This is a genomic window from Stenotrophomonas sp. CC22-02, from assembly GCF_004365115.1.
Classification (GTDB): domain Bacteria; phylum Pseudomonadota; class Gammaproteobacteria; order Xanthomonadales; family Xanthomonadaceae; genus Stenotrophomonas; species Stenotrophomonas forensis.
This window is the reverse complement of the sequence record NZ_SOCO01000001.1, coordinates 463,544-575,461: the sequence shown is the minus strand read 5'-3', so window position 1 is coordinate 575,461 and position 111,918 is coordinate 463,544. Positions and strand designations below refer to the sequence as shown.

The 111,918-nt window shown below is 66.9% G+C and carries 109 protein-coding genes, 8 tRNA genes and 1 other RNA gene (1 of these 118 running past the window's edge); 58 read left to right on the top strand and 60 right to left on the bottom strand.

Annotated elements, in window-relative coordinates; translation table 11 throughout:
* From N440_RS02760 to N440_RS02735, 6 genes are all read left to right on the top strand, one after another.
* Window positions 1–155, top strand: partial view of a PTS ascorbate IIA component gene (locus N440_RS02760; protein ID WP_006422749.1) — the final stretch only. The gene continues 238 nt to the left of window position 1, outside the view; the window shows 155 of its 393 coding nt (coding positions 239–393); its start codon lies off the left edge, out of view; its stop codon occupies window positions 153–155.
* Complete coding sequence (locus N440_RS02755) at window positions 148–417, top strand: HPr family phosphocarrier protein (protein WP_005408385.1); 270 nt, start codon at window positions 148–150, stop codon at window positions 415–417. The genes N440_RS02760 and N440_RS02755 overlap by 8 nt, the downstream gene beginning before the upstream one ends.
* A gap of 2 nt (window positions 418–419) precedes the next feature.
* On the top strand, window positions 420–2,189 hold the full coding sequence (ptsP, locus tag N440_RS02750) for a phosphoenolpyruvate--protein phosphotransferase (protein WP_133934000.1): 1,770 nt from the start codon (window positions 420–422) through the stop codon (window positions 2,187–2,189).
* Window positions 2,190–2,315: 126 nt separating this feature from the next.
* Window positions 2,316–3,677: a magnesium transporter gene (gene mgtE, locus N440_RS02745; protein WP_008266103.1), complete on the top strand. Its 1,362-nt coding sequence runs from the start codon at window positions 2,316–2,318 to the stop codon at window positions 3,675–3,677.
* A gap of 58 nt (window positions 3,678–3,735) precedes the next feature.
* On the top strand, window positions 3,736–4,002 hold the full coding sequence (locus N440_RS02740) for a hypothetical protein (protein ID WP_053449002.1): 267 nt from the start codon (window positions 3,736–3,738) through the stop codon (window positions 4,000–4,002).
* 70 nt (window positions 4,003–4,072) lie between these two features.
* Window positions 4,073–4,870 (top strand): prolyl oligopeptidase family serine peptidase, encoded by a 798-nt coding sequence (locus N440_RS02735; protein ID WP_133933999.1) that lies wholly within the window; start codon window positions 4,073–4,075, stop codon window positions 4,868–4,870.
* A gap of 153 nt (window positions 4,871–5,023) precedes the next feature.
* Here the strand turns inward: N440_RS02735 and N440_RS02730 are convergent, their stop codons facing one another.
* The 4 genes from N440_RS02730 to N440_RS02715 all read right to left on the bottom strand — a co-directional run bounded on the left by N440_RS02730 (window position 5,024) and on the right by N440_RS02715 (window position 7,793).
* Window positions 5,024–5,515: a transposase gene (locus N440_RS02730; RefSeq protein ID WP_133933998.1), complete on the bottom strand. Its 492-nt coding sequence runs from the start codon at window positions 5,513–5,515 to the stop codon at window positions 5,024–5,026.
* Window positions 5,516–5,772: 257 nt separating this feature from the next.
* The gene (locus N440_RS02725) at window positions 5,773–6,723 is read right to left on the bottom strand and encodes an aspartate carbamoyltransferase catalytic subunit (protein ID WP_049456205.1); all 951 of its coding nucleotides are present in this window, start codon (window positions 6,721–6,723) and stop codon (window positions 5,773–5,775) included.
* Window positions 6,724–6,739: 16 nt separating this feature from the next.
* The gene (gene ruvX, locus N440_RS02720) at window positions 6,740–7,207 is read right to left on the bottom strand and encodes a Holliday junction resolvase RuvX (RefSeq protein ID WP_180879650.1); all 468 of its coding nucleotides are present in this window, start codon (window positions 7,205–7,207) and stop codon (window positions 6,740–6,742) included.
* Between the two features lie 19 nt (window positions 7,208–7,226).
* Window positions 7,227–7,793 (bottom strand): YqgE/AlgH family protein, encoded by a 567-nt coding sequence (locus N440_RS02715; protein ID WP_006422622.1) that lies wholly within the window; start codon window positions 7,791–7,793, stop codon window positions 7,227–7,229.
* Between the two features lie 89 nt (window positions 7,794–7,882).
* Between N440_RS02715 and N440_RS02710 the strand changes: the two genes are divergently transcribed.
* Window positions 7,883–8,425 carry a DNA-3-methyladenine glycosylase I gene (locus N440_RS02710; protein WP_133933997.1) on the top strand — a complete coding sequence of 181 codons (543 nt, stop codon included), beginning with the start codon at window positions 7,883–7,885 and terminating at the stop codon, window positions 8,423–8,425.
* Window positions 8,426–8,498: 73 nt separating this feature from the next.
* Here the strand turns inward: N440_RS02710 and N440_RS02705 are convergent, their stop codons facing one another.
* Window positions 8,499–9,206, bottom strand: coding sequence for a YitT family protein (locus N440_RS02705; protein WP_166671531.1), 708 nt, complete (start codon window positions 9,204–9,206; stop codon window positions 8,499–8,501).
* Window positions 9,207–9,317: 111 nt separating this feature from the next.
* Entirely contained in the window at window positions 9,318–9,530 is a 213-nt protein-coding gene (locus tag N440_RS02700; protein WP_133933996.1) for a DUF4287 domain-containing protein, read from the bottom strand.
* Between the two features lie 325 nt (window positions 9,531–9,855).
* On the opposite strand from N440_RS02700, the gene N440_RS02695 reads away from it, so the two are divergent.
* Entirely contained in the window at window positions 9,856–10,755 is a 900-nt protein-coding gene (locus N440_RS02695) for a LysR family transcriptional regulator (protein WP_133933995.1), read from the top strand.
* A gap of 73 nt (window positions 10,756–10,828) precedes the next feature.
* On the opposite strand, the gene N440_RS02690 is transcribed toward N440_RS02695, so the two are convergent.
* The 3 genes from N440_RS02690 to N440_RS02680 all read right to left on the bottom strand — a co-directional run bounded on the left by N440_RS02690 (window position 10,829) and on the right by N440_RS02680 (window position 14,293).
* On the bottom strand, window positions 10,829–11,812 hold the full coding sequence (locus N440_RS02690) for an aldo/keto reductase (protein WP_133933994.1): 984 nt from the start codon (window positions 11,810–11,812) through the stop codon (window positions 10,829–10,831).
* Between the two features lie 201 nt (window positions 11,813–12,013).
* Window positions 12,014–13,177 carry a PilT/PilU family type 4a pilus ATPase gene (locus N440_RS02685; RefSeq protein ID WP_049434422.1) on the bottom strand — a complete coding sequence of 388 codons (1,164 nt, stop codon included), beginning with the start codon at window positions 13,175–13,177 and terminating at the stop codon, window positions 12,014–12,016.
* Between the two features lie 78 nt (window positions 13,178–13,255).
* Window positions 13,256–14,293, bottom strand: a complete 1,038-nt coding sequence (locus N440_RS02680; RefSeq protein ID WP_006422551.1) for a type IV pilus twitching motility protein PilT — start codon at window positions 14,291–14,293, stop codon at window positions 13,256–13,258.
* A gap of 87 nt (window positions 14,294–14,380) precedes the next feature.
* Between N440_RS02680 and N440_RS02675 the strand changes: the two genes are divergently transcribed.
* Together N440_RS02675 and proC are read left to right on the top strand one after the other, a co-directional pair.
* Entirely contained in the window at window positions 14,381–15,058 is a 678-nt protein-coding gene (locus tag N440_RS02675; protein ID WP_133933993.1) for a YggS family pyridoxal phosphate-dependent enzyme, read from the top strand.
* Between the two features lie 18 nt (window positions 15,059–15,076).
* Window positions 15,077–15,898: a pyrroline-5-carboxylate reductase gene (gene proC, locus N440_RS02670; protein ID WP_133933992.1), complete on the top strand. Its 822-nt coding sequence runs from the start codon at window positions 15,077–15,079 to the stop codon at window positions 15,896–15,898.
* Between the two features lie 36 nt (window positions 15,899–15,934).
* Here the strand turns inward: proC and N440_RS02665 are convergent, their stop codons facing one another.
* The gene (locus N440_RS02665) at window positions 15,935–16,813 is read right to left on the bottom strand and encodes a LysR family transcriptional regulator (RefSeq protein ID WP_133933991.1); all 879 of its coding nucleotides are present in this window, start codon (window positions 16,811–16,813) and stop codon (window positions 15,935–15,937) included.
* Window positions 16,814–16,913: 100 nt separating this feature from the next.
* Between N440_RS02665 and N440_RS02660 the strand changes: the two genes are divergently transcribed.
* On the top strand, window positions 16,914–17,516 hold the full coding sequence (locus N440_RS02660; RefSeq protein ID WP_133933990.1) for a short chain dehydrogenase: 603 nt from the start codon (window positions 16,914–16,916) through the stop codon (window positions 17,514–17,516).
* Between the two features lie 57 nt (window positions 17,517–17,573).
* Here the strand turns inward: N440_RS02660 and soxR are convergent, their stop codons facing one another.
* A complete protein-coding gene (gene soxR / locus N440_RS02655; protein WP_008267329.1) occupies window positions 17,574–18,008 on the bottom strand; it encodes a redox-sensitive transcriptional activator SoxR in 435 nt (144 codons plus the stop codon).
* Window positions 18,009–18,037: 29 nt separating this feature from the next.
* On the opposite strand from soxR, the gene N440_RS02650 reads away from it, so the two are divergent.
* Complete coding sequence (locus N440_RS02650; RefSeq protein ID WP_133933989.1) at window positions 18,038–19,459, top strand: MFS transporter; 1,422 nt, start codon at window positions 18,038–18,040, stop codon at window positions 19,457–19,459.
* Window positions 19,460–19,544: 85 nt separating this feature from the next.
* Here the strand turns inward: N440_RS02650 and N440_RS02645 are convergent, their stop codons facing one another.
* Complete coding sequence (locus tag N440_RS02645; RefSeq protein WP_133933988.1) at window positions 19,545–21,566, bottom strand: alpha/beta hydrolase; 2,022 nt, start codon at window positions 21,564–21,566, stop codon at window positions 19,545–19,547.
* A complete protein-coding gene (locus tag N440_RS02640) occupies window positions 21,566–22,540 on the bottom strand; it encodes a DUF4105 domain-containing protein (protein ID WP_133935960.1) in 975 nt (324 codons plus the stop codon). The genes N440_RS02645 and N440_RS02640 overlap by 1 nt, the downstream gene beginning before the upstream one ends.
* A gap of 171 nt (window positions 22,541–22,711) precedes the next feature.
* Between N440_RS02640 and N440_RS02635 the strand changes: the two genes are divergently transcribed.
* Both N440_RS02635 and N440_RS02630 read left to right on the top strand, forming a co-directional pair.
* Window positions 22,712–23,116, top strand: a complete 405-nt coding sequence (locus N440_RS02635; protein ID WP_133933987.1) for a GFA family protein — start codon at window positions 22,712–22,714, stop codon at window positions 23,114–23,116.
* A gap of 331 nt (window positions 23,117–23,447) precedes the next feature.
* Window positions 23,448–25,535, top strand: coding sequence for a TonB-dependent siderophore receptor (locus N440_RS02630; protein ID WP_133933986.1), 2,088 nt, complete (start codon window positions 23,448–23,450; stop codon window positions 25,533–25,535).
* On the opposite strand, the gene N440_RS02625 is transcribed toward N440_RS02630, so the two are convergent.
* On the bottom strand, window positions 25,519–27,036 hold the full coding sequence (locus tag N440_RS02625; protein WP_133933985.1) for an MFS transporter: 1,518 nt from the start codon (window positions 27,034–27,036) through the stop codon (window positions 25,519–25,521). The genes N440_RS02630 and N440_RS02625 overlap by 17 nt on opposite strands.
* A 106-nt stretch (window positions 27,037–27,142) precedes the next feature.
* Here N440_RS02625 and N440_RS02620 point away from each other — a divergent pair, with 106 nt between their 5' ends.
* Window positions 27,143–28,042: a LysR substrate-binding domain-containing protein gene (locus N440_RS02620; RefSeq protein WP_133933984.1), complete on the top strand. Its 900-nt coding sequence runs from the start codon at window positions 27,143–27,145 to the stop codon at window positions 28,040–28,042.
* A gap of 13 nt (window positions 28,043–28,055) precedes the next feature.
* Here N440_RS02620 and N440_RS02615 read toward each other — a convergent pair whose 3' ends face one another.
* The 3 genes from N440_RS02615 to N440_RS02605 form a co-directional block, all read right to left on the bottom strand.
* A complete protein-coding gene (locus N440_RS02615) occupies window positions 28,056–28,934 on the bottom strand; it encodes a LysR family transcriptional regulator (RefSeq protein WP_133933983.1) in 879 nt (292 codons plus the stop codon).
* 38 nt (window positions 28,935–28,972) lie between these two features.
* Entirely contained in the window at window positions 28,973–29,854 is an 882-nt protein-coding gene (locus N440_RS02610) for an SDR family oxidoreductase (protein ID WP_133933982.1), read from the bottom strand.
* 156 nt (window positions 29,855–30,010) lie between these two features.
* On the bottom strand, window positions 30,011–30,874 hold the full coding sequence (locus tag N440_RS02605; protein ID WP_133933981.1) for a DMT family transporter: 864 nt from the start codon (window positions 30,872–30,874) through the stop codon (window positions 30,011–30,013).
* 132 nt (window positions 30,875–31,006) lie between these two features.
* Here N440_RS02605 and N440_RS02600 point away from each other — a divergent pair, with 132 nt between their 5' ends.
* Both N440_RS02600 and N440_RS02595 read left to right on the top strand, forming a co-directional pair.
* Window positions 31,007–32,386 (top strand): PLP-dependent aminotransferase family protein, encoded by a 1,380-nt coding sequence (locus tag N440_RS02600; RefSeq protein ID WP_133933980.1) that lies wholly within the window; start codon window positions 31,007–31,009, stop codon window positions 32,384–32,386.
* A gap of 78 nt (window positions 32,387–32,464) precedes the next feature.
* The gene (locus tag N440_RS02595; protein WP_133933979.1) at window positions 32,465–33,139 is read left to right on the top strand and encodes a class I SAM-dependent methyltransferase; all 675 of its coding nucleotides are present in this window, start codon (window positions 32,465–32,467) and stop codon (window positions 33,137–33,139) included.
* Window positions 33,140–33,154: 15 nt separating this feature from the next.
* Here the strand turns inward: N440_RS02595 and smqnr are convergent, their stop codons facing one another.
* Window positions 33,155–33,802, bottom strand: coding sequence for a SmQnr family pentapeptide repeat protein (gene smqnr, locus N440_RS02590; protein WP_133933978.1), 648 nt, complete (start codon window positions 33,800–33,802; stop codon window positions 33,155–33,157).
* Between the two features lie 126 nt (window positions 33,803–33,928).
* Between smqnr and N440_RS02585 the strand changes: the two genes are divergently transcribed.
* A complete protein-coding gene (locus N440_RS02585) occupies window positions 33,929–34,705 on the top strand; it encodes a DeoR/GlpR family DNA-binding transcription regulator (protein ID WP_133933977.1) in 777 nt (258 codons plus the stop codon).
* Window positions 34,706–34,716: 11 nt separating this feature from the next.
* A complete protein-coding gene (locus N440_RS02580) occupies window positions 34,717–35,850 on the top strand; it encodes an MFS transporter (RefSeq protein ID WP_133933976.1) in 1,134 nt (377 codons plus the stop codon).
* 9 nt (window positions 35,851–35,859) lie between these two features.
* Here the strand turns inward: N440_RS02580 and N440_RS02575 are convergent, their stop codons facing one another.
* The 5 genes from N440_RS02575 to N440_RS02555 form a co-directional block, all read right to left on the bottom strand.
* Window positions 35,860–37,365 (bottom strand): PepSY domain-containing protein, encoded by a 1,506-nt coding sequence (locus N440_RS02575; protein ID WP_133933975.1) that lies wholly within the window; start codon window positions 37,363–37,365, stop codon window positions 35,860–35,862.
* Window positions 37,366–37,376: 11 nt separating this feature from the next.
* Window positions 37,377–39,515 (bottom strand): TonB-dependent receptor, encoded by a 2,139-nt coding sequence (locus N440_RS02570; RefSeq protein WP_133933974.1) that lies wholly within the window; start codon window positions 39,513–39,515, stop codon window positions 37,377–37,379.
* Window positions 39,516–39,642: 127 nt separating this feature from the next.
* Complete coding sequence (locus N440_RS02565) at window positions 39,643–40,029, bottom strand: DUF2946 family protein (RefSeq protein WP_133935959.1); 387 nt, start codon at window positions 40,027–40,029, stop codon at window positions 39,643–39,645.
* A 211-nt stretch (window positions 40,030–40,240) separates the two neighbouring features.
* A complete protein-coding gene (locus tag N440_RS02560; protein ID WP_049457600.1) occupies window positions 40,241–40,495 on the bottom strand; it encodes a hypothetical protein in 255 nt (84 codons plus the stop codon).
* Window positions 40,496–40,506: 11 nt separating this feature from the next.
* A complete protein-coding gene (locus N440_RS02555) occupies window positions 40,507–40,731 on the bottom strand; it encodes a hypothetical protein (RefSeq protein ID WP_080375926.1) in 225 nt (74 codons plus the stop codon).
* Between the two features lie 480 nt (window positions 40,732–41,211).
* Between N440_RS02555 and N440_RS02550 the strand changes: the two genes are divergently transcribed.
* The 23 genes from N440_RS02550 (at window position 41,212) to N440_RS02440 (ending at window position 59,693) form a co-directional block, all read left to right on the top strand.
* A complete protein-coding gene (locus N440_RS02550; RefSeq protein WP_133933973.1) occupies window positions 41,212–43,548 on the top strand; it encodes a VapE domain-containing protein in 2,337 nt (778 codons plus the stop codon).
* Between the two features lie 151 nt (window positions 43,549–43,699).
* Window positions 43,700–43,927: a hypothetical protein gene (locus N440_RS02545; protein WP_008268745.1), complete on the top strand. Its 228-nt coding sequence runs from the start codon at window positions 43,700–43,702 to the stop codon at window positions 43,925–43,927.
* 40 nt (window positions 43,928–43,967) lie between these two features.
* Window positions 43,968–44,519, top strand: coding sequence for a hypothetical protein (locus tag N440_RS02540; RefSeq protein ID WP_133933972.1), 552 nt, complete (start codon window positions 43,968–43,970; stop codon window positions 44,517–44,519).
* 151 nt (window positions 44,520–44,670) lie between these two features.
* Window positions 44,671–45,048 carry a hypothetical protein gene (locus tag N440_RS02535; protein WP_133933971.1) on the top strand — a complete coding sequence of 126 codons (378 nt, stop codon included), beginning with the start codon at window positions 44,671–44,673 and terminating at the stop codon, window positions 45,046–45,048.
* Between the two features lie 351 nt (window positions 45,049–45,399).
* Window positions 45,400–45,828, top strand: a complete 429-nt coding sequence (locus tag N440_RS02530; protein WP_230078891.1) for a Mor transcription activator family protein — start codon at window positions 45,400–45,402, stop codon at window positions 45,826–45,828.
* A complete protein-coding gene (locus tag N440_RS02525; protein WP_004154677.1) occupies window positions 45,825–46,175 on the top strand; it encodes a hypothetical protein in 351 nt (116 codons plus the stop codon). Before N440_RS02530 ends, N440_RS02525 begins: the two co-directional genes overlap by 4 nt.
* Complete coding sequence (locus tag N440_RS02520; protein ID WP_133933970.1) at window positions 46,172–46,657, top strand: glycoside hydrolase family 104 protein; 486 nt, start codon at window positions 46,172–46,174, stop codon at window positions 46,655–46,657. The genes N440_RS02525 and N440_RS02520 overlap by 4 nt, the downstream gene beginning before the upstream one ends.
* Entirely contained in the window at window positions 46,654–47,031 is a 378-nt protein-coding gene (locus tag N440_RS02515; RefSeq protein WP_133933969.1) for a hypothetical protein, read from the top strand. Before N440_RS02520 ends, N440_RS02515 begins: the two co-directional genes overlap by 4 nt.
* A complete protein-coding gene (locus N440_RS20300) occupies window positions 47,006–47,281 on the top strand; it encodes a hypothetical protein (RefSeq protein ID WP_049457608.1) in 276 nt (91 codons plus the stop codon). Before N440_RS02515 ends, N440_RS20300 begins: the two co-directional genes overlap by 26 nt.
* Before the next feature lie 92 nt (window positions 47,282–47,373).
* The gene (locus N440_RS02505) at window positions 47,374–47,928 is read left to right on the top strand and encodes a hypothetical protein (RefSeq protein ID WP_133933968.1); all 555 of its coding nucleotides are present in this window, start codon (window positions 47,374–47,376) and stop codon (window positions 47,926–47,928) included.
* On the top strand, window positions 47,925–48,515 hold the full coding sequence (locus N440_RS02500; protein ID WP_133933967.1) for a phage baseplate assembly protein V: 591 nt from the start codon (window positions 47,925–47,927) through the stop codon (window positions 48,513–48,515). The genes N440_RS02505 and N440_RS02500 overlap by 4 nt, the downstream gene beginning before the upstream one ends.
* A gap of 52 nt (window positions 48,516–48,567) precedes the next feature.
* Window positions 48,568–48,906, top strand: a complete 339-nt coding sequence (locus N440_RS02495) for a GPW/gp25 family protein (RefSeq protein ID WP_049457610.1) — start codon at window positions 48,568–48,570, stop codon at window positions 48,904–48,906.
* 2 nt (window positions 48,907–48,908) lie between these two features.
* Entirely contained in the window at window positions 48,909–49,805 is an 897-nt protein-coding gene (locus N440_RS02490; RefSeq protein WP_133933966.1) for a baseplate J/gp47 family protein, read from the top strand.
* A gap of 223 nt (window positions 49,806–50,028) precedes the next feature.
* Window positions 50,029–50,577, top strand: coding sequence for a phage tail protein I (locus tag N440_RS02485; RefSeq protein WP_243831362.1), 549 nt, complete (start codon window positions 50,029–50,031; stop codon window positions 50,575–50,577).
* 7 nt (window positions 50,578–50,584) lie between these two features.
* Complete coding sequence (locus N440_RS02480) at window positions 50,585–52,576, top strand: tail fiber domain-containing protein (protein ID WP_133933964.1); 1,992 nt, start codon at window positions 50,585–50,587, stop codon at window positions 52,574–52,576.
* A gap of 1 nt (window position 52,577) precedes the next feature.
* Complete coding sequence (locus N440_RS02475; protein ID WP_133933963.1) at window positions 52,578–53,210, top strand: hypothetical protein; 633 nt, start codon at window positions 52,578–52,580, stop codon at window positions 53,208–53,210.
* Window positions 53,211–53,312: 102 nt separating this feature from the next.
* Window positions 53,313–54,515 carry a phage tail sheath C-terminal domain-containing protein gene (locus N440_RS02470; RefSeq protein ID WP_040008655.1) on the top strand — a complete coding sequence of 401 codons (1,203 nt, stop codon included), beginning with the start codon at window positions 53,313–53,315 and terminating at the stop codon, window positions 54,513–54,515.
* 2 nt (window positions 54,516–54,517) lie between these two features.
* Window positions 54,518–55,021 (top strand): phage major tail tube protein, encoded by a 504-nt coding sequence (locus N440_RS02465; RefSeq protein ID WP_133933962.1) that lies wholly within the window; start codon window positions 54,518–54,520, stop codon window positions 55,019–55,021.
* An 80-nt stretch (window positions 55,022–55,101) separates the two neighbouring features.
* Window positions 55,102–55,392, top strand: a complete 291-nt coding sequence (locus N440_RS02460) for a phage tail assembly protein (RefSeq protein ID WP_005412456.1) — start codon at window positions 55,102–55,104, stop codon at window positions 55,390–55,392.
* Between the two features lie 291 nt (window positions 55,393–55,683).
* Window positions 55,684–57,960: a phage tail tape measure protein gene (locus N440_RS02455; protein WP_243831276.1), complete on the top strand. Its 2,277-nt coding sequence runs from the start codon at window positions 55,684–55,686 to the stop codon at window positions 57,958–57,960.
* A gap of 2 nt (window positions 57,961–57,962) precedes the next feature.
* A complete protein-coding gene (locus N440_RS02450) occupies window positions 57,963–58,430 on the top strand; it encodes a phage tail protein (protein WP_133933960.1) in 468 nt (155 codons plus the stop codon).
* The gene (locus N440_RS02445) at window positions 58,414–58,629 is read left to right on the top strand and encodes a tail protein X (protein WP_133933959.1); all 216 of its coding nucleotides are present in this window, start codon (window positions 58,414–58,416) and stop codon (window positions 58,627–58,629) included. The genes N440_RS02450 and N440_RS02445 overlap by 17 nt, the downstream gene beginning before the upstream one ends.
* Window positions 58,620–59,693: a contractile injection system protein, VgrG/Pvc8 family gene (locus N440_RS02440; RefSeq protein WP_133933958.1), complete on the top strand. Its 1,074-nt coding sequence runs from the start codon at window positions 58,620–58,622 to the stop codon at window positions 59,691–59,693. The genes N440_RS02445 and N440_RS02440 overlap by 10 nt, the downstream gene beginning before the upstream one ends.
* 81 nt (window positions 59,694–59,774) lie before the next feature.
* On the opposite strand, the gene N440_RS02435 is transcribed toward N440_RS02440, so the two are convergent.
* Complete coding sequence (locus tag N440_RS02435) at window positions 59,775–60,155, bottom strand: tautomerase family protein (protein WP_049457617.1); 381 nt, start codon at window positions 60,153–60,155, stop codon at window positions 59,775–59,777.
* 520 nt (window positions 60,156–60,675) lie between these two features.
* Between N440_RS02435 and N440_RS02430 the strand changes: the two genes are divergently transcribed.
* From N440_RS02430 to N440_RS20405, 3 genes are all read left to right on the top strand, one after another.
* Window positions 60,676–61,083, top strand: a complete 408-nt coding sequence (locus tag N440_RS02430; protein WP_133933957.1) for a hypothetical protein — start codon at window positions 60,676–60,678, stop codon at window positions 61,081–61,083.
* Between the two features lie 52 nt (window positions 61,084–61,135).
* Complete coding sequence (locus tag N440_RS02425; RefSeq protein ID WP_133933956.1) at window positions 61,136–61,405, top strand: hypothetical protein; 270 nt, start codon at window positions 61,136–61,138, stop codon at window positions 61,403–61,405.
* A 162-nt stretch (window positions 61,406–61,567) separates the two neighbouring features.
* A complete protein-coding gene (locus tag N440_RS20405) occupies window positions 61,568–62,509 on the top strand; it encodes an RHS repeat-associated core domain-containing protein (protein ID WP_243831275.1) in 942 nt (313 codons plus the stop codon).
* A gap of 312 nt (window positions 62,510–62,821) precedes the next feature.
* On the opposite strand, the gene N440_RS02415 is transcribed toward N440_RS20405, so the two are convergent.
* The 15 genes from N440_RS02415 to N440_RS02340 all read right to left on the bottom strand — a co-directional run bounded on the left by N440_RS02415 (window position 62,822) and on the right by N440_RS02340 (window position 75,367).
* Window positions 62,822–63,097 carry a SinR family protein gene (locus tag N440_RS02415; RefSeq protein ID WP_133933955.1) on the bottom strand — a complete coding sequence of 92 codons (276 nt, stop codon included), beginning with the start codon at window positions 63,095–63,097 and terminating at the stop codon, window positions 62,822–62,824.
* A 446-nt stretch (window positions 63,098–63,543) separates the two neighbouring features.
* A tRNA-Val gene (locus N440_RS02405) sits at window positions 63,544–63,618 on the bottom strand.
* 137 nt (window positions 63,619–63,755) lie between these two features.
* A complete protein-coding gene (locus N440_RS02400; RefSeq protein ID WP_004154652.1) occupies window positions 63,756–64,109 on the bottom strand; it encodes a PilZ domain-containing protein in 354 nt (117 codons plus the stop codon).
* Window positions 64,106–65,062, bottom strand: coding sequence for a DNA polymerase III subunit delta' (locus tag N440_RS02395; protein WP_133933953.1), 957 nt, complete (start codon window positions 65,060–65,062; stop codon window positions 64,106–64,108). Before N440_RS02395 ends, N440_RS02400 begins: the two co-directional genes overlap by 4 nt.
* Window positions 65,059–65,724: a dTMP kinase gene (gene tmk, locus N440_RS02390; RefSeq protein ID WP_133933952.1), complete on the bottom strand. Its 666-nt coding sequence runs from the start codon at window positions 65,722–65,724 to the stop codon at window positions 65,059–65,061. Before tmk ends, N440_RS02395 begins: the two co-directional genes overlap by 4 nt.
* Window positions 65,721–66,782 (bottom strand): endolytic transglycosylase MltG, encoded by a 1,062-nt coding sequence (mltG, locus tag N440_RS02385; RefSeq protein WP_133933951.1) that lies wholly within the window; start codon window positions 66,780–66,782, stop codon window positions 65,721–65,723. The genes tmk and mltG overlap by 4 nt, the downstream gene beginning before the upstream one ends.
* Window positions 66,783–67,371: 589 nt before the next feature.
* Window positions 67,372–68,736 carry an aminodeoxychorismate synthase component I gene (locus N440_RS02380; RefSeq protein WP_133933950.1) on the bottom strand — a complete coding sequence of 455 codons (1,365 nt, stop codon included), beginning with the start codon at window positions 68,734–68,736 and terminating at the stop codon, window positions 67,372–67,374.
* A 186-nt stretch (window positions 68,737–68,922) separates the two neighbouring features.
* Window positions 68,923–70,185, bottom strand: coding sequence for a beta-ketoacyl-ACP synthase II (gene fabF, locus N440_RS02375; protein WP_049457622.1), 1,263 nt, complete (start codon window positions 70,183–70,185; stop codon window positions 68,923–68,925).
* A 143-nt stretch (window positions 70,186–70,328) separates the two neighbouring features.
* Window positions 70,329–70,568 (bottom strand): acyl carrier protein, encoded by a 240-nt coding sequence (gene acpP, locus N440_RS02370; RefSeq protein ID WP_005408313.1) that lies wholly within the window; start codon window positions 70,566–70,568, stop codon window positions 70,329–70,331.
* A 152-nt stretch (window positions 70,569–70,720) separates the two neighbouring features.
* Window positions 70,721–71,464: a 3-oxoacyl-ACP reductase FabG gene (gene fabG / locus N440_RS02365; protein ID WP_004146899.1), complete on the bottom strand. Its 744-nt coding sequence runs from the start codon at window positions 71,462–71,464 to the stop codon at window positions 70,721–70,723.
* Between the two features lie 81 nt (window positions 71,465–71,545).
* Complete coding sequence (gene fabD / locus N440_RS02360; protein ID WP_008268782.1) at window positions 71,546–72,490, bottom strand: ACP S-malonyltransferase; 945 nt, start codon at window positions 72,488–72,490, stop codon at window positions 71,546–71,548.
* Window positions 72,491–72,626: 136 nt separating this feature from the next.
* On the bottom strand, window positions 72,627–73,409 hold the full coding sequence (locus tag N440_RS02355; protein WP_133933949.1) for a serine/threonine protein phosphatase: 783 nt from the start codon (window positions 73,407–73,409) through the stop codon (window positions 72,627–72,629).
* Window positions 73,410–73,486: 77 nt separating this feature from the next.
* A complete protein-coding gene (locus N440_RS02350) occupies window positions 73,487–74,464 on the bottom strand; it encodes a beta-ketoacyl-ACP synthase III (protein WP_004154642.1) in 978 nt (325 codons plus the stop codon).
* Window positions 74,465–74,555: 91 nt separating this feature from the next.
* Window positions 74,556–74,750 carry a 50S ribosomal protein L32 gene (rpmF, locus tag N440_RS02345; RefSeq protein WP_004154640.1) on the bottom strand — a complete coding sequence of 65 codons (195 nt, stop codon included), beginning with the start codon at window positions 74,748–74,750 and terminating at the stop codon, window positions 74,556–74,558.
* Window positions 74,751–74,857: 107 nt separating this feature from the next.
* Window positions 74,858–75,367, bottom strand: a complete 510-nt coding sequence (locus tag N440_RS02340) for a YceD family protein (RefSeq protein WP_049457624.1) — start codon at window positions 75,365–75,367, stop codon at window positions 74,858–74,860.
* A 113-nt stretch (window positions 75,368–75,480) separates the two neighbouring features.
* Here N440_RS02340 and N440_RS02335 point away from each other — a divergent pair, with 113 nt between their 5' ends.
* Complete coding sequence (locus N440_RS02335; protein WP_133933948.1) at window positions 75,481–76,050, top strand: Maf family nucleotide pyrophosphatase; 570 nt, start codon at window positions 75,481–75,483, stop codon at window positions 76,048–76,050.
* A 95-nt stretch (window positions 76,051–76,145) separates the two neighbouring features.
* Here N440_RS02335 and N440_RS02330 read toward each other — a convergent pair whose 3' ends face one another.
* Window positions 76,146–77,981 carry a glycosyltransferase family 39 protein gene (locus N440_RS02330; RefSeq protein ID WP_133933947.1) on the bottom strand — a complete coding sequence of 612 codons (1,836 nt, stop codon included), beginning with the start codon at window positions 77,979–77,981 and terminating at the stop codon, window positions 76,146–76,148.
* Between the two features lie 42 nt (window positions 77,982–78,023).
* Between N440_RS02330 and N440_RS02325 the strand changes: the two genes are divergently transcribed.
* The 4 genes from N440_RS02325 to N440_RS02310 are packed head-to-tail and all read left to right on the top strand — an operon-like array spanning window position 78,024 to window position 82,390.
* Window positions 78,024–78,977, top strand: coding sequence for an AAA family ATPase (locus tag N440_RS02325; RefSeq protein WP_049457627.1), 954 nt, complete (start codon window positions 78,024–78,026; stop codon window positions 78,975–78,977).
* A 2-nt stretch (window positions 78,978–78,979) separates the two neighbouring features.
* On the top strand, window positions 78,980–79,924 hold the full coding sequence (locus tag N440_RS02320) for a DUF58 domain-containing protein (protein WP_004154635.1): 945 nt from the start codon (window positions 78,980–78,982) through the stop codon (window positions 79,922–79,924).
* Window positions 79,917–81,866, top strand: coding sequence for a DUF3488 and transglutaminase-like domain-containing protein (locus N440_RS02315; protein ID WP_133933946.1), 1,950 nt, complete (start codon window positions 79,917–79,919; stop codon window positions 81,864–81,866). The genes N440_RS02320 and N440_RS02315 overlap by 8 nt, the downstream gene beginning before the upstream one ends.
* Window positions 81,863–82,390, top strand: coding sequence for a Slp family lipoprotein (locus N440_RS02310; RefSeq protein WP_008265847.1), 528 nt, complete (start codon window positions 81,863–81,865; stop codon window positions 82,388–82,390). Before N440_RS02315 ends, N440_RS02310 begins: the two co-directional genes overlap by 4 nt.
* Window positions 82,391–82,467: 77 nt before the next feature.
* Here N440_RS02310 and N440_RS02305 read toward each other — a convergent pair whose 3' ends face one another.
* The 4 genes from N440_RS02305 to dnaX all read right to left on the bottom strand — a co-directional run bounded on the left by N440_RS02305 (window position 82,468) and on the right by dnaX (window position 86,013).
* On the bottom strand, window positions 82,468–82,827 hold the full coding sequence (locus tag N440_RS02305) for a histidine triad nucleotide-binding protein (protein ID WP_133933945.1): 360 nt from the start codon (window positions 82,825–82,827) through the stop codon (window positions 82,468–82,470).
* A 67-nt stretch (window positions 82,828–82,894) separates the two neighbouring features.
* A complete protein-coding gene (gene recR / locus N440_RS02300; protein ID WP_133933944.1) occupies window positions 82,895–83,494 on the bottom strand; it encodes a recombination mediator RecR in 600 nt (199 codons plus the stop codon).
* 140 nt (window positions 83,495–83,634) lie between these two features.
* Entirely contained in the window at window positions 83,635–83,955 is a 321-nt protein-coding gene (locus N440_RS02295; protein WP_004154630.1) for a YbaB/EbfC family nucleoid-associated protein, read from the bottom strand.
* A gap of 6 nt (window positions 83,956–83,961) precedes the next feature.
* On the bottom strand, window positions 83,962–86,013 hold the full coding sequence (dnaX, locus tag N440_RS02290) for a DNA polymerase III subunit gamma/tau (RefSeq protein ID WP_133935958.1): 2,052 nt from the start codon (window positions 86,011–86,013) through the stop codon (window positions 83,962–83,964).
* A gap of 144 nt (window positions 86,014–86,157) precedes the next feature.
* Here dnaX and N440_RS02285 point away from each other — a divergent pair.
* The 3 genes from N440_RS02285 (at window position 86,158) to N440_RS02275 (ending at window position 88,303) form a co-directional block, all read left to right on the top strand.
* Window positions 86,158–86,250 (top strand) — tRNA-Ser (locus N440_RS02285).
* Window positions 86,251–86,661: 411 nt separating this feature from the next.
* Entirely contained in the window at window positions 86,662–87,783 is a 1,122-nt protein-coding gene (locus N440_RS02280) for a DUF3667 domain-containing protein (protein ID WP_133933943.1), read from the top strand.
* Window positions 87,784–87,859: 76 nt separating this feature from the next.
* The gene (locus tag N440_RS02275) at window positions 87,860–88,303 is read left to right on the top strand and encodes a GNAT family N-acetyltransferase (protein ID WP_133933942.1); all 444 of its coding nucleotides are present in this window, start codon (window positions 87,860–87,862) and stop codon (window positions 88,301–88,303) included.
* A 57-nt stretch (window positions 88,304–88,360) separates the two neighbouring features.
* Here the strand turns inward: N440_RS02275 and N440_RS02270 are convergent, their stop codons facing one another.
* Both N440_RS02270 and sugE read right to left on the bottom strand, forming a co-directional pair.
* Window positions 88,361–99,247 carry an autotransporter-associated beta strand repeat-containing protein gene (locus N440_RS02270; protein WP_133933941.1) on the bottom strand — a complete coding sequence of 3,629 codons (10,887 nt, stop codon included), beginning with the start codon at window positions 99,245–99,247 and terminating at the stop codon, window positions 88,361–88,363.
* A gap of 366 nt (window positions 99,248–99,613) precedes the next feature.
* Window positions 99,614–99,931 (bottom strand): quaternary ammonium compound efflux SMR transporter SugE, encoded by a 318-nt coding sequence (gene sugE, locus N440_RS02265; RefSeq protein WP_049456890.1) that lies wholly within the window; start codon window positions 99,929–99,931, stop codon window positions 99,614–99,616.
* Window positions 99,932–100,231: 300 nt separating this feature from the next.
* Between sugE and ffs the strand changes: the two genes are divergently transcribed.
* An RNA gene (gene ffs, locus N440_RS02260) (signal recognition particle sRNA small type) lies at window positions 100,232–100,328 on the top strand.
* 77 nt (window positions 100,329–100,405) lie between these two features.
* On the opposite strand, the gene N440_RS02255 is transcribed toward ffs, so the two are convergent.
* The 3 genes from N440_RS02255 to N440_RS02245 are packed head-to-tail and all read right to left on the bottom strand — an operon-like array spanning window position 100,406 to window position 102,308.
* Window positions 100,406–100,795 (bottom strand): nuclear transport factor 2 family protein, encoded by a 390-nt coding sequence (locus N440_RS02255; protein WP_133933940.1) that lies wholly within the window; start codon window positions 100,793–100,795, stop codon window positions 100,406–100,408.
* Window positions 100,792–101,559 carry an MBL fold metallo-hydrolase gene (locus N440_RS02250; protein WP_133933939.1) on the bottom strand — a complete coding sequence of 256 codons (768 nt, stop codon included), beginning with the start codon at window positions 101,557–101,559 and terminating at the stop codon, window positions 100,792–100,794. Before N440_RS02250 ends, N440_RS02255 begins: the two co-directional genes overlap by 4 nt.
* Window positions 101,559–102,308 carry a 3-deoxy-D-manno-octulosonic acid kinase gene (locus N440_RS02245; RefSeq protein WP_133933938.1) on the bottom strand — a complete coding sequence of 250 codons (750 nt, stop codon included), beginning with the start codon at window positions 102,306–102,308 and terminating at the stop codon, window positions 101,559–101,561. Before N440_RS02245 ends, N440_RS02250 begins: the two co-directional genes overlap by 1 nt.
* Before the next feature lie 20 nt (window positions 102,309–102,328).
* Here N440_RS02245 and N440_RS02240 point away from each other — a divergent pair, with 20 nt between their 5' ends.
* Window positions 102,329–103,375: a glycosyltransferase family 9 protein gene (locus N440_RS02240; protein ID WP_133933937.1), complete on the top strand. Its 1,047-nt coding sequence runs from the start codon at window positions 102,329–102,331 to the stop codon at window positions 103,373–103,375.
* A 48-nt stretch (window positions 103,376–103,423) separates the two neighbouring features.
* Here N440_RS02240 and N440_RS02235 read toward each other — a convergent pair whose 3' ends face one another.
* Together N440_RS02235 and N440_RS02230 are read right to left on the bottom strand one after the other, a co-directional pair.
* The gene (locus tag N440_RS02235) at window positions 103,424–103,828 is read right to left on the bottom strand and encodes a DUF6165 family protein (RefSeq protein WP_133933936.1); all 405 of its coding nucleotides are present in this window, start codon (window positions 103,826–103,828) and stop codon (window positions 103,424–103,426) included.
* Window positions 103,829–104,092: 264 nt separating this feature from the next.
* A tRNA-Ser gene (locus N440_RS02230) sits at window positions 104,093–104,183 on the bottom strand.
* 165 nt (window positions 104,184–104,348) lie between these two features.
* Between N440_RS02230 and N440_RS02225 the strand changes: the two genes are divergently transcribed.
* Window positions 104,349–105,053: a PP2C family serine/threonine-protein phosphatase gene (locus N440_RS02225; RefSeq protein WP_133933935.1), complete on the top strand. Its 705-nt coding sequence runs from the start codon at window positions 104,349–104,351 to the stop codon at window positions 105,051–105,053.
* A gap of 68 nt (window positions 105,054–105,121) precedes the next feature.
* On the opposite strand, the gene dnaQ is transcribed toward N440_RS02225, so the two are convergent.
* From dnaQ to N440_RS02210, 3 genes are read right to left on the bottom strand one after another with little or no spacing between them, the layout of a single operon-like run.
* Window positions 105,122–105,853, bottom strand: coding sequence for a DNA polymerase III subunit epsilon (gene dnaQ, locus N440_RS02220; protein ID WP_133933934.1), 732 nt, complete (start codon window positions 105,851–105,853; stop codon window positions 105,122–105,124).
* Window positions 105,854–105,857: 4 nt separating this feature from the next.
* The gene (rnhA, locus tag N440_RS02215) at window positions 105,858–106,310 is read right to left on the bottom strand and encodes a ribonuclease HI (protein ID WP_004154603.1); all 453 of its coding nucleotides are present in this window, start codon (window positions 106,308–106,310) and stop codon (window positions 105,858–105,860) included.
* Window positions 106,311–106,322: 12 nt separating this feature from the next.
* Window positions 106,323–106,967, bottom strand: coding sequence for a hypothetical protein (locus tag N440_RS02210; RefSeq protein ID WP_133933933.1), 645 nt, complete (start codon window positions 106,965–106,967; stop codon window positions 106,323–106,325).
* A gap of 11 nt (window positions 106,968–106,978) precedes the next feature.
* Here N440_RS02210 and gloB point away from each other — a divergent pair, with 11 nt between their 5' ends.
* Window positions 106,979–107,743, top strand: a complete 765-nt coding sequence (gloB, locus tag N440_RS02205; protein WP_133933932.1) for a hydroxyacylglutathione hydrolase — start codon at window positions 106,979–106,981, stop codon at window positions 107,741–107,743.
* Window positions 107,740–108,939, top strand: coding sequence for a lytic transglycosylase domain-containing protein (locus N440_RS02200; RefSeq protein ID WP_133933931.1), 1,200 nt, complete (start codon window positions 107,740–107,742; stop codon window positions 108,937–108,939). The genes gloB and N440_RS02200 overlap by 4 nt, the downstream gene beginning before the upstream one ends.
* A 132-nt stretch (window positions 108,940–109,071) precedes the next feature.
* On the opposite strand, the gene N440_RS02195 is transcribed toward N440_RS02200, so the two are convergent.
* The 6 genes from N440_RS02195 to N440_RS02170 form a co-directional block, all read right to left on the bottom strand.
* Window positions 109,072–111,027: a peptidyl-prolyl cis-trans isomerase gene (locus N440_RS02195; RefSeq protein ID WP_133933930.1), complete on the bottom strand. Its 1,956-nt coding sequence runs from the start codon at window positions 111,025–111,027 to the stop codon at window positions 109,072–109,074.
* Between the two features lie 147 nt (window positions 111,028–111,174).
* Window positions 111,175–111,251 (bottom strand) — tRNA-Asp (locus tag N440_RS02190).
* Window positions 111,252–111,357: 106 nt separating this feature from the next.
* Window positions 111,358–111,434: transfer RNA gene (locus N440_RS02185), tRNA-Asp, on the bottom strand.
* A gap of 87 nt (window positions 111,435–111,521) precedes the next feature.
* Window positions 111,522–111,598: transfer RNA gene (locus N440_RS02180), tRNA-Asp, on the bottom strand.
* 83 nt (window positions 111,599–111,681) lie between these two features.
* Window positions 111,682–111,758 (bottom strand) — tRNA-Asp (locus tag N440_RS02175).
* Between the two features lie 83 nt (window positions 111,759–111,841).
* Window positions 111,842–111,918: transfer RNA gene (locus N440_RS02170), tRNA-Asp, on the bottom strand.

Sequence of the window (111,918 nt, the reverse complement as noted above, 5' to 3'; positions counted from 1 at the left end):
AGCTGGCCCGGCTGGGGACCCCGGTTCGCCGGGTGTCGGCGCTGAGCCTGCCGATGTTGCTGCGGGTGATGAATTATCCGGAACAGGGACTGGATCAACTGCCCGCCACAGCCGCGGCGGGTACCCGTAATGGAGCGATAGTCGACGATGCTTGAACGAGAACTCACCGTCAGCAACCGCCTGGGGCTGCATGCCCGGGCCACCGCCAAGCTGGTGCAGACCCTGGCGCCGTTCCGCTGCAACGTGACCATGGCCGCCAAGGGCCGTGAGATCAACGCCAAGAGCATCATGGGCGTGATGCTGCTGGCTGCCGGCCAGGGCACCCCGGTCACCGTGCGCATCAACGGCGAGGACGAAGCCGCCGCGATGGAGGCGGTGGTCGGCCTGTTCGAACGCCGTTTCGACGAGGACAGCTGAGCGTGCCACGCGCACGCGCCGGCCAGCTTCCCTCCGGCCAACGGCCGGTACAGCTGCTGGCCGGCCACGGTGCTGCCCGTGGCACGGCCATGGGCCGCGCCCGCGTGCGGCTGCCACATGCACTGGAAGTAGCCGAGCAGCGCATCGCGATCCACCAGGTCGAGGCCGAGCTGGCCCGCCTGCACCGTGCGGTGGATGCGGCGCGCACGGAAATGCATGAGCTGCGCCAGCGCCTGCACGGCGCACTGAACCAGGAAGTGGGCGAGTTCCTCGACCTGCATGCCCTGCTGCTGGACGACCCTGAGCTGCTGTATGGCCTGGACGAACTGATCCGCAGCGGGCCGTACAGTGCCGGCTATGCGCTGCGCCTGCAACGCGACCGCCTGGCCAAGGTCTTCGATGGCATGGACGATGCCTACCTGAAGAGCCGCATGGACGATCTGGACCATGTGATCGGCCGCATCCACGCCTTCCTGCAACCGGACCGGCCGCCGGTGATGAAGGGCCTGGCCGGTGAGATCCTGGTCTGCGACAACATCGCCCCGTCCGAGCTGGCGCAGCTGCAGGCGCAAGGGGTGGTCGGCATCGTCACCGCCGCCGGCAGCGCGCTTTCGCACAGTGCGATCCTGGCACGCAGCCTGCACCTGCCGCTGATCGTCAACGTACCGCAGCTGCTCAGCCGCATCGCCGACGGCGACGTGCTGATCATCGACGGCGCCGACGGCAGCATCACGGTCAACCCGCAGGCCGACAACCTGCGCGACTACCGCGCGCGACTGAAAGAGCATGCGCGTGAACAGCGCGAGCTGGGCCGCCTGCGCAGCAAGCCCAGCCGTACCCGCGACCAGATCGACATCGCCCTGCTGGCCAACGCCGAATCGCTGGAGGACGTGACCCAGGCGCATGCGCTGGGCGCGCAGGGGCTGGGCCTGTACCGCACCGAATTCCTGTTCCTGCAGCGCAACGAGCTGCCGGACGAGGAAGAACAGTTCCAGACCTATCGCGATGCCGCACTGGGCATGAGCGGGCGTCCGGTCACCATCCGCACGCTCGACCTGGGCGCGGACAAGGCCGATCGCACCGGCCTGACCCTGAGCAACGAAGAAAATCCGGCACTGGGCCTGCGCGGCGTGCGCCTGTCGCTGGCCCGGCCGAAGGTGGCCGACACCCAGCTGCGCGCGATCCTGCGCGCCTCGGCCTACGGCAAGCTGCGCGTGCTGGTTCCGATGGTCAGTTCCCGCGAGGAGCTGCTGGCGGTGCGCCGGCGCATGCTCAAGCTGACCGAACAGCTGCGCGGCGAGGGCCACATGGTGTCCGACCACGTGCCACTGGGCGCGATGATCGAAGTCCCCGCGGCCGCACTGGCGCTGGAGAGCTTCATCGATCTGGTCGACTTCCTGTCGATCGGTACCAACGACCTGGTGCAGTACCTGCTCGCCGCCGACCGCAACAACGAGGCACTGGGCGAGCTCTACTCGCCGTTGCACCCGGCCGTGCTGCGGCTGCTGCAGATGGTGATCGACACCGGCGCGCGCCACCGCATCCCGGTGGCGGTCTGCGGCGAGATGGCCGGCGATGCCCGGATGACCCCGTTGCTGCTGGCGCTGGGCCTGAGCGAGTTCAGCCTGCATCCCGGTACATTGCTGGAGGTGCGCCGGGCGATCCGCGAGGCCGACCTGGGCGCCTTGCGTGCCCGCGCGCCGAAGCTGCTGGCCGCGCGCGACCGCCGCGGCATCGAGCGCTGGCTGGCACTGGTGGCGGACGCGCCCTGACCGCAGGGGGTAATGCCACCCAGCGGCTATGCGTTGAAACATCCCCTTGCGATAATGACGCGCTGAACACCCCTGTTGCCGCATCCTTGCCGGGATCGCGGCTTTTCTTATCCCGCGGGAGCTGCGATGGCTGAAGCTGTACGCCACGACAAGACTGCGCGCCAACTGCGGATGCTGTCCGATGCACTGGACAGCGGCCGGCTGGGGCCGGTGCGTCGGCTGGTCAACACCCTGGCCCCGGCCGAGATCGGCAACCTGCTCGAATCGCTGCCGCCGGGCAAGCGTGAGGTGGTGTGGGGCCTGGTCGATCCGGAAGATGACGGCGAGGTGCTGGTCCACGTCGGCGAGGACGTGCGCGAAAGCCTGCTCGCGGACATGGACCCGGACGAGATCATCGCCGCGGTCGAAGACCTGGACATCGACGATCTGGCCGACCTGGTCGAAGACCTGCCGGACACGGTCATCGACGAAGTCCTCAAGTCGATGGACCGCGAGAACCGCGAGCGCCTGGAACAGGTGCTGTCCTACCCCGAGGACAGCGCCGGCCGCCTGATGAATCCGGACGTGGTGACGGTGCGCGCCGACGTCAACGTCGACGTGGTGCTGCGCTACCTGCGCCTGCGCGGCGAACTGCCCGACCACACCGACCACCTGTTCGTGGTCAGCCGGCGGCACCAGTACCTCGGGCGGGTCTCGCTGGCCGCGCTGGTGACCCACGAGGACACCACGCCGATCAACCGCCTGATCGACGACGAGCAGCCGGCCATCGACGTCGGCGAGAGCGACCAGGAAGTGGCGCGGCAGTTCTCCGACCATGACTGGATCTCCGCGCCGGTGGTGGACGACAACAACATCCTGATCGGCCGCATCACCATCGATGACGTGGTCGACATCATCCGCGGCCAGGCCGAGCACCAGGCGCTGGGCGCCGCCGGTCTGGACGAGGACGAGGATCTGTTCAGCCCGGTCTGGCGTGCGATGCGCCGGCGCCTGATGTGGCTGTCGGTGAACCTGTGCACCGCCTTCCTGGCTTCCAGCGTGGTCGGCCACTTCGAAGGCACCATCGACAAGCTGGTGGCGTTGGCGGTGCTGATGCCGATCGTGGCCGGCCTGGGCGGCAATGCCGGCACCCAGGTGCTGGCGCTGATGGTGCGCGGCCTGGCCCTGGGCCAGGTGGGCGCATCCAATGCGCGCACGCTGCTGTGGAAGGAAGTGCGGGTCGCCCTGTTGAACGGCGTGATGCTGGGTTCGGTTCTGGGGCTGATCGTGCTGGCCTGGTTCCACTCGCCCGGGCTGTCGGCGGTGATCGCCATCGCGCTGACCTGCAACCTGCTGTTCGCCGCACTGGCCGGCGTGCTGGTGCCACTGACGCTCAAACGCTTCGGCTTCGACCCGGCGCTGGCCAGCGGCATCTTCCTGACCGCGGTGACCGACTCGATGGGCTTCTTCACCTTCCTCGGCCTGGCCACCCTGGTGCTGCTGCACTGACCGTATCAAGGGATGGCCACCGCCATGCGGGGCGCTGCCCCTTCCCACTGGAACACGAATGGCAACGACGATCGAAAACTACTTCCAGCCCGGCTGGCGCGACCAGCAGCACACCTGCCCGGCCTGCGAATGGAAGGGCAGCTCGCGCGGCATGGAGATGGAACTGGACGAGGACGCAACCGAGTACGACTGCCCGGTCTGCGAGAACCCGTTGCTGGTGGTGCTGCACCCGGACATGGCGCAGGTGCAGGCCGCCGCCGCTGAAGGCAATGCCGAAGCACAGGAACAGCTGGACATCATCGCCAGTTTCCCGCGCCCGCAGTGACGCGGCGCATGATGCCGCGTTGACGGCGGCGGACTACGATGGAGGCGTTCCCGCCGCCCCAGGAATTCCCATGGTCCGTTCCATGTCGCGCTGGCTGCCGCTGCTGGCCCTTCTGATGATGACCGGATGTGCCTCGCTGCCGGACAGCGCGCGTGGACGCTTCGAGGCCCGCGCGGTCAAAGTGGATGGCGAGACCGCCTACTACCAGGTGTTCATTCCGGCCGGGCTGCAGGCCCCGGCGTCCGCCAGTGTTCCGGTCATTCTGTTCCTGCATGGCTCGGGCGAGCGCGGCAGCGACGGCATCCGGCAGACGCGCGCGGGGCTGGGCCCCTACCTGCGCGAGCATCCCGACTTCCCCGCCCTGGTTGTCTTCCCCCAGGCAGCAAAGCACTCGGAATGGAGCGGCCGCAACAACCGCATGGCCCTGGCCGCGCTGGACGCAACGATCGCCGAGTTTGGCGCCGACCCTGCGCGCCAGTACCTGACCGGCATGTCGATGGGCGGCTACGGCAGCTGGAACATCGCCCTGGACGATCCACGCCGCTTTGCCGCGATCGTGCCGGTATGCGGCGCTGTGCTGGCACCGCGCGCGAAGCGCCCAACCCTGTTCGTCGAACAAGTCGCGCATGAGGCCGATCCTTACGCGGTGATCGCCCAGCGCCTGCAGCACGCACCAATCTGGATCTTCCACGGCGCCCTGGATGATGTGGTGCCACCGGACGACGACCGCAGGCTGCACAGTGCCTTCCAGGGCACCAACGCGCGCGACGTGCGCTACACCGAGTACCCGGAAGGCAACCACAACGCCTGGGACGCCACCTACGCCGACCCGGCGATGTGGGCCTGGCTGTTCGCGCAGAAGCGCTGAACCACCGCCCCTGCCGGGAAACATCTGTTGGTAGGTGTTGACCGTTGGTCGGCCCGGGTGTTGGTAGGTACCGACCATTGGTCGGCATGGGAGCTGGTGGGTGCCGACCATTGGTCGGCATGGGAACTGGTGGGTGCCGACCGTTGGTCGGCACTATCTCTCCGATCCAGAAAACTCGATTGCCTCGAACTTTCCATCCATCTCCCATCTACACCACGCATGGGGATACTCACCAAGCTGCGTTGCCAATCCTGCCCTGATCGGATTCCCCACCACGTACATCGCATGGCGAAACAGCGATTCATCAGAGCGGATCGCGTGATCGTGATAGTTCGATTGCCAGAATCTTCCTGACCGGCCGAGCATGCGATTGATCCGTAATGCACTGCTCGATTTGAAGCGTTGCATGATGTAGTTCAGTGAGAACGCGCGGAGCTCCACAAGCCAATGGATGTGGTCTGGCATGACCACATAGGCAAGCGAGTGCGTCAGACCTTCAGCGTCGATGCGACGGACCACGTCCATCGCCACGTGTGCCGCGGCGGCATCCTCGAAGTCGCGTCGACGTCCCTGGGTGACGGAGGTCAGAAGGTAGGTTTGCCCGATCCGGGAATGACGGCCAAGTCTCAGGCGTGCTCGGTTCATGGGCACAAGCGTGTGCGCGACAGCTGTTGTTGCCTATCGGGCAACTGCGTCGATGCAGGTAGGGGCAGTGCCGACCAACGGTCGGCACCTACCCAGATAGTCCAGGGTGAATTCCCATTGTGCCGACCAACGGTCGGCACCTACCCAGATGGTCCAGGGTGAATTCCCATTGTGCCGACCAACGGTCGGCACCCACCCAGATAGTTCAAGGTGAATCCGCCTTTGTGCCAACCGACGGTTGGCACCCACCAGAGCGGTCAGCCCAGCAGGGTTTCCAGCACGGCCATGCGCACGGCGACGCCGTTGGCGACCTGGCGCAGTACCCACGACTGCGGGCCGTCGGCCACCTCGTCGGTCACTTCCACGCCGCGGTTGATCGGGCCCGGGTGCAGCACGGCTGCATCCTTGCCGGCGCGCGCCAGGCGTTCGTTGGTCAGCCCGTACTCGGCGTGGTACTGCTCCAGCGACGGCACCAGGCCTTCTTCCATGCGCTCGCGCTGCAGGCGCAGCATCATCAGCGCGTCGACGCCTTCCAGCATGGCGTCGAAATCATCGCCGACCACGCAGCCCTTCAGGGTCTCGTCGTCCGGCAGCAGCGACTGCGGGCCGCATACGCGGATCTCGCCCACGCCCAGGGTACGCAGCGCATGCAGGTCGGTGCGGGCCACGCGCGAGTGCTTCACGTCGCCGACAATCACCACCTTCAGCTTCGAGAAGTCCGGGCCCTTGGCCTGGCGCAGGGTCAGCATGTCCAGCAGGCCCTGGGTCGGGTGCGAGCTGCGGCCGTCACCGGCGTTGATCAGCGCGGTGCCCTCGCCCGCCGCTTCAGCCAGTGCGGCGACGGCGCCATCATCGGGGTGGCGCACGACGAAGCCGCGCACGCCCATCGCTTCCAGGTTGCGCAGCGTGTCGCAGGCGGTTTCGCCCTTGCGCGTGGACGAGGTCGAGGCATCGAAGTTCAGCACGTCGGCACCCAGGCGCTGCGCGGCCAGCTGGAACGAGCTGCGGGTGCGGGTGGACGGTTCGAAGAACAGCGTGCATACCGCCGAACCGGCCAGCACGTGCCGCTTGTTGCCGACGCGGCCCACCGCGGCGTCGCGGATCTGCCCGGCGCGGTCGAGCAGCTGCAGCAGGGTTTCGCGCGGCAGCCCCTCAAGGGTCAACAGGTGGCGCAGGCGTCCGGAGGCATCGATTTGCTGGGCGGTCATGGCGGGAGTCGTGCAGTCAGGGAATGGGGGTGGCGTCGTCGGGAGACGACAGCCAGCGGTCGATGATCACCGCCGCGGCCACGGCGTCGAGGGCGGCCGCATCGCGGCGCCGCTTGCGCCCTTCGGCGCGCTCGACGGCGAAGCGGCGGGCGGCCTCGACCGAGCTGGAACGCTCGTCGATCATCACCACCGGCAGCTTGAAGCGTTCCCGCAGCTGGCGGGCAAAGCCCTGCGCGCGCTTGCGGTTGGGCTGATCCTGGCCGTCCAGGGTCAGCGGGTCGCCGACCACCAGACCATCGGGCTTCCATTCCTTGAGCAGGCGTTCGATCGCCGCCCAGTCCGGCCCGTTGCCGTGCACATCGACCACGGCCACCGCGCGTGCATGGGCGGCGAAGGCACTGCCGATGGCCACGCCGATACGCCGCGAGCCGACATCGAAACCCAGAACCGTGCCGTCGCGGCGGATGGCCGGGGCAGCAGACACCGGTGCGGGGGCCGCCGGATCAGACATGGCCGCTGTAGTCGGTCAGCCGGAACAGATCCACGCCGATGCGCGAGGCCGCGCCTTGCCAGCGCTGTTCCAGCGGCAGCTGGAACACCAGCTCGGCATCGGCCGGCACGGTCAGCCAACTGTTCTCGGCCAGCTCGCTTTCCAGCTGCCCTGCGCCCCAGCCGGCGCAGCCGAGGGTAACCACGGCATTGGCCGGCCCTTCGCCGCGCGCCATCGCTTCAAGGATGTCGCGCGAGGTGGTCAGGTACAGGCCCTCGCCCACGGTCAGGCTGGAATCCCACGCCCGTGCGTCATCGTGGATGACGAAGCCGCGTTCGGGGTGCACCGGGCCGCCATTGAGCACCATGCGCGCCTGCAGGTCGCCGTCGCCGGTGGTGATGTCCATCTGTGCGAGCACTTCGCCCAGGGTGTATTCGGACGGCTGGTTGACCAGCACGCCCATCGCGCCGTTCTCGTCGTGCTGGCAGATCAGCGCGACGCTACGGGCGAAGGTCGCGTCGAGCAGCGACGGCAGCGCGACGAGCAGGTGATCGGCAAGGGAGGTCGGCGTTACTGGCATGGCGCCATTCTAGCGGCTGGGCGCGCCGGGCGCCTCCACCCGGCGGTCACGGCGCGCATAATGACCAGCCCGTACCGCAGGAATTCAACGTGTCCGGCTACTGCCTCATCGCCCCGGGCCACCCGGTGCACGACTACTACCACGCCAACGAGTACGGCTTCCCGCAGCGCGACGAGCGCGAGCTGTTCGAACGGCTGGTACTGGAAATCAACCAGGCCGGCCTGAGCTGGGAGACCATCCTGAAGAAGCGCGAAGGCTTCCGTGCGGCCTATGACGGCTTCGACGTGGACCGCGTGGCGGCCTATGCCGAGCAGGACATCGAGCGGCTGCTGTCGGATGCGGGCATCATCCGCAACCGGCTGAAGGTGCTGGCGGCGATCCACAACGCGCAGGTGATCCAGCAGCTGCGGGCCAGCCATGGCAGCTTCGCCGCCTGGCTCGATGCCCACCACCCGCGCAGCAAGGCTGACTGGGTGAAGCTGTTCAAGAAGACCTTCCGCTTCACCGGCGGCGAGATCACCGGCGAGTTCCTGATGAGCCTGGGCTACCTGCCCGGTGCGCACGCCACGGACTGCCCGGTGCATGCGCGGCTGCTGAAACTGTCGCCACCGTGGTTGCAGGCCGCCCGGTAGTGCCGGCCGCTGGCCGGCAGCCTCGCCAGGCCACAGGTGTTGCCGGCCAGCGGCCGGCACTACCGTCGAATCGTCACACGCCCATGTAACGGCCGGGGCGGTGGTTGAACATCAGCACCAGGCTGAGCACCACCGCGCCGATGGCCGAGTACAGCACCTTCGACGGCGACAGCACGAAGAACGCGGCCACCATCAGGCAGGCGTCGTAGGACATCTGCACCTTGCCCGCGCTCCAGCCGCGGGTGCGCTGCAGGTACACCGCCAGGATGCCGATGCCGCCGAGGCTGGCACGATGGCGGATGAAGAACAGGATGCCCAGGCCGGACAAGGCGCCGCCGACGATGGCCGAGTACAGCGGGTGGATATGCGAGAAATCGATCCAGCGCGGCAGCAGGTCGGTCAGCACGCCGCAGGCGGTGACCGCGGCAAAGGTCTTCAGGGTGAATTCCCAGCCCATGCGGCGCAGCGCCACCCAGTAGAAGGGCAGATTGACCAGTACGAACACCACGCCGAAGTTCCAGTCCAGCGCGTAGTGCAGCAGGAAGGCCATGCCGGCCATGCCGCCGATCATCAGCCCACTCTTGGCGAAGATGGCCAGGCCCAGCGAGGCCACCATCGTGGCCAGCACCATGCCCTGCACGTCTTCGGCGATCGAGTGCCGCAGTGCAGTTTCGTCGGCGGAGGTACCGGCACTGTCGGGCGGTGGGGTCAGCGGACCGGCGGTGACCAGGTGGCCGTCAGCGTCGTCGCACGGCGCGGGGCCATGGGATTCAAGGGACATGCGGGTGGGGGAACAACGGGTGGGGAGCGGTATTAGACACGATCTGCATGACAGTTGCAGATGAAATCGTTCAGCTGAAGGCGCTCCGCCCTGGCCCCGACCCGCGGCTGGTCAGCCCCTGCCAGCCAGATGGTGCGCCACCAGCGCGTTGGCGTGGCCATGGCCCAAGCCGTGCTCGCTCTTCAGGAAGCTGACCAGTTCCATGTGCTTCAGGCCCTGCCTGGCCGCCAGCAGCCCGAACCAGTGCGCAACCGGCTGGCCGTAGGTCTTCTCGATGGAGGGGAAATACGAGGCCGGGCCTCTCGGCGTGGTGCCAATGCTCATGTGCTGCTCCTGTTGAAAGTCATTCATTCGACGAACCACAGACGTGGAAATCGACATCCCCACACATCCGACCCCGTGTCGACCAACGGTCGGCACCTACCGTCAGCAGCAGGTTCCAACAGCTCGCGGGAAACTGTCGAAGGCGGGGTGGCTCAGGTTGCGGGGGCGTGAGCGCCATGGATGGCGCGACCGAGGCTACATGGACGTACTTGCGCCGCCCCCCGCAACCTGAGCCACCCTGCCTCCCGCAGGAAACCCGCTTTTGAAGTTGACGTTGCCGTTGTTTCGGCAGGTGCCGGGCGCAGCCCGGCCGTATCATCCCCTCATGCCCCGTGAAAACCTCAACGACCTGCAGGCCTTCGTCCACGTCGCCCGCGCGGGCAGCTTCACCAAGGCCGCCGCCCAGCTCGGCGTGTCCCAGTCCGCGCTCAGCCATGCCATGCGCGGCCTGGAACAGCGGCTTGGCGTGCGCCTGCTGACCCGCACCACCCGCAGCGTGTCCACCACCGAGGCCGGCGCCCGCCTGCTGGAAACCCTCGCCCCACGCCTGGCCGAAATCGAGGACGGGCTGGCCGCACTGGCCGAGTACCGCGAACGCCCGGCCGGCACCATCCGCATCAACGCCACCGGCCATGCCGCCGAATACATCGCCTGGCCGCGGCTGGCACCGTTGCTGCAGCAGTATCCGGAGCTGAAGGTGGAATTGGCCGCCGACTACGGGCTGGCCGACATCGTTGCCGAGCGCTACGACATCGGCATCCGCCTGGGTGAGCGCCTGGCCCGCGACATGGTCGCGGTGCCGATCAGCCCGCCACTGCGCATGCGCGTGGTCGGTGCGCCCGCCTACTTCCGCCAGCACGTGGTACCGCGGCATCCGCACGACCTGGCCGGGCACAACTGCGTGACCCTGCGCCTGCCCACCCATGGCGGCCTGATGCCGTGGGACTTCGGCCAGGACGGCAACGAACTGAGCGTGCGCGTGAGTGGTCAGTGGATCTTCAACAGCATGGGCATGACCCGCGCCGCCGCGCTGGCCGGCAGCGGATTGGCGTGGCTGCCGGAAGACCAGGTGCAGCCGATGCTGGACGATGGCCGCCTGCAATCGGTGCTGGACGACTGGTGCCCGCATTTCGATGGCTACTACGCGTATTACCCGTCGCGCCGCCACGTCACCGTGGCGATGCGCACGGTGCTTGATGCATTGCGTGGGCCGATGGGGGATTGAGGAGTGCGGACCAACGGTCCGCACCCACCACCGACTGTCCGCACCCACTACAAGACAGCCCAGCGGCGGGTGATCAGCCCTTGGCCTGGGCGGCGCGCTGCGCGTTGTAGCGCTCGCCGACGATCGACACTTCATCCAGCGCCTGTGCGATGCGCTGAAGCTCCTCCGGCGCCAGCTGCAGTGCGGCTGCGCCCAGGTTTTCGTCCAGGCGGTGGACCTTGGTGGTGCCCGGAATCGGCACGATCCACGGCGCCTGCGCCAGCAGCCAGGCCAGCGCCACCTGCGCCGGTGTGGCGCCACGTGCCGCGGCGATCGTGCTGATGCGATCGACCAGGGCCTGGTTGGCGCGGCGCGCTTCCACCTCGAAACGCGGCACGGTGTTGCGGAAATCGTTGGCGTCGAAGGTGGTGTCGGCGTTGATCGCGCCGGTCAGGAAGCCACGGCCCAGCGGGCTGAACGGCACGAAGCCGATGCCCAGTTCCTGCAGGGTCGGCAGCAGCTCGCGCTCGGGCTCGCGCCACCACAGCGAGTACTCGCTCTGCACGGCAGCAACCGGCTGCACCGCATGCGCGCGGCGCACGGTGGCGGCACTGGCCTCGGACAGCCCGAAGTGGCCGACCTTGCCTTCGGCGATCAGGTCACGCACGGTGCCGGCGACATCCTCGATCGGTACGTTCGGGTCGACGCGGTGCTGGTAGAACAGGTCGATGTGGTCGGTGCGCAGGCGCTTGAGGCTGGCCTCGGCCACCGCACGGATGTTCTGCGGGCGGCTGTCCAGGCCGGTATCGACACGCGCATCCTTGAAGCCGAACTTGGTGGCGATCACCAGCCTGTCGCGGTGCGGCGCCAACGCCTCGCCGAGCAGATCTTCATTGGTGTACGGGCCGTACACCTCGGCGGTGTCGAAGAAGGTCACGCCGCGTTCAACGGCGGCGTGCAGCAGGGCGATGCCCTGGCTGCGCTCGACCGGCTGGCCATAGCCATGGCTCAGGCCCATGCAGCCCAGGCCCAGGGCGGAAACCTTCAGGCCGCTGCGGCCGAGTTCACGTGTCTGCATCATCGTGCTCCAGAGGGGGAGCGCTGACGATACGCCTGCACGGGCGCAGGATTGAACCGACGGGATGGCAGTCGGTCATGACTGGAATTCATCAATCGCCAGCGCGCCCGGTAGAGTCGAGCTTGCTCGAGTGCGCTCGTAGAGTCGAGCTTGCTCGACTGTTCCTGTAGTCGAGCAAGCTCGACTCTACAGATCGTTGGGTCACCGGATCTCGGAGATCTCCACGCCATCCAGCCCCTGCGACAGGGTGCGCGCGTCGCCGCCCTGGCTAAGCTTGATGCGCAGGCGCACTTCGTTCTGCGAATCGGCGTAGCGCAGTGCGTCCTCGTAGCTGATCTCGCCGGCCTGGTACAGCTCGAACAGGCTCTGGTCGAAGGTCTTCATGCCCAGCTGGACCGAATCCTTCATCACTTCCTTCAGCTTGTGGATCTCGCCGTCGCGGATGTAGTCCTGCACCAGCGGCGTGCCCAGCAGGATCTCCATCGCCACCTTGCGCGAGCGGCCATCGGGCGAAGGAATCAGCTGCTGCGCGACCACGCCCTTGAGGTTCAGCGACAGGTCCATCAGCAACTGGTTGCGGCGGTCTTCCGGGAAGAAGTTGACGATGCGGTCCATCGCCTGGTTGGCGTTGTTGGCATGCAGGGTGCACAGCACCAGGTGGCCGGTTTCGGCAAACGCGATGGCGTGGTCCATGCCTTCGCGGGTACGCACCTCGCCGATCATGATCACGTCCGGCGCCTGGCGCAGGGTGTTCTTCAGCGCCGCTTCCCAGCTGTCGGTATCGATGCCGACCTCGCGCTGGGTGATGATGCAGCCCTCGTGCTTGTGCACGAATTCGATCGGGTCTTCGATGGTGATGATGTGGCCGGTCGAGTTCTGGTTGCGGTACCCGATCATCGCTGCCAGCGAGGTCGATTTACCGGTACCGGTAGCGCCGACGAACAGGATGATGCCGCGCTTGGTCATCGCCAGCGTCTTGATGATCGGCGGCAGGCTCAGCTCTTCCACGGTCGGAATGCGCGTCTCGATGCGGCGCAGCACCATGCCGACCTGGTTGCGCTGGTAGAAGCAGCTGACGCGGAAGCGGCCGACACCGGACAGGCCGATGGCGAAGTTGCATTCGTGGGTCTTCTCGAATTCCTCGCGCTGCGCCGGGGTCATCACGTTGAGCACCAGGTCGCGGCTCTGCTGCGGCGTGAGCGGGGTCTGGGTGATCGGCGAGATCTTGCCGTTGACCTTCATCGCCGGCGGCATGCCGGCGGTGATGAACAGGTCCGAGGCGCGCTGGTGCGCCATCAGCTTGAGGAACGAAGTGAAATCGATGGTGGTCGCGGTGGTGTTCACGGCGGGCTCCCAATGGGGCATGTACCAGGAAACGGTCGATGGAGGAAACGGCACGGAACGGCGGCGCAGTGGCGCACGCCGCCCCGTTGCTGCCCCGCCTTACTCGAACAGGCGCTTGTCCTTGGCGTAGTCGCGGGCCTGGTTGCGGGTGATCAGGCTGCGCTTGACCAGGTCCTGCAGGTGCTGGTCCAGGGTCATCATGCCGTACTGCTGGCCGGTCTGGATGGCCGAGTACATCTGCGCGACCTTGTCCTCGCGGATCAGGTTGCGGATGGCCGGGGTGCCGACCATGATTTCCCAGGCTGCGGTACGACCGCCGCCCACCTTCTTCAGCAGTGCCTGCGAGATCACCGCACGCAGCGACTCGGACAGCATCGAACGCACCATCGGCTTTTCGCCGGCCGGGAATACGTCGATGATGCGGTCGATGGTCTTGGCCGCCGAACTGGTATGCAGGGTGCCGAACACCAGGTGGCCGGTTTCCGCCGCGGTCAGCGCCAGGCGGATGGTTTCCAGGTCGCGCAGTTCGCCCACCAGGATGATGTCCGGGTCCTCACGCAGCGCCGAACGCAGCGCTTCGTTGAAGCCGTGCGTGTCGCGGTGCACTTCGCGCTGGTTGATCAGGCACTTCTGCGAGGTGTGCACGAATTCGATCGGATCCTCGACGGTGAGGATGTGGCCGTATTCGTTCTTGTTGATGTAGTCGATCATCGCCGCCAGCGTGGTCGACTTGCCCGAACCGGTCGGGCCGGTCACCAGGATCAGGCCCTGCGGCTGCTGGATCACCTCGCGGAACAGCGGCGGGCAGGCCAGGTCTTCCAGGGTCAGCACTTCGGACGGAATGGTACGGAACACCGCACCGGCGCCGCGGTTCTGGTTGAACGCGTTCACACGGAAGCGCGCCAGCGACGGGATCTCGAAGGAGAAGTCCACTTCGAGGAATTCCTCGTAATCGCGGCGCTGCTTGTCGGACATGATGTCGTACACCAGCGCGTGGACCTGCTTGTGGTCCAGGGCTGGGATGTTGATCCGGCGCACGTCGCCGTCCACGCGGATCATCGGCGGCAGGCCTGCGGACAAATGCAGGTCGGACGCTTTGTTCTTTACGGAAAACGCCAACAGCTCGGCGATATCCATGAGCGGCTACTCCCCAATAACGGCTTCGACTGGAAGGATCTTTCCCCGGGCGGCAGTATAGCCTCCTGATTCAACGGAACGCGTTACGTGGCCACTCCCCTGCCCCAGATCCTGAGCAACCTGCACGCAGCCGCCGTGGCCGCTGGCAGGCCCGACCCACGCCTGCTGGCGGTGTCCAAGACCCAGCCGGCCGAGGCCGTGGCTGCGCTGGCCGCACAGGGCCAGCATGCCTTCGGCGAGAACTACGTGCAGGAAGCGCTGGCCAAGATGCAGGCGCTGCAGCACCTGGCGCTGGAATGGCACCTGATCGGCCACCTGCAGTCGAACAAGGCCGATGCCGTGGCCAGCCATTTCGACTGGGTGCAGAGCGTGGACCGGCTCAAGCTAGTGATCGCGCTGGCCCGCCATCGCCCTGCCGAGCGCGGGCCGCTGAACGTGCTGATCCAGGTCAACATCGACGACGAATCCAGCAAGCACGGCTGTGCGCCGGACGAGGTCGATGCACTGGCTGCCGCGATTGCCGCCGAACCCGGCCTGCGCCTGCGCGGCCTGATGGCGATTCCCGCACCGTGGCCCGAAGCGGAGCGCCGTCGGGATGCATTCGTGCGCATGCGCACACTTTTCCAGTCGCTGGCGGCCCAGCACGCGCAGGTCGACACCCTGTCGATGGGCATGAGCGGCGACTACGCCGAGGCCATCGCCGAGGGCGCCACCCTGGTGCGCATCGGCACCGCCCTGTTCGGCGCGCGTCCGCGCCCGGCCTGACTTTCCAAGGAGACTTCCATGGCAGCTGATTCCATCACCTTCATCGGCGGCGGCAACATGGCGCGCAGCCTGATTGCCGGCCTGATCCGGCAGGGCGTGCCCGCCGCGCACATCCACGTGGCCGAACCGGTGGCCGAACTGCGCCAGGCGCTGGCCGCCGACTTCGGCGTGCAGGTGCATGACAACGCGGCCGATGCCGCCGCGCAGGGCCGCACCTGGCTGCTGGCGGTGAAGCCGCAGGTACTGCGCGATGTGTGCCAGTCGCTGCAGGCACTGGCACAGGCACACCGCCCCCTGGTGGTGTCGATCGCTGCGGGCATCACCAGCGCGCAACTGGAGCGCTGGCTGGGTGGCGATCTGGCAGTCGTGCGTGCGATGCCCAACACCCCCGCGCTGCTCGGCGCCGGTGTGACCGGCCTGTACGCGACGTCATCGGTGGATGCGCAGCAGCACGCGAAGGCCGAACAGGTGCTGGCCAGTGCCGGGCGCACGGTGTGGATCGACAGCGAAACGCTGATGGATTCGGTCACCGCCGTTTCAGGCAGCGGGCCGGCCTATGTGTTCCTGCTGGCCGAAGCGATGGAAGCGGCCGGCGTCGCGCAAGGCCTGCCGGCCGATGCCGCGCGTGCGCTGGTGGTGCAGACCCTGCTGGGTGCATCGCGCATGCTGGATGAAGCCGGCGAAAGCCCGGCCGAACTGCGCCGCCGCGTGACTTCGCCGAACGGCACCACCCAGGCGGCGATCGAGAGCTTCCAGGCTGGAGGCTTCGAAGCGCTGGTGGACAAGGCGCTGCGCGCCGCGCAGGTGCGCGGGCAGGAATTGTCTGCGGCGAATGATTGATCTCGATGTGTGCCGACCAACGGTCGGCACCCACCGTCATGATTGCCCCAATGTGGCTATGACGAAATCCACGAAGCACTGCAACCGTGGGCGCGGCCGTCGATCCGGCAGGTAGATCAGGTGCATTGGCCGCGGTTCGGGCAGGTAGTCGCGCAGCAGCGGCTTCAACCGCCCGGCCGCGATTTCACCCGCCAGCAGTGCCGTCGGCTGCAGCACCAGCCCCGCACCGGCCACTGCGGCTTCGCGCAGTGCAACGCCATCGTTGCAGGTCAACCGCGCTTCCCAATCCACCTGTTCGCCGCTGGCCAGCTGCCAGCCATGACCACCGCGCCAGGCCAGATGGCTCAGGCAGTCATGCCCTTGCAGATCCGCCGGCGTACGCGGCGTGCCGCGCCGGCGCAGGTACGACGGCGCCGCGCACAGGCTCATCGCATACGGCGGCAACGGCCGTGCCACCACCTCCTGCGACGGCAGCGGGCCGACCCGGATCGCCACGTCGAATCCATCCTCGATCAGGTCCACGCGGCGGTTGCTCAGGTCCAGCTCGATGTTCAACTGCGGCTGTGCCCGCAGCAGGGCAGCCAGTTGCGGGGCCAGCACGCAGCTGCCCCAGGTGCTCGGCGCGCTGACCCGCAGCAGGCCACGCGGCTGCACCTGCAGGCCGGCCACATCGGCTTCGGCCTGCTGCACCTGATCCAGCACCTGCCGGCACCCGGCCAGATAGGCGCTGCCGGCGTCGGTCAGGCGCTGGCGGCGGGTGTTACGTTGCAGCAGCGCAGTGCCCAGGTGCACCTCCAGCTGCTGGATGTACTTGCCGACCATCACCGCCGACACCTGCAACTGTTCAGCGGCGCCGGCAAAGCTGCCGCGCTCGGCCACGGCGACGAAGGCCTGCATGCAGCGAAGCGTATCCATTACCAACCCCAGGTTAGGAATCTGCGAAGCATACGCCACTTACTTAACCATGCCGTGAGCGCGCAGACTGCGCTCATTCCCCCACTCGCAAGGAACGGCCATGAAGATCCTCCTCGTCGGTGCCAGCGGCACCCTCGGCCAGGCGGTCGCCCGCCAGCTCGGCCAGCAGCACCAGATCCTCGCCGCCGGCCGCCACAGCGGCGAACTGCGGGTCGACCTGACCGACGACGCCAGCGTTACCGAACTGTTCGCCCGCACCGGCCCGGTCGATGCGGTGATCTCCACCGCCGGCAAGCTGCACTTCGGCCCGCTGCAGGAGATGACGCCCGAGCAGTTCAACATCGGCCTGCAGGACAAGCTGCTGGGCCAGGTGCGGCTGGCCCTGGCCGCGCAGCACCACCTGAACGCCGGTGGTTCGATCACCCTGACCAGTGGCATCGTCAGCGCACAGCCGATCCGCGACGGTGCCAACGCCACCTCGGTGAACGCCGCGCTGGAAGGTTTCGTGCGCGCGGCCGCGCTGGAGCTGCTGCCGCGCGGCCTGCGCATCAACGTGGTCAGCCCGAACGTACTGATCGAATCAATGGCGGCCTACGGCCCCTACTTCCCCGGCTTCGAAGCGGTGAGCGCACAGCGCGCGGCACTGGCCTTCCAGCGCGCGGTCGAAGGCATCCAGAGCGGCGAGACCCTCACCGTCTGGTAAATCACCGTCTGGCAACACGCGTGCCGACCAAGGTCGGCACCTACTCCGCTCCGTTTTTCATTCCCAGCGCATCGGGCCGTCGCCGCGTTCGCCGAGGATGTCTTCCGGGTTGGCCAGGCGGCAGCGCTTCAGCGACAGGCAGCCGCAGCCGATGCAGCCGGTCAGTTCATCGCGCAGCAGCTGCAGCATGTGGATGCGCGCTTCCAGCTCGGTGCGCCAGCGCGCGGACAGCTTGGCCCAGTCGGCCTTGGTCGGCGCACGGCCCTCGGGCAGGCTCTCGAAGGCACGGCCCACCGCTTCCAGTGGCATGCCCACGCGCTGTGCCACGCGGATCACCGCCAGCCGGCGCAGCACGTCACGGCTGTAGCGGCGCTGGTTGCCAGAGGTGCGCAGGCTGCTGATCAGCCCCTTGCGCTCGTAGAAGTGCAGCGCGGAAACCGCTACGCCACTGCGCTGGGAGACTTCACCAACGCTCAGTTCCTGGGACGCCATCACTTGACCTCAACTACGGTTGAGGTGTCATGCTGCTATCTTCGCCGCCGGTTGACAAGCGCGGCCCGCAGCCCATCTGTATGACGACCATGCTCTCCCCCGCCGATACCCCTGTGCCGGCCGATACTTCGATCCTGTCCCAACGCTACCGCGCCACCACCATCGGCATGGTCGCGCTGGTCGCGCTGCACGCCTTCGAGGCGCTGGCCGTGGCCGCCGCGATGCCCACCGTGGCCGAAGCGCTCGATGGCCTGCGCCTGTATGCGCTGGCGTTCGGCGGCACCCTGGCCACCAGTGTGATCGGCATGACCCTGGCCGGGCGCTGGGCCGATCGCCACGGACCGGCGCGACCGCTGTGGTACGGCCTGGCCTGCTTCGTACTGGGCCTGCTGCTGGCCGGTTTCGCGATGCGCATGGGCATGCTGGTCGCCGGGCGTCTGCTGCAGGGGCTGGGTGCAGGCGCGATCTCGGTTTCGCTGTATGTGATGGTCGGCCGCAGCTACCCCGAGCACCTTCGGCCGAAAGTGTTTGCGGCCTTCTCCGCAGGTTGGGTGGTGCCGTCGATGATCGGCCCGGCGCTGAGCGGCCTGATCGTGCAGCATCTGGGCTGGCGCTGGGTGTTCCTGGCGGTGCCGCTGCTGGCGGTTCCCGCTGCCCTGCTGCTGCGCCCGGCACTGGCGCGCATGCAGTCCACCGCGATCGGCGACAGCGACGATGGACGTGGCAACGTGGTGCGTTGGGCCAGCGGTGCCTCGCTGGCCGCGCTGCTGTTGTATTTCGGCGGCCAGCAGCAGGGCCTGCCGGCGCTGCTCTGCATCGGCGCGGCGATGCTGGCGCTGCTGTTCTGCGTGCACCGCCTGCTTCCGACCGGAACGCTGGTGCTGCGCCGTGGCCTGCCCAGTGTGATCGCGCTGCGTGGCATCGCTGCTGCGGCCTTCTTTGCCTGCGAGGCCTATCTGCCGCTGCTGCTGCAACGCGAGCGCGGGCTCTCGCCGAGCGGGGCCGGTGCGGTGCTCAGCCTCGGCGCGCTGGGCTGGTTCGCCGGCTCATGGCTGCAGGGCCACCAGCAACGCGGCTGGTCACGCCAGCAGCTGCTGCGCGTGGGCACGGCGATGATGACCGTCGGCATCGTCGCCACGCTGGCGGTGCTGTTCAACCCCGTGCCACTGCCGGTGTCGCTGGTCGGCTGGGCCCTGACCGGCTTCGGCATGGGCATGATCTACGCCAGCCTGTCGGTGCTGACGCTTTCGCTGTCGGCACCGCATGAGCAGGGCGCCAACACCTCGGCCCTGCAACTGAGCGAGGCGTTGTCGGTGACCACCGCGCTGGCGGTGTCCGGTGCACTGTTCGCGCTGTTCGTGGAAACCGCGCCGCACACCGGTTATGTCCTGTGCCTGGCGATCACCTGCGGCTTGGCGGTGCTGGCGACGGTAATCGCGCGACGGGTGTAGCGCGGCAGCGCTCGGTAGTGCCGGCCGCTGGCCGGCAGCTTTCACGCACACAGGAATGCCGGATGATGCCGGCCAGCGGCCGGCACTACCGGCTACCGGTGCCTACGTCATCGATGTCCCGGTGCAGGATGCGCCGCACTTCCAGCACCGCCTGCGGGGTCTCCTGCACGCTGTGGCCGGAGATGATCACCTTCTCCGACAGCGCGCCCGGCAGGTGTGCGCTCCAGTACGGCACCAGCCCGTCATCGGACTTCTCCACCGGAAGCTCCGGTTTTCGCTGGGCAATGATCGAGTGGTATTTCAGGCCGGCTTCGATCGGCAGCTGCGCGGCCGCCTTCACGAATGGATCGCTGGCCTTGAGGTTGTCGATGCTGTTGGGAATCTTCGGCTTGGCGGTGCCATCGACCTGCTGCTCGGCCTGTGCCAGTGCCATGAACACATCCTCGAACTTGCCGAGTATGGTCAGCGGCAGGCGCACCAGCCTTCCGATCAGGCGGCCGACCTTGTTGCCGGCGATATCGGTGCCCTGGTGCGGCGCGGCGATGAAGATCGCGCGCTCCACGTTCGGCTGCGCCTTGAAATGCAGCAGCGGCCCCAGCTTGGCCTGCACGCGCTTCAGGCGCTCGCCCTTCAGGTCGTAGTTGGCCAGCAGGTCATTCCACAGCACATCGCCGGAATCACTGACCAGCAGGCGGGCCAGCACGCCGCCCATGCTGTGCCCGATGTAGACCATGTCCTTCGATGCCCGCGTGTTGCCATCGGGGTCGAAGTGCTTCAGCGTGTCATTGAACGCATTGGCGATCTCATAGCGGTTCAGCGCGATCGGTGCATTGGTCGGGTAATAGACCTGCCACACCTGGAACTGCTGGCGCAGCTCGGGGTCGCCCATGATCTCGTTGGCCAGGTTCACCCACGCCTCCGGGCTGCTGGCCAGGCCATGCAGCATGAAGATGATGCGGCGGTTCGGGTCCCACGGCTGCATCAGGTAGATGTGCGGCTCACCGATGCCCTCGCTCATGCCGAACAGGGTACGCAGCGACTGCCGGGCAAAACCGCTCTGCGCCAGCCACAGGCCATAGGCGGCGGTGAAATTACCGGCCAACGGCACCTGCTCGCCGTGCAGGGTGATGCGCTCGGTGGCTTCCGGCGAGTAGGCATCCAGCTCGACCCGGCGCGTGCGCATCACGTCGTCCAGGCTGCTGCCCTCGAAGCGCAGCAGCGCGGTGACGTTGATCGAGGACATTTCGCTGAACTCGGGCACCGAATCGTCATGGCGATGGCGGCGCCCCCGGTGCGCATCGTCTTCGTCGTCCTGCGTCGTCTCGGCCTTCGGGCCATCCGGCGCGATCACCGGTGCAACCAGCTTCGGCGGGTCCATCACCATCACCAGTTCGGCACCGAAGCCATCGCGGCGATAGGTGCTGCGCAGGCCGACGAAGCTGACCGTTCCGGCCGGCACCAGCTGCGCCGGAATGCTCTTCAAGTTCAACTGCTGGTAGTTGGAGGCCAGCGACCAGCTGCCGACCGAGATCGGCTTCGTGTAGTCCTCACCGGCGAGTGCCGCCGCACGCGCGCGCACGAACAGTACGACCGCTGCCTTCTCGGCCGCGTAGTTGTAGTAGTCGCGCACCTGCGTCTGCCGGTCCTCGAAGGCGCGGTCAGACGGCGAACGGCCGCTGTAGAACAGGTACGCATAGGCGTAACGCGCCGCTTCCAGCCAGGCGTCCAGCGCGGCATCGCTCATCGGCGGATCGCCGGCCGCGGTCTTCTTCGGGGTCAGCGCCAGTGCCGCCTTCACCCACAGTTCGGACAGCGCCGACAGCCGCTGTTCGACGTTGAGGTCATCGGTCATCAGCAGCGTGCTGCGGCAGACCAGGAAGTCCTTTTCGCACTGCGATTCGTCCAGGCCTGCAGCGCTGAGCGTCTCGCGCGCGGCCGGGCTGAGCTTGCCGGTGTTGAGCACGTCGGCGCGCTTGTTGACCAGCGAATCACTGGACGTGACCTGCTTGACGGTAACCATCGCGCAGCCGCTGCTGCCCAGCAGCAGGAAGGCGGCGAACAACACCGGCAGCAGGCGCTGCCAGCGGGTCGGGAGGAGTCGGGTCATTACTGCGGGTCCTGCTCGGTGCCGGGCACGCCCTGGCGGATCACGGTGGAGAAATGCTCGCCGTCACCCAGGTCCAGCGCACGCTGGGTGATGCGGCCCTTGTCATGCAGTTCGGCGTACGGCACGCCCGGGGTGAGCGCGCCGACCTCCTGCGCATACTCGGCCAGATACCCCGACAGCAGCAGGCGATAGTCCAGCGGCAGGCGTGGTGCGATGTGGCGGGCCAGGTCGAAGACGATGGTGGTGCAGTTGCTGGTCAGCGTGTTGTAGAAGCCCGGCGTCGCATCCAGTTCGCGCGCCTGTTCGATGTAGGCGGCGAACAGTTCCTTCAGCTGCGTGCGGTCCATGCCGTGCAGGCGGTACAGATAGACATCCTCGCCGCGCGCGTTGGTGCGGGTGCGGATGATGTCGGTCTCCTCGGAGGCCACCAGGGTCATCTCGAACTTGCGGAAGAAGCCGCCCAGCGCCGAGAACGATTCACCACGCTCCTTGCGGATCTCCAGCGAGAACACCACGTGGCGGCCATCGTCGAAGCCGAACGAGATCAGCGTGTGGGCGATTGCCGGGCCCATCCAGTACGACAGCACCAGATCGGCCGAACGCAGCTGGTCCAGGTCGTACTCTCGGCGCACCCAGCGCGCGTCATAGTCGGTTTCGCTGCGCCAGGTGAAATCACGCACGTTGTCGAGCACCACGCGACGCCCGTCGAACGACACTACATGCAGGCGCTGGGCCACGTCATCGGCCCACACGCGGTCCTGGCGCGGCGTCAGCAGCAGCCACCACAGCGCGGCCAGCGCCAGTGCCGCGCCGAACGCCAGGCCCAGCCGGCCGTTGCCTCGGCCGCGTGCGACCCGCCACGCTGCCCACAGCGCGAACAGCAGCCACAGCACGGCCACCGTCGTGGCCAGCGCACCTGGCCCCGGCAGCTGGTAGGCCAGCAGCCCGCTCACCCACAGCGCCGCCAGCGCCATGGCACTTCCTGTCATCCAACGTCCTGCGGTGTTCACTGGCATCCTGGGGCGGTGTTCAAGCCGCATAGTTAGCCACAAGCCGGTTCAGCGTGGCATCTACGGCCCGTTCAGCCAGGCCGGCGCACCGTCGTCGGCGGCGCCCGAAGCCAGGTTCACCTCACAGGAGCATCGATGGGTATTACATCCGTGGCCGGCGTTCCGGTCCAACCCCGGCACCGCGCAACCTGCCACTGCGGCACGGTCGAACTGCTGCTGGAACTGCCGGACGGCATCGTCGACCCACGCCGCTGCGACTGCTCGATGTGCCGGCGCCGTGGCGCCATCGCCGCCAGCGTGACCCGTGCGGGCCTGCAGGTGGTGCGCGGGCAGAACCACCTGCGGCTGTACCAGTTCAACACCCATGTGGCCGAGCATTACTTCTGCGGTGTGTGCGGCATCTACACCCACCACCGGCGTCGCTCCAACCCGGACCAGTACGGCTACAACGTGGCCTGCCTGGAGGGCATCGACCCGTTCGCGCTGGGCGTGATCCCGGTCAACGATGGCGTCAATCACCCGGCCGACCGCATCGCCTAGTGACGCGTGCGTCGCAGCGGTGCCGCCACTTTCTGCCAGGGCGCCATGCCACTGCGACCGGCGCGTGCGGGGCGTTTCAGCCAGGGCCGGCGGGGCGCAGCCTGCGGCTCGGCAGCGACCGGGGGAGGAAGGGGCCTTCGGCCAGGCCAGAGATGGTCGAGCAGCCACATGGCGGGTCTCCGTGGGGGACGGGGACAACCGAGACTAGGCGCTGGCCGGCATAGGTGGCGTGAGGCGGCGAAGTCTCGATGATGACAAGACATTGAGAATCATTTGCAACAACGGCATGCAATCCCGATAATCCGCGGCGATCTTCCGTGGACCGACCGCCATGCCCGCCCGCCGCACCCTGCTCTCGCTTGCCCTCGCCCTGCCCGGCAGCCTCGTTGCACACGCCGCACTGGCCGACGACGCGCCGACTCCCCGCACCCTGGACCGCGTCAGCGTGGTGGCCGAGCGTGCCAGTACCGCGACCAAGACCGACACCGCCCTGACCCAGACGCCACAGGCGATCAGCGTGGTCACCCAGCAACTGTTCACCGATCGCGGCGCGCACAACCTGCAGGAAGTGCTGCGCTACAGCGCCGGCGTCACCGCCGACGCGTGGGGCCTGGATACCCGCAACGATGCCACCTCGGTACGCGGCCTGGATCCAGTGCAGTACCAGGATGGCCTCCGCCGCAGTTACGGGTTCAGCCCGTTGGCACGACCGGAAATCTATGGCCTGGAGCGCGTGGAAGTGCTGCGCGGTCCTTCGTCGGTGCTGTACGGCGCAGGCGCCACCGGCGGCATCATCAATGCGATGAGCAAGCGCCCGACGTTCGGCAACGTGGCGGGCGAGGTAGGCGTGCAGCTTGGCAGCTTCGACCGCAGGCAGCTTCAGGGCGACATCGGCGGTGCGTTGAACGATGCCGGCACGGTTGCCGGGCGCTTCGTCGGCCTGGTGCGTGAGTCGAACATGCAGACCGATACGCTCAAGGACGACCGTGTCTACCTTGCGCCTTCGATCAGCTGGCGCAGCGAACGCAGCACCTTCAGCCTGCTGGCCAGCTACCAGCACGACAGGACCGGCTCCAGCCAGCAGTTCCTGCCGTTGGCAGCGACGCTGCTGGCGCCCCCGGGACGCCGCCTCGATCCCTCCACGTTCATCGGCGACCCTGACTTCGACCGCATCGACTCGCGTGTCTACAGCCTCACCGCGCTGTTCGACCACCGCTTCAACGACGTGCTCAGCCTGCGCTCGGCCATGCGCTACATCGATGGCAAAACGACGCTGCAGCAGCTGTACGTGGACAGCTACAGCAACCCGGCCGATCCCTTCATCGATGCCGAACGTCGCGTGGTCAACCGCACCGCCTACGGCACCCGCCCCGACGTGCAGATCTTCAGTGCCGACAACGCCCTGCAGTTCGACTTCGCCACGGGTGCCTTCCAACACCTGCTGCTGGCCGGCGTCGACTACAGCCAGTACCGGGAGCAGCTGCAGCGCCTGGATGCCACCGGCACGCCGATCGACATCTACGCCCCGGTATCAGTGGCACCGACGGTGCGCGGCTGGGAGCGCCAGCCGGACCAGACCTCCACCCAGCTCGGCCTCTACCTGCAGGATCAGATCCGCTGGGCCGACCGCGTTTCACTGGTGCTGGGCGCACGACGCGACCATGCACGCTCGAAGACCGATGGCCAGCCCAGCCAGACCGACAACGCCACCACCTATCGCGCCGGCCTGATCGGCGAACTGGGCGCAGGACTGTCGCCCTATCTGAGCTACAGCGAATCGTTCCTGCCGGTTGCCGGCCAGGACCTGTTCGGCCAGGCCTTCAAGCCGATGCGCGGCCGCCAGACCGAGGCCGGCATCAAATGGCAACCCGCGCGCAACCTGCTGCTGACGATGGCCGCGTACCGCATCACCGAGACCAACCGGCAGACCAACGACCCGGACAACGTGCTGAACGTGGTGCAGACCGGGCAGATCCGCTCCAAGGGTGTGGAGCTGGAGGGCCAGTTCCAGTTCGCCAACGAGCTGACGATCACCGCCGCCGTTGCGCGCAACGAGGCCGAAGTCAGCCGCAGCAACTTCGCATTGGAAGTGGGCCAACGCCTTAACGACACCCCGCAGGACCTGGCCTCGGCCTGGGTCTCGAAGGGCTTCCCGCTGGACGACGGCGCACGCCTGCGCCTGGGCCTGGGCGTGCGCCATGTCGGCAACACCGTGTCGCTGGGCAATGGCGGGCGCATCATCACTCCCAGCTACACGCTGGCCGATGCCCTGGTGGAAGTGCAGGTGACCGACTGGACGATGGCGTTGAACATCACCAACCTCACCGACAAGCGCTACTACGCTCCGTGCCGTACCTTCGGTGACTGCTTCGCCGGCTACCCGCGGGTGGTTACCGGAACCATCACCTATCGGTTCTGATCACGGCCAACGCTGGCCGCCGCAGCAGTACGTGCAGCAGCACGGCACAGGCGGCGGTCAGCAACGCCAGCACCCGCAGCAGTATCGCCAGCGCTTCGGCACTGGCCTGCTGCAGGTGTGCGCCGCGCATCGCCGGAAGCAGCGCCTGCGCCTGTGCATGCGCACCGGTCGCCAGATAGGCCCCGGCCCTGGCCAGCGACGCGGGTGACGCGCCCTGCAGCCGCTGTCCGATCAGCAGCGCAAGCAACGCGGTCACTGCGGCCAACGCAATGCCTTCGCCGGCTACGCGCACCGTTCCGAAGATGCCAGCGGCCATGCCTGCACGCTGCACCGGCACCACGCTGACCGACAGCCCATCCATCAAGCCCCACGGCAAGGCCGTTCCGGCACCGATCAGCATCAACAACGGCACCCACTGCGAAGGCGACGGGTGCGACGCGTGGTGCGACAGCAGGTACAGGCCGGTGGCACAGACCAGCAGGCCCAGCGTGCACAGCCGCGCACTTCCGATGCGCTCGGCCCAGCGCGCGGCCAGCATCGGCAGTGCCAGCATCGGCGCGGACAGGGCCAGCATCTGCAATCCGACCGCGGTCGCGCTTTGCCCGTGCACGCCCAGCAACTGCAGCGGCAGTACCACCAGCAGCACCACGTAGCCGAAGCAGGTGGCCACCGGCAGCAGCTGGACACCGAGGAACGCCGGTTGCGAGAACAGTGAGAGGTCCAGCAAGGGTGAGCGATGCAGCCGTTCGATGCAGACGAACACCCCGCCCAACAGCAGCGTCGCCAGCAGCGCCAGCTGCACGCGCAGGGCATGCAGCCCGAATTCGCCCAGCCACAGCAGGGCCAGGGTCAGCGCTGCCAGCATCAGGCTGAAGCCGAGCATGCCGCCGAGGTCCAACCGTCCGCGGTCGCCATGGCTTTCAGGCAACACGCGCGCGCCCAGCACGAAGGCCGCCAACGCCAGCACGCCACCGGCGGCGAACACGCTGCGCCACCCCAGTGCCTGCAGCAGAAGGCCGGCAAGCAGCGGCCCCAGTGCCAACCCTGCACCGAATGTCGTGCCCAGCAGGGCAAAGATGCGGGCGCGCGCCGGTCCCTGCCAGGCCTGCGCCAATGCGGCGGTGCCGGACGCCAGCGCGGCTGCAGCGGCAACGCCCTGCAGCCCGCGCGCCAGGTCCAGCCACAGCAGCGTGGGCGCCAGGCAGACCACGGCTGTGGCGGCGGTGAACCCGACCGTCCCCAGCAGGAACAGCCGCCGCCGACCATAGCGGTCGGCCAGGCCGCCGGCAGCAAGCAACAGGCTGCCGAAGGTGAGCATGAACGCATTGGTCACCCAGGCCAGCGCAGTGGGTGAGGCCGCTGCGGAACGGGCCAGCACCGGCACCGCGACCGCGCCGGCCGAGAAGGACAACGGCAGCGCCAGTGCGGCCAGGCAGACAGCAAGCAGCGTCCAGCGCTGCTGCGCACGGACAGGCAAGGGGAGCATCGAAACCGGGGCCATGCGGGCCTCCATCCATCAGGGGCATTGATGATGGACAGGCCGCTATTCCTGAAAAACAGGCTCGATGGACGTTGATTGCGGCCTGATGTTCCGCAATCATTCGGGCATGGACTCCATCTCTGCCCTGCTCGCCTTCGTCCGCACTGCGGAGGCGGGCAGCATCGTCGGTGCCGCCCGCGTTCTCGGCCTGTCCGCGTCGGCGGTGGGCAAGCGCATCGCCCGCCTCGAGCAGGACCTGGGAACGCGTCTGTTCCATCGCACCACCCGCCGTGTACACCTCACCGATGAGGGCGATCTGCTGCTGCAACGCTGCCGGCGTGCCCTGGACGAGCTTTCCGAAGCGCAGGCGGACCTGGCGCAGCGACAGCACGCGCCCAGTGGGCTGCTGCGCATCGGACTGCCGACCATCGGCTATCGCTTCCTGCTGCCGGTGCTGCCCGGTTTCCAGCAGCGCTATCCGCACGTGCAGCTGGAACTGGATTTCAATGACCGCATCGTCGATGTGGTCAGCGAAGGCCTCGACGCAGTGATACGCAGCGGTGAGCTGGCCGATTCCAGCCTGACCGCGCGGCGGCTGGGCGGGTTTCGTTTCATCCTCTGTGCGGCCCCCGGCTATCTGCACGCGCACGGCACGCCCGGTGATGTGAGCGAGCTGCGCATGCATGCCGCGCTGCGCTTCCGTTACCCGACCACCGGAAAGCTGCATCCGTGGCAGCTGCCGGGCGTCGAAGGCGATGCCGGAGCGGGCCTGCCGACGGCGATGACCTGCAACAACATGGAAGCCGTGCTGGCCGCTGCGATTGGTTGCATGGGCCTGGCCTGGATGCCGGACTTCCTCGCCGCCGACGCGCTGGCCGACGGCCGACTGCAACGGGTGCTGCCTGCGCTGCCCACGCACCAGGGGCAGTTCTCGCTGCTATGGCCGGGTGGACGCCACCCCAGCGCGCGCCTGCGGGTATTCATCGACTACGCCGTGGCGCATCTGTTCCAGGGCGAACACGCCTAGGCGGCCGGCAGGATCAGCTCGCGTTCGCGGCGTCCAGGAAATTGCACAGCACCGGCGACGGTTGCTCAGGGCGCACGCACAGCTGCAGGGCAAAGCGCGCGGCGTCACCGCCCACCCTCCGGTAGACGATCTCCTCCGGACGGAAACTGCTCATGCTGGCCGGCACGATCGCCACGCCCGCATCCACCGCCACCAGCGAAAGCACCGCATGCATGCCCTGCGCCTCCTGCACCACGCGCGGAGTGAATCCCGCCGCGGTGCACAGGCCCAGCACCTGTGCATGGAAGCCGATGCCCTCGCCCGCTGGCCACGACACGAAGGGTTCATCGGCCAGCATCGCCACGCTCACTTCGGGCAACGCGGCCAGCGCATGCGCTCGCGGCAGCGCAATCGCCAGATGATCGTGGTCGAAGTCGTGCAACTGTAGTTCGGCGGCAGGAATCGGTGGAATCAGCACGCCGACATCGATGCGCTGCTCACGCAACCACAGCTGCTGCTGGCGTGAGGTCGCCTCCTGCAGATGCAGCCGCACCTGCGGATACTGCTGGCGGAAGCGGCGGATCAAACCGGGAAGCCGACCGTACAAGGCGCTGCCGACATAGCCCACCTGCAGGCTGCCACTCTGCCCTGCGGCGGCTTCACGGGTGCGCTGCAGCGCCTGTTCGGCCTGCTGCAGCGTCGCACGCGCTTCCACCAGCAAGGTCTGCCCGGCGACGGTCAGGCCCAGGGTACGGTTGCCACGCACGATCAGCTCACTGCCCAGTTCGTCTTCCAGCCGTCGTATTGCCGCCGTCAGCGGTGGCTGCGACATGTGCAGCCGGGCGGCGGCGCGGTGGAAGTGCAGTTCTTCGGCCACGGCCACGAACTGGCGGAGCAGGCGCAGGTCGATCATCTCGATGCAGGCAGTGGGAATCTGCCTAGGGTACGCCCTCAGCTGCGCACGTCCACACTGGCGCGGGCGATGGCCGGCCACTGCAGGGCCACCGACTCGATGCTGTCGGCGCTGACGGCGCGCAGATCGCGCGGATATGCGACATGCTCCGCTTCCTGCAGGCGCAATGCATGGAACTGGCCATTGCTTGCACGCAACACCCACCCACCGTCCTGACAGCGCGTCGATGCCAGAAAGGCCACGCCCTGCGCGACTGCCTCCGGATGCAGCTCGTCCGGCTCGCCGTCGATGCCCCACATCCGCGTCTTGGCCACCGGAGAAACCGCATTGACCACGATGCCATGCCCGGCACCTTCCAGCGCCAGCACATTGACCAGACCAAGCGCGGCCAGCTTTCCCATCGCATAGGCGGAAAGGCCACGTTGCGCGTACTGCGGATACAGCGCGCGATCGGAGGTGGTGATGACGATGCGGCCACCGCCCGCCGCGCGCATCGCCGGCCACGCCGCCTGCGCCAGCCACAGGGGTGTCTTCGCGGCCAGGCACAGCATCCGCTCCAGCGCATCGTCCTCGACCGCTTCCAACGCCTGGTACTCCACCCAGCCAGCGTTGTGGATCAGGAAATCGATGCGGCCATGCTGCTGCTGCAGATCCTGCACCAGCGCGTGGCAACCGGCACGATGATCGATGGAATCACTGACGGCCTGCACCGCCAGCCCCCGCGCCTGCAAGGCGTCGGCACTGTGCTGGATGCGCAGCGGATCGGTGCCACGCCCATCGGTGCCGGCACCGACGTCGTGCATCACCACGTGCGCACCACGCTCGGCCAGCAGGCGACTGTAGGCCAGGCCCAGTCCACCGGCGGCACCGGTCACCAGCCCCACCTGGCCTTCAAAGGAAATTCGGGAAACAGGTTGCATCCGCACAGCTTCAGCCACGGGCGGGGGCACCGGCCAATACCGTTCACCACACCCCACGATATGCCCGCGCTATCACCAGAAAAGGGGACGGAGGGGATTAAGTCGCTTCCGGCACACAAGGGGCAATAGCGACTTAATCCCCTCCGTCCCCTTTTGCTAGCGGCTGAAGTGGCGCGCGCCGGCCACGCAGACCACCGCGCCCAGTGTTACCAGCACCATGCCGGCGCTGACCGATTCGTGCAGCAGCAACGCGGCCAGCGCCAGGCCGAAGAACGGTTGCAGCAGCTGCAGCTGGCCGACCGCGGCGATACCGCCCTGGGCCAACCCGCGGTACCAGAACAGGAAGCCGACCAGCATGCTGAACACCGCCACGTAGCCCAGTGCCCACCACGCAGGCGCGCCCACCGCGGCGAACGAGGCCGGGCGCATCACCACGCTCAGCGGCAGCATCACCGGCAACGCCAGCAGCAGTGCCCAGCTGATCACCTGCCAGCCGCCGAGATGGCGGGCCAGCCGGCCGCCTTCGGCATAGCCAAGCCCGCAGGCAAGGATCGCGGCCAGCATCAGCAGGTCGGCCTGCAGCGAGGCCTCGATGCCATTGCGCATTGCGTAGCCGACCACGCAGGCGCTGCCCAGCAGCGAGAACAGCCAGAACGCCGGGCGCGGCCGCTCGCCACCGCGCAACACCCCGAAAAGTGCGGTACTCAGTGGCAGCAGGCCGACGAACACAATGGTGTGCGCCGATGACGCATGGCGCAGCGCCAACGCGGTCAGCAGCGGGAAACCGACCACCACGCCAAGGCTGACCACCACCAGCCCGGGCAGGTCACTGCGCCGCGGCCAGGGCTGGCGCAACAGCAGCAACAGGCCAAGGCCAAGCACCGCAGCGATCGTGGCGCGTGCGGCGGTGACGAACCCGGCGTCCAGTTCAAGCACCGCCAGGCGGGTGGCCGGTAACGAGCCGGCGAAGATCACCACACCGATGAAGCCATTGATCCAACCGCTCGCTGACCGTTCCACGCCTATATTCCTGTCGTGCCGGCATTGCCCGGCGGAACCTGCATGGGAACATCCATCGCCGGGGGCGCCCCAGCTACAATCCAGTACAGTCGCAAGTAACTGTACTGCCCACACTTCCACTACAGTCCCGCCATGTCGCGTCCGCTCACCCGCATCGAATCAGTCATCCAGACCGTCCGCAGCCGCATCAGCGCGCGCGTGGACGGCCCCGGTTCCCGCCTGCCGTCGGTGCGCGCGCAGGCGGCAGCGATGGGCGTATCGGTCTCCACCGTGGTCGAGGCTTACGAGCGCCTGGCGGCCGAAGGCGTCATCAGCGCGCGCGCGGGCTCTGGCTTCTACGTCAGTGGCCCGGCCGCACCGCTGGCGCTGGCCGCGATGGAGCCGCGGCTGGATCGCGTTGTGGACCCGCTGTGGGTATCGAGGCAATCGCTGGAAACGCCCGCGGGCCACCTCAAGCCGGGCTGCGGCTGGATGCCCAGCGACTGGCTGTACCAGGACGGCATGCGTCGTGGCCTGCGCCGGCTGGGACGTGTCGATGCATCGCAGCTGGTCGACTACGCCGGCCCGCTCGGCCTGCCCGCATTGCGCCAGTTGCTGCAGCGGCGTGCTGCTGCACTGGGCATCGACGCGCCGATGGAACAGATCCTGCTGACCGAATCGGGTACACATGCGGTCGACCTGATCTGCCGCTTCCTGCTCAAGCCCGGCGACTGCGTGCTGGTGGATGACCCCAGCTACTTCAACTACCACGCGCTGCTGAAGGCACACCAGGTGCAGGCCGTAGGCGTGCCGTACACCCACACCGGGCCGGACCTTGATGCGTTTGCGCAGGCGCTGCAGGCGCATTCGCCACGGCTGTACATCACCAATTCGGGCCTGCACAACCCGACCGGCGCCGTGCTTTCCGCCAGCACCGCTCACCGCCTGCTGGGCCTGGCCGAGCACAGCGAACTGGTCATCGTCGAGGACGACATCTTCGCCGACTTCGAGCTGCATCCCGCCCCCCGGCTTGCCGCGCTGGATGGTCTGTCGCGGGTGATCCACGTCGGCAGTTTTTCCAAGACGCTGTCGGCGGCCTCACGCTGCGGCTATATCGCGGCGCGCCACGACTGGATCGACGCGCTGACCGACCTGAAGCTGGCAACCAGCTTCGGCGGCGGCCATCTGGCGATGCAGCTGATGCACATCGCGCTGACCGACAGTGGTTATCGTCGCCACATGCAGTCGGTGCGTTCGCGCCTGGCCGATGCACGCCGGCATGCGCTGCGGAAACTGCACGCGCTGGGCATCACCCCGTGGCTGCTGCCCGAAGCCGGTCTGTTCCTGTGGTGCCAGCTGCCCGATGGCCGCGACGCCGCGGCCCTGGCGCGGCACTGCCTGCGCGAGGGAATCGTACTGGCACCGGGCAACGCCTTCAGCCAGTCGCAGCGCGCGGTCGACTACCTGCGCTTCAATGTCTCGCAATGCCAGGACCCGCGGATCTGGCAGGTGTTGGCGCAGGCCTTGCGCTGAACGCGATGCCGGTGCCCTGCGGCTCCGGCACTTGCGTGCCACGGTACAGTGGTAAGTCCCCGTTGCAGGAATGCCCGCATGTCCTCGTTTTCCGATCCGCAGGCCGTGGCCCGCTATGCCGAAGGCCCGCTGCGCCAGGTGCCGGGCTATCTCGCCCTGCAGCAGATGAGTCGCCTGCTGCTGGCCGAACGGGTCCCCGAGCAGGGGCGCGTGCTGGTGCTGGGCGCCGGTGGCGGCCTGGAGCTGAAAGCCTTTGCCGAGGCACAACCGGGCTGGCAGCTGCTGGGCGTGGACCCGGCCGCACCGATGCTGGCGCTGGCCGAGCAGACGCTGGGCCCGTTGAACGCACGCGTTGAGCTGCTGGAAGGCTACATCGACGATGCTCCGGACGTGCGCTTCGACGGCGCCAGCTGCCTGCTGACCCTGCACTTCCTCGACGCCACGCAACGCCTGCATACGCTGCGCGAACTACACAAGCGACTGCGCACGGGTGCCCCTCTGGTGGTCGCTCACCACAGCGTGCCGCAGGATCCGGACGGCAAGCTGCGCTGGTTGCAGCGCTATGCGGCGTTCGCAGAAGCCTCTGGCGTTGCGCGCGTGGATGCACAGCGCGCGATCGAAGCCATTGCCGAGCGGCTGCCGTTGCTGTCGCCCCAGCAGGAGGTCGCGCTGCTGCAGGAGGCCGGCTTCGACGACGTGGAACTGTTCTACGCCGGCTTCAGTTTCAAGGGCTGGGTGGCCTACGCGACGTGATGCATCCGGGCCAGATCACGGCACCACGGTGATGCCGATGCGCTGCATCAACAGCGCCACCTGCTGCACGTCCAATGTCGCACCGCGCAGGTTGGTGCTGCGCAGGTCCAGCTCGCCCAGCTCGGAGTTGGTCAGGTCGCAGTCGGTGAAGTTGGCGCTGTTCCAGTCGATGCCCTCGAACTGGCCACCGGACAGGTCCGAGCCGGCGAAACTGGCGCCGCTCACATTGGCGCCGTCCCAGCGGTTCTCCCACAGCTCGCACTTTTCCAGCGTCACCCGCGAGAAATTGGCGTAGCGCAGGTTCGACTTCTTGATGAAGGCACTACAGAACCCGCTGCGCGTGGTGATCTGGTTCATGAAGCTGGCGTTGCTGAAGTCCGCGCCCTGCGCGCGGCATTCGCTGATCTCCAGGCCCAGTGCCTTGATGAAATTGAAATGGCACATGCTGATGTCGCAGCCACGGAAGCTGGCCTCCTTCAGCGTGGCACCATTGAAGCGGCAACCGCTGCGGCTGTCGGCGTCGTAGAAGCTGCAGTTGATGAACTCGGTGGCGGTCAGATCCGCGCCGGAAAAATCGCATTGCTGGAACTGCTGGTCGACCACCTTCTGGCCGGTGTACTGGTCGGCGCCAATGCGCAGCTTGTGGTGAACGGTGGGGGACATCAGGGATTCCATGCCAGGGAGCGCGGCCATGATGCCGGGCAAGCGCCGTATTCCCAACCCCGCCAGCGCCGCGGAACGCAATGCCTGATATTGCACGTTCATGCACATTCATGCATGATTCCCGACATGAGCTCCGATCCCAGCCCCCTTCCCGCCCAGCGCCCCCAGCAGATCCTTGAGGAACTGCGCCAGCAGGGTCGCGTAGTGGCCGCCGACCTGGCGCGCCGCTATGCCGTCTCCGAAGATTCGATCCGCCGCGACCTGCGCGAGCTGGCGGCGCAGGGCCTGTGCCAGCGTGTCTACGGCGGGGCCGTGCTGCCGCCGCCGAAGGAACGCCCGCTGCGCGAACGCCTGACCCGCGATCGCGGCGGCAAGGCAGAACTGGCCGCGCGCGTCTGCGCCCTGCTGCAGCCCGGCCAGGTGGTACTGCTCGATGCCGGGTCGACCAACCTGGCCATCGCCCAGCAGCTGCCCGCCGCGTTGGGATTGACGCTGATCACCAACGCGCCGCAGATCGCCACCGCCGCCAGCGTGCATGAAGGCACCGCCGTGCAGCTGATCGGCGGCCGCCTGGCCAGCGGTGGCGGCGCGGTCGGTGCCGAAGCGCTGGCCCAGGTGCAGCGGCTGCGCGCCGATGTGTACCTGCCGGGACCGTGCGCGGTGGACGGCGACACCGGCGTGTGGGCGATGGATTCGGAAGAAGCCACGCTGAAGCGCGCGATGGTGGCGTGCAGCAGCCGCGTCATCGTCGCTGCCACTACCGAAAAGCTCGGCGCGCGCGGCAACTGGCAGATCGCCAGCCTCGACGAGATCGACGACCTGGTGCTGACCACGTCGGCGCCTCCCGCACTGGCCGCACGCTTCCGTGCCGCCGGCATCGCGGTACACCCCACCCTGCCCTGACCGTACCGCTCATGTCCCTTGCCAACCGCGCGCGTGCCGAACAGCACGCGACCCGCGCTGCGTTCTTCATTCCCGGCTTCGCTACCGCGTTGTGGGCCACGCTGGTGCCGTTCGCCAAGTCACGCACGGACATCAACGATGCCACGCTGGGCCTGGTGCTGCTCTGCCTGGGCGCCGGTTCGCTGCTGGCGATGCCGTTGTCCGGCGTGCTGGCCGCGCGCCTGGGTTGCCGTCGGGTGATGGTGGCCAGCACGCTGCTGATCTGCCTCAGTGTGCCAGGGCTGGTGTTGGCCGACACGGCCTGGCTGCTGGGGCTGGTGCTGTTCGTGTTCGGCGCCGCCGTGGGCGCGATGGACTGCACGATGAACGTGCAGGCGGTGATCGTCGAGCGCGAAGCCCGGCGCGTGATGATGTCCGGTTTCCATGCCTTCTTCAGCATCGGCGGGTTCCTTGGTGCGGCCACCATGACCGTGCTGCTCAGCGCACAGCTGCCACCGTTGGCGTCGGTGCTTGTCGGCGTGGGCGCCATGCTGCTGGCGATGCTGTTGTCGGCGTCGCACTGGCACAGTGAGCGCATGCCGCATGACACGCCGATGCTGGCGATGCCGCACGGCGTGGTGCTGTTCATCGGGGTTCTGGCGTTCATCGCCTTCCTCGGCGAAGGTGCGATGCTGGACTGGAGTGCGGTGTTTCTCAGCGATGTGCGCCGCGTCGATGCCAGCCTGGCCGGCATCGGCTATGTGACCTTCACCCTGACCATGACCGTCGCGCGCCTGTTCGGCGATGCGCTGGTGGCGCGCGTCGGTCGCCAGCGCGCGATCGTGTTCGGCGCCCTGCTCGCCGCCAGCGGCGTGCTGGTGCTGACTCTGGTCACGCCCTGGCAGGCATCCCTGGCCGGCTATGTGCTGGTGGGTCTGGGCTGCGCCAACATCGCGCCGGCCCTGTTCTCGCTGGCTGGCCACCAGACCCGCATGCCCGGTGCGCTGGCGATCACGGCAGTGTCGACGCTGGGCTTCGCCGGCATCCTTGCCGGCCCGGCGCTGATCGGCTTCGCCGCCAATCACTTCGGCCTGATCGCCGCGTTCATCGGCGTGGCGACGGCCCTGTTGCTGGTGGCAATGTCCACCCGCTGGCTGCGGGTGTGACCCGCCGCATCAGCGCCGCCGACGCCGCACCTTCATCCGCAACCGCCGATAGCCGATTACCGTGGCAGTCATGCACAACGCAGTACCCGCCACGCTCAGCAGCAACAACACACCCAGTCGCGCGATGTCCTGCCGCAGCATCGCCGGCAGGTCCCAGCTGTGCAGGAAGTAGAACAGCCAGCGCCCTACCCGCTCGCGGTGCCCCATCGTCAACAGCGGGTCACCGGTGCCAAGGTCGAGGTAGACACGCGTCGCTTCGGCATCATCGAAATCCGCAACCGCCACCGGGAAGCGGCGCACGGCCGCACCGTTCATGGCCTCAGGCGCGCGCGGGTAGTAGTAAGCGTCCGGCGCCTGCAGCAGCGAGAAACCCTGCATCGGTGCATGCGAGATCGCCCGCGCCTTCAGCTGCAACCACGCCACCGGCAGGTGGCGCGATACCTGAAGCCGCCCTTCAGCCATGGACACGATACGGGTATCGCCCTGCCCATCCAGCAGCAGCGCAAACAGCTCGCCGCCAATGCGCCGCCACTGGATTTCCACCGGCCAGAACCGCGCCTCGCCGGCGACCGCCAGCAACGCCGACGGCTCGGCCAGCGTCCCGTCCACCGCCACCCTGTCACCGCGATAACGAGTGGGATCGATCGCATCGCGGGTACTGCTGAACACGCCCAGCGGATTCATCGACATCAAGCCGCTGAAGATCCAGGTGAACACGAAGGCAGCAGCGACCAGCCCGATCAGGTGGTGCCAGCGCATCCAGGGTTCGACATACGGCGTCTTCGCACCGGAGCGGTAGCGCCCACGGAAACGCCAGCGCCACAGGCCAACCACGATGCCACTGATCGCCGCCACGGTGCACAGCGCCGACAGCACGATCACCGCCCAGGTCCATACCGGATCCACCGACTGCATGCGCAGGAAGTACAGCCAATGCAGCCACGCGCCCACATAGTTCCAGCGCTGCTGCGCATGCGGCGCATCCAGCACCACCTCGCCGGTATGCGAGGACACGTACACGTCTCCCGGTTGCGCGCCGCCCACCTCGACCCGGTACAGCGGCCGATGCGCATCCAGCGCGCGCGAGTGCGTCCAGCGATCCTCATCCACACGCATTGCGCCGACGAACGCCTGCCCGCCGGCAAACTGCGCCGCCGACGCTTCAGCATGCTGTGCCGACACTGGCAGCAGCGCCTGGCCTGTCCGCGCCGACCACGCACCGACGTTGCTGCCGCTGCGTACCACATAGGTGGGTTCGCCACGCAGCGTGGTCAGCGCCACGGCCTCCGGCTCGGCCTGTACAGCGCCTGGCAGCGCCGACAGCCCTCGCCAGTCGACGGCATCACCCAGCACCGGCAACGCCGCCAGGCGCTCGCCGGGTGTCAGCTTTGGATAGCCGATGAACAGCATCACCATGCCGCTGACGAACCAGAGCAGCATCAACAGGCATCCGCCGATGCCCAGCCAGCGATGCACCAGATAGGTCCAGCGCTTGGCGGTGGAACGCAGCGACATGGCCCTTGCCCTCAGAAGCGATGATCGACAGTGAATTCGACGCGCCGGTCCGCACCCAACAACCACTGCGTACTGGTGTAGTACGCGGTGGCGTAGTACGCCTTGTCGAACACATTGAACATGCGTGCCGACAACCGCGTGCGCGGTGTCGTCTGCCAGGTCAGTGCCAGGTCGGTGGTGCTGTAGCCCGGCAGCTCCAGCGTGTTGGCATTGTCGGCATAGCGCTTGCCGACGTAGCGCGCGCCACCTGCCAGGGTCCAGTCGGGCAGGAACTGCCAGCTCAACCACACGTTGACCAGGCGTTCGGCCACATTCGGCGGCACGTTGCCGTCGCGCGAGACCAGCACCGGCGGCGTCCCCGTGGTTTCCAGGAAGTCCTCGAACTCGGCCTTCAGCACCGTCGCGTTGGCATCCAGTGACCAGTGCGGCGCGAAGTTCCAGTTCAACGAGGCCTCGATGCCCCTGGAGGTCTGCGCGCCCACCTGCACCCGGCGGTCGGGCTGCAGCGGGTCACGGCTGAGCAGACCGGTCTTGCGGATGCGGTAGGCGGCCAGCGTCCACTCGCCGCCATCGAACGCCTGCTTCATGCCCACCTCGAACTGCCGGCCCTTGGCCAGATCGAACGCCCCGTTGGCCGGGCTGATCATCAGCAGGCCGCTGACCGGGTCCGCCGCCTGCGAATACTGCGCGTACAGGCTCAGCGTCGGGCGCAGCGCAAACACCGTGCCCGCACGCCACCCGGTGCTGCTGTAGGTCTTCGAGAACGCACGCTGGCCGCTTATCAGATCGGTGCGATCGATGTCGGCACGATCGTGGCGCAGTCCACCCAGTACCGACCAGCGCTCACTCACTGCCAACCGGTCCTCCACGAACAGCGCGTACTGCTCGGCGCGGTTGCGGTAGCGCGGCAGGTTTGGCGCATCGCTGACGAACGTGCCGGGCACCGGATGGAACGGATCGACCGGGCCCGAACTGCCCGCATAGGTGTTGTTGGTGTGCTTGAAGTGCGCACGGTTGGCATCCAGCCCCACCGCGAAGCTGTTCGCCAGGCCGCCCACCTCACCCTGCACGCGCAGCGTCGAGGTCAGCCCGGTCTGGTCCTGGTTGTGGGTGATCTGGGTGTTGCCGGACCGATCAACCAGACCGGTGCGTGGGTTGTAGACATAGGCCTCGGCATTGCGCCAGTCGCGCTGGCTGTCGATCTGGTAGACGCGGGTTCGCCATTCCACGTTCGCGGTGGGCGTCCACAGCGCGTCGAGCTGGGTCCAGCGATCACGGAAGCGGATCTGGCTGTCTTCCACGTTGTAGTTGCGGTGGCGCAGCGCGTCCAGCTGGCGACCGTCGACCAGCGGCGTGCCGAAGTAGCGCATCGGCTGCTGCTGGCCCTGCGCATGGGTGAGCGTCAGCTGCAGGTCATCGCGTGGCTGCCACAGCAGCGCACCGGAGAAGGTGGCGTCACTGTTGCGCCCGCGGTCGACCCACCCCGCGCTGTAATTGCCACTCACGTCCAGCCGGTACGCCAGCGCCGGAGTCAGCGCGCCGCCGCTGCCGAATCCGAGACGTGCGGTGTCCTCACTGCCGACAGTCACGCTGACTTCGTTCTCGATGACGCCGCGCGAGGGCTTCTTCGGCACGATGTTGATGACGCCGCCGATCGCACCGTCGCCATGGATCACCGAAGCCGGTCCGCGCAGCACTTCGATGCGCTCGATCGACCAGGTATCGAACGGGAAGGTGATGCCCACGCCGCCGTACTGGCGCAACCCGTCATACAACCGCATCACCGACGCCCCATCGGTGAAACCACGGCTGGACAGCGCGCTCAGGCCGTTGCCGGGGTGCGGCATGGCGCTGATCGCACCTGCGCGGCTGATCGCATCATTGAGGTTGGTATCGCCGCGCTGCTCCAGCTGGTCGCGGCTGATGACGGTGAGCGCGGCCGGCGTCTGCAGCACGCTCAGGCCCAGCGCGGAACCCGCGCTGGCGGTGGAAGACAGTTCACTGCTGCGGGTGTCGACCACGCGCACGGTATCCAGCGTGGTGGGAGGCACCGCCTCGGCGGCAGGGGCAGGCGCCGCCTGCAGAAGCAAGGTGCACAGCGCAGGCAGCAGCGCCCGGCGCAGGCGCGCGGAGTTGGGGTAGGTTTTCATTGGGTCACGGCATGCAAGGCCACCCCGCATTGCAGGGCAGCAATCAGAAAGGATAAGCACGCGCGTGCGGGCGCCGGCCGTGGCCGGCAACCTCATGGCAGGAAGATCACTGCAGCGCGCGTGCGGCTCAGGCAGCCCTGAGGACCGGTGGCCCACGCGCTCCCAGGGTGCCGCTGATCCGGTGCGGCAGGGCCTGCACCGCACCGCGCAACGCGCGGCAGACCGGTGTCATCGGCGCCAACAGCAGCAACGCGGCCACCAGCAGGGTGATCATCCGTGCGGCGATCAGGCAGTAATCGCAGTCCACGCCCATCTCATGGTCGGCATGGGGGTCGGCAGCAGGCTTCGGTGCCGCTTCGCCGTGCTGCATCGCCATCGCATGATGGTCGTGGTGGCCCTCCACCGCATGCGGTGCGTGCAGGCTGTGGTCCATCGCCGCCACCGTTGCGCTGGCCGCAACGTGGCCATGCGCCAGCCAGCGGCTCATCAGCGGGGCGAGCAGCACCAGCAGCATGGCAAGCCATGCCAGGGCCTGGAACCGGCGGTGGAGAACAGAACGGCGCACGCCGCCATTCTACGGGGCCTCGCCCAACCTTGGACCACGTTCAGGGTTGCTGCACAGGCGGTGCGACGTTATGACGCAGCCCCTGTCGTGCAGCGCGCTGCGTGCTCCGATGGGGACGGAAGGCGACCACTCCGGCCCCTTCCGTCCGCACGCGGCAACGCTAGAACCGGGCGGGCTGCCGCACCGCGCGTTCCAGGAACATGACGCCCGCCTGCAGGCTGTGGCGGGCGTTCTCCAACCAGCGCTCCGGATCGGCGACCGCGAATCGCTCCTGCGCATCCATGTCACCCGAATCGGCCAGGTCGGCCAACTGCAGATGGATGTGGTGCTCCACCAGGCTCACCAGCACGGCGAGCTCGGCCGACACTCCGGCGATGCGTTCGGTGAATCCAGCGTCGTTGCTGTTCAGAGACATGTCCCCTGTTCCTATGCGTTGCGGTGTTGATGGATGGCTTCGTAGCGCTCGGCACAGGCAGGCCCACAGAACAGCCTGGCCGGATCGTTGTCGAAGTCTTCGCTGCAGTCCGGGTTGTGGCATTCCCCAATGGGTGTGAGAGGGGCAACAGTGCGGGCCCGCGTTGCGTGCTGGGCCAATGCCTGTTGCAGATGGCGCGCTTCCAGTTCCTGCGCTTCGTCGATGGTGTCCGTCATGCCAGCTATATTTTATCGGGGGGTGGTCGCACCGATTGAGAACGCCACAACGGCGCTGGACGAGACACGTCCGTGATCGGATCGGCGTGCGTTGTTGCAGTGGATTTCAGGCATGCAGGCTCCTTGTGCATGGGCGCCCGAGAGGGCGGAGGGCGAGTCGGAAGGCCGTCTCTGACGGCGACGGCATCATCGGAAAAACGGTTCTCGCCAACTGCGACACGCCGCCGCAGAAGCGACAATCTGCGAAGGTCATCGCAGATCCCCCGAGCACCCACGTGCATCGGCAAGGCCGGGGATGCAAGGTGTTGCAAGGTGTTGCAAAAGAGAAGTCGTTCCGACACCATGGCCGCATCACCGCCTCCCCTCTGCGGCTGACCCTGCCGCGTCGGCCGGTCGCCACGTGCACTGCGCCCGGCATGAATCACGCTGCGCATCGACAGGCTGCGGTGAACCGGACCACGCTTCAAGGGGCTTCGCCGAATGCACACATCGCACCCAGCGCAGGACGCCGTTCCTGCGTTCCTGCAGGTCATGCACGCACACGGCATCGTGCCGGACGCACGCGGCCGCGAGGCACTCAATGCCGACGGCACACTGGTGCGCTTCCATGTGCAGGGTGATCGGCCCGGCACTCGCAATGGGTGGGCCGTACTGTTCGGTGACCAGGTGCCGGCTGGCGAGTTCGGCAGCTGGCGTACCGGCACCCGTCATGCCTGGTGCGCGAAGTCACCCGGCACGCTCAGCGCCGCCGAACAGCGCGCCATCCGCCACCGCCAGGAGGCGGCCCGTGCCGAACGCGAGCAGCAGCAGCGCGAACGCGAGGAGGCCGCCGCCAAGGCCGCCAACGTCCTGTGGAACCGCGCCGTACCGGCGGACGGCAGCCATCCCTATCTGGTGCGCAAGGGCATCCCTGCGCATGGCCTGCGGGTGGCGCCGTGGCCGGTACGCGACAGCGACGGCCTGGTCTTCCGCCACATCGACAACGCGCTGCTGGTGCCGGTGATGAATGCAGCCGGTCGGATCGTCTCGCTGCAGGCGATCTTTCCGCGCATGGAGCCGGCACTGGGGCGCGACAAGGACTTCCTGTCCGGTGGCCGCAAACAGGGATGCTTCCATGTCATCGGCAAGCCGCTCGCTGCGCAGCCGATCGCCATCGCCGAGGGCTATGCCACCGCGGCATCCATCCACCAGGCCACCGGTTGGTGCGTGGTGGTCGCCTGGGATGCCGGCAACCTCGCCGCGGTCGCCCGCGCCTGGCGCAACGCCGTGCCCGACGGTGTGTTCGTGCTCTGCGCGGACAACGATCAATGGACCCGGCAACCCGTGGACAATCCCGGCGTCACCCAGGCAACGCGCGCCGCCGCAGAGATCGATGCACGCGTGGCATGGCCCGAGTTCTCCGCAGTGCACGGTGACAGTGACCGCCCCACCGACTTCAACGACCTGCATCTGCGCGAAGGGCTGGAGGCGGTCCGCGCCCAGCTCCTGCCGCCGCCAGCCGCCGTCGCGGAAGATGACATGGCCGGCGACGTCGCACCTTCGGCAGCCAGCACGAGCTATCAGGTGCCCGGCAACCTGTCCGCGTTCGATGCCTTCACGCCCTTTCCCGATACCAGCGCGCGCGGCCGCCCATTGCCCACCGCGCGCAATCTGGCCGAACTGTGCCGGCGCACCGGCGTGACCGTGCGCTACAACGTCATCCGCAAGGACCTGGAGATCCTGGTGCCGGGCCTGCAGAGCACGGTGGACAATGCCAAGGAAGTGGCTGCCGGTGAAGTGATGGACTGCATGCACCGCGCTGGCATGACCACCGCCAGCTTCGAGACCAACCTGTGCCAGGTGGCCGAAGCCAACCCCTACAATCCGGTCGCCAGCTGGATCACCTCACGCCCGTGGGATGGCCAGTCCCGCCTGCAGGCCTTCTTCGATACGGTGCAGGAAGCTCAGCCCACGCGCATGGCCGACGGGCGCATCCTGAAGGAAGTACTGATGCGACGCTGGCTGGTCTCCGGCGTGGCGGCGGCCTTTGAACCGGATGGCGTGGTGGCGCGAGGGGTGCTGACGTTCGTCTCGAAACAGAATCTGGGCAAGACACGCTGGGCCCGGCAGCTGGCACCGGCCGAGCTGCAGCTGATCGCCGACGGCGTGGTGCTCGATCCGGCCAACAAGGACAGCATCAAGCAGGTCATCTCCAAGTGGATCGTCGAACTGGGTGAAGTAGATGCCACCTTCCGCCGCACCGATATCGCCGCGCTGAAATCGTTCATCTCGCGCAGCCATGATGAGATCCGCCGTCCGTACGCGCGCAACGAGTCGCGCTACGCGCGCCGGACCATCCTGTTTGCCAGTGTCAATGACGAGCGCTTCCTGCGAGACGCGACCGGCAACACCCGCTGGTGGACCGTGCATGCCGTGGCACTGGGCGAACCGGCGCGCATCGACATGCAGCAGGTGTGGGCCGAGGCCCATGCGCTGTACTGCAACGGCGAGACCTGGCACCTGTCCGGTGACGAGCTGGATGCGCTGAATGCCACCAACAGCGAGCACGAGCCGATCTCGCCGATCGCCGAACTGATCGACCGCCGCTTCGACTGGTCGCTGCCGACCGAGCACTGGAACGCACACTACCGCGCCACCGAGATCGTCATTGCCGCGGGCATCGACAAACCGAACCGCCGCGACGTCAACGAGGCCGCCGCCTATGTGGTCAAGCGCCATGGCGTACGCACCCGCGTGGTCGGCAAGGAGCGGGCCAAGGTCTGGCTGATGCCGCCGCGCAGGCTCAATCTCGGCGAGCAGGCGGCAGGCCCGTTCTGATGCTGGGCGCCCACGGGGTGTGCATTGGAGGGGCGCGCGGCCCAACGGCCGCACCAATCAAGATACAAGTAGATGAAAGGTGTTGACTAGAAGGGCCCACGGAGGCAAGATGCCTGTATCGGCCACGCCACCTTCCAGGAGCGCTTCCGTCATGCCTCGTCCCCAACTGCATGCCTTCGAAGGCGAACAGCTGACCGTGCGGCAGATCCACCAGCGGGTACCGGTGCTGTCCGAACGGACCATCCGCGATCACCTTGCCGCCGGCCGCCGTACCCGCACCGCCATGCTGTGCTTTGACCCTGTCGCGGCTGCCGCCCGCGGGGGCCGCATCACCCAGCGCCTGCTGCGCGCGCGCGGTGCTGCCGGTCGCGATTCCTGACCGCCGCTGCCCACCGTCTTCTTCCAGGAGTAGATTCCGCATGATCCCCGCCTCCTTCGACAGCGGCCATCGCATGATCGCCGACACCCTGGCCGCATTCCGTGCCGGCCCCACCCTGCGGCGCACTCCGCTGCGGCCCGCCCCGCAGGCAGCGGGTCCGCTCTACATCGGCATCGCCGGCGCCACGCATGCGGGCAAGGACACCCTGGCCAATGGACTGGCTTCGGCGCTGGCGCTGCCCTGCGACGGCTTTGCGGCGCCGCTGCGGCAGCTGGCGGGACACACCCCACGGCACCTGATGCAGACCGCCGGGATCGAATGGGAACGTGATTGCATCCTCCCCGAGCTGCGGGTGCGCGCGTTGTTCGCACGCCTGCCTGCAGGCGGACTGGTGCCGGATGTGCGCTTCGCCGATGAAGCCCGCGCGATCCGCCGCCGTGGCGGTGTCGTGATCCGCGTCAGGCGTCCGGGCCATGACAACGAACAGGGCTTGCCGGACCATCTGGTCGACATCGAAGTAACCAATGACGGCACCGCGGCCGATCTGGTGCGCAGGACGCTGGACCAGCTGCTGTCGCGCGGCGTGATCTGAGCACGGCGCACCATCGCGTGCCACCGCTTTCCGCCCATCCAAGCGCAGGTCGCGACCCATCATCGGCGAAAATGATGTAAGGTCGCCCCATCACCGACGACACCTGTCGTCACCCTGCATCCCCCAACCATTTTCGCAGAGAGGAAACGCCATGGAGGTCGAACAGTTCACGTCGACGCGCCTGAAGGCCATCGAATTGTTCAAGTCCCAGCCCAAGGGTGGCAAGGACATCGTGAGCCTGGACGCGATCTTCATCTCGCTGTGCTCGCTGGCCCAGGCCGGCGATGGCAGCTCGACGCAGGCCCGTACCGTGGCCCGCCCCGGCAGGCAGCAGCCGCCCGCGCCGTGGTTCACCGAAACCCTGGCCGCCCTGAAGGGCAAGGGTGAGTCGATCACCGTGGCGCGCTTCCTGATGTTCGCCAACCGCTTTCCGGTCAAGCGCATGGACCAGGTCAATGCGGCGCGCTGGCTGCGCGACGCCGGCTACATTCCACGCAAGACCGGCGGCAACCTGGTGTTCGACCTTTGACCCAGCCCCACCTGCAGTCCTGAAGCCCCGGCATCGTCCGGGGCTTTTTTTTTCCGTGCCTGCGCCCGGACATGAGGGCGGCCAACGAGGGCCATCCTCACCCCATACCTGCCGTATTCCCTTGACCTGCCTCTGTTTCCACACGGTGAGGACAGCGAGTACAGAAATACGGAAAACAGCCGCGTCAACGACGAGCCGGCAAGAGCCGCCACAGGCATCCGCAGCGCCGTCCTCACCGGTGCTCAGGCTCACTGAATACCTTCAGCACGCAATTTCGAAAGTAGATGAAAGGTGTTGACCAGAAGAGCGGGAGGGCAACAGTGGAGATCAATGCCACTGACGACACCCCTCATGAACGCCCTGCCCGACAGCATCCAGACCCTCGCCGAGGTCATCGGCGAATCCGCAGCCCTCACGCTGGTGCGTGCATGGCCGCCAACCACTTCCAGCACCACCGGCCGCCACCGCGTCATCGTCTACGTGCCGTCCACCCTGCCCGACCAGCACCGGCTGATCGACATCCTCGGCTACGACGTCGCCCAGCGGCTGGTCGCGCACTTCGGTGGCGAGCTGCTGTTCCTGGCCTCCTGCTTCGCTGCCGGCGCGCAGCAGCGCCGCGAACGCATCGCACGTGCCGTTGCCAGCGGCATGCCACGCGACCACGTGGCGCGTGAGTTCGGTGTCTCGCAGACCACCATCAAGCGCGCCCTGCGCGATGCCCGCTCCGCGCCACCGCCTGCGGTCCATCCGGCCCTGCTCAAGGGATACGCACGCGCATGAACGAGAGCGACCTGCTGGCCGGCGTACCCGACTGGGCCAAATACCTGGGCGGTACCTCCGGCGTACTGATCGCGGTGTCGCTGTGGCTGCGCCAATGGCTGTCGTCGGCCAAGGTCGACCGCACCGCCGATGAAGCCACCAGCAACACCCTGCGCACCCTGCAGGAGCAGCTCGCCGCCGAGCGCACCCGCGCCGATGGCCTGATGCACGAACGCGAGGCGATGGCGCAGGAGATCGGGCAACTGCGTGGCGAGGTCAACGCGCTGCGTGCACAGATCGCCCAGCAGAGCGTGCAGATAGACGCGCTGCTGGCACTGGTGCGCAAGCAGCCGGAGGCGGCCGCATGACCGCCGCCGCAGCCAGCGCCCTCGGTGGTGCCAACGTGGCCGCGTTCCTCGACATGCTGGCGGTGTCCGAGGGTACCGACATTCCCGGCCAGCGCTCACGGGACCGCGGCTACGACGTGATCGTCGGTGGCCAGCTGTTCGACACCTACCGCGACCATCCCCGCGTCCTGGTGTCTCTGCCGCGCTATGGCATCAAATCCAGCGCTGCCGGCCGCTACCAGTTCCTGCGCAGCACCTGGGACGACCTGCGCGCACGCCTGGGCCTGCCCGACTTCGGCCCGGTCTCGCAGGATCGCGCCGCCGTCGCCCTGCTCAAGCAATGCGGTGCCTACGAGCTGGTCCGGCTGGGACGTTTCGACGCCGCCGTCAGCGCGGCACGGCGCATCTGGGCATCGCTGCCGGGCGCCGGGTACGGGCAGAAGGAACAGGCACTGGAGACCTTGCGCGCAGCCTATCGCGCCGCGGGTGGCGCCCTGGCATGACGCCACTCGCGCTGAGGCTGCGCATCGGCCTGCTGCTGCTCGTCGGCAGTCATGCCGGCTGCGCCTGGCTGGGATGGACCCTGCGGGACCGCAGCGCGGACCTCGCCGTTGCCAGCGCCGAGGCCGCACAGCAGGCATCCCGCGCTGATACGGCGCAGGCCGCACATCAGCAGGACCTCGCCAATGCCCGGGCCGGCGCGCGGGCCGAATCGCAGCGCCTGGCCACGCAGGCCAGACGCACCCAGCAGTTCAACGCCCTGCAACGGGATATCGACACCCATGCCAAGACTCCTGGCCGCGATCGCGGCAATGCTGATGCTGAGTTCGTGCGCATCTGGCGCCAAGCCAATGCCGGCGGCGCACTGCCGCATTGACCTCGCCATCGCCCCGGCACAACTGCGTGTCGCGCCCGCGCTGCCCGACCTCGATGGCGCCGATGACGAAGCATTGCTGCGCAATCACGTCGAGGTCGCACGTCGGTACCACGCGCTCGCCGATCAGCTGCACGCGCTGCTGTGCAGCCTCGGTGGCCAGCGCGGCATCACGCTCAATGGTGCGCACCCCCTGATGCCTGCGGGCTGTGACAGCGGCGTTGCTCCCCCGCGTGCCGCGACCACGCGCTGATCCGGCTGCGCGCGGCCACGCCTGCAATGCCGCGCAACGGCGGTGATGGCAACACTGGCCAGGCCCTTTTTCCATTCAATGCACGAGCTGACATGGCAACCGACACCTCTCCTCCACCGCTGGATGCATTGCTTGCCGCCATCGCAGCGGCCATCCGTGCACGCTTCCCGGACTACGCAACCGTCGAGTTCCATCGGGAGGCCGGCACCGAAGGCATGGCGACGCCCGCGTGCCTGCTGGGGATGACCCGCTGCGACCGTAGCAAGGACGCCACCGACGGCAGTGGGCTGATGCAGGCCCTGCTGCGTTTCGAGGCGCGCGTTGTTCTGGCGGCGGGCGCGCCCGGCGTTGCACTGCAGCTGCGCAACACTGCCGTCGCCCTGGCCACGTGGCTGCACCAGCTCGGCCGCTTTCCCGGCGTGCCCAGCGGCGCGATCGACGTGATCGCCGCATTGCCTGAAGACACCGCCACGGCGCTGCCAGGGCTGCGCAGCTGGATCGTCGAATGGTCGCTGCCGGTGGCACTGGGCAGCAACGCCTGGGAAGAGACCGGCGGCGTGGTACCACGCGCCAGTTTCAGCTTCGCGCCCGAGATCGGCCGCGCCCATGAGCCACGCTACCAGCCGCTGCCGGAGCACGCGCCATGAGCGCCGAGCACGCACGGCTGATCGGCAACCTGTTGATGATCGGCGTCGTGCGCGAGCTCGACGAAGCCGCAGCGCGCGTACGTGTCGATGCCGACGGCATGCTCACCGACTGGATTCCCTGGCTGGAGCGACGTGCCGGGCCGGGCGTACGCAGCTGGTGCGCGCCCGAGCCGGGCGAGCAGGTGGTGCTGGCCTGTCCCTATGGCGATCCCGGCCAGGCGCTGGTGCTGGGCAGCCTGTACCAGGACCGCTTCGCCGCACCGGCCGACTCGCGCCTGCGGCAGCGTACCCAGTACGCCGACGGCAGCATCGTCGAGTACGACCAGGAAACCACCACGCTGAGCGTCAACGTCGGCAGCGGCAAGGTCATCGTGAACTGCGCAAGTGCGCAGGTGATCGCCAGCGAATCGGTGTTGCTCGATACACCGTCGATCAAGGCCACCGGCGACCTGGACGTGACCGGTGCGATCACCGCCGGCAAGGACATCAGCACCCCGGGCGAGATCAAGGCCGGCGCCATCGGCCTGAAGACCCACAAGCACACCGCGCAGGGCCCCACCGCACCGACCACGCCGGCCCAGGCCTGACCGGCCACGCCTGCAATGCCCTGAAAACCTGCACTCCACGACGATAGAGACCATGCGAGGAATCGACGCCAACACCGGCAAATCCCTGGATGGGCTGGCCCATCTGCACCAATCCGTGCGTGACATTCTCACCACGCCCCTTGGCTCCCGCGTACTGCGCCGCGAGTACGGCTCACGCGTGTTCGAACTGATCGATGCGCCCACCAATCGCTCGCTGCGCATGGACCTGATTGCCGCCACCGTCGACGCCCTGGCGCGATGGGAACCGCGGCTCCACGTCGAGAACGTCGACGTCTCCCTCCCCGCCCCCGGCGTGATGATCCTGGCAGTCACCGGCATCCATCTACCCGACGGGCAGGCCATCACCATCGAAGGAATCGAGGTTCGCTAACCGTGGCATCCGGCTCGTTCACCAGTGTCAATCTGTCCCAGCTGCCTGCCCCGGCGGTCATCGAAGTGCTCGATTTCGAAGCCATGTTCGATGAATCGCTGACCGCGCTGCAGTCCCTGGATCCCACCTTCGACGCGCTGCTGCCGTCGGACCCGGCATTCAAGATCCTGGAGGTCTGCACCTACCTGCGCCTGCTCGACCGCCAACGCGTCAACGACGCCGCGCGCGGCGTGATGCTGGCCTATGCCGGCGGCAGCGACCTGGACCATCTCGCTGCGATCTTCGGCATCGCGCGCCAGGTGCTGGACCCGGGCAAGCCGCAGGAGGGTATCGCGCCACGCTACGAGAGCGATGATGATTTCCGCCGCCGTATCCAGCTGGGTCCGGAAGGCTTCAGTGTGGCCGGGCCGGAAGGTGCTTATGTATTCCATGCACTCAGCGCCGACCCGCGGGTACTCGATGCGAGTGCGACCAGCCCCACGCCAGGCGAGGTCGTGGTCTCGGTACTGTCGCGCGAGGCCGATGGCACCGCCACCCAGGGCCTGCTCGACATCGTCGAGGCGAAGCTGGGTGCCGATGACGTACGTCCGCTGACCGATCACGTGCTGGTGAAGCCGGCCACGATCGTCAACTACGCGGTCGAGGCTGCGCTGTTCACCTTCGCCGGCCCGGACTCGCAGGTGGTGCTGGCCGAGGCGCGCAGCCGCCTCGATCGCTACATCAGCGAATCGCATCGCCTCGGCCGTGACGTCACCCGTTCGGGCCTGTTCGCGGCACTGCACGCCGAGGGCGTACAGCGTGTGGAGATCATCCGCCCGGCGGCCGACGTGGTGGTGGATCGCACCCAGGCCACGCATTGCACCGGCGTGACCCTGACCCATGGCGGCACCGATGAATGAGCCCAGCACGCGCCTGATCAATGCGCGCCTGCGCGGCGCGATCGATGGCCGTAACCGCACCTTCCGCCACCCCGGTGGCGCGCTGGCGACGCTGCAGGCGGTGTACCGCACCAACGCGCAAGGACGGCAGCCACTGCAGGGCGGCGCCATCGAGGGCAGCGTGGTGACCCTGGCCGCTGCACCGGTACCCGGCGAGAGCATCGAGGGTGATGCCCAGGTGGTGGTGCCGTCGGCGGTGAACCTGCTGCCCGCCAACGCCACCCGTGCCGAGCGCGCGCTTGCCCGCGCCAGCGTGGCGCGCCCGCTGCCGGTGGACATCACCGCACTGTGGGACGCCGACCGCTGCCCGACCGCACTGCTGCCCTGGCTGGCCTGGGCACTGTCGGTGGATGAGTGGAAGGCCTATTGGCCCGAAGCGGTGAAGCGCGCCCGGGTGCGCACGGCCATCGCCATCCAGCGCCGCAAGGGCACCGCCGGCAGTGTGCGCGATGTGGTCGCTGCATTCGGTGGCTCGGTGCTGATCCGCGAATGGTGGCAGCTGCAGCCCAAGGGACCGCCGCACACCTTCGAAGCGGTGATGACCATCGCCAACCAGGGCGGCCAGGCCGCCACGGCGATGTTCGTCGAAGACGTCATCGGCGAGATCAGCCGGACCAAGCCGGTGCGATCGCACTTCACCTTCACCCAGGGCATGCAGGCCGACGCCGCCGTCGGCGCCCTTGCAGCCGCCCACGCCACGGCCTTCCGCCGCCTTCAACTGATCGGAGAGTAACCCCCGCATGCGCTTGAAAATCACCGATGCCGGCTTCGCCAGGCTGGTCAACCCGCCGAATACCGGCACCAACGCCGTCCTGATCACGCAGATTGGTTTGACGTCCACTGCCTTCACTCCATCGGCAGGGCTTACCGCGCTGCCAGGCGAAATCAAACGCGTCGCCAGCTTCGGCGGCCAGGCGGTGGGCGATGACACCGTGCACGTCACCATCCGCGACGACAGCGCAACGGCCTATACGCTGCGGGGGTTCGGCCTGTACCTGGCCGACGGCACGTTGTTCGCCACGTATGGCCAAGCCGATCCGATCATGGAAAAGTCGGCCGCCTCGATGCTACTGCTGGCCACCGATACGCGCTTCGCCGAGGTGGACACCGCACTGATCCAGTTCGGTGACGCCGGCTTCATCTATCCGCCCGCCACCACCGAGGTCGTGGGTGTGGTCGAACTGGCCACCGCCACCGAGGCGGAAGACGCTGCGGACACACAACGCGCGGTCACCCCGCGAGGCCTGCGCGCGTATACCGACAAGCGCTTCGGCGCCAGCGCCCCCACCGCACTGGCAAAGACGCTGTTGTCGGCTGCGAGCACCACGGCAGCCCGCACCGCGCTGGAGCTGAAGAGTGCCGCACTGAAGGACATCGGGCATGGCAACGGCCTGGACGCCGACACCCTGGACGGCAAGCATGCCTCCGAGTTCGCCCTGGCCGGCGACTTCGCCACGGTGGGCCACAAGCATGTAATTGCTGACGTGACCGGGCTGCAGTCGGCCCTGGATGGCAAGGCATCCAGGGGGGGCAACACATTCACCGACCAGCAGTTCATCAGCGGCAGCTATCCGCTGGTGGGTTTCGGCGCCGCAGGTGCTGAGCAATCGTTCATCGGCGGCTGGAGCAACTCCAGCCTGTGGCGCGTATGGAGCGCTGACCGCAGCGCCAGCAGCGAGATCACCATCAAGCATGGCGACTCGCCGCGTTGGAACGGTTCGGCAATGTGGCATGCCGGCAACTTCGCGCCGGAATCGAAGATGGACAAGACCGGCGGGACGTTCACCGGACACGTCGGCGTGAATGGAAACTCGCTTCGCTCCTATGGCTGGAATGGTGTGGCCAACGATGGCGTACTCGTGTTGGGCGACGCCAACTCGTACATCTTCAAGAACGGTACGAGCTTCACCTTTGCGAATTCTGCAGGCGGCTATACCACCACGCTCAGTGCTGGCGGCCAGATCTGGACCAGTGGAAACTTTGATCCGGCAAGCAAGATAAACAAGGCCGGCGACACTGTGTCCGGTGCACTGCGCATCAATGCCTATCTGTATGCCCAGGCAGCTGCAGGACACAATCTGATCCGATTCATCAGCAATGGGGCGGGGAACACCGTGCTCCAATCAGTGAATCCGGCAGAAAATGCCTTTGCACCACTGGAGCTGACCGGTTCCAGCGTGTCCATAGCCGGACCCGCCTCGTTCAACGAAACCGTCACCGCAGCTGGCTCGGTCATCAGTGCTGGCGGCTGCGTTCGAACCAACGCGGGTACCGGTGCACTTGCCGGCTACGTCGCGTTCCATCGCACTGACGGAACACGCATGGGGTACGTAGGCTGGGGTGATGGCAATCGGATTCAGTACTCAGCGGAGAATGGGTTCACTGGCCATGCCTTCATCGGCAGCGTATCTGCCACGGGAGGATACGACGTTGGCTCTTCGCGCAAGCTGAAGAACATCGAAGGCACGCTCCCCTACGGCCTGGCGGCTGTCGAGCGGATGGAACTGGCAGCCGGCCACTACAAGCCCGAGTACAACGATGACGGCCGTCGTCGCCTGTTCTTCGTGGCCGAGCAGCTCGCCGAACTGGTGCCGGAAGCGGTCGACCTGGAAGGCGTCGAGTTCCAGGGCGAGCGCGTGGCATCGGTCAAGCTCGACCAGCTGCTGCCGGTCCTGGCCAAGGCCATCCAGGAGCTGTCGGCCGAGGTTCGCGCCCTGAAGGCGGAGCGTTGATATGGCCAGTGGCTATCGCTCCGGCGGCACGGATTTCGATGACCTGTTCGATCCCTATGTAGAGGGTCCGCTGGCACAGGATTCGGGCCGCCGCGTCGGCGGCACCGACCTGAGCCGCCGCTACGCCCACATCCAGTACGGCAGCAAGCGTGCGGACGTCGGGCATCGCATCGGCGGCATGGACGTGTCGAACCTGTGGGCGGCCCGGGGCACCGCGCAGTACGACGCGGTCACCATCCCCAACCCGAGCATCGGCGGCTCGTCCTATGCCGGCGCTGCGCCCAATGGACACGCGGCCTTCAGCTTCAAGTCCAACGGCATGGTGCAGACGTGGACGAACAACCCCAACGGCGTCACCCGCACCTTCGGTCCATGGCTCATCCGTGGTATCGCGAGCAACTTCGAGATCCGCTACACCAAGGTCGAAGGCAATGCGAATCCTTCCGGAACGGGTGCCTGGTTGAATCTCGGTACCGATCGCTACTGCGGATTCGACGTTGTCTACGGCAGCGCGGGCTGCAGCCTCATCGTCGAGATTCGCCGGGCCAGCACCGGCGTCGTCCTGGCGCGCGAAGACCAGGTCTACATGAGCGCATCGCACTCGCGTGGTGACACCGGACCCATCATGGAATGACGCCGCGGCCACGATTGCAATTATCGCCAGCGCCGCCTTCTCCGAACATTACCCCGTCGCCTGCACACGCCGGCACACACCCACACCGAGGAAGAACCCCGAATGACCGAATTTCTCCATGGCGTACAGGTCGTCAACATCGATACCGGTGCCCGCTCGATTGCCATCGCCTCCAGCAGCGTGATCGGCATCGTCGGCACCGCACCGCTGGCTGACACCGAAGCGTTCCCCATCAACACCCCCGTCCTGGTGACCTCGCCTTCGCAGGCGGCCAAGCTGTCGGCCAAGACCGGCGCCGAAGCCGGCACGCTGCCCGGCGCACTCGATGCGATCTTCGATCAGTCCAGTGCTGTCGTCGTCGTCATCCGCGTCGAGAACGGTGCCAACGAAAGTGCCACCCTGGCCAACGTGCTGGGCGGTGTGAACGCACAGACCGGCGCCTATGAAGGCGTGCACGCCTTGCTGGCGGCCAAGTCCATCGTCGGCGTCAAGCCGCGCATCCTGGTCGCACCGGGTTTCACCCATGTGCATCCCACCGATCCGGCCAAGCCCGAGGCGGTACTGGCCAACCCGGTCGTGGCCGAGCTGCTCGGCATCGCCGACAAGCTGCGCGCGGTCATCATCAAGGACGGCCCGAACAGCAACGATGACGCCGCCAAGAGCACCACCGCCCTGACCGGCTCCAAGCGCGTCTACGTGGTCGACCCGGCGCTGCTGGTGCAGTCCGGTGATGCCATCGTTACCCGCTACGCCTCCGGTGCCGTGGCCGGCGCCATCGCCCGCAGCGACAACGAACGCGGCTGGTGGGCATCGCCGTCGAACCTGGAACTGAACGGCGTGGTCGGTACCGCGCGTGCCATCGACTTCGGCCTGTCCGACGCGACCAGCCGCGCCAACCTGCTGAACCAGTCGAACGTGGCAACCGTCATCCGCGAAGGTGGCTTCCGCCTGTGGGGCAACCGCACCACCAGCATCGACCCGAAGTGGCAGTTCCTGTGCGTGGTACGCACTGCCGACATCATCGCCGACAGCCTCGAGGCTGCCCATCTGTGGGCCGTCGACCGCGGCATCAGCAAGACCTACGTCGATGACGTGCGCGAGGGCGTCAATGCCTTCCTGCGCGGCCTGAAGACCCAGGGCGCGATCCTCGGCGGCAACTGCTGGATCGACCCGGAACTGAACGCAGCGGACAGCGTGGCCCAGGGCCGCTTCTACTGGGACTTCGACTTCACCCCGACCTACCCGGGTGAGCAGCTGACCTTCCGCATGCACATGAACAACAACTACGTCTCGGAGATCTTCTAAGCATGGCACGCAAGATCCGCAAGAACTTCAACTTCTACGTCGACGGCAAGGGCTATGCCGGCAGCGTGATGTCCTTCACCGCCCCCAAGCTGTCGCTGAAGACCGAGGACTTCCAGGCCGGCGGCATGCTGGCCCCGACCGAGATCGTGCTCGGCCATGACAAGCTGACCGCCGATGTCGAGTTCGCCTCCGACGACGCGGAGATCATGAGCAAGTTCCACGTCATCGAAAACAAGGAGTACGGCTTCACCGCCCGCGAAGCGCTGGAAGGCGATGACGGCGAAGTGACCCAGGTCGTGCACAACATGCGCGGCAAGGTGAAGCTGCTGGACCGCGGCGAAACCAAGGTCGGCGAGAAGGGCACGATCAAGGTCAACCTGGCCCTGAGCTACTACAAGCTGACCCATGGCGCCCAGGTCGTGCAGGAGATCGACGTGGTCAACATGATCGCCCGCCAGGGGGGCGTGGACGTCCTGGCCGGCATCCGCGGCGCGCTGGGCATCTGAGCCCACGCCGCCTTGAAGAAACCGGGGGCGCACCGCGCCCCCGCATCCATCGCACTGCATCGAATTCCAGGAACGCATCCATGTCCAGCAAGACCAAGACCCCTACCGACACCGTCATCGAGCGCGATGGCTTTGCCGAGATCACCCTCACCCGCCCGCGCCAGGTCAACGGCATGGAAACCGCCGTGCTGCGCATGCGCGAACCGACCGTGGAAGACATGGAACGCTACCAGGACGACAAGGGCAGCGATGCACAGCGCGAAGTGCGGATGATCGCCAACCTGTGCGAGATCTCGCCGGACGACGTGCGCAAGATGCCGCTGCGCGACTACGCACGACTGCAGGCAGGCGTCGCGCTTTTTACCACCTGACCCTGCCGCAGATCAGGCAGGGAGTGCTCGCCCTGGCCGGTCATACCGGCTGGGGCCGGCGCGAGATCATGACACTGCGGGTGTCGAAGTTCATCTGGTGGATTCAGGGATTGCCGGTACATGGCCAATAACGTTCAAACGACAACGATCACGATCGGCGGCTCGGTATCCACGTCGCTGAAGGACGCATTGTCCTTCGCCAACGATGGCATCAAGCACATCGGCACCGAGTTGACACAGCTGGACCGTAGGCTTGCCCGCCTCAGTACGACGAGCAAGGAATACGCTCGCATGCGTACCCAGGTCGACGCGTTGCGTGCCTCGCAGCAGGCACTGGAGAGCATCGAGGCAAAGCGCACCGCCAATCTGGAGAAGCGCGAGAAGCTCGGCGCGGCATTCGGCGAGGCTCGCGGCGCGCTTGGCACCACCGTCACCGCACTGGCCAAGCCGGTCGAGAACGCCTCCGGCTTCGCGCGGCAGAACCAGCAGATCGGCGTGGCGGCCAACCTCAGCCGCGCCCAGGTCAGTGCGCTCGGCCAGGCCATCCTGGAGCAGTCGCGCGCAACCAACCAGGGCGCCGACGCGCTGCAGCGCTCGATCACGCTGATGATCGCGGCCGGCATGGATGCGCAGTCCGCACAGGCCAGCCTCGGCGCTGTCGGGCGGACCACCACGGTGACCGGCGCCAGCATCGATGATGTGGCGCAGGCTGCGGCCGCCCTGCAGCAATCGTTCGATATCGATCCCTCGCGCATGCAGAACGCGCTGGATGTACTGGTCGTCAACAGCCGGCAGGGCGGCCTGGGCCTGAAGGACATGGCCGAAGTGCTGCCTACGCTGGGCGCGTCGTTCGAAGCGATGAAGCTGCAGGGCACCTCGGCGGCCGCCACCCTTGGCGCCGCCCTGCAGGCCACGCTGGATTCGGCCGGTGGCGCCGACAAGGCCGCCAGCAACATGAAGCGCTTCATGTCCGAGGTGCTCTCGCCGGACATCCAGGCAAAGGCGAAGAAGAGCCTGAACCTGGATCTGCACAGGATCATCGGCGATGCGCAGACCAACGGCGGCAATCCCTTCGATGCCGCGATGCAGGGCATCATCCAGGCAACCGCGGGCGACCAGAAGAAGATCGGCAGCCTGTTCAACGATGCGCAGGCGAAGAACTTCGTCCAGCCGATGATCGAGAACTGGGAGACTTACATCCGTGTGCGCGACACCGCACTGAACGGATCGGCGGGCACCACCGATGCGGCCTATGCCGATGCGATGCAGACCGATCCGCAGAAGATCGAAGGCGCCAAGATCGCCGTGGACAATCTGTCCAAAGCCTTTGGTGCCGCGTTGCTGCCTGCGGTGGGCGACGCCGCGGTCAAGCTGACCGAGCTGCTGAACGGAGTCACCTCGTTCGTGCAGGAGAATCCAAAGCTGATCGCCAACACCACGCAGATCGTGGTCGGCATGCTGGGCATGCGTACCGCGGTACTCGGTGCACGCTACGCCTGGACCTTCCTGCAGGGCCCGATCCTCGCGGTGCAGAAGGCCTTCGAGCTGTTCCGGGGCGGCAGCCTGCTGGCCCAGCTGGGGCGCTTCGGGCCGATGGCCATGCGCCTGGCCTCGGGCTTCCGCATCGTCGCCACCGCCGTCGGTGCCATCGGCGGTGGCCCCATCGCCCTTGCGGTCGCCGCCATCACCGCCGGCGCCCTGCTGGTGCGCAAGTACTGGGAACCGATCAAGGCGTTCCTCGGCGGCGTCTGGGAAGGCCTCAGCGGTGCAGGCACCGCGGCGATGGGGGAACTGATGCGCGCGGTTGAACCCCTGCGTCCGGCCTGGGAGGTCATGAGCGGGCTGCTCGGCCAGGCCTGGGACTGGCTGTCGAAGATGCTGGAACCGGCGCAGTACACCGGCAATGAACTGTCACGCGTCGGACAGATCGGTTCACTGGTGGGTGAGGCGCTGCTGATCAACTTCCGGCTGGTCATCCAGGTCATCGGCGGCGTGGTGGGGGCGGTGGTGTGGCTGGGCGAGATGCTCGGCACCGTCGCCGGCTTCATCAACGAAACCCTCGGCAACATCTGGGAGTCGATCAGCCAGAAGGCGACCGCAGCGTTCGACCGCATCCTGGAAAAGCTCAAGCCGGTCATCGAAGGCGTCGGCTGGTTCATGGACAAGCTGGGCGGTGGCGTGGGGGCGGCCAAGGACAAGGCGCTGGAGGTCGCCGAAGGCGGGCTGCAGACCGCAGTGGGCGCCGCCAATCTCTACAGCGGCATCAAGGCGCGCGGCGGCGGCGGCATCGGCGACATGGCGCGCGTGGCGTACGCGGTCGGCACCGACAACAACGACGGCCTGAACCGGCGCATGGCCGAACTGAGCGGCACGCAGGGCCGCCTGGCACCGGACATGCCCTCGCCTGCGATGCGCGCACCGACCACCGTGCAGCAGCAACAGACCAACAACATCACCATCCACCAGCAGCCGGGCGAATCCAGCGAGTCCATCGCGCGCCGCACCGCCGATGAACTGCAGCGCCGCAGCGCGATCGCCGCACGCGGTGGCCTGGCCGACAGGAACTGAACATGAAGCGTGAATTCGTAACCGCATCCATCGACAAGCTGCTGTCGCAGTTCAAGGGCAACGACTCCGGCAACGCCCCCGTGCTGCTGATGCTCGGCACCTTCAAGTTCAGCCTCAACACCGCCGTGTTCGATGAGATCCAGCAGAGCAGCGAGTATCGCTGGGCAGCGCAGGAACGCGTGGGCCAGGTGGCGGCGCTGCAGTACACCGGGCCCGGCAACGCCAGCATCACGCTGCCGGGCGTGCTGAACCCGGAGTTCCGTGGCCAGGGCAACGAGATCTCGCAACTGCGCAGGCTCGCCGCGCAAGGCCGGCCGCAACGCCTGTTGACCGGCCATGGCGGCAATCTCGGGCTGTGGGTGATCGACAAGATCGATGCCACCTCCAAGCATTTCACGCCCGAGGGCGGCGCACGCCAGCAGACCTTCTCCCTTACCCTGCGGAAGCACAGCGATGGCACGAACGTATAACACCCGCGACGGCGACGTCGTCGACCGCATCGCCCATGCACACTATGGCGAACAGTCACCGGCCATCCTGCGCGCGGTATTCGACGCCAACCCGGGCCTGGCCGCGCGCTGCGCAGTGCTGCCGGCCGGCATGGCAATCATCCTGCCGGAGGTGCAGCGCCCCACCGGCGAACGCAAGGGAGTGGCCCTGTGGGATTGAACATCGCACCGGCCTTCCGCGTGGTGGCCAACAGCCAGGACATCACCGACAAGATCATCTCGCGCTTCAAGTCGCTGCGCATCACCGACGAGACCGACAACAGCGCGGACACGCTGGAACTGCAGCTGGCCGACCATGATCCGTCCGACCCGATCCAGCTGCCGCCGGCAGGCGCAGAGCTGGAGGCCTTCATCGGCTACGACGGTGAAGTGCGGCGCATGGGCCTGTACATCTGCAACGAAGTGGAGATTGCCGGCTACCCGGGCAGCATGACCCTGCGCGCCCACGCGGCGCCGTTCGAGGCCAGCAAGGGCGGCAAGAACGATCTGCAGACGCAGAAGACGCGCACCTGGAAGAAGGGCACCACGATCGGCGGCATGGTGCAGCGCATGGCCGGCGAGCACGGCATGGACGCGGCCGTGAGCGCATCGCTGGCGTCGATCGCGCTACCGCTGACGGTGCAGTCGCAGGAATCGGACATGAACCTGCTGCTGCGCCTGGCCAAGCAGCACGACGCCATCGCCAAGCCCGGCGGCGGCCGCCTGATGTTCGTCAAACGGGGCGACTCCACCAGTGCCAGCGGCGAGCGCATTCCCGACGTCACCCTCACCCCTGCCGATGGCAGCGCCTACAAGGTGACCGTCACCGCACGCGAGAAGACCGGCACCACCATCGCCTATTACCGCGATGTGCGCGGTGCCAAGCGCCACGAAGTGAAAGTGGGCAGCGGTGAACCGATCGTTCGCCTGCGCATGGCCTACGCAGACCGCGAAACCGCCGAAGCCGCAGCGCGCGCCAAGCACCAGGAGCAGGCTCGGCAGACACGTACGCTCAGCTACACCCTGCCCGGCCGCGAAACGCTGATGGCCGAAGCCACGGTGGTGATGCAGGGCTTCCGCGAAGGCGTGGATGGGCAATGGCTGGTCAAGCGTGCCGAGCACAACATCAGCGCCGCCGGCTACGTGACCAGCATCACCTGCGAACAACCCAACAGTGCCGATGCAGTGAAGGCCGCCAGCAGTGCCGCGGCCAGCGAAGGCGAGCAGGTCGGCAGCGAGGTGTAGATCCACGCGGAGCGCGGATCTACATCAGCGTCCTCGCCCAGGCTCAGTAGATCCACGCCATGCGCGGATGCTTTTCGCACATCAACTCACGTACTGCGCCACGCCGTTGCCGAAGGACCAGTTCTCCTTCTTCACTTCCACCAGGTTGATGAACACATCCTCGCGGCGGATCCCCACCGCCGCGTGCAGGCCCTCGGCGATGCCGGCATACAGCGCCTTCTTCTGCTCCAGCGTGCGCCCTTCGTTCCAGGTGATCTGGATGCAGATGAAGTCGTCGGTGCGGTCCACGCCCAGGTAGCCGGGGTCGTAAACGAGCGTGCCGGGGTCGTGCTGCTGGAAGATCTGGAAGCGGTCGTTCTCCGGCACGCCCACCGCACGCATGGCCTGGTAGATGGCTTCACCCACGCGTTGCAGGTAGTCGGCGGATTTACCTTTGCGAAGATCGATGCGGGCGAGCGGCATGGCGGGGCTCCAGGGCCAGGTGGGACGGCAGTGAGCCGAGACTACGCCCGTCGAAAGCGGCGGCACAGCGCATGGATGGAACGTCTGCTTTCACGGATGGCACATTCGACGACATCTGCGCGGGGTGACGTGATTGCCATCTACCTGGGCCGTACAGCGGCGCTGCTTCGTTCAGGCAAGGCGCGGTTTGCCCCATGGGGGGTGGAATCCCGTCATGGCTGGCGTTGTTGCAACTTTCCTCAATGACTTCCGTCTTTACGCGGATCGATGATCGCCTCGCCAAGGCAGCACGCCTTGGTCGGGATTGGCGTCTCGAATAAACGAACAGGCTCACAGGAAGTTGCGGTCTTGATCGCAGCAAAGAGAATGCACCGACTGCCTTCTATGGCGGGCGGTGCGTGGGGATCGCAAGATCCGCCGGGCCTTTTCTCCCTGTGAGCCTTTCTGCCTTGGTACGCCAACCCGCACCGTCCGCCACCTTCATTCCCGAGGGTGGCCATACGCCACTGAGGGTTTCGCCATGACCAAACGAGCCGCATCGCTTCCACGCCTGTACGCATTGATTGCCGACATCGCCAACCAGGTTCCCGACGACATCGCACGCGAGATCGAGTGCGCATTGGACGAACAGAACCTGCCCATGCAGTCACCCGCGTTTTTCGCCTGCCTCAATGCCATCAACAACGCCGAGGGCGAGGATGGGCAACCGTGCAGCAGCCTCACCCTTGCCGCCAGCAATCACGCGTCGCTGCGCCGGTCGATGGCAGGGCTCACCGCAGTGCTCGATCTGCTGCAGGCCGCCGACCGCGCGCGTAGCGAGGCCGGTCCGGATGAACAGCTGGGCGCCTTCCACACCGACGGGTTGATCGTGGCCGCGCGGCAGCTGGTGCGCGAAGCCAACCATTGCCTGGAAGGTGGCGCCGCCTGAGCGCTCGGTCGCGACGTAGCTACAATCACGCCGGGAATCGCAGGAGACCGCAATGGATGCCGAACACCTGGAGTACTTCAAGGCCGCCCTGGAAGGCCGCGCAACGGTCGGCTGGAATGTCTGGTTTGCCGCCAACCAGCAGGCGCTCGCCCAGCAGGTGAGCCGCCCTGCCCTGCTGCGGTTGAAGTTCAATCACCTGCATGAAGCCGAGCGAAACCGTTGCAGCGCAAGCCTTTCGATCACGACCACGCCGCTAGTCACTAGGACGCACCCCATGAGAAACACAATCCTCGGCCCGGCCCGCATCGACCTAGAAGCTTGAGGGTCGTAGTATCCGGTCAAGCCTTACTAGAGGGCGCATTCAGGGATGGGAAGGATGTGTACGTCCAGGGGAGATGCAGGCGGTCTATCTGTCTGCTACAGGAGATTTGAAGGCCGTTTTCGAAAGCTGGTTGCCATACGTCCCGGGCGGTTGTGCCTTGCGATGTTGATTGGTATTGGTCTATCACCATCCGCTATCGCCGCAGGCCAGGGGACAGTCACCTACATCCACACCGATGCGCTCGGCTCGGTCGTGGCCGAGACCGATGCCAGCGGCAACGTGATCAAACGCTATGACTATGAACCGTATGGGGCCGTGTTGGGCGGGCAGGTCACGGACGGACCTGGATATACGGGTCATGTAAGCGACTCAGCCACCGGCCTGAGCTACATGCAGCAACGGTACATGGATCCGCAGTTGGGTGTGTTCCTGTCGGTGGACCCGGTGACGGCATATGAGCAGCCCGTAGGTCAGTTCAATCGCTACCGGTATGCGAACGGGAATCCGTACAAATTCACGGATCCAGATGGACGGCTTCCAATCATGCCATTCATCTATGGCGCAATTGCAGGAGGCCTGGCCAATATTGCCATTCAGAAAGTGATGAACCCAGATAAACCCATCGATCAGACGCAAGCGTGGGTAGCAGCAGGCGTGGGCTCGGTCTCAGGCGGAGTGGGCGGAGTAGCTGTTGCGGCAGTGGAGTCTGGGGTAATTTCTGTTGGCCGAGCAGTTGCCATCCAAGCCGCAACGAATTTCGTAGCCGGCGGCGCCGGTGCTGCCACCGAAAGCGCCATCAAAGGAGAACCAATTTCCACTGGGAGCGTCCTAACCGCAGCGACCGGAGGCGCCGTGGGTGGTCTAGCCGGCTCCGGCGTTGCAGCTGCAGCAGGCGACTTTGCGGGACCAGCAGCCAAAGGCGCTCTGAATAGGCTGAGCAACTCGACATCGCCAGGCGCCCAAAACATCGCATCGACTACCGCATCAACAGGTGTCGCGATCCCCCGCCAGTCGATCACTCAAGCTGGTGCATCTCAGCTAGGGCAGAGCACCGTCGGAGCTGCTGTAGATGCGGCACAAAAGACGATGGAGAAAAAGAAGTGAATCCGGTACTGCGAGGCTTTCTTGCGTACCAAGCTGGGGGCATTCTCGTCCTGGGCGCCCTCTACTTCATTGCAACTCAGTCAGGAAATCCACATCCCTTGCGCTCATCCGTCAAGGCGTGGGCAGCTTACGCAGTTGTATTCGCCACCATATCCGCCTTCGATTTCATCAAGCGAAGACGGCATCGCAACAAACGGTGATTGGCCATGGGTAAACAACATACCGACTTGACGTCACGCCTCGACTGGAACGGCAGGTCCTTTTAAATCACCGGAAAGAGTGGGGATTTAAGCCCCAACTCGGGGGCTAAGCTCACATATGTTCGTGCAGCCAATTTGCACCAGCTTGGGTGATACCGAAGGAGGCCCAATCGCCGCTTGCGAGCAAGGCAACCAAGCGCTCGTCGTCTCCGTCGAGGAAGGGCATCAGCGCATCTCGGATTACCTCCGAAGTACCGTTATGACCAATCAACCAAGTCGAATCGAGATGGTGCCAGTAACCATTGCTGATCTCTTTGATTTTAGCAATAAGGTCCGCGTAGTTCTTACCTGACTTGTTCAAGTCGTAACCCACCATATAGACAGCCATCCTCGCCCCATCAAACCTGCCTTAGCGCCTCATTGCGCGAGCTGATTGAAGCAAGGAATTGGAGAGGTTGCCACTGGTTAGAAGCGGTCGCCCGAATGCCGGCCACTGACTATGCGGCCTTACGGTCCATCGGCCTGAAATCGTCAATCCAGTCGGACGAGGACCCGTAAATGACCTTGACCAACCAGGTCGTTTCGATAAGCGGTGGCGCTCGCTTCCCAAGCTGCCCTAGCAACTTCGGGACCGCTGGCAATCACATTACCGGCGTCATCTACGACAGTCAGAGAGACAGGATTCCCAGCTGCATCCGTAACGGTGATTCCTTCGAAAACGACGGCAGCGATTACCACAGAAGAACTACGCACAGTAGCAACCATGGTGCTGTTACCTTGCAGCTACGAAAAAACCGGCTCTAGGCCGGTTTCGTCGCAACACTTTAATTGTATTGGTGGGCGGTACAGGGATCGAACCTGTGACCCTTGCCGTGTGAAGGCAATGCTCTACCGCTGAGCTAACCGCCCGGTGTGTTGCTGAGCCGCTCATTATAGGGGCTTTTCAGAGGCCGTCAACACTTTTTCACATAGGTGTTCACGGGCGTTTTCCGGCGCACGCAGCCGAGCATGGCTCGGCTCTACAGAAACGCCCGACGCTACCGGAATCACATCGTATGGGTCGGCTTGTCCGAGCTGGTCAGGCCGGCCAGCATCGTCTCGATCTTGTGGCGCACGCCCTCGCCTTCGGCGCCATCGGCCAGCTGCACGCCAATGCCGGCGGTGCGGTTGCCCTGCGCGCCGGCCGGGGTCACCCAGATCACCTTGCCGGCCACCGGCAGGCGCTCGCTGGAATCGGGCAGGGTCAGCAGCAGGAACACCTCGTCGCCCAGGAAGTAGCGCTTGGGCGTGGGCACGAAGATGCCGCCGTTCTTCACGAACGGCATGTACGCGCTGTACAGCGCGGCTTTGTCCTTCACGGCCAGGGACAGGATGCCCTGGCGGGCGTTGCTGGCACTCATCGATTTCCCCTTGCGGCAGGCCGCTCGTTCACCTTGTTCCAGGCCAGCAGCAACTCGACCACCGCAAGGTCTGCACGCACCGTGGTACGCAGCAGGTCGCGGGTGCGGTTGGCCGCATCGAACCAGGCTGCAAGCTTGTGCAATCGCTCCGGCGTGGTCAAGGCATCGGTGCTGGCCTGGGCCAGTGCCAGGTCGGCAGCGAAGCGCAGGCGCAGCGCCGCGTTGTCATCACCGCACCACTTCTGCGCCAGCTCCACCGCGCCGGTCTTGCCGGCGGCCAGCTGCTCCAGCTCGCGGCCCACTTCGCGGCGCAGGCTCAGGCCATCTTCGCGCAGCCAGTTGTCGGCCTGGCCGGGATGGCCGCGCGCGGCATCCAGCGCTTCGCGCGCCGATGCTTCGCTATGGCCCTGCTGCTGCAGCCAGGCCAGTGCTTCCTCGCGTGGCGGCAGCTTGAACTCCAGGCGCTGGCAGCGGCTGCGCACGGTCTGCGGCAGGCGTGCCGGGTCGCTGCTGATCAGCCACAGGTAGCGGCCGGGCTGCGGTTCTTCCAGCGTCTTCAGCAGCGCATTGGCCGCCGAGCGGTTGATCGCATCGGCCGGGTCGACGATCACCACCTGCGCCACGCCGTACTGCGGGGTCAGCGCCAGCTTGTTGGTGATCTCGCGCACCTGCTCGATGACGATCTCGGTGCGCAGCTTGTCGCCGCTCTTGTTCGGAATGAAGCTGACCAGCTGCAGGTCCGGATGCGTGCCGGCGGCGATCAGCTGGCGCGTGCGCGTGGCATGTGCAGCGTCGCCACGTGCCAGCACATGGTCAGCCAGCGCCAGCGCCACCTCATGCTTGCCCAGCCCGGCGGGGCCGCAGATCAGCAGGCCGTGGCCGAGACGATCGGCATCCAACGCGGCCACGGTCTGCTCGAACGCGCGCTGCTGCCATGGCGAGAACGTGCTCATGCGCCCTCCCCGTCCTGCAGCCAGCGCTCGACACACGCGACCACGTCGGCCGCCACGCGCGCCTGCACCTGGCCGGCGTCGATCAGCGCGAAGCGCTGCGGGTCCTGCTGCGCGCGGCTGCGGAACACGGCGCGCACGCGCTGGAAGAAATCATCCTGCTCGCTCTCGATGCGGTCCGGCCACAAATCGCGGCTGTTGGCACGTGCGCGGCCCACCGCAACATCCACGTCCAGCAGCAGGGTCAGGCCGGGCAACAGGCCGACCGCGCGTCGTTCCAGATCGGCAATCCACTGCGGATCAAGCCCGCGGCCACCGCCCTGGTAGGCATAGCTGGAATCGGTGAAGCGATCGCTCAGCACGTAGGCGCCGCGCTGCAGCGCCGGCTGGATCACCTGCCGCACATGCTGCGCACGTGCAGCGAACACCAGCAGCAGCTCGGCCTCGGCGCTGAGCGGCTCGGCGGCGATCTCGGCATCGGGCTTCAGCACCAGGCCGCGGATGCGCTCGGCCAGCGGCGTACCGCCCGGCTCGCGGGTCAGCACCACCTCGTGGCCATGGCTGCGCAGGCAGTCACGGATGGCGTTGATGGCGGTGGTCTTGCCCGCGCCCTCGCCGCCTTCCAGGCTGACGAAACGCGGGTGGCGAAGCAGCGCGGGACTCATTGCGCCGGGGTCTCCTGGGTACGTTGCCGGCGCAGCTGCTGCAGGTAGCGGGCTACTGCGGCGTTGTGCTGGTCCAGGCTGGACGAGAACACGTGCGCGCCACTGCCGTCGCCGACGGCGACGAAGTACAGCGCATCGCCCGACAGCGGCTGCGCGGCCGCCATCAGCGCATCGCGGCTGGGCATGGCGATCGGGGTCGGGGTCAGGCCGGCACGGGTATAGGTGTTGTAGGGCGTATCGGTGGTCAGGTCACGACGACGGATGTTGCCGTCATACGCGGCGCCGATGCCATAGATCACGGTCGGATCGGTCTGCAGGCGCATGCCGATCTTCAGGCGGCGCATGAACACGCCGGCAATCTGCGGGCGCTCGCTGGCCAGCGCGGTTTCCTTCTCGATGATCGAGGCCATCGTCAGCAGTTCGTACGGCGTGTTGATCGGCAGGTCCGGCGCACGGCTTTCCCACGCTTCGTCCAGCGCCTTTTCCATCGCGGCGTGGGCGCGCTTGAGCACGTCCAGGTCGCTGTCGCCACGCTGGTAGACGTAGGTCTCCGGCAGGAAGCGGCCTTCCGGATGCTGGCCGCCAAAACCGAGGCGCTGCATCAGGGCCGCATCGTCGAGCGTATCGGTGGTGTGCAGCAGCGGTTCGGCGCGCTTCAGCGCGGCACGCAGCTGGCGGATGTTCCAGCCCTCGACGATGGTGACGCGGTGCTGCAGTACCTTGCCGGCGCGCATGCGCAGCAGCAGTTCGCGCGGTGTCAGGTCGGCACTGAGCGCGTACTCGCCCACCTTCAGCTTGCCAGCGGCATCGAGCTGGCGCGCCAGCAGCTGCCACTGCGCATCCTGGCCCTCGTTCACGCCGGCCTCGCGCAGCTTGCGCAGCACGCTGTTCATGCCATCGCCGCTGGCGATGACCACGCTTTCGGCGGTCGGGGTGATCCGGGCGTCGGCGAACTGGGTCTGCTGGTAGAAGAACCACGCGCCCGCACCGGCCACGACGGCGGCCAGCACCACCACCAGCGTTACCACGAACAGACACCCGCGCTTGGCTCCCGCCATGGACTACCTCTGAACTCGATTCCGTCGTGCAGGATACCGTGCCGGTGGATTGGGGTCATGACCGGGGTGGCAGACACCCGCATCCGTGCCGACCAAGGTCGGCACCCACCACAAGTTCTGTCTGGCGCAGCCATCAGTAGATCCACGCCATGCGTGGATGAACGGCCATGGAGGCATCCGTGCCGACCAAGGCCGGCACCCACCACACGCCCTGTCAGGCGCGGCCATCAGCAGATCCACGCCACGCGTGGATGAACAGCCATGGCGACATCCGTGCCGACCAAGGTCGGCACCCACCACACGCCCTGTCAGGCGCGGCCATCAGTAGATCCACGCCACGCGTGGATGAACGGCCATGGCGGCATCCGTGCCGACCAAGGTCGGCACCCACCACACGCCCTGTCAGGCGCGGCCATCAGTAGATCCACGCCACGCGTGGATGAACGGCCATGGCGGCATCCGCGCCGACCAAGGTCGGCACCCACCACACGCCCTGTCAGCCACGGCCATCAGTAGATCCACGCCATGCGTGGATGAACGGCCATGGAGGCATCCATGCCGGCCAGCGGCCGGCACTACCGGAGTACGCCTATCCCTGCTGGCCCAGCGCACGCAGCAGGCCGCGCGCCTTGGCCCGGGTCTCGTCCAGTTCCTTGTCCGGGTCCGAATCGACCACGATGCCGGCGCCGGTGCGGAAGCTGACCTCATCGCCCTCCACTTCGGCGGTGCGGATCAGGATGTTCAGGTCCAGGTCGCCATCACGGTTCAGCCAGCCGAACGCACCGGTGTAGGCGCCGCGCGGCACCTGCTCCAGCTCGCTGATGATCTGCATGCAGCGCACCTTCGGGCAGCCGGTGATGGTGCCGCCCGGGAAGGTCGCGGCGATCACCTCGCCGGGGGTGACTTCCGGGCGCAGATGGCCACTGACGTTGCTGACGATGTGGTGCACGTGGGCGTAACTCTCCACGGTCATCAGCTCATCGACCACCACGGTGCCGGGCAGGCAGATGCGGCCCAGGTCGTTACGCTCCAGGTCGATCAGCATCACGTGCTCGGCACGCTCCTTCGGGTGGCCGACCAGCTCCTGGATGCGTGCGGCATCGTCATCGCCTTCAAACCGCGGACGGGTACCGGCGATCGGCCGGGTCTGCGCGTGGCCGGCGTGCACCGACACCAGCCGTTCCGGCGAGGAACTGACCACGTGGCGGCCGTGCGCGCTGAACAGGCCGGCGAACGGTGCCGGGTTGGCGCGGCGCAGCTGTGCATACAGCGCCTGCGGGCTGACCGGCGCAGCGAACCGGGCGCTCCAGCGCCGCGACAGGTTCACCTGGAACACGTCGCCGGCACGCAGGTACTCGATCACCCGGCGCACGCCGTCGGTGAAGCGCTGCGGCGCATCCTCGCCCACCGACTGCGGCGGCTGCCAGCCCTGCCCGGCCTCGGGCAGCGCGGCCGAGGCCTGTGCCACCAGTGCATCCAGCAGCGCCTGCTGGCCCGCTTCGGCGATCACGAAGCTGGCATCGTTGTGGTGGTCGTGCAGCACCGCCGCCGGGCAACGCAATGCCAGCGCGCTCGGGCGGCCGTCATCACGCGCACGCGCCGGCAGCACCGGTTCGATCTGGCTGGCCACTTCATAGTCCAGCATCAGCGCCCAGCCACCGCGGAACGGCAGGCTGTGGCTGCCGTCATGCGGCAGGCGTTCGGCCTGCCAGGCGCGGTCCAGTGCCTGCAGGAAGCTGCCCGCGTGTACGGCGTCGTGCTGGTCACGCACCTGGCCATCGGCATCCAAGCGCAGGACATCGCCCTGTGCGGCCAGCAGCAGGCTCCAGCGGCCCTGGGCGGTACCCGAGGCGGTGGATTCCATCAGCAGCGGGAAGCGCGCCGGATCGTGCTGCTGCAGGGCCAGCAGGTCGATCGGGTGCGGCAGCGGGTGGATCAGCGGTGCGAGGGTCATGGCGGCCAGTTCAGGGAATCAGATGCACGGAAGCCGCCTTGCGGCGGCCTCCTGCTGCGTAGAGTCGAGCTTGCTCGACTGGGTTGCAGGTCCAGTCGAGCAAGCTCGACTCTACATGACGGCGGAGTCGAGCAAGCTCGACTCTACCAAGGCGGTGCCGGGCAATTGCCCGCCGCCACGCACCGGTCAGATGCGCTTGAAGATCAGCGTGCCGTTGGTGCCGCCGAAGCCGAAGCCATTGGACATCACCACGTCGACCTTGGCCTGGCGTGCTTCGTTGGGCACGTAGTCCAGGTCGCAGCCTTCGCCCGGCTGCTGCAGGTTGATGGTCGGCGGGATCACGTTGTCCTGCAGCGCCATCACCGAGAAGATCGCTTCCACGCCGCCGGCAGCGCCGAGCAGGTGGCCGGTCATCGACTTGGTGGAGCTGACCATCATCTTGTAGGCGTGGTCGCCGAAGGCGGTCTTCATCGCCATGGTCTCGCCCAGGTCGCCCAGCGGCGTGGAGGTGCCGTGTGCGTTGAGGTAGCCCACCTGTTCCGGGGTCACGCCGGCGTCCTTCATCGCCATCACCATGCAGCGCGCGGCGCCTTCGCCGTTCTCGCTCGGTGCGGTCATGTGGTACGCGTCGGAGCTGGCGCCGAAACCGGCCAGTTCGCAGTAGATCTTCGCGCCACGTGCCTTGGCGTGCTCGTACTCCTCCAGGATCAGGATGCCGGCGCCGTCGCCCAGCACGAAGCCGTCACGGTCCTTGTCCCACGGGCGCGAGGCCTGTTCCGGGGCGTCGTTGCGGGTGCTCATGGCCTTCATCGCGCAGAAGCCGCCCACGGCGGTCGGCGAGGAGCCACGCTCGGCACCGCCCACCACCATCACGTCGGCGTCGCCGTACTGGATCATGCGCATCGCGGTACCGATCGAATGGTTCGAGGTCGCGCACGCCGACACCGCCGAGAACGACGGGCCCTTCAGGCCGGTGATGATGCTCAGCTGGCCCGGCAGCATGTTGATGATGGTCTTGGGCACGTAGAAGGGCGAGATCTTCTTGCCCTCGTGGAACTCGATGGTCTGCTCTTCGATGCCGAGCAGGCCGCCGATGCCGGCGCCGACGATGGCGCCCATGCGATCGGCATTGGCCTCGGTGATCTCCAGGCCCGAATCATGCAGGGCCATGAACGAGGCGCCGAGGCCGTAATGGATGAACGGGTCCATCTTCTTGGCATCCTTGCCACTGACCCGGAACTTGCCGAACAGCTCGTTGTCGGCGGTGATGTCGAATCCCTTGACCTCACCTGCAATCTTGGTGGTGAACCGGTCCAGATAGGCATCAGCAACGTTGGTCAGCGGACCGATGCCCGAACGACCGTGGGTGATGCCTTCCCAGCTGCTGGCCAGATCATTGCCCAACGGCGAGACGATACCCAGGCCGGTTACGACGACGCGACGCTTCATTGCTGTTTCTCCTGACCCGGATGGTTTCTACGGGTAACTCGGTTTGCTTCGATGTGATGCCCAAACACACGGGGCCGCAACAGCGGCCCCATGGGGTGCGGTGCGCGGCGAGGATCAACCCGCGCGCGCACTGCCGTCTGACATCAGGCCTTGACGTGGGCCTTGACGTAGTCGATGGCGGCCTGCACGGTGCTGATCTTCTCGGCTTCTTCGTCCGGGATCTCGCACTCGAATTCTTCTTCCAGGGCCATCACCAGCTCGACGGTGTCCAGCGAGTCAGCGCCCAGGTCATCGACGAACGATGCGCTGTTGGTGACTTCTTCTTCCTTGACGCCAAGCTGTTCGACGACGATTTTCTTGACGCGTTCTTCGATGGTGCTCATGGGATCTCGCTCCAGATGGAGTTGTGGTTCAAAAGTGGTCGCCATCAAAGGCGATGGCCGTGGGATAGTGTAGTGGAAACCGGCGCGGCCTTGCATCGCAGCAAAAAACCCGGCAGATCAACCACTTGCGGCGCAATCCCTGCGCCCCTTGCTTACGGCATGTACATGCCACCGTTCACATGGAGGGTTTCGCCGGTGATGTAACCGGCAGCCGGGCCGGCCAGGAAGGCCACCGCATGGGCGATGTCTTCCGGCGAACCCAGGCGTTCGAGGGCGATGTCGTTGATCAGCGCGGTACGCGCTTCTTCCGGCAACGCCTTGGTCATGTCGGTGTCGATGAAGCCGGGAGCGACCACATTGACGGTGACACCGCGCGAACCGATCTCCTTGGCCAGCGACTTGCTGAAGCCGATGATGCCGGCCTTGGCGGCCGCGTAGTTGGCCTGGCCGGCATTGCCGGTCACGCCCACCACCGATGCGATGTTGATGATGCGGCCCTTGCGCGCCTTCATCATGCCGCGCATGACCGCCTTGCTGGTGCGGAACACGCTGGTCAGGTTGGTGTCGATGATCGACGCCCAGTCCTCGTCCTTCATGCGCATCAGCAGGTTGTCGCGGGTGATGCCGGCGTTGTTGACCAGGATCGAGATCGGGCCGAATTCCTTGGCGATGCCGTCCAGCACGCTGTCCAGCGCAGCCGCGTCGGTGACGTTCAGCGCGCGGCCGTGGCCACCGTGGGCAGCCAGGCGCTCGCCGATCGCCGCAGCGCCGGATTCGGTGGTGGCGGTGCCGATGACGGTGGCGCCCTGGGCGGCCAGCAGATCGGCGATGGCGGCACCAATGCCACGGCTGGCGCCGGTGACCAGTGCGATTTCACCCTGCAGGGGCTTGCTCATGATGTTTTCCTCAGACGGGGGCGGCCGCCGTACCCGCGCCGCGTGCAGCGGCCACCGGTACGATCGGCAGGAACAGGGAGGTCAGGCCGACCATGCCTCGCGGGCGGCTTCGAAATCGCCCGGAGTGGCCAGCGAACGGCCATCGATGGCCTTGTCGATGCGCTTGACCAGGCCGGTCAGCACCTTGCCCGGGCCGCACTCGGCGATCTGGGTGATGCCGCGCGCGGCCAGCGCCTGCACGCAGCCGGTCCACTGCACCGGCTGGTACAGCTGCTGCACCAGCGCGGTACGGATGGCGTCCACGCCGTCATGCACCTTGGCATCGACGTTCTGCACCACCGGCAGCTGCGGTGCCTGCCAGGACAGGCCGGCCATCACTTCGGCCAGGCGGTTGGCGGCTTCGCGCATCAGCGGGGTGTGCGAGGGCACGCTGACCGCCAGCTTGACCGCCTTGCGCACGCCCTTCTCGGCCAGCAGCGCCAACGCGCGGTCGACGGCATCAGCGTCGCCACCAATCACGATCTGGCCCGGCGAATTGAAGTTGGCCGGCACCACCACCTGGCTGCCTGCGGCTTCAGCGCAGACATCCAGCACCAGCTGGTCTTCGGCGCCCAGCACGGCGGCCATGGCACCGACACCGGCCGGCGCGGCTTCCTGCATCAGCTGGCCGCGCAGGCGCACCAGGTGCGCACCGTCATGCAGGCTCAGTGCGCCGGCAGCGACCAGCGCGGTGTATTCGCCCAGGCTATGGCCGGCCAGCACCGACGGGCGCGGACCGCCCACGGCGTTCCAGGCGCGCCACACGCCGATGCTTGCGGCCAGCAGGGCCGGCTGGGTGTATTCGGTACGGTTGAGCATTTCCTCCGGGCCACCCTGGGACAGCGCCCACAGGTCGACGCCGGCACCATCGGATGCCTCGGTGAAGGCCTCACGCACCTGCGGGTGCAGTTCGGCCAGCTCGGCCACCATGCCCACAGACTGCGAGCCCTGGCCGGGGAAGACAAAAGCGAGGGTGGATACGGTCACGCGGTCATCCGCTTGTTGCAATCGAAGCGGGCCATGATAAGGGCGAATCCGCTGTGTCGTCTGTACGTGCGCGTATGCAGGCGTATGGAGCTACCCGGCCAGCAGTCCGCCGGGCATGGCCCGGCGGACGCATCATTCAGCACAACAGCTGCAGCACGTCCAGGTCGCCGTCGGCGAGGAAGTCCACGCACAGGCCCACCAGCATCAGCACGCCGGCGGTACTGGCGCCATGGGCGATGAAGATCGAATGGGCCAGCGCGCGTGCGGACCGGCCCAGCTTCATGCACACCCGGGCCAGGCTGCGCAGGCGGCCACTGACCGCATGCACGTGCTCGCGCACCGGCGCCTGGGCGTCGCCCATCGCCTCGGCCATCATCGCCTGCAGCTGCTCGGGGCGGTCGGCGTAGTACTTGGCCACGCCATAGCCGAACATCAGCCAGTCGCGGGCCTGCGCCTCGGCCAGATCCATCACTTCCAGCGGATCTTCCTCGAAGTCGATGAAGCCCACCTTCTGGCCATCCCAGGTGAGGTTGCGTGGCAGCGGCTGGCCGAAATAGGCCCCGCGCGCATGCGCCTCGGCGATGGCCCGCATCGCCGCCATCACCAGCCGGTCGCGACCGGCCTCATCGGCCTCGCGCAGGCAGGTATTGAACGAATTTCCGTTGTCGCCGATCACCAGCGCCGCATGGCCGGTTCCCAGCACGTCAGGCACGTTCACGCCCTGCGCCTGCAGCTCTGCCAGGCGACGGGCTTCGGTTTCGCGTGCGGCATCACCGCCGCGGTGCGGTGGCGGGCGCAAGGCGTCCAGATGGAAACGACGGGCAACAAAATTGAGCAGGCCCAGGGCCAGTGCGCGGCTTCCCTTGCCGTACTGCTTCAGCCAGGCGCGCTGCCCTTCGATGACGATGGGCTCAACCATGACAGGTCCTCCTTAAAACGCGTTACGGCCCCAGAGGGGCCGTAACGACAGACTTCACGTTGTCGTAACTTGCACTATCAATAGCGCAGCAGGGCCGAACCCCACGTGAAGCCGCCACCAAAGGCTTCCAGCAGCAGCAGCTGGCCGCGCTCGACCTTGCCCGAACGCACCGCGGCATCCAGCGCCAGCGGCACCGAGCCGGAGGAGGTGTTGCCGTGCTTGTCGACGGTGACCACCACCTGGTCCATCGACATCTCCAGGCGCTTGGCCGTGGCTTCGATGATGCGCAGGTTGGCCTGGTGCGGAATCAGCCAATCCAGGTCGGACTTGTCCAGGCCATTGGCGGCCAGGGTTTCGTCCACGACCGAGTCCAGCGCCTTGACGGCGTACTTGAACACGTCGTTGCCCTTCATGTTGATCGTGCCACCCCCGTTGGCGCCGTCCTTGAAGCCGGTCGAGACACCCACCGGGTTCCACAGCAGCTCCTTCTTGCTGCCGTCGGCATGCAGGTGGGTGCTGAGGATACCGGTCTCTTCGTCGGCCTTGAGCACGACGGCACCGGCGCCATCACCGAACAGCACGCAGGTGGTGCGATCGTTCCAGTCGACCATGCGGGTCAGCGTTTCGGTGCCGATCACCAGCACGTGCTTGCAGTCGCCGGAACGGATGAACTTGTCGGCCACGCCCAACGCGAACACGAAGCCCGAACAGGCGGCGTTGACGTCAAAGGCAGGGCACCCTGCAACACCAAGCTTGGCCTGGATCAGGCATGCGGTGGAGGGGAAAATGAGGTCAGGCGTGGTCGTGCCGACCACGATCATGTCGAGCTGCGAAGCGTCGATACCGGCCGCTTCAAGTGCGCGCAACGCGGCCTGATAGCCGAGGTCGCTGGTGGTTTCGCCTTCGGCCGCGATGTGCCGTTCACGAATTCCGGTGCGCGACTGGATCCACTCATCCGAGGTTTCGACCATTTTTTCCAGGTCGGCGTTGGTCAGGACTTTTTCCGGCAAATAGCTACCGGTGCCCGCGATCCTCGAATAGATCCGCTTGCTCATCATGTTTCCTGTTGCGCGGGCCGCCGATCACCGGCACGCCCGGGAAAGAAGGCAAAGGCCGCTGCCCGCAGGCAGCGGCCTTCCCGGCACATCAATCTTCTTCGACGGCCGAGGTCTTGGTCTGGATGACCTTCTTGCCGCGGTAGAAACCGTCAGCAGTGATGTGGTGACGCAGGTGCACTTCGCCGGTGGTCGGGTCGGTCGACAGCTGCTTGGCGCTCAGGGCGTCATGGGCACGACGCATGCCGCGGCGGGACGGGGTGACACGGGATTTCTGGACAGCCATGGGATTGCTCCAAACTCGGTTCGTTTTGCTTCGTCGTATCGTCGCGCAGGACGCCAGCGCCCAGCACACTTTCGCTTTCGCCGCAGCCGCCGACGACAATCCGGCTGCTATTGTTTCTTCAGTGCTGCCAACGCCGCAAACGGGTTGGCCTGCTTCGTTTCTTCTTCGCTCGGCGCCCAGTCCTTGTCGACTGCTTCGCCATCGGGCGACAGCGGTACAACCGGCACTGCCAGCACCAACTCGTCCTCGACCAGGTCCAACGGACGCAGCTGGCCGTCTTCCGGCACCAGCAACGCCTCGTACTCCTCCGGCAGGGACGATTCCTCGTCCTCGTCGCGGATCAGGCCAAGCCTCTGGGTCATCTTCACCGGCAACAGGAATCGCTGCATGCTGCGCTGACAGGTCAGCGGCAACGCGGTGTCGATGGTCAGTTCCACATAGGATACCCGCAGGACGTCGTCGCGACCGAATTCAAGCGAGTAGGCACACTCGCCGTCGGTATCTGCGACCAGCCCCTGCAGGCGGGTCAATTCAGCCAGGGACACCTGACCGTCGAAGCGCCTTCGCGCTACAACCATCCGCCAGGCATCCAGCGTTTCGGGCACGTTCGCGGACATAAGCCGCTGAATACTAAGGATCGGGGCGTCTGCTGTCAAATGCCCGCCATACAGGACTTGCCGCTGGCGCTGCGGACGGGCCAGACTGCCTCGCCCTGCCCCGGTATTGTCGCATGTCACTGGTCCTGGCCTCCACCTCCCGCTACCGCCGCGAACTGCTGCAACGGCTGGGCCTGCCCTTCGACTGCGCGCGCCCGGAGGTGGATGAGACCCCGTTGAACGGTGAAGCGCCGCTGGCCCTGGCCACACGCCTGGCGGCCGCCAAGGCCGCCGAGGTCGCCACCCGGCATCCCGGTGCCTGGGTGATCGGTTCGGACCAGGTGGCCGACCTGAACGGGCAGCCGCTGGGCAAGCCGGGCACGGTCGAGGCGGCCTGCGCGCAGCTGGCGGCGATGTCCGGGCAGACCGTGCGCTTCCATACCGCCATCTGTCTCAGCCACGCCGGAGAATCATTCACGGCCGTCGACCTGACCGAAGTGCGCTTGCGCGCGCTGGAACAGGATGAGATCGCCCGTTACGTGGCTACCGAACAGCCGCTGGACTGCGCTGGCAGCTTCAAATGTGAAGGCCTGGGTATCAGCCTGTTCGAGGCGATCGACAACCGCGACCCGACCGCCCTGGTCGGCCTGCCGCTGATCGCACTGTGCGGGTTATTGCGCCGGGCCGGGTTCGCGGTGCCGTGATATGTAGAGTCGAGCCATGCTCGACTGCTTCTGCTGTAGATGACAGGAGGCCAGGTAATAGCAGTCGAGCATGGCTCGACTCTACAAAGGCAGGTTCAACGAACCTCGAACGGCTGCTCCTGCCACTGCTCCACGCTGCCGTCGCGGCCATGCAGGCGCAGGCCCATCCAGTGCCGCCCCGGTGACAGCGTGGTCGTGTCCAGCGTGGCATCGAAGCCTACCGCCGGATGCTGCGGATCAGTGCTGTCCGGCCAGGTCTGGCGAACATCGAAGACACGGCCATAGCGTGCGTCGCCGATCGAGCGTCCATCAACCAGCACCTCGACACCTGCCAGGCCGACGCCGTCCTTGAAGGCCCATCCGCGGATGGCGAGCGTGCCGGACACTTTCTCGCCATTGGCAGGGGCATCCAGCCAGGCCATCGCCGGGGTCACGCATGCCCCGGGCGCACGCTGCGGCGGCAGCCGGAACAGCAGGAACCGCTGGAATCCATGGTCACTGCTGACCACCCGCGGCGCAGGCAAGGGCCCCACCTGCTCGCAGATGGCGTGATAGCGCGCCAGCAGATCACGGTAGCGCTGATCGCTGGGCGACAGCACCAGCAGCGTCGGCGCCGAACGTGTGCCCGCGTGCAGCAATTGCCACTGCACCAGCTGCGCGGTTCGTCCGTGCTTGTCATTGAGCGGGTGCGGCAGCACTTCGATGTCACCATCGCCCAGCTGGAAGCCCAGCTCGGCCCCCACCTTGAAGTTGCCGGCCAGCACGCGCGTACCCGCCGGCATCTGCTGCAGCTCTTCGCGCACGGCGGCGGCCAGCGGCTGCCAGCCTGCGAAATTCCGCGGGTAGTACTTGCTGCCCGCCATCTGCTCTCGCAGCGATGGCGTGGAGGCCATCAGGTAATAGCCAAAGGCCAGCACCATGCCCGCGCCCGCCAGCCACCAACCGGTGCGGCGCAACCAGCGCGGCCAGCCATTGAGCACCACCGGCACCGCCACCAGCAGCGCCAGGTACCCGGGCAACGGCCAATGGAAACTGATGCGTTCGACGTCGGTGAAGAAGCCCAGCAGGAAAATACCCAGCGTGGACACGCCGCCCACCAGGCCGAAGTAACGCCATTGCACGCGCGTGCCGCCACCGCTGCGGGTACCGGCCAGCGCCACCTTCCACATCGCCATGCACAGGATCGGAGTGACCAGCATCGGCTGGATCACCAGGAACCACAGCCCGTCCCATTCGAAGGCCCACGGATGGCGCTCGACCACCTGGAACTTCAGGCCTGCATCATGGTTGTCGGCATTCCACGCCAGCAGCGGCAGCCAGGCCAATACACCCACGGCCAACGCAACCCATACGCGCGGATCGGCGAGCATGCGCCGGCCCTTTGGCAGCGCCAGCAGGGCAATGAAGCCGACACCGATGACCCCGATGAAGCGATAGTGGCTGAGGGCACCGATCATCAGGCCCAGCGCCAGCTTCATCGCCGAAGAGGCATCCACGTTGTGCAGCAGGCGTGCACCGGCATGCAGGCAGATCACCGCCGCCAGTGCCATCGGCACATCCGGCACCGCCAGCAGGCCCAGCGTCGCCGACAGCGGCATCAACAGCGTGAGGCTGCCCGCCTGCCAGCCCGCCACGTTGCCGAACCAGCGCGTGGCCGTGCGCACCACCAGCAATGGCAGCAGTGCACCAATGGCCAGGAACGGCAGTCGCAACGCCAGCACATGATGGCCGCCGATTTCCACCCCCAGCCGCGCCAGCCATGCGGTCAGCCCGGGCAGATCGGAATAGGCCGCAGCCAGATGCTGCCCTTCCTGCCAATAGAACGCCTCGTCGACGAACAATGGCAGGCGCGCAGCCACCACCAGCTTGGCCGCTGTGACCAGCGTCCACAACCAGAGAAAAATCGCCCGCGCGCGCTGTTCGCCTTGCATTGCTCTATGGATAATCAAGTGGAATTCAGAACTGAGACGATCATGCCAGCTTCGTCCCCCAATCCCAGCATGCTAACCGATCAATTGCGTCAGGCCCTGCGGGAAGCACAGGATCAGGTGAACGCACTGGTGCTTGGCAAGGTGCCGGAAGTCAGGCTGGCGTTTGTCGCCCTGCTTTCCGGCGGTCACCTGCTCATCGAAGATCTGCCCGGACTGGGCAAGACCACATTGGCACATGCACTGGCCAGCAGCCTCGGCCTCACCTTCCAGCGCGTGCAGTTCACCTCCGACCTGTTGCCGGCCGATGTGCTGGGCGTGTCGGTGTACGAGGCCGGCAGCCGTCAGTTCCAGTTTCACGCCGGACCGGTGTTCACCCATGTACTGCTGGCCGACGAGATCAACCGCGCGCCACCGCGCACACAGAGCGCGCTGCTGGAGGCCATGGCCGAACAGCAGGTCACCCTGGATGGGCAGACCCATCCGCTGCCCGATCCCTTCTTCGTGATCGCCACGCAGAACCCGGTGGACCTGTCCGGCACGTTCCCGCTGCCGGATTCGCAGCTGGATCGATTCCTGCTGCGCCTGGCGATGGGCTACCCCAACGCCCAGGCGGAGCGCGAGCTGCTGCGCGGAACCGATCGTCGTGACCTGATCGCACGCGCCGTGCCGAAGCTGGATGACACACAGGTCCGCGCGCTGCGTGAGGCGGTCGGTGCGATTCATGCCAGTGATGCGCTGGTCGACTATGTGCAGGCCTTGCTGACCCGCAGCCGCCAGCACGCGGGCGTACGGGTGGGTTTGTCACCGCGTGCCGGCCTGGCGCTGCTGCGCGCGGCCAAGGCGCATGCGCTGCTGCTGGGCCGCAGCCATGTGGTGCCCGAGGATGTGCAGACGCTGTTCGTGGCGGTGGCCGGGCATCGCCTGGTGGCCGAGGCAGAGTCCAGTTCGGGACCGGCACTGGCGCGGGCGATCCTGCAGACCGTCGCGGTGGACTGAAGGTGACCACACGCTGGGCTCGACTACGGCTGCTGGCACGTCCGCGCCGGCCCGAATCGCTGCCGCAGCGGCTCGACCGCCATCGCATCTATGTGCTGCCTACCCGCTTCGGAGTGTTCGTTGCCACCCTGCTGGCCGCGATGCTGCTGGGTGCGTTGAACTACAACAACAACCCGGCCCTGCTGCTGGCCCTGCTGCTGGCCGCCGCGGCAATCGCCAGTGCCATCGCCGCGCACCTGCAGCTCTCCGGTGTGCAGGTGGATGCGATCTCGGCCGAACCGGTTGCAGCGGGGCAGCCACTGCGCCTGCGCGTGGACCTGTCGCTGCGTGATCCGCGTGCGCGGCATGGGCTGCACCTGCAACTGGGTGACAGCGAAGCCTGGACCTCGCTGCCGGCACAGGGGCGTGGCGAGGTCGAGCTGGAGGTCCCCAGCGAGCGCCGCGGATGGCTGGAACTGCCACGCATCCGCCTGTCCACCACCCAGCCACTGGGGTTGGTGCGGGCCTGGTCGTGGGTGTGGCCGGAACAGCCACTGCTGGTCTATCCGTTGGCCGAGGCGCTTGCCCCGGCGTTGCCGGAGAGCGGCAACGATCCACTGCACACGCGTGCCCATGCCAGTGGCGAAGAACTGCACCAGCTGCGCCCCTATCGCGCGGGCGACGCGCCACGCAGCATTTCATGGAAGCACTCCGCGCGCCGCGACAGCCTGCTGGTGCGCGAGTATGAAAAGCCGATCGGCATCGAAGTGATTCTCGACTGGCGCACACTGGCGCCGCTGGGGCACGAAGCCCGCATCGCGCGATTGGCGCGCTGGGTCGATGTGGCCGAGCGCGAAGGCCGGCGCTACACCCTGCTGCTGCCGGCACATCCTGCGATCGGCCCTGGCCAGGGAGCGGGCCACCACCACCTGTGCCTGCGCACGCTGGCGTTGCTGCCGCATGGCTGAGACCTCTGCCCTGATCGATCGCACTGCCCGCAGCTGGACCCTGGCCAGCGCGGCGCTGGCGCTGTTGCCGTTGCTGCTGCAGCTGCCGCCGCTGTTGGCCGGGGTGATCGCAGCCACAGCGGTGGTGACCGCGATCCTGTCATGGCGGAAGGTGCTGCCGATGCCGGTGCGCCTGCTGCTGGTGCTCGGCATGCTCGCCGCCATCGTCTGGCAGATGGGCATGGTGCGCCCCGGGCGCGATACCGGTTGCGCTCTGCTGGCCGCGATGCTGGCGATCAAGTCCAGCGAGCTGCGCAGCCTTCGCGATGCCCGCAGCCTGCTCGGCTTCGCGCTGTTCTCCCCGTTTGCGGCGTTCCTGCTCGACCAGGGCCCGCTGACAACCGTGCTGGCGGCGCTGGCAGGCATCAGCGCGCTGCTCGCCCTGCAACGCCTGGCCCAGGATGAAGGCCATGCAGGCCGAGTGCCGTTGTTCGGGCAGCTGCGCGGCGTGGGTCGCCTGCTGGCAATCGGGCTGCCGCTGGCCCTGGCCTGCTTCTGGCTGTTCCCGCGCCTGGCGACGCCACTGTGGGGGGTGCCCGAGCGCGCCGTCGGCACCCCGGGGCTGTCCGACAGCATGGAACCGGGCCAGTGGCTGGACCTGATGGCCGACGACACGCCCGCACTGCGGGTGCAGTTCTTCGGTGCCGTACCCGAAGCCGCGCAACGCTATTGGCGTGGGCCGGTGCTGACCGCGTTCGATGGACGACGCTGGATGCGCGACCCCGCCAGCGCGCGACGGACGCCCGCGGTGGTCGAGGCTGGCACGCAACGCTGGGACTACCAGATCGATTACGAGCCGACCGACCGTCGCCAGCTGGTCGCGCTGGATCTGCCGGGCCAGGCGCCCGCCGGCAGCACGCTGGATGCGGACATGAGCCTGAGCAGTGACCGGGCGCTGGCCTCGCTCAGCCGCTGGCGGCTGCAATCGGCGCCACCACGGCGCTTCGACAGCACCTTGTCGCCGTATCTGCGGCGCGCGGCACTGCAGTTGCCTGATGGCTTCAATCCACGCACCGCCACCCTGGCACGCCAATGGCGGCATGACGCAGGCAACGATGACGCGGCCATCGTCCGTCGCGCGCTGCAATGGATCACCACCGATTTTTCCTACACGCTGGAAACGCCCCAGGCCGGGCGCGACCCGGTCGACGAGTTCCTGTTCGGCTACAAGGCCGGCTTCTGCGAGCACTTCAGTTCCGCCTTCGTGGTGCTGATGCGCAATGCCGGCATTCCGGCACGGGTGGTCACCGGATTCGCCGGCGGCACCCGCAATCGCCTTGGCGATTACTGGGTCGTGCGACGGATGGATGCCCATGCGTGGGCCGAGGTGTGGCTGCCGCAGCGCGGCTGGGTGCGGGTCGATCCCACCGCTGCGGTGGCGCCCGAACGCATCCTCGATACCCTCGACGACCGCCTCCAGGCTGGCACCGACAACCCGATGCAGCAGCGCTTGCTGGAACTGGGGCAGATGGGCGACTGGCTGCGCCGCGGGTGGAACGATCTGGTGTTGTCCTTCGACGCACGCCGCCAGCAGCAGCTGCTCAAGCCGTTCGGGCTGGACGAGCTGGGCCCCGGTCAGCTGGCCGCCGGCTTCGTGATCGCCGCGTTGCTGGCCTTGGCCTGGATGGCCTGGCTGCTGGCCCGCGGCGAACGCGAACGTGATCCGCTGCTGCGCGCCTGGCACCGGCTGGGGCGACGCTATGCACGCCTCGGCCTGGCCCGGGAGCCGCATGAAACCGCGCGGGACTGGGCGCATCGGGTACACGCCCAGCGGCCCGACCCTGCCCTCCTCACACTCAGCCAGCGTTTCGCCGACGCGCGTTACGCTGGAACTTGCACCGACCTCGCTTCATTATTGCGGGACCTGCGCAGGCATCGCCCGACTTCCGGAGCCTCCCCATGAACACCAAGTTCCTCCTCACCGCTGTGGCCACGCTGGCCCTGTCGGCCTGCGCCACGGCTCCCAAGCCGCTGCAGGGACAGTTCAGCCTGGTCTCTCCCCGCGACTCGGTCGCCACCCAGCAGGTCGGCACGCCGGTCCGTTGGGGCGGTCGCATCATCGAAACCAAGCCTGGCCAGGGCGAGACCTGCTTCCAGATGATCTCGCGCCCGCTCAACGCCAGTGGCCGCCCGAACACCACCTCGTCCGACGCCAGCGACGGCCGCTTCATCGCCTGCCGCGCCGGCTTCTACGACCCGGCCGTGTTTGAAGCCGGCCGCGACGTGACCTTCATCGGCAAGATCGACGGTTACCAGAACACCCGCATCGGCGACTACGACTATCGCCTGCCGAAGCTGTCGGCCGACGTGATCTACCTGTGGCCGGAACAGCGCCAGGTCGATGTGGTGCCCTACCCCTATGGTCCGTGGGGCCCGGGTCCGTATGGCCCGTACTGGGGCGGCTACGGCCGTTGGGGCTGGTGGTGATCGCCAGCCGGCATGCATGACGGAAAAGGCCGCCCTCGGGCGGCCTTTTTTTTCCACGCAGGGCGTGGACAGGGGATTCAGCGCCCGGGCGAACCGAAATGGCCCAGCGGCCCACCGGCCAGCAGATGCATGTGGATGTGGAACACGGTCTGCCCGGCATGCTCGCGGCAGTTCATCACGATGCGGTAGCCGTCCTGCGCAAAACCTTCACGGCGCGCGTACTCGGCCGCGGCCAGTGCCAGCTTGCCGATCAGGTGCGCCTGCGACGGCTGCAGGTCGTCCAGGGTCGGGATGATCTCGTTCTTCGGAATGAACAGCACATGCACCGGCGCCTGCGGTGCGATGTCCTTGAAGCCCAGCACCTCGTCATCCTCGTAGACGATGGTGGCCGGGATCTCGCGACGGATGATCTTGCTGAAGAGGGTTTCGGTGCTCATGGTCGGCCTCGGCGGGGATGTCTCCCGCATTGTAGGCCGGCCGCGCTGGAGCGTGCCCCGCGCGTGCTCAATCGCGGAATTCGCTGCGCGTTCCGAACGCGTGCGAGAGCGTGCCGCGGTCGACATACTCAAGTTCGCCGCCGAGCGGCAGCCCTTGCGCCAGGCGGCTGGGCTGCACCTTGCGCGCGCGCGCCAGCTGCGCCAGGTAGTGCGCGGTGGCCTCTCCCTCGACAGTCGCGCTGGTGGCAATGATCAACTCCTGCACCTCACCTTCGGCCAGGCGGTTCTCCAGCTGCTCCAGCCCCAGTTCGCGCGGGCCGATGCCATCGAGCGGCGACAACCGGCCCTGCAGCACGAAGTAGACCCCGCGGAACCCCGTTGCGTTCTCGATGGCCAAGCGGTCGGCCGGCGATTCGACCACGCACAGCTGGCTGCGTTCGCGGCTGCTGTTGGCACAGGTCGGGCACAGCTCGGATTCGCTGAAGTCGCGGCACTGCACGCAGTGGCCGATGCGCTCCACCGCCAGCGCCAGGGTCTCGGCCAGGCGCTGGCCACCTTCGCGCTCTCGCTCGAGCAGATGGTAGGCCATGCGCTGCGCGGTCTTCTGGCCCACGCCAGGCAGCACCCGCAGTGCGTCGATCAATTGTTCAAGCAGGGGTGCGGACACGGCGACAGGCTTTGTAGAGTCGAGCGAGCTCGACGGCTATGTGTAGAGTCGAGCTTGCTCGACTGAAGCGCCCGGTGGCGTCGAGCAAGCTCGACTCTACGCGGTCGATGGCACCCGACAACCGGGTGCCATATCAAGCATCAGAACGGCAGCTTCATGCCCGGCGGCAGCTGCATGCCCGCAGTGGCCGAACCCATCTTCGACTTCGACTCGGCATCGATCTTGTTCGACGCGTCGTTGAAGGCGGCCGCGATCAGGTCTTCCAGCATTTCCGGGTCGCTGGCCAGCGACGGGTCGATGCGCACCTTGCGGCACTCCTTGGCGCCGGTCAGGGTCACGCTGACCATGCCGCCACCGGCACTGCCGGTCACTTCGATCTTGGCGATTTCTTCCTGGGCCTTCTGCAGGTTCTCCTGCATCTTCTGGGCCTGCTGCATCAGTTGGGCGATGTTTCCGCGCATGGTGTCTTACTCGTCAAAAGTACGGATGGAATCGGAAACAACCCGCGCGCCGTGCTGCTGGATCAGCACCTGCACTTCCGGGTCGTCCATGAAAACGGCCTCTGCCACCTGCTGCCGCTCGCCACGCTGGCGGTCGGCCCGCTGGTGCAGGGTTTCGGCCGGAACGTGTTCGGTTTCCACGGTCTCGACCACGATCTTCGGCGCCTGGCCAAGGGCCTTCTGCAGCATCTCGCCCAGGGCAGCCAGCGCGCGTTCGGAGCGCAGGTATTCAAATCCGGGCGAAAGGCCCAGTTTCAAGGTCCCGTGCTGGCAACTGATGAACGCCGCGTTGGCCGCCAGCTGCCGCGAGGGGCCGCTGAGGCCGCTGTTGGCGACCAGATCCAGCCAGTCCTCGGCGCTGGCCAGTTCGCTGACACCTTCCAGCGGCACGGCATCATGCCCTGCAGCCGGATCAGCCGGCGCAATGGCGATGCCTTCGGTGCGGAACGGGCGCTCCCGCTCGACAGGTTCCGCATCAGCAGGTACTGCCACCGGGCTCGGCGGTTCCTGCCAGGGCGCCACCATGGCCGCGTCCGGGCTGGCCATCTCGACCGCCAGCGCCTCGTCGCGCGCCTCGGTCTCATCGGTAGCCCACGGCGGCAGGTCGTCGCCCGCTGCTGGCTCAGCCGGCGGCATCTGCGCTTCCACCTCGGCCTTCATCGGCGGCGGCTGCACGGGCTCTTCCACCGGCACCGGCTCGGATTCCGGTGTCGGGTCCGGCTTCGGTTGCGGGGCCGGCTCAGGTTCGGGATCGGGTTCGCGCGGTGCGGCCTGCATTGGGGCAGCCACCTGTGCCGTCGCGGCCGGGCCTGCCGAAGCGGCGGCAGCGGCCGGCGTCGCCTCGTGGGTCCCGGCGCTGCTGCCACCACCGGCAACGTTGCCTCCTGCTGCACCTTCCACCGACTTCGGTACTGGCGGTACCGCGGCGGCCGGACGGAACGCCAGCATGCGCAGCACCGCCATCTCGAAGCCGGCACGCGGGCTCGGCGCCAGCGGCAGGTCACGACGACCGTTCAAGGCCATCTGGTACCAGAGCTGCACCACTTCCGGGCGCAGGCGCTCGGCAAAGGCGGTGGCATCCAGGCCTTCGGCAACGGCCGCACCCGGCACCAGCTGCTGCACCTGGATACGGTGCAGGCCTTCGGCCAGCGCTTCCAGCACGCCACTCCAGTCCGGCGAGAACTCGGCCAGCGCCGCCACCACCTGCAACAGGCGCGGGCCATCGCCCTCGGCCAGCGCATCCAGCATCGCCGCCACCTGGGTACGGTCGACGGTGCCCAGCATGGTGCGCACCACATCCTCGCGCAGCGCGCCGCCGGCATAGGCGATCGCCTGGTCCAGCAGCGACAGGCCGTCGCGCAGGCTGCCGTCAGCGGCCTTGGCCAGCTGCACGATCGCGCTGTCGTCGGCCTCGATGTCTTCCGCCGCCAGGATGCGGGTCATCTGGCCCTGGATCTGATCCTCGTCCAGGCGCTTGAGATTGAACTGCAGGCAGCGGCTGAGCACGGTCACCGGCAGCTTCTGCGGATCGGTGGTGGCCAGCAGGAACTTCACGTGTTCCGGCGGCTCTTCCAGCGTCTTCAGCAGCGCGTTGAACGCCGCCTTGGACAGCATGTGCACTTCGTCGATCAGGTAGACCTTGAACTTGCCGCGCGACGGCATGTACTGCGCGTTCTCGATCACCTCGCGCACGTCATCCACGCCGGTGTTGGACGCGGCGTCGATCTCCAGCAGGTCGATGTAACGGCCGGCGTCGATGTCCAGGCAGGCCGCGCACTGGCCACACGGGTCGGCGCTGGTGCCCTGCTCGCAGTTCAGCGACTTGGCGAAGATGCGCGCGATGGTGGTCTTGCCCACGCCACGCGTACCGGTGAACAGGAACGCATGGTGGACCCGGCCACTGTCCAGCGCATTGCTGAGCGCGCGGACCACGTGTTCCTGGCCCACCAGCTCGGCAAAACGCTTCGGACGCCACTTGCGGGCAAGGACGAGATAGGACATCAGGCCACCGTCTTCCATCGGATGTTCCATTGTGCCATGCCTGTCCAGCCCCCTCGCCCCCGGCACGCCCTTCGCCGGTTCCTGACCAGGGTGCTTGTGAAGTGCCGCGCGGCCCGCTAGAATCTGCGCCCCTGCTGAGGCGTTTGCCGATCGCAGGGATCCGGAGAGGTGTCCGAGTGGTTGAAGGAGCACGCCTGGAAAGTGTGTAAGCGTCTAAACCGCGCTTCGGGGGTTCGAATCCCCCTCTCTCCGCCAGATAACTGAAAAGGGCTGCCCGAAAGGGCAGCCCTTTTCAGTTATCTGGCGCGGGATGCGAAGTGCGCTGCGCGCGCTTCGCCCCAAACGTTGCTGCGCAACCTTTGGGCCCCTCCCTTTGCCTGCCTCTCCCCGCCCCTGTCGGGGCAGCCCCTCAACAGAGGGGCTTGTTCCTCCAGATGCGTGACATGCACCGGCGGAGGCACGGCGATACCCGCCACGGCTGTCCCGAGGCGCCACGCGAAGTTCACTGCGTGGATACCCTCTCGCTCCACCCATCAGTAGATCCACGCCATGCGTGGATGCGCTTGATCGCCTTCCGCACACCATCCAGCGCCCCCCAAACAAAACTGAACGAAACCTGAAAATTCGCTATCGTAGGCGCCTTCATCCCATGCCGCCCCATCGCCCATGAGCTCGACCGACACCGCTCACGCCGCCTGCGAGAACTGCGACACCGCCCTGCATGGCCACTACTGCCATCGCTGCGGGCAATCGGCGCACAACCCGCTCAAGCATGTCGGCCACGCCATCGAGGAAGTGTTCGAATCCTTCTGGCACCTGGACGGGCGCATCTTCCGCACGCTGCGCGACCTCTGGGTGCCCGGCCGCATCGCGCTGAACTACCTCAAGGGCCGCAGGGTGGGATACGTACAGCCCCTGCGGCTGTTCGTCATCCTCACGCTGTTCACCTTCTTCGTCGGCAAGCTGTTCGTACACGTCGACGATTTCGGTGTGGGCGGCGGGCGCGACTCGGTGTACGCCAAGGCCACCACCGTGGAACAGGTCGAAGCCGCACGCGCACAACAGCTGGCGCTGATCGACCAGCAGCAGGCCAGCTCCCCCGCCACCGGCAACGCCGGCTTCGCCATGGCGAAAGCCGCAGTGAACGCCGCCGCCACACAGCGCAGGGCAGAGCTCGAGGGCACCCGCACCGTCGCTACTGCTGAAACCACCACGGGCGGATACGGCACCTTCTTCGATCACTCCGTCAACGGCAAACCCTGGGATGCGGACAGCAATCCCATCGTCCTCGATGGTTGGCCGCAGTTCGCCAACCGATGGCTCAACAAGCGCCTGCAGAACGGCAACGCCAACATCAAGCGCATGGGCGGCAAGGCCGACCTCTACATGCAGGCGATCCTCACTGCGCTGCCCGGTGCGTTGTTCTTCCTGATGCCGGTGTTCGCACTGGTACTGCGCATCGCCTACCTCCGTCGACCGATGGGTTATCTCGAGCACCTGGTGGTCGCCCTCTACAGCCACTGCTGGCTGATGATGGTGCTGCTGGCAACGTTCCTCGTCGCCGGCATCGGCAACGCCTTCGCATCGCCGGCGATCGCCACGCTCAGCCAATGGCTGTATGCCCTGCTGTGGCTGGCGGTTCCGGTGTACCTGCTGTGGATGCAGCAGCGCGTGTATGGCGGCAACAAGGCGTTCACCGTGCTGCGCTACCTCGCCATCGGCGGCGTGTACCTGTTCCTGGTGACCTTCGTGGTGATGTACGCGGCACTGGCGGGCATTTCGGCCTGAGGGAGAACACGGACGGCGTGTCACTCGTGAATCCGCGCGTGGCATGGATCTACCGTTGATCGTCTATCGTGGGCACATGAAACTCCGCCTCTACCGCCCCACGGATGCCAGCGCCTGCCTGTCGATCTTCGACAGCAACGTGCCCATGTACTTCGCCGCCGAAGAGCGCGGCGATTTCGAACGCTTCCTGCTCGTGCAGGCGGTGGACTGCGCCTTCCAGGTCATCGAGCGCGATGGCACCATCGTGGCCTGTGGCGGCCTGTCGCGCCGTGGCGATGGCAGCGCCGGTTTCTGCTGGGGCATGGTCGAGCGCGCGCTGCACCGGCAGGGCATCGGCCGCGAACTGACGCTGGCACGCCTGCGCCAGGCCGAAGCGGATTCGTCAGTCACGCACATCACGCTCAGCACCAGCCAGCACACGCAAGGATTCTATGCCGGCCTCGGCTTCCACGTGACACGGGTGGTGCCCAATGGTCACGGCGCCGGAATCGACGCCGTGGAGATGGAGCGGAGGGTATAGCCCTCCGCCCCTCCCCGGATCCACGGCGTGCGTGGGTCCGCTGCCGGCCTACTCCCCTCAGAAGCCCACGCGCAGGTTGATCTGCCCGCCGACATCGCGGCGGCCATCGCCGTGCTGGCCCTGCACGAACATCGACAGCTGGCTGTTGCGGCCCAACCCGACCGCCACGCCGACCTGGCTGACCAGCGCATTGCGTGCCATCACCGCGCTGTAGACGTCGAAGGCATCGCCACCCACCGCGAAGCGATTGCGGCTGGCCACGTCGGTGTCGCCGGAGGCGTGTTGCCACCCCAGGCCGACGGTCAGCTGCGCCGGGAAGCGCTCGCCGCTGCCCACGTCCCAGCGGCCCCGTACGCCCACCGTGCTGACATTGAGCGTGTCCTTGCCGCCTTCCAGCACCAGCGCAGCGCTGCCGCCCTGCTCCGTCGCACGATCGCTGTCGACCCAGTGCCTGGTGAACTGCACATACGGCTGCAGCTGGGTCCTGCCGTGGGTCCAGGTCCAGCTGCCTTCCACCTGGGCGATGGTCACATCCGAATCCTGGCGGCTGTGCAGGGTCTGCCCAAGCAGCGGCACTTCACGCGTGGTGCGCGTGCGGTAATCACCGCGCGACACGCTGCCGCCCACCGCGAAGCCGTTGTTCCACTCGCCCTGTGCATACAGGCCGAAGGTGGTACCGCGCAGGCGGGCCCGCGAGCTGCGATCGTACAGGCGTGTATCCAACCGCTCGCTGCCCGCGGCCGCGCCCAGCACCACGTGCTCACCCAGCTGCCAATCCACGCCGGCCATCACTGCATTGCGGTTGGAACGGATCTCGTCGCCGTTGCCATCGCCATCCTGCTTGAACACCTTGCCGCTGCCGGCCAGCCACGCCGAAGCGCGCTCACCTCGCACGGTGGGCAACTCGCTGCCCAGGCGCTGGCGGATGCCTTCTTCCAGGTAGTTGTCATACAGCAGCACCGCACGGCTGGCCGCATGCACTTCGCCGGACAGCTGGTCGAATGCGCTGCGCGCAGTGCCGGCGTCATACATCAGCAGCGTGTTGTACAGGCCCAGCGCCGGACCGCTCTGCGGCAGGCTGTCCAGCGCCGCAGCGGTGTTGTACTGGTTGCGCGTCTTCGCCACGGTGGTGAACGCTGCGGTCTGCGCCACATCGATCTTCAGGTTCGCGGTGTTCGCGGTGTAGACCGGGGTGATGGTCAGGAAGGCCGACGGCGTGGTCGATGCGGCGAACTGGCCGCTGACCCCACCACCCGCATTGACCACCGTGTACTGCTGGCCCTGCTGGTAGCTGGTGCTCGGCGAAATGGTGTTCACCTGCACGGTGCTGCCGCCCACGTTGGCGCTGCCTCCCACCTGCACTGTGTCACTGCCGGTGGCGCCCAGATCGATGCCCAGCGTACTGCCCGGCGACAGGGTCAGGTTGCCACCGATGGTGATGGTACCGACGCCATTGCCGGTGCCACTGCCGTTGCCGGGGCCATTGCCCGGCGACAGCACGCCGCCGTTGGATACGGTCACGCCACCACCGGTACCGCCAATGGTGCCGGTGCCGGACAGTCCGGTGCCGCTGCCGATGGTCCACTGGCCACCGATGGTGCCGGTGACATTGAGGCCACCGCCGGTGACCTGGCCGGTGCCGCTGAAGCCACCGCTGTTGCCACCAAGGTTCAGGCCGCCCGGGCCGGCCTGCACGATGCTGCCACCGCCACTGATGCTGCCGCCCAGTGTCGTGGTGCCCCCCGTGTTGATGACCAGGCCGCCGTTGTTGGTGATGTTGCCGGTGATCGAACCACTGGCGCCGCCATTGCCAACCTGCACGGTGCCACCGGCATTGATGGTGGTGCCACCGGTATAGGTGTTGTTGCCGGTGAGGGTGACGGTGCCGCTGCCGGCCTGGGTCAGGCCGCCGCTGCCGCTGATGGTGCCGCCGACGGTGGTGTTGCCGCCGACGTTGAGCACCAGGCTGCCATTGTTGGCGACGTTGCCGGTGATCGCGCCGCTGGCGCCCCCATTGCCGACCTGCAGCGTGCCGCCCGCGTTGATGGTGGTCCCGCCGGTATAGCTGTTGTTGCCGGTCAGGGTCACCGTGCCGCTGCCGGCCTGGGTCAGGCCGCCGCTGCCGCTGATGGCACCGCCAACGGTGGTGTTTCCACCCACGTTGAATACCAGGCTGCCGTTGTTGGTGACGCTGCCGCCGATCGCGCCGGTAGCGCCACCATTGCCCACCTGCAGCGTGCCACCGGCGTTGATGGTGGTCGGGCCGGTATAGGTGTTGTTGCCGGTCAGGGTCAGCGTGCCGCTGCCCGCCTGGGTCAGGCCACCGCTGCCGGTGATGGTTCCGCCCAGCGTGGTGTTGCCGGCCACGCCGGACACCAGCGAGCCGTTGTTGGTGATGTCACCGACGATGGAACCCGTTGCTCCGCCGTTACCCAGCTGCAGCGTGCCACCGGTATTGATGGTGGTGCCGCCGGTGTAGGTATTGGTACCGGTCAGTACCAGCGTGCCGCTGCCCGCCTGGGTCAGGCCACCGCTGCCGCTGATAATGCCGCCCAGCAGGGTGTTGCCTGCAACGTTGGAGATCAGTGCGCCATTGTTGGTGATATCACCGGTGATCGCACCGCTGGCACCGCCGTTGCCCACCTGCAGCGTACCGCCCGCATTGATGGTGGTACCGCCTGTGTAGGTATTGTTGCCGACCAGGGTCAGCACGCCACTGCCGGCCTGGGTCAGGCCGCCACTGCCACTGATCGCACCGCCGACGGTGGTATTGCCCGCCACGTCGAACACCAGGCTGCCGTTGTTGGCGACGTTGCCGGTGATCGCACCGGTCGCACCGCCGTTGCCCACCTGCAGCGTGCCACCGGTATTGATGGTGGTACCGCCGGTGTAGGTATTGTTGCCGGTCAGGGTCAGCGTGCCGCTGCCAGCCTGGGTCAGGCCGCCACTGCCACTGATGGTGCCGCCCAGGGTGGTGTTGCCGGCGACGTTGGACACCAGTGCGCCGTTGTTGCTGATGTCACCGACGATCGCGCCGGTTGCACCGCCATTGCCGACCTGCAGCGTACCGCCTGCATTGATGGTGGTGCCGCCGGTGTAGGTGTTGTTGCCGGTCAGCACCAGCGTGCCGCTGCCGGCCTGGGTCAGGCCGCCGCTGCCGCTGACCACGCCACCCACGGTTGCGGTGGTGCCGAGGTTGTAGACCAGGCTGCCATTGTTGGTGATGTCACCCAGTACCGACCCGGTGCTGCCGCCATTGCCGATCTGCAGCGTGCTGCCACCATTGATGGTGGTGCCACCGGTGTAGGTATTGCTGCCGGTCAGGGTAAGCGTGCCGGTACCGCCCTGCACCAGGCCGCCGGTACCACTGAGCACACCGCCGAACGTGGTGTTGCCGTTGTTGCCGCCGGTGCTCAGGGTTGCGCCACCCAGCAGCACGCTGGACCCGGTCACGCCGGCCAGGCCACCGATGCTCTGGTTGCCGCCGGCGCTGATATCCAGTGTCCCGGTACCGGCCAGGTTGACCGTGCTGGCACCGGACAGGCTGCCACCGGCCGCCACCGCCAGCGTTCCGCTGTTGATGGTGGTGGTGCCGGTATAGGTGCTGGCACCACCCAGGGTGACCGTCGAGGCACCGTCCTTCAGCAGGCCGCCGGCACCGCCGATCGCACCATTCAAGGTCAGCGCGTTGCTGCCAGGCAAGGTCAGCGTGCCGCTGGCCAGCTGTATGCCATTGGCCAGGGTCAATGCCGTGGTGCCGTCCAGCGTGGCGTTTCCGCCCACCGTCAGCGTGCCGGTTCCCAGCGCGTTGTTGTTGCCCAGGGCAAGGCCACCGGCGTTGAGCGCCACGCCACCGCTGAAGGTATTGCTGCCGCTCAGCGTCTGCACGCCGGCACCGTTCTTGACCAGGCCGCCGGTACCGGTGATGTCACCAGCGAACGTGGTGTTGCCCACGCCACCGAGGGTCAGCGTGCTGCCACCCAGCGACACCGTGCTGCCGGCCACGCCGGCCAGCGAGCCGATGGTCTGCGCGCCCCCTGCACTGATGTCGAAGGCGGTACCGGCATTGGCCAGGGTCACCGCGCCGGTTGCGGCCAGGCTGCCGCCCGCGCCGATCGCCAGCGTGCCGGCATTGATGGTGGTGCCACCGGTGAAGGTGTTGGTGCCGGTCAGGGTCTCGGTGCCGCTGCCTTCCTTGACCAGGCCACCGGTGCCGCCGATCGAACCACTGAACGTGCCGTTGCTGGCATCACCGATCGTCAGCGTATTGGCGCCCAGGTTCACCGTGCCGTTGCCGATCAGGGTGCCGAAGGTCTGCGTGCCGTTGCCGGCCGACAGATCGAAGGTCGCGCCCGAGGCCAGGTTGACGATCCCACCGGCATGCAGGCTGGCGCCTGCGCCCAGCGCCAGCGTACCGGCATTGATGAAGGTACCGCCGGTGTAGCTGTTGGTGCCGTTCAAGGTCAGCGTCGCGGCACCTTCCTTGGTCAGCGAGCCGGCGCCACTCAGGTTGCCGTTGAAGGTGAGGTTGTTGCTGCCCAGTACGGTCAGCCCGCTGTTGAGGATGACGTTGTTGGCCAGCGTCACTGCGGTGTTCGAATCGAGCGTGGCATTGCCACCCACCGTTACCGCGCCGGTGCCCAGCGCAGCGTTGTTGCCAAGCACCAGGCCACCGGCATTGAGCGTTACGCCACCACTGAAGGTGCTCGCGCCATTGAGCGTCTGCACGCCGGCACCGTTCTTGATCAGGCCACCGTTGCCGCTGATCGCGCCGTTGAAGGTGCTGTCCACCGTGCCGCCCAGGCTCAGCGTGCTGCCACCGAGTGCCACCGTGCTGCCTGCCACGCCGGCCAGCGAACCGATGGTCTGGTTGCCCGCAGAGATATCGAGGGTACCGGTACCTGCCAGGTTCACCGCGCCGGTCGACGCCAGGCTGCCACCAGTACCGATGGCCAGCGTGCCGCTGTTGATCGTGGTGCCTCCGGTGTAGGTATTCGCACCGGTCAGGGTCACGGTCGCCGCACCGTTCTTGATCAGGCCGCCGCTACCGGAAATCACACCACCCAGCGTCAGCGCGTTGCTGCCCAGCAGATCCAGAGTGGCACCCGCGGCGAGCCCGATGTTGTTGGCCAGGTTGACGCCTGTCGATGCATCCAGCGTCGCGTTGCCGCCAACGGTCAGCGCGCCGCTGCCGAGCGCAGCGTTGTTGCCCACTACCAGACCACCGCCGTTGAGTGCGACGCCCCCACTGAACAGATTGGCGCCGCCCAGGGTCAGGACGCCGGCTCCGTTCTTGACCAGGCCGCCGGTGCCTGAAATCGCACCGTCGAACACGCTGTTTGCAACCCCGCCGAGGATCAGCGACTGCGCGCCCAGGCTCACGTTGGAGCCAGCTACTCCGGCCAGCGAACCAATGGTCTGGTCGGCGCCGGATGCCGAGATGTCGAAGCCGGTCCCCGCAGCTGCAAGCGTCACCGCACCGGTTGCCGCCAGGCTGCCACCCGCCCCGATCGCCAGCGTGCCGGCATTGATCAGCGTGCCGCCGGTGTAGGTGTTGGTTCCGGTCAGGGTTTCAGTACCTGCACCGACCTTGGTGAGGCCACCGGTACCGGTGATCGAGCCGCTGAAGGTGCCATTGGTCGCCCCACCCACCTCGATCGCATTGGCGCCGAGGTTGATCGTGCCGTTGCCGATCAGGGTGCCGAACTGCTGCGTGCCGTTGCCCGCAGACAGATCCAGCGTGGCGCCGGTAGCGAGGTTGACCGTGCCGGTCGCCGACAGGCTGGCATTGGCACCCAGCGCCAGCGTACCGGCGTTGATGTTGGTGCCGCCGGTGTAGGTGTTGGCGCCGTTCAAGGTCAGCGTCGCGCCGCCCTCCTTGGTCAGGCTGCCCGCACCGGACAGAACGCCATTGAGGGTCAACGCGTTGGTACCGAGCACGGTCAGCCCGGCATTGAGCGCGATGTTGTTGGCCAGCGTGGCCAGCCCGGTGGTGTCCAGCGTCGATGCACCGCCGACAGTGAGCGTACCGGTACCCAGCGCGGCGTCGTTGCCCAGCACCAGGCCACCGGCATTGAGTGTCACGCCGCCACCGAAGGTGTTGGCGCCGGACAGGGTCTGTACGCCCGCACCCACCTTCACCAGGCCGCCGCTGCCACTGATCACGCCACCGAAGGCGGCGTTGCTGGCGGTGCCGAAGGTCAGCGAATTACCCCCCAGCGCCAGCGTGGTTCCGCCCACGCCATTGAGCGCGCCGATGGTCTGGCTACCGCCCGCACCGGAGATATCGAAAGCGGCACCGGCGTTGCCCAGGGTGACATCCCCCGCCGCGGCAAGGCTGCCGCCCAGGCCCAGTGCCAGCGTGCCGTCATTGATGGTGGTCCCGCCGGTATAGGTGTTGGCGGCGGACAGCGTCAGCGTGGTGGCACCGTTCTTGACCAGGCTGCCGTCGCCATCGATCACCCCCGCCAGCGTCAGCGTGTTGCTGCCCGGCAGGGTCAGCGCAACACCCGAGGCCAGGTTGATCGCATTGCCCAGGCTGACGCCGGCACCTGCATCCAGCGTGGTGCTGGCATTCACCGCCAGCGCGCCACCGCCCAGTGCGCCGTTGGCGCCGACCACCAGCCCACCACCGTTCAAGGTCAGGCCACCGCCGAAGGTATTGGTGTTGTTGAGGGTAAGCAGGCCGGTACCGTTCTTGACCAGGCTGCCGTTGCCCGCCACGACGCCGCCCAGGGTGACGTCATTGCTGCCGCCCAGCGTCAGCTGCGTGCCGTTGCCGAAGTTCACTGCATTGGCCAGGTTCACCGCCACCGTGTTGTCCAGCGTGGTGGTGCCTCCGATCGCCAGCGCCCCGGTTCCCAGCGCCCCCGTGTTGCCAAGAACCAGGCCACCTGCATTCAGTGCGACACCGCCGCCGAAGGTATTCGCGCCGGACAGCGTCTGTACGCCGGTGCCGGTCTTGACCAGCCCGCCACTGCCATCGATGACGCCGGCAAAGCTGCCATTGCTGGCGCCGCCGAAGGTGAGTGACTGCGTACCCAGCGCAACCTGGCTGCCGGCCACACCGTTCAACGCGCCGATGGTCTGGTTGGCGCCCGCCGCGGAGATATCCAGGGTTGCACCCGCACCGGCAAGATCCACGGCGCCGCCTGCGGCGAGGCTGCCGCCGGCACCGAGTGCCAGCGTACCGGCGTTGACCGTGGCGCCGCCCACGAAGGTGTTGGCTCCGGACAGCGTCAGCGTCGAGGCACCGTTCTTGATCAGGCCACCGGTCCCGCCCACCACACCGGTCAGTGTCAGATTGTTGCTGCCCGGCAGGGTCAGCGTGTTGGCGCCCAGGTTCACTGCATTGGCCAACGTCACCGCAGCGCCGGCATCCAGCGAAACGTTGCCGCCGATGTTCAACGCCCCCGTACCGAGCGCGCCGTTGGCGCCGACCGACAGGCCACCTGCATTCAACGCAAGGCCGCCGCTGAAGAGATTGCTGCTGTTCAACGAGAGCACGCCGGTACCGGTCTTGATCAGGCCGCCGGTGCCCGTGATCAGGCCGCCCAGGACAGTGTTCTGGTTGCTGGTCAGGCTCAACTGTGCGCCGGCATCGAGATCGATCGCATTGGCCAGGTTCAAGGCCACCGAGCTGTCCAGGGTCGCATTTGCGCCCACGCCGAGCAGGCCGCTCCCGAGCGCGCCGGCATTGCCCAGCATCAGGCCGCCGCCATTGAGCGTCAGGCCACCGGCGAAGGTGTTGGCACCGTTGAGGGTGAGCGTGCTGGCACCGTTCTTGACCATGCCGCCCGCACCGGACACCACCCCGCCGAGCGTGATCGCCTGCGAACCCGGCAGCGACAACACCGCCCCGCTGCCGAGGGCCACGTCGTTGGCCAGGTTCAGCGCCGCGCTGCCGTCCAGCGACGCGCTGCCTCCCACATTCAACACGCCACTGCCAAGTGCGCCACTGTTGCCGAGCAGCAGGCTGCCGGCGTTGAGCGTCAGGCCACCGCTGAAGGTGTTGGTGCCATTCAAGGTCAGCAGCGAGGCGCCGTTCTTGGTCAGGTTGCCGGTGCCGGTGATGTTGCCGCCCAACGTGAGGTTCTGGCTGCCCGGCAGGGTCAGCGCCGCACCCAGGTTGATGGCGTTGCCGAGGTTCAGTGCGGCCGAGCCATCGAGCGTACCGTTTCCGCTGACGGTCAACGCGCCACTGCCGATTGCACTGTTGTTGCCCAGCAGCAGGCCGCCCGCGGCCAGGTTCAGGCCACCGCTGAACGTATTGGCGCCGCTCAGCGTCTGCGTGCCGGTTCCCTGCTTGACCAGTCCACCGGTGCCACCGATCACCCCGGCGAACGTCTGGTTGGTGGCATCACCGAAGGTGAGCGTGCTGCCGCCCAGCGTCACAGTGCTGCCGGCAATGCCGGACAAGGCACCGATGGTCTGGTTGCCTCCGGCCGAGATATCCAGGTCCGCGCCGGCACCGGCCAGGCTGACCGCACCGCCGGCGGCCAGGCTTCCGCCGCTGCCCACCGCCACCTTGCCCGCGTTGATCGCCAGGCCACCGGTGAAGGTATTGGCACCACCCAGCGTCAGCGTGGCCGCTCCGTTCTTGACCAGGCTGCCGGTACCACCGATACCACCGCCCAGGGTCAGCGCATTGCTGCCCAGCACATTCAGCAGCCCGCCCACGCCAAGGTTGATGCCATTGCCCACGCTCAGCGCAGACCCAGCATCCAGCGTCACCGCACCGCCGACGTTCAGGGCGCCGGTTCCGAGCGCACCGGCATTGCCGAGCACCAGGCCACCGGCAGCCAGTGACAGCCCCCCACTGAAGGTGTTGGCACTGTTGAGGGTCAGGGTGGTCGCACCGTTCTTGACCAGGCTGCCGGTCCCACCGATCACGCCGTTGAACGTCAGCGCCTGGTTGCCGGTCAGGTTGAGGATGCTGCCCGCCCCCAGATTGACCGTGTTGGCCAGCGCAAGCGCGCCCGTGGTGCCATCCAGCGTCACGTTGCCGCCGACGCTGAGCGCACCGCTGCCCAGCGCAGCCGCGTTGCCCAGCAGCAGGCCACCGGCGTTGAGCGCCACGCCGCCACTGAGGTTGTTGACACCAGACAGGGTCTGCACGCCGGAGCCGAGCTTGACCAGGCCACCCGTGCCTGCGGCGAACGTGCCGCTGTAGCTGGTATTGCCCAGCCCGCCGAGCGTGAGCGTGCGGCTGCCAAGGCTGACCGAACCGCCGAGCCCGGCCAGCGAACCGATGGTCTGGTTGCCCGCTGCGGACAGGTCAAGGCTGGTGCCGACGCCGACCGTGATCGCACCGGTGGGCGACAGGCTGCCACCCGCACCCAGTGCCAACGCGCCTCCGGCCAGGTTGAAATTGCCGGTCAGCGAATTGGCCCCGTTCAGGGTCAGGGTGCCGGCACCGTTCTTGGTCAGATTGCCGGCACCGGAGATCGAGCCGTTCAATGACAACGCACTGCTGCCCAGCAGGTTCAGCGCGCCGCCACCATCGATCACCAGATTGTTGGCCAGGTTGAAGCCGGCCGTCGTATCCAGCGAGGCGCTGCCACCGACGGTCAGGTTGCCGCTGCCGAGCGCCCCGGCATTGCCCAGCACCAGGCCGCCGGCATTGAGGTTGACGCCACCGCTGAACAGGTTCGCGCCGCCCAGGGTGACGATGCCGGTGTTGTTGACCGTCAGCCCGCCGGTACCGGACAACAGGCCCCCTAGGCCGAAGCCCTGGGCACCAGCCAGGGTCAACCCGCCATTAAGGGTGAAATTGTTGCCCAGCGACAGCCCCACACCGCTGGCCGCAATCGAACCACCAGTGACGGTGAACAGGCCGGTACCGAATGAGGTGTTGCTGTTGAAGTTCACCACGCCACCGCCGAGGGTGATCGCGCCCGTGCCCGACCACGGTCCCTGCAGGTTCCAAGTGCCGCTGTTGACGGTCAGCTTCTGGAAGCCGATGTAGTTGGTCCAGCCGATGCTCGACGCAGGCCCGTTGTTGCTGGCGTTGTCCTGCAGCACCAGGGTGTTGTTGGCGGCACCGGTGCCGATGCCTGCGTCAACCGTGCCCGCCGCTGCGACCTTCACCCCGGTTACGCCAGCGAGCACGCCGGCAGGCGCGCTGCCGCCACCGGTAACCACGCTGGACCCTGCCACGGCAGTGAAGGTATTGCCGCCGGTGGAATCGCCCAGATGCACACTGCCGGTGATCGTGCCCGCATTGGTGAACGTATTGCCTGTCGAAGCACCGAGGCCGACACGGCCGGTGATGCTGCCACGGTTGGTCACGTTGGCCTGTGCCCCGCCATAGGTCACCACCGACGTCGCATCCGCAAGCTGCCCTACCCCCAGCAGCGACATTCCAATCGCACCATCATTGACCAGCGTGGTGGTCCCACCTGCGGCATTCTGCGCGGTTATCGCCTGGCCGCCGAAGCCCAGCAAAGTACCGATGTTGAAGATGCCCTTGATCTGGCCGCCGGTCTGGTTGTTGACCGTGATCGCGCTGCCACCGGCGGTGTTGTTGCCGACCACCAGGCCGGCCGCGGCCAGGCTGAGCCCACCGGTCAGGAACGGATCGATCGTGCCGGCGTTGTTGACCGTGGTGTTGCTGCCGCTCAACGTCACCGCATTGCCGCCCAACAGCAGAGGCACGCTGAACACCGCGCCGCTGGCGATGTTCAACGTCAGGCCGCTGCTCGGGTTGGCGTAGTTGTTGATGTTGGTGGAGCTGTCGCAGTTGACGATCGTGGTGCCTGTGCACGCTGCGAACGCCGAACCGCTGGCCAGGGTGGCCGCCAGTGCGACCGCCAGCTGATGCGCCCGCAATCGCGGTGGCCGCTTCGCGGTAACCGCACTTCCGCCAGGATTCTGGGCGACCTCCGATGCAACCTGCATTACGCCGAGGGCGCGATTGAAAACCAGACGGTAAATGCGGTTCATCGGTAAATCTCCATGAAAAGACCAGATGGCACTGCGGGCAGGTTTTTTGAAGACGATGCGGCCCATCCCGGCTCCCGATGGGGGAACAAGGCCTGGCGGCATTAACTTCTGAAAATCTTCACATCTTCACGCGGGCGCGCAGCGAAGACGACGCGTCAGCGTATCCGCCGGAGCGAAAACTCCCCGATTCCGCTCGACGAATGGCGGCACTGTGCGACGGGCGCCGACAGTGCCGCGTGAATCACCCACATAATTTTCATGACGTGCGTCAAATAAAATACGTGAATTAATTTATTTTGCCGAAAATGCACATTCCCTATTCACGGCAAACAGCCCGAGCGCACTTATAACTGCCCGGATAAACTCTCAGCTGCTGGAGAGTTTCATCAAAACCAGGCCAGAAACGATAAGCACCGCTGCGCCGATCCGCATCGGGCTGACCTGCTCACCAAGGAACACGATGCCGACCACGAACGCACCGACCGCACCGATGCCGGTCCAGATCGTATAAGCGGTGCCCAGCGGCAGACTGCGCATGGCGATCGCCAGCAGCCAGAAACTGGCGATCATGCCGACGATCGTGACCACGGTAGGGGTGAGCCGGGTGAAGCCTTCGGACTGCTTCATGGACACGGCCCAGACGATTTCCAGCAGGCCGGCGAACAACAGATAGATCCAGGCCATGACGGCCCTCCTCTTGGTAGGGCCAGGCCGTCCTGGTCATTGGTTCCCGATGCGGGGGAGGTCGTTCCTCCAGGCCGGCATTCTAGCAACGGGGAAGCGCCCCGGCCGCCGTAGGCGGGAACGGGTTACAGCCGATTCAGTGCGTGAAGCTGGCGTCGATGGACCTGCCTGCGCTAGAATGCGCCTCTGCCATCGGCCAGCCGATGTGCAGTCCGGCTGTGGTCTCTGGCGCATCGCGCGCTGCTTCCCCTGATCCGTGAACTGGCCGCCCACTGGGCGGCCAACGTCTCTATGGTGGCCCCGTCGGCCCCTCGCGACGCTAGGTCGAAAATCCCGCCAGGGCCGGAAGGCAGCAACGGTATCGATCGACGCGGGCGCCGAGGTTAGCCGGCGGGGCCATCGCCTTTTTGGCCACGCCCCCGCTCTGGTAGCTGCCAACCTTGGTTGGCGCCCTTCGCCAGGCATGCCCCGGCACTACCTCGCTTCCGGCGTGCCCTGGTGGAACAGCATCCGCCACCGTTGCCCATGCCGGCGCCACAGCGAACTACGCAGCACCCAGCGTTGCGCCTGGCCATCCACGTGATAGCGGCTGCGGTAACGCACCTGGGCCAGGCCATCGGCCAACAGCCGCACCGCGAACTGTTCCGACTCGATCAACAGCTGCGCCCGCTCCAGCGGAATTTCCGCCAGCGCGGCCGCACGGCCGTAGCATTGGCCGGAACTGCCGATCTCGCTGAAATCCTCGTCCAGCAATGCAGCCAGGCGCACACGATCACTCCGCACCTGCGGGGTGTGCAGCGCGCGCTCCAGCGCCTCCAGTTCGGCAGCCAGCGCCGCATCAGCGGGCTGGCCGGTATCGTTCACGGCGGATCCTGGGCCAGGACGTGCGGTGCGGTCGGGCTGGCCAGCGGCACGCACTGCCCCGGCTGCGCCACGCGGTGCCCGCGCGCGACCAGCGCCTGGCCGTCGGCCGCGCTGGCGTAGTGGTACAGCATCATCCGCGCCTGCAGTTCGGCACTGTACTCGCGCTCCAGATCGGCCACGCCGGTATGCGACGGATTGCCGTGCAGGCCGCAGTCGTGGGCGATCAGTTCATTGTCATTGGCGTAGCGGGCCAGCATCTCCGGAATCGGCCGGGTATCGCCGCTCCAGGTCAGCGCGCCCTGCAGGCGCAAGCCATAGGCCGTCTCCGGCCAGTGGTGGCGCACCGGGAAGACCTCCAGGCGCATACCCTCGTGCCAGAACGCCTCACCCACCACGATCAGCTGGAAGGCGTCCCAGAAGTTGGCACCGCCCTCGGCCAGCACGTTCGGGTAATCGCCGATGCGCTTGTGCAGCAGCGGCACCACCGTGGCGGGCACATACAGGCGCACCTTGCCGCGCCGGTGCGCGTTGAAGAAAGTGTCCACGAACAACCGTTCGAAGCCGGCCACATGGTCCAGATGCACATGGGTGACGAACAACGCCTGCGGCAGATGCCCGTAGTGCGCCTTGAACGCGGTCAGGCCTTCGCCGCCACAGTCGATGGTCAGCCACGGCCGACCGTCCCGCTCGATCACCGACATCGGCGACCCCAGCTCGACCGCCGACGCATTGCCGACGCCGAGGAAACGCAACGACCAGTCCATCAGGTGCCCCGGTTCCAGGCCATGTCATAGGCGCGGCGCAGCCGCACGTAGTCCTTCTGCACGTCTTCCACGCTGCGCTCGCCGCGCAGCTTGATCAGCGAGCGCAGCAGGCGCTTGAGATTGCGTTCGCGCCAGGCGGTGGCGGGGATGCGGATGACCCCGCGGTCGAAGTCGATCAGCCAGCCATGGCCATTGCCATCGAACAGGATGTTGTGCGCATTGAGGTCGGCATGGTCCAGGCCGGCACGGTGAAAGCGGGCGATCAGCCGGCCGGTCTCCTCCCACGGCGCGCCCCGGCCAGCGACCAGCGCCCGGTCGGCCAGCGAGCGCACACCCTCGATCCGTTCCATCAGGATCGCCGCCCGGTAGCACAGGCCCTCACGCATGTAGAACGCCGCGATCGGTCGCGGCACCGGCAGTTTCTTCTCGCGCAAGGCACGCATCAGCCGGAACTCGGCGAAGCTGCGGGTCCGGTCCGAGCCGCGCCAGAGGTACTGGTCATGGCTGATCTTCGCCGCCAGACCACCGCGCAGATAGTGGCGCAGCACGCTGGCGCCGAACGGCGCATCGATGAACCAGGCGCTGCCGCGGCCGCCCTCACCCACCGGCCGGGCCCTGCTGCCCCAGTGCTGGGGCGAGAATAGGCCGATCTCGGCTTGCCGCAGCCGCTCGCGGTCGAACAGAATGGCCCCGATGCCGCGACCCTCGCGGCATGGCGTCAGCGCTTCATTGGCGTCGAATGCGACCATTTCATTGAGTCTAACAACACATGGCATCAGCGTCCTCATCCTTGTGCCTCCTGCGCCTGTCCGCACTCGGCGACGTCACCCACGTGGTGCCCCTGGTGCGCACCCTGCAGGCTGCGCGCCCGGACACGCCGATCCACTGGATCATCGACAAGGCCGGGCACAAGCTGCTTGATGGCCTGCCGGGCGTCACCTTCCATGCCTACGACAAGAAGAGCGGCATGGCCGGCGTCAAGGAACTGCGCAGGCAACTGCCGCCGGGGCGCTTCGAAGCGCTGCTGCAGATGCAGGTGGCGTTCCGGGCCAACCTGCTGTCGGCCTTCATCCCGGCCGAGCGCCGCATCGGCTACGACCGCAGCCGCTCCAAAGACCTGCACGGACTGTTCATCAACGAACGCATCCCCGACCGCCCCGGCATCCATGTACTGGATGCCATCGGCAGCTTCTGCGAACCGCTGGGCCTGCGCCAGACCGGGGTCAGCTGGGATCTGGCCGTGCCGCCGTCCGCCTTCGAGTGGGCCGCCGCACAATGGCAGGACGATGGCCGCCCGGTGCTGATGATCTCTCCGTGTTCGAGCCACGTGCGCCGCAACTGGTACGCCGATCGCTACGCTGCGGTGGCCAACCATGCGACGCAGCGCGGCTGGCAGGTGGTGCTGTGCGGAGGCCGCAGCGAGCTGGAACGCAGCATGGCCGACGCGATCCAGGCGCAGCTGCACACACCGGCACTGGACCTGGTCGGCAAGGACACGCTCAAGCAGTTGCCCGCCCTGCTTGCCCGCGCCAACCTGGTGATGACGCCGGATTCCGGCCCGATGCACATCGCCAACGCGATGGGCGCGAAAGTCCTGGGCCTGCATGCGGCCAGCAATCCGAACCGCAGTGGCCCGTACTCGGACCGCCGCTACTGCGTGGACCGCTACGACGACGCTGCGCGCAAGTACCTCGCCAAGCAGGCCGCTGATCTGAAGTGGGGCACCAAGATCGAATTCGACGATGTGATGGAACTGATCACCGTCGAAGACGGCATCGCCGCCTTCGAGCGTTACGTCGCCGACCACCTGGGGTGAGCGGCAGGCCCCATCCACGCATGGCGTGGATCTACCGCTTGGACGGGATTACGCGCGCTGCGTGTAATCCTGGTAGGACTTCTCTTCCACGTAGGCCGAACCGAGCGCCAGGTTGATCGCCTTCTTGATGCGCGCGCGCTCGTCGTTGCGCAGGTAGACGCTGCGCGCCAGATCGATGAAGCCCTGGTCAAACGCCTGCGCCTTCTCCTTGAGCCGGATGTCATCCTCGATGTCCCACAGCTGCTCGTTGACCTCCTTCAGGTCGGCGCGCAGCTTGGCGATGTCCTTCACCGCCGCCGGGTGTGCCATCCAGGTCTTTTCCAGCGCCGACAACTCTTTGCGCACGTTGGTCAGCTTGCCCTCGTCGCTGATGCGCTCGGACTTGATCTGCAGGATCGAGATCTTGTCCAGCAGCTCGCCGAAAGAAACGGGCACGAGAATTTCAGCGGTCATTGGAAAAGCTCCAGCAGGTGATGCAGGCAGTTTAACCCGCAGCTCGCGATGGAACGGGTAGATCCACGCCATGCGTGGATGGTTCAGCTCGACAGGAACAGCATCCGCGCATGGCGTGGATCTACTGAGGGATGGCCGGGGAGAGGCCGGCAAAGGCAGGGGCCCACAGGTTGCGCAGCAACGTGCGGGGCGACGCGCAGAGCGCGGCGCATCCCCAGCCAGATAAAGAAAAAAGCCGCCCATTGGGCGGCTTTTTTCTTTATCTGGCGGAGAGGGGGGGATTCGAACCCCCGAGGCGCTATAAACGCCTGCCTGATTTCGAGTCAGGTACATTCAACCACTCTGCCACCTCTCCGGGTGGTCCCCGGCGGACCGGGGACGCGCATCATACGAGGAAGTGAGGCCGACGACAAGTCATTGCGGCCAATGAAGTGAAAAATTCCTGAGCGCACGCCTTGCCGGATGCCTGCAGCCGCCCGATGATGCCTGTCTCCCCAGCATTACCCCGCCCCCGCCCACCATGATCGAATTCGGACACCTCACCCACCCCGGCATGCGCCGCGAGCTCAACGAGGACACCTACTACGGTGACAGTGAGCTGGCCCTGTGGCTGGTGGCTGATGGCATGGGCGGGCACGCCTGCGGCGAAGTGGCCAGTGCGCTGGCGCGCGAGACCATCGTGCGCGAGATCCGCCGCGGCGCGCCGCTGGTGCAGGCCATCCGCACCGCCGACGAAGAGATCATCCGCGCCTCGCGGCGGCGCAACGACACCCTGCCGATGGGTACCACCGTCGTCGCCGCGCGCGTGCAGGGCAACCGCTATGAAGTGGCGTGGGTGGGCGACAGCCGTGCCTACCTGTGGCGCGATGGCCAGCTGGCCCAGCTCAGCCAGGATCACAGCGTGGTGCAGGAACTGGTCGCGCAGGGCAACCTGACCGCCGAGCAGGCACGCGCGCATCCGCATCGCAACGTGGTCACCCAGGCCCTGGGCGTGACCGATCCGGCGCATCTGAACGTGGCTACCACCAGCGGAGAGCTGCGCCCGGGCATGCAGCTGCTGCTGTGCAGTGACGGCCTCACCGAGGAAGTGGACGACCGCGGCATCGCCCGCACCCTGGCGTTCGAGGACGCCAGCGCGCAGGAATGCGTGGATACGCTGGTCGCCGCCGCGCTCGATGGCGGCGGCCGCGACAACATCAGCGTGATCCTGGTGCGCTGCCACTGACAATCAGTAGATCCACGCCATGCGTGGATGTGGCGATGCCGGCCAGCGGCCGGCACCACCGCCACGCATTACGCGCTGGCGGGCTCTTCCACCTTCGGGCCATCCCACAGCGCGTGGCCGGCCTTCTTGCGCAGCCGCTCCAACCGCGCAGCGTGCGCTTCCAGTTCCGATGGCGTTGCCATCACCCGCGGGCGCGGCAGTAGTTTGCTGGTATCGAACGCCTGCAGCGCTGCACCCGCGCCACCGCCGTCCTCGTCTCCCAGGCCGAAGCCGATCTCTTCCTGGCCCGAGGTCAGCGCAATGTAGACATCGCCCAGAATCTGCGCATCGAGCAGGCCCCCGTGCAATGCACGGTGCGAGTTGTCCACGCCCAGCCGCTTGCACAGTGCATCCAGCGAGTTGCGCTGGCCGGGGAAGCGCTCACGCGCCATCACCAGGGTATCGATGACCGTGCAGCGGTCGGTGATCTTCCCGTACTGCGGCCCCAGCAGCGACAGCTCGTTGTCCAGGAAGCCCAGGTCGAATGCCGCGTTGTGGATGATCAGCTCGGCGCCATCGATGAACGCCAGGAACTCGTCGGCGATCTGCGCGAAATCAGGCTTGTCGTCGAGGAACTCCAGGGTCAGGCCGGTGACTTCCTGTGCGCCCTGTTCGAACTCGCAGTCCGGTTTGATGTACTGGTGGTAGTTGTTGCCGGTCGGGCGCCGCTTGAACAGCTCCACGCAGCCGATTTCAACGATGCGGTTGCCCTTCTTCCATTCCAGGCCGGTGGTTTCGGTATCGAGGATGATCTGACGCATGGGCTCAGTTTACCGGGCTCGAGTCGCGGACCTGGATGGCCGCGTTGCGTGCCAGGGTATCCACCCGCTCATTGTCCGGATCGCCGGAGTGGCCTTTCACCCAGCGCCAGTCAATCTGGTGCCGCAGCGTCGCGGCATGCAGGCGCTCCCAAAGCTCGCGGTTCTTCACCGGGTCGCCGCCGGCGGTCTTCCAGTTCTTGCGGATCCAGCCGGGCATCCACTGGGTCAGGCCCTGCCGCACATACTGCGAATCGGTATAGAGCACGATGTTGCACGGCTCGGTCAGCGTCTCCAACCCGGAAATGGCCGCCATCAGCTCCATCCGGTTGTTGGTGGTATGCGCTTCGCCACCGCTCAGTTCGCGCTCATGGCCCTTGTAGCGCAGCAGCGCGGCCCAGCCGCCGGGGCCGGGATTGCCGAGGCAGGATCCGTCGGTGTGGATTTCGATGGTTTTCAATACAACTCCAGATCAGGTAGCAACGGTGCCATGCCAACGCACCGGCAAGGGTTTCGGCCCGGGCAGGGCCAGCGTGCGTTTTTCCGCATGGAACAGGCAGGCCGCGCGCAAGGGCGCCCAGCCGCCGGGACGACGGCTGCCGGCACCACGCCAGAGCGGGCCGAGATAGCGCATATCGTCGCACTCCAGGCCATGGCGGCCGAGCAGCAGGCGGATCCGCTGCGGCGTACGCACCACCAGCCCGTGCTGGCGCCAGCGCGTGCGGTACGGACTGAACGGATTGAGGCTGCTCAGCCACAGGTGGCCGCCCGGCATCAGCACGCGCTCGCACTCGTCGAGCAGCAGGTCGGCATCGGCGGCGGTGACATGCTGCAGCACGATCGCATTGACGCTCTCGTTGGCCAGCGGCAGCGGCAACGCGCAGCGGGTATCACCGGCATAGCCGTGTCCCTGCCGGTGCAGTCGCAGGCCGCGCCCGCCCAGCTGTGCGTCGTCCAGCCAGGCCGCACTCGGCGCGATCCACAACCAGGGCTGGGCCGGCAACACCGACAGCTGCGGCAGCAGCAATTGCCGCTCCAGCACGCGCAACGCCGCCGCCGGTTCACTGTCGAACCACGGGGCCTGGCTCGCTTGACGGGTGCTCTGCAGCGCGGGCATGGTCCAATTCTATGCGACTGACTGCCCTGCCCGCATTTGCGGATAACTACATCTGGACGCTGATCGACGACGATGGCGCCGCCGTGGTCGTCGACCCCGGCGATGCTGCGCCGGTGCTCACGCTGGCCGATCAGGGCCTGCGCGTGGACACGATCCTGCTCACCCACCACCACGACGACCACATCGGTGGCGTGCCGGCGCTGCAGGCCCGTTTTCCCGGCGTGCGGGTCATCGCGCCGATTGAGGAACGCATTTCCACGGCCACCGAACGGGTCGGCGAAGGTGAACGCGTTCAGGCACTGGGCCGGACGTTCCACGTACTATCCGTGCCCGGGCATACCCGCAGCCACATCGCGTTTCACACTGCTGAACATCTTTTCAGCGGAGATTCGTTGTTCAGCCTGGGCTGTGGACGTCTGTTCGAAGGTACGCCGTCCCAGCTTCTGGCATCGATGCGCAAGCTGGGTACCTTGCCCGCGCAACTGCTGCTTTGTTGCGCCCACGAGTACACCGTGTCAAATGCCGTCTTCGCGCGGCATGTCGACCCCGCCAACGCTGCCCTGTGGCAGCGCCAAGAGGAGGCTTTGGCCATGCGCCGCGATGACCGTTCCACCCTGCCGGTAACCCTGGCCAACGAATTCGACTGCAATCCCTTCCTGCGTGTGCACACGGCGCCGATTCGTGCGTCGGTATCGGCACATCTGGGCCGTGACGTCGTGGACGACGTCGACGTGATGGCCGGCCTCCGGCACTGGAAAGACGGCTTCCGCGCATGATGCGCCGAAGTCTGCCGCTGGCCCTGGGCCTTGCCCTGGGGCTGGCCGGAACCGCAGGCGCTCAGTCGCTGGGCGCCGGCATCAGCCAGAACCTGACGGCTGCCGCAGCCCTGCCGCTGGACCCGTCCACGCTGCCGGCCGCTTCGGTACGCAATGGCCAGGAGATCTTCACCAGCTTCCGCGACGGCCTGGCCGAGCCGCGCTGTGACGCCGAGGCCACCAGCCCGCGCTGGCAGAAGCAGTTCGCCCATGCCCCGTCGCGCCTGGCCAACCAGGATGACGATGCACTGGTGCTGTTCGGCTACGTGGTCGAAGAGCTGCGCAAGGCCAACCTGCCCACCGAATTCGCGCTGATTCCCTTCGTCGAAAGCGGCTACCGGCCCAATGCCCGCAACGGCAGCGGTCCGACCGGCCTGTGGCAGTTCATCGCCACCACCGCGCGCAACCACCGCGTGCCGATGGCCAACGGCTACGACGGCCGCCTGTCGGCGGTCGATTCGACCCAGGCTGCGGTGCGCTACCTGAAGACCCTGCACGGCATGTTCGGCGGCGACTGGCGCCTGGCCACCATGGCCTACAACGCCGGCGAGTACCGCGTGCTGCAGTCCATGCGCAAGGCCGGCATGAATGCGCAGAACGCCACGCCTTCGGCCCTGCCCGGCCTGTCCCCGGTCACCCATGCCTACGTCGAGAAGCTGCATGCCCTGGCCTGCGTGCTGGAAGACGTGGAAGACCAGCCCGGCGTGATGGCCTCGCTGGACCGCACCGTGCCGGTGCTGAAGGACCACACCCTGCCGGCCGGCACCAGCGTCCAGCAGTGGGCCGCACAGCGCGCCCTGGACCCGGCGAAGATCGCCCGGCTCAACCCCGCGCTGGCATCGGGCGGCCGTGCTTCCGGCACCACCCGCGTGCTGGCTCCTGTCTCGGCCGCCAATGCGACGGTTACGGAGGCGGCGAGCGCCCTGGTCGCCAGCGCGGCCCCGGCGGCCACTGCTGTGCCCACGCCGACGGTCGCCAGGACCGTTGCCGCAATCGCCGACCGCCCGCGCAGCCGCCGCCACACCGTGCGTGATGGCGAGTCGGCCTGGACCATTGCCCGCCGCTACGGCATGCCGGTGAAGGCCCTGCTCTCGCTGAACGGCCTGAGCGGCAGCAGCGTACTGAAGCCAGGTGCGGTGCTGCGCGTCGAAGACTGACGCGCGCCAACCCGGCAGAAGGCGGTCGAGCAAGCTCGACCACTACCAAAGTCCTGACGCGCCAAAGACGACGCGCAGCCACAAAAAAGGCCCGGCAATGCCGGGCCTTTTCGTTCCTGTCCGCCGCGGGGCTTACAGGTTGGCTTCGGTGGTCTGGACCACGAACTTCTTGCGCATCGCCTCGACGTAGGCCTTGGCCGCGGCCATGCCATCGATCTGGCTCAGCTGGTCCTTCAGCTGCTTCTGCTGCTCGGCGGTCACTTCCTTGATGTCGCCCGGGTTGATCTTGTTCACCGCGAACAGCAGCGCGTGCCCGTTCACGTCAACCTTGCCGTAGCTCGGCTTGCCGTTGACCGGTGCCGGCGCGCTGAAGATCGCGCGATGGATCTCCGGGGTCGGCACGGGCTGGCTGCGCGGCAGGCCCGGCATCGGGCTCAGCTGCAGCTTCTCGCTGGCCGCCAGCGACTGCAGGGTGGCGCCGCCCTTCAGCTTGGCCAGCACCGCGTCAGCAGCCTTGTCGCTGGCCTGGCGCTGGCGATCGGCGCGGATTGCGGCAATCACCTGCTCGCGGGCCTTGTCCAGCGGCATCGCCTGTTCCGGCGTATGCGCGGAGACGCGGATGACCACGCTGTGGTTGGTGGCACCGCCCAGAGCGATCGGGTCGCTGGCGGTGCCGTCCTGTACCAGCACGTCGGAGAACGCAGCGCGCAGCACTGCCGGATCAGCGGCGATGCCGCTGGCCGTAGCGCGGGTGATCGGGCCCAGGGTCTGCAGCGGCAGCTTCACTTCCTTGGCTGCAGCCGCCAGATCGCTCGGGCTCTTGTTGATGGCGTCAACCAGGCGGCCAGCCAGCTCGTTGAAACCGCGCTCGCCGTCGGCCTTCAGCTGCTCGGCGGCCAGCGTGTCACGCACTTCCTCGAACGACTTGCCTTCGCCACCGCGCACGGCGGCCACCTTGATGATGTGGTAACCGAAGTCGGTCTTCACCGGGCCGATCACGTCGCCAGCCTTGGCGGCGAACAGGGCATCTTCGAACGGCTTGACCATCGCGCCGCGCTCGACCCAACCCAGGTCACCGCCCTGCGCCTTCGAGCCCGGATCTTCCGAATTAGCCTTGGCAAGCGCGGCGAAGTCGGCGCCGGCGGCCTTGGCTTCGGCGGCGATCTTGTTGGCCTTGGCTTCGGCACCGTCGCCAGTGATCAGGATGTGGGCAGCCTGGCGCTGCTCCGGCGAGGTGAACTTCGCCTTCTCGTCTTCATAGCGCTTGCGCAGGGTCGCTTCGTCGGCCGCAGCCGGTGCCGGCAGGTTGGCGCCGTTGATCTCGACATACTCCAGCGAGACGGTCTCGGCCTGGCGGAAATCCTTGCCGTGGCTGTCATACCACTGCTTGATCTGCGCATCAGTGACCGGCGCGGTATCGGCCGGCACTTCCGGCAGCGCGGCCAGCTCGACGTCGCGGGTCTCGCCCAGCAGCTTCAGCAGGCGCTCGGTCTCGGACTGGGTGACAAAGCCCGAGTTCTGCAGGCCCGACGGAATCACCGACTGCTGCAGGCTCTCACGCACCAGTTCCTGGAACTGGGTCGGGGTGCGCGGCGGATTGCCACCGGCCAGCGCCAGGCGGTAGTTGTTCTCGTTGAACTTGCCGTTCGAATCGAGGAAGGCCGGAATGGTGGCGATGTACTCGCGCACCGCACCATCGCCGATCACGACGCCGGCCTGCTCGCCGACCAGACGCACGACCTGCTCGTCGATCAGCTGGTCGAGCACGGCCAGTTTGTTTTCGGTGCTTTCGAACGCGCGCGGGTCGAAGTTCTCGCCCTGCTGCTGGCGCTCGCGCATGCGCTCCTGTTCGAAACGGGTGCGGAAATCCTGCGCGCTGATCTCGTGGTGCTGCCACATCATGCGCACCGGCCACCACGACGGCGCCGAACGCCACCAGGTCGGAGGTGCGGAAACCTTGGCCACGTTCTGAGCGCCAACGCCACCAAGGTAGCTGTTGTCGATCACGAACAGGAACGGAATCATCAGCAGCCCCAGGATCACGGTGACGATCCAGCCTGAGGTCTTGTCGCGGAGTTTCTGCAGCATGGTGAGGAATCACAAGGCCTGATTGGCGAGCCCGGCAGTGTAACCCGCTTCGCCGCAGGGACCAAAAGCAGCACCGGTGCGGGCTGCGCGCCTCTTCGCGAGCGCACAAAGAAAAAGCCCCCGGCGTGTGCCGAGGGCTTTTAGAGTTGGCGGAGCGGACGGGACTCGAACCCGCGACCTCCGGCGTGACAGGCCAGCATTCTAACCAGCTGAACTACCGCTCCGCGCTGAAACTTTGCAGGCGCCCAGTATATCCGAAGACTTCCTGGAAACCCAGCCCGATGAACACTTTTTTCAAAGTTTTTTCACAGGGACTTAAGAATTCTGCAATGGCGGAGCGGACGGGACTCGAACCCGCGACCTCCGGCGTGACAGGCCAGCATTCTAACCAGCTGAACTACCGCTCCGTTCTTGCAAAAACCTTTTCGCCTTCTTCCCCAACCTTCCGGGGAGAAGACAAGGCCCCCGGCTTCAGACCGGGGGCCTCGATGTAATGGCGGAGCGGACGGGACTCGAACCCGCGACCTCCGGCGTGACAGGCCAGCATTCTAACCAGCTGAACTACCGCTCCGCGTTGTTACCCTTCTTGTTTTCCGCCGGCCTGGACCGGGAAGAAAACAAAGCCTCCAGCTTTTGGCCGGAGGCCTCGTTGAATGGCGGAGCGGACGGGACTCGAACCCGCGACCTCCGGCGTGACAGGCCAGCATTCTAACCAGCTGAACTACCGCTCCGCGTTGTTACCCTTCTTGTTTTCCGCCGGCCTGGACCGGGAAGAAAACAAAGCCTCCAGCTTTTGGCCGGAGGCCTCGTTGAATGGCGGAGCGGACGGGACTCGAACCCGCGACCTCCGGCGTGACAGGCCAGCATTCTAACCAGCTGAACTACCGCTCC

Bases quoted from the DNA above. Each gene is read 5' to 3' on its own strand.
- N440_RS02755 (WP_005408385.1), top strand. From the start codon at position 148: ATGCTTGAACGAGAACTCACCGTCAGCAACCGCCTGGGGCTGCATGCC.
- mgtE (WP_008266103.1), top strand. From the start codon at position 2,316: ATGGCTGAAGCTGTACGCCACGACAAGACTGCGCGCCAACTGCGGATG.
- N440_RS02740 (WP_053449002.1), top strand. From the start codon at position 3,736: ATGGCAACGACGATCGAAAACTACTTCCAGCCCGGCTGGCGCGACCAG.
- N440_RS02735 (WP_133933999.1), top strand. From the start codon at position 4,073: ATGGTCCGTTCCATGTCGCGCTGGCTGCCGCTGCTGGCCCTTCTGATG.
- N440_RS02730 (WP_133933998.1), bottom strand. From the start codon at position 5,515: ATGAACCGAGCACGCCTGAGACTTGGCCGTCATTCCCGGATCGGGCAA.
- N440_RS02725 (WP_049456205.1), bottom strand. From the start codon at position 6,723: ATGACCGCCCAGCAAATCGATGCCTCCGGACGCCTGCGCCACCTGTTG.
- N440_RS02715 (WP_006422622.1), bottom strand. From the start codon at position 7,793: ATGCCAGTAACGCCGACCTCCCTTGCCGATCACCTGCTCGTCGCGCTG.
- N440_RS02705 (WP_166671531.1), bottom strand. From the start codon at position 9,206: ATGTCCCTTGAATCCCATGGCCCCGCGCCGTGCGACGACGCTGACGGC.
- N440_RS02700 (WP_133933996.1), bottom strand. From the start codon at position 9,530: ATGAGCATTGGCACCACGCCGAGAGGCCCGGCCTCGTATTTCCCCTCC.
- N440_RS02695 (WP_133933995.1), top strand. From the start codon at position 9,856: ATGCCCCGTGAAAACCTCAACGACCTGCAGGCCTTCGTCCACGTCGCC.
- N440_RS02690 (WP_133933994.1), bottom strand. From the start codon at position 11,812: ATGCAGACACGTGAACTCGGCCGCAGCGGCCTGAAGGTTTCCGCCCTG.
- N440_RS02685 (WP_049434422.1), bottom strand. From the start codon at position 13,177: ATGCCCCATTGGGAGCCCGCCGTGAACACCACCGCGACCACCATCGAT.
- N440_RS02680 (WP_006422551.1), bottom strand. From the start codon at position 14,293: ATGGATATCGCCGAGCTGTTGGCGTTTTCCGTAAAGAACAAAGCGTCC.
- proC (WP_133933992.1), top strand. From the start codon at position 15,077: ATGGCAGCTGATTCCATCACCTTCATCGGCGGCGGCAACATGGCGCGC.
- N440_RS02665 (WP_133933991.1), bottom strand. From the start codon at position 16,813: ATGGATACGCTTCGCTGCATGCAGGCCTTCGTCGCCGTGGCCGAGCGC.
- N440_RS02660 (WP_133933990.1), top strand. From the start codon at position 16,914: ATGAAGATCCTCCTCGTCGGTGCCAGCGGCACCCTCGGCCAGGCGGTC.
- soxR (WP_008267329.1), bottom strand. From the start codon at position 18,008: ATGGCGTCCCAGGAACTGAGCGTTGGTGAAGTCTCCCAGCGCAGTGGC.
- N440_RS02650 (WP_133933989.1), top strand. From the start codon at position 18,038: ATGCTGCTATCTTCGCCGCCGGTTGACAAGCGCGGCCCGCAGCCCATC.
- N440_RS02645 (WP_133933988.1), bottom strand. From the start codon at position 21,566: ATGACCCGACTCCTCCCGACCCGCTGGCAGCGCCTGCTGCCGGTGTTG.
- N440_RS02640 (WP_133935960.1), bottom strand. From the start codon at position 22,540: ATGGCGCTGGCGGCGCTGTGGGTGAGCGGGCTGCTGGCCTACCAGCTG.
- N440_RS02635 (WP_133933987.1), top strand. From the start codon at position 22,712: ATGGGTATTACATCCGTGGCCGGCGTTCCGGTCCAACCCCGGCACCGC.
- N440_RS02630 (WP_133933986.1), top strand. From the start codon at position 23,448: ATGCCCGCCCGCCGCACCCTGCTCTCGCTTGCCCTCGCCCTGCCCGGC.
- N440_RS02625 (WP_133933985.1), bottom strand. From the start codon at position 27,036: ATGGCCCCGGTTTCGATGCTCCCCTTGCCTGTCCGTGCGCAGCAGCGC.
- N440_RS02620 (WP_133933984.1), top strand. From the start codon at position 27,143: ATGGACTCCATCTCTGCCCTGCTCGCCTTCGTCCGCACTGCGGAGGCG.
- N440_RS02615 (WP_133933983.1), bottom strand. From the start codon at position 28,934: ATGATCGACCTGCGCCTGCTCCGCCAGTTCGTGGCCGTGGCCGAAGAA.
- N440_RS02610 (WP_133933982.1), bottom strand. From the start codon at position 29,854: ATGCAACCTGTTTCCCGAATTTCCTTTGAAGGCCAGGTGGGGCTGGTG.
- N440_RS02600 (WP_133933980.1), top strand. From the start codon at position 31,007: ATGTCGCGTCCGCTCACCCGCATCGAATCAGTCATCCAGACCGTCCGC.
- N440_RS02595 (WP_133933979.1), top strand. From the start codon at position 32,465: ATGTCCTCGTTTTCCGATCCGCAGGCCGTGGCCCGCTATGCCGAAGGC.
- smqnr (WP_133933978.1), bottom strand. From the start codon at position 33,802: ATGTCCCCCACCGTTCACCACAAGCTGCGCATTGGCGCCGACCAGTAC.
- N440_RS02585 (WP_133933977.1), top strand. From the start codon at position 33,929: ATGAGCTCCGATCCCAGCCCCCTTCCCGCCCAGCGCCCCCAGCAGATC.
- N440_RS02580 (WP_133933976.1), top strand. From the start codon at position 34,717: ATGTCCCTTGCCAACCGCGCGCGTGCCGAACAGCACGCGACCCGCGCT.
- N440_RS02575 (WP_133933975.1), bottom strand. From the start codon at position 37,365: ATGTCGCTGCGTTCCACCGCCAAGCGCTGGACCTATCTGGTGCATCGC.
- N440_RS02570 (WP_133933974.1), bottom strand. From the start codon at position 39,515: ATGAAAACCTACCCCAACTCCGCGCGCCTGCGCCGGGCGCTGCTGCCT.
- N440_RS02565 (WP_133935959.1), bottom strand. From the start codon at position 40,029: ATGCTGCTGGTGCTGCTCGCCCCGCTGATGAGCCGCTGGCTGGCGCAT.
- N440_RS02560 (WP_049457600.1), bottom strand. From the start codon at position 40,495: ATGTCTCTGAACAGCAACGACGCTGGATTCACCGAACGCATCGCCGGA.
- N440_RS02555 (WP_080375926.1), bottom strand. From the start codon at position 40,731: ATGACGGACACCATCGACGAAGCGCAGGAACTGGAAGCGCGCCATCTG.
- N440_RS02550 (WP_133933973.1), top strand. From the start codon at position 41,212: ATGCACACATCGCACCCAGCGCAGGACGCCGTTCCTGCGTTCCTGCAG.
- N440_RS02545 (WP_008268745.1), top strand. From the start codon at position 43,700: ATGCCTCGTCCCCAACTGCATGCCTTCGAAGGCGAACAGCTGACCGTG.
- N440_RS02540 (WP_133933972.1), top strand. From the start codon at position 43,968: ATGATCCCCGCCTCCTTCGACAGCGGCCATCGCATGATCGCCGACACC.
- N440_RS02535 (WP_133933971.1), top strand. From the start codon at position 44,671: ATGGAGGTCGAACAGTTCACGTCGACGCGCCTGAAGGCCATCGAATTG.
- N440_RS02530 (WP_230078891.1), top strand. From the start codon at position 45,400: ATGAACGCCCTGCCCGACAGCATCCAGACCCTCGCCGAGGTCATCGGC.
- N440_RS02525 (WP_004154677.1), top strand. From the start codon at position 45,825: ATGAACGAGAGCGACCTGCTGGCCGGCGTACCCGACTGGGCCAAATAC.
- N440_RS02520 (WP_133933970.1), top strand. From the start codon at position 46,172: ATGACCGCCGCCGCAGCCAGCGCCCTCGGTGGTGCCAACGTGGCCGCG.
- N440_RS02515 (WP_133933969.1), top strand. From the start codon at position 46,654: ATGACGCCACTCGCGCTGAGGCTGCGCATCGGCCTGCTGCTGCTCGTC.
- N440_RS20300 (WP_049457608.1), top strand. From the start codon at position 47,006: ATGCCGGCGGCGCACTGCCGCATTGACCTCGCCATCGCCCCGGCACAA.
- N440_RS02505 (WP_133933968.1), top strand. From the start codon at position 47,374: ATGGCAACCGACACCTCTCCTCCACCGCTGGATGCATTGCTTGCCGCC.
- N440_RS02500 (WP_133933967.1), top strand. From the start codon at position 47,925: ATGAGCGCCGAGCACGCACGGCTGATCGGCAACCTGTTGATGATCGGC.
- N440_RS02495 (WP_049457610.1), top strand. From the start codon at position 48,568: ATGCGAGGAATCGACGCCAACACCGGCAAATCCCTGGATGGGCTGGCC.
- N440_RS02480 (WP_133933964.1), top strand. From the start codon at position 50,585: ATGCGCTTGAAAATCACCGATGCCGGCTTCGCCAGGCTGGTCAACCCG.
- N440_RS02475 (WP_133933963.1), top strand. From the start codon at position 52,578: ATGGCCAGTGGCTATCGCTCCGGCGGCACGGATTTCGATGACCTGTTC.
- N440_RS02470 (WP_040008655.1), top strand. From the start codon at position 53,313: ATGACCGAATTTCTCCATGGCGTACAGGTCGTCAACATCGATACCGGT.
- N440_RS02465 (WP_133933962.1), top strand. From the start codon at position 54,518: ATGGCACGCAAGATCCGCAAGAACTTCAACTTCTACGTCGACGGCAAG.
- N440_RS02460 (WP_005412456.1), top strand. From the start codon at position 55,102: ATGTCCAGCAAGACCAAGACCCCTACCGACACCGTCATCGAGCGCGAT.
- N440_RS02455 (WP_243831276.1), top strand. From the start codon at position 55,684: ATGCGTACCCAGGTCGACGCGTTGCGTGCCTCGCAGCAGGCACTGGAG.
- N440_RS02450 (WP_133933960.1), top strand. From the start codon at position 57,963: ATGAAGCGTGAATTCGTAACCGCATCCATCGACAAGCTGCTGTCGCAG.
- N440_RS02445 (WP_133933959.1), top strand. From the start codon at position 58,414: ATGGCACGAACGTATAACACCCGCGACGGCGACGTCGTCGACCGCATC.
- N440_RS02435 (WP_049457617.1), bottom strand. From the start codon at position 60,155: ATGCCGCTCGCCCGCATCGATCTTCGCAAAGGTAAATCCGCCGACTAC.
- N440_RS02430 (WP_133933957.1), top strand. From the start codon at position 60,676: ATGACCAAACGAGCCGCATCGCTTCCACGCCTGTACGCATTGATTGCC.
- N440_RS02425 (WP_133933956.1), top strand. From the start codon at position 61,136: ATGGATGCCGAACACCTGGAGTACTTCAAGGCCGCCCTGGAAGGCCGC.
- N440_RS20405 (WP_243831275.1), top strand. From the start codon at position 61,568: ATGTTGATTGGTATTGGTCTATCACCATCCGCTATCGCCGCAGGCCAG.
- N440_RS02415 (WP_133933955.1), bottom strand. From the start codon at position 63,097: ATGGCTGTCTATATGGTGGGTTACGACTTGAACAAGTCAGGTAAGAAC.
- N440_RS02400 (WP_004154652.1), bottom strand. From the start codon at position 64,109: ATGAGTGCCAGCAACGCCCGCCAGGGCATCCTGTCCCTGGCCGTGAAG.
- N440_RS02395 (WP_133933953.1), bottom strand. From the start codon at position 65,062: ATGAGCACGTTCTCGCCATGGCAGCAGCGCGCGTTCGAGCAGACCGTG.
- tmk (WP_133933952.1), bottom strand. From the start codon at position 65,724: ATGAGTCCCGCGCTGCTTCGCCACCCGCGTTTCGTCAGCCTGGAAGGC.
- mltG (WP_133933951.1), bottom strand. From the start codon at position 66,782: ATGGCGGGAGCCAAGCGCGGGTGTCTGTTCGTGGTAACGCTGGTGGTG.
- N440_RS02380 (WP_133933950.1), bottom strand. From the start codon at position 68,736: ATGACCCTCGCACCGCTGATCCACCCGCTGCCGCACCCGATCGACCTG.
- fabF (WP_049457622.1), bottom strand. From the start codon at position 70,185: ATGAAGCGTCGCGTCGTCGTAACCGGCCTGGGTATCGTCTCGCCGTTG.
- acpP (WP_005408313.1), bottom strand. From the start codon at position 70,568: ATGAGCACCATCGAAGAACGCGTCAAGAAAATCGTCGTCGAACAGCTT.
- fabG (WP_004146899.1), bottom strand. From the start codon at position 71,464: ATGAGCAAGCCCCTGCAGGGTGAAATCGCACTGGTCACCGGCGCCAGC.
- N440_RS02355 (WP_133933949.1), bottom strand. From the start codon at position 73,409: ATGGTTGAGCCCATCGTCATCGAAGGGCAGCGCGCCTGGCTGAAGCAG.
- N440_RS02350 (WP_004154642.1), bottom strand. From the start codon at position 74,464: ATGAGCAAGCGGATCTATTCGAGGATCGCGGGCACCGGTAGCTATTTG.
- rpmF (WP_004154640.1), bottom strand. From the start codon at position 74,750: ATGGCTGTCCAGAAATCCCGTGTCACCCCGTCCCGCCGCGGCATGCGT.
- N440_RS02340 (WP_049457624.1), bottom strand. From the start codon at position 75,367: ATGTCCGCGAACGTGCCCGAAACGCTGGATGCCTGGCGGATGGTTGTA.
- N440_RS02335 (WP_133933948.1), top strand. From the start codon at position 75,481: ATGTCACTGGTCCTGGCCTCCACCTCCCGCTACCGCCGCGAACTGCTG.
- N440_RS02330 (WP_133933947.1), bottom strand. From the start codon at position 77,981: ATGCAAGGCGAACAGCGCGCGCGGGCGATTTTTCTCTGGTTGTGGACG.
- N440_RS02325 (WP_049457627.1), top strand. From the start codon at position 78,024: ATGCCAGCTTCGTCCCCCAATCCCAGCATGCTAACCGATCAATTGCGT.
- N440_RS02315 (WP_133933946.1), top strand. From the start codon at position 79,917: ATGGCTGAGACCTCTGCCCTGATCGATCGCACTGCCCGCAGCTGGACC.
- N440_RS02310 (WP_008265847.1), top strand. From the start codon at position 81,863: ATGAACACCAAGTTCCTCCTCACCGCTGTGGCCACGCTGGCCCTGTCG.
- N440_RS02305 (WP_133933945.1), bottom strand. From the start codon at position 82,827: ATGAGCACCGAAACCCTCTTCAGCAAGATCATCCGTCGCGAGATCCCG.
- N440_RS02295 (WP_004154630.1), bottom strand. From the start codon at position 83,955: ATGCGCGGAAACATCGCCCAACTGATGCAGCAGGCCCAGAAGATGCAG.
- dnaX (WP_133935958.1), bottom strand. From the start codon at position 86,013: ATGGAAGACGGTGGCCTGATGTCCTATCTCGTCCTTGCCCGCAAGTGG.
- N440_RS02280 (WP_133933943.1), top strand. From the start codon at position 86,662: ATGAGCTCGACCGACACCGCTCACGCCGCCTGCGAGAACTGCGACACC.
- N440_RS02275 (WP_133933942.1), top strand. From the start codon at position 87,860: ATGAAACTCCGCCTCTACCGCCCCACGGATGCCAGCGCCTGCCTGTCG.
- N440_RS02270 (WP_133933941.1), bottom strand. From the start codon at position 99,247: ATGAACCGCATTTACCGTCTGGTTTTCAATCGCGCCCTCGGCGTAATG.
- sugE (WP_049456890.1), bottom strand. From the start codon at position 99,931: ATGGCCTGGATCTATCTGTTGTTCGCCGGCCTGCTGGAAATCGTCTGG.
- N440_RS02250 (WP_133933939.1), bottom strand. From the start codon at position 101,559: ATGGACTGGTCGTTGCGTTTCCTCGGCGTCGGCAATGCGTCGGCGGTC.
- N440_RS02245 (WP_133933938.1), bottom strand. From the start codon at position 102,308: ATGGTCGCATTCGACGCCAATGAAGCGCTGACGCCATGCCGCGAGGGT.
- N440_RS02240 (WP_133933937.1), top strand. From the start codon at position 102,329: ATGGCATCAGCGTCCTCATCCTTGTGCCTCCTGCGCCTGTCCGCACTC.
- N440_RS02235 (WP_133933936.1), bottom strand. From the start codon at position 103,828: ATGACCGCTGAAATTCTCGTGCCCGTTTCTTTCGGCGAGCTGCTGGAC.
- N440_RS02225 (WP_133933935.1), top strand. From the start codon at position 104,349: ATGATCGAATTCGGACACCTCACCCACCCCGGCATGCGCCGCGAGCTC.
- dnaQ (WP_133933934.1), bottom strand. From the start codon at position 105,853: ATGCGTCAGATCATCCTCGATACCGAAACCACCGGCCTGGAATGGAAG.
- N440_RS02210 (WP_133933933.1), bottom strand. From the start codon at position 106,967: ATGCCCGCGCTGCAGAGCACCCGTCAAGCGAGCCAGGCCCCGTGGTTC.
- gloB (WP_133933932.1), top strand. From the start codon at position 106,979: ATGCGACTGACTGCCCTGCCCGCATTTGCGGATAACTACATCTGGACG.
- N440_RS02200 (WP_133933931.1), top strand. From the start codon at position 107,740: ATGATGCGCCGAAGTCTGCCGCTGGCCCTGGGCCTTGCCCTGGGGCTG.
- N440_RS02195 (WP_133933930.1), bottom strand. From the start codon at position 111,027: ATGCTGCAGAAACTCCGCGACAAGACCTCAGGCTGGATCGTCACCGTG.